Raw genomic sequence first — 115,343 nt, forward strand, 5'->3', positions numbered from 1 at the left:
CGGCGAGCCCGCACAGCCACAGGTACCGTTTCCGGTCCTTCCAGCGCGCCCCCGCGCTCCCGTCCCCCACCATGTACACCAACCCCCTGGTTGTCTCGCCCGTCCCCCGAACATCACGGTTCTTACATCCCATATGTCCGCAACGCGCCGGGATGTTACCGAATAGTAGGACAAACGAGACGAACCACCCACGAAGTTGTGACCGGTCCGAATACAGCGACGGCGCCGCACCGTAGGTGCAGCGCCGTCGAACCGTCGGGACGACCCGCTCAGATGGGACGGACTCCCTGGGCCTGCGGGCCCTTCTGTCCCTGCCCGATCTCGAACTCGACCCGGGCACCTTCGTCCAGCGACTTGAAGCCGGAGCCCTGAATCTCCGAGTAGTGGACGAACACGTCGGGTCCACCGCCGTCCTGCTCGATGAAGCCGAAACCCTTTTCGGCGTTGAACCACTTCACAGTTCCCTGTGCCATACCGTGCGACTCCTCAATCCACCCGCGCGTCACCCCGACGCAACGGTCACAAGTGGTCATGATTGCACTTTTCGGGCCGATCGTCGCGGTGGACGCGGCGATGCAGGCGAAATCCGGCTGAAACCCGGTTGCGGCCGGGTGGCACCATGGACGCCGTGAGTACAGGAGAACAGGGCCACCTTCATCACCGCATCACCCGCAAGCTCGAGCAGTCCGCGAAGCTGCAGAACGTGCTGTACGAGATCCGGGGGCCGGTGCACGCGCATGCCGCGCGGCTCGAGGCGGAGGGGCACCGCATCCTGAAGCTCAACATCGGCAACCCGGCGCCGTTCGGGTTCGAGGCACCCGAGACGATCGTGCAGGACATGATCGCGGCCCTGCCCAACGCCCAGGGCTACTCGGAGTCGAAGGGCATCGCGTCGGCGCGCCGGGCCATCGTCACCCGTTACGAGCTCGTGCCGGGCTTCCCGAAGCTCGACATCAACGACGTCTACCTCGGCAACGGCGTCTCCGAGCTGATCACGATGACGATGCAGGCCCTGCTCGACGACGGCGACGAGGTGCTGATCCCGGCGCCGGACTACCCGCTGTGGACGGCGATGACGTCCCTGGCCGGCGGTACGCCGGTGCACTACCTGTGCGACGAGTCCAACGACTGGAATCCCGACATCGAGGACATCGAGTCGAAGATCACGGAGAAGACCAAGGCCCTGCTGGTCATCAACCCGAACAACCCGACGGGTGCCGTGTACTCGCTCGAGGTGCTCGAGCAGCTGGTGCAGCTGGCCCGCAAGTACCAGCTGCTGCTGCTCGCCGACGAGATCTACGACAAGATCCTCTACGACGACGCCAAGCACATCTCCCTGGCCACCCTCGCGCCCGACCTGCTGTGCCTGACCTACAACGGCCTGTCGAAGGCCTACCGGGTCGCCGGGTACCGGTCGGGCTGGATGACGATCACCGGCCCGAAGGACCACGCCGGCGGGTTCCTCGAGGGCATCGACCTGCTCGCCTCGACCCGTCTGTGCCCCAACGTGCCGGCCCAGCACGCGATCCAGGTGGCGCTCGGCGGGCATCAGAGCATCGAGGACCTGATCCTGCCCGGTGGCCGGCTGCTCGAGCAGCGCGACGTCGCGTGGGAACGCCTGAACTCGATTCCCGGCGTCAGCTGCGTCAAGCCGCGCGGCGCCCTGTACGCCTTCCCGCGCCTCGACCCGGAGGTGTACGAGATCCACGACGACGAGAAGCTGGTCCAGGACCTGCTGCTGCAGGAGAAGATCCTGATGGTGCAGGGCACCGGCTTCAACTGGCCGGATCCGGACCATCTGCGGATCGTGACGCTGCCGTGGGCCCGTGACCTGGCGGTGGCCATCGAACGCTTCGGCAACTTCCTGTCCAGCTACAAGCAGTGACCGCGGTGACCTGCTCGCGACACGCCCGGGATGCACGACACGCCGACCGTTGTCGAAAGTATATGTTGCGACGAACGAACGGCGTCACCGCAGGCAGAGCCGTCGACTCCCCCCGAAAACGAGCGTGCGGCCGGACCCCGGTGAGGACCGACACACTGTAGGTACTACCCCGGGGGCCGACAGAGCCAGTACGTTTGTCTACGGCACCTCAGCGTGCTGGGCTCCCTGATCACGCCATCCCCCCTGTGCGAGATCAGGTCGACGGTGGCGGGGACACCCCCCCTGCTCCCCGCCACCACCAGCCCTTGTCCCCCGGATGCGGCCGGGCTTCCGCGATGCGACCTCGCCGCGATCTCGTCGTTACCCTGATGCGGTGACTCGCTCAGAGCCCCCCGGCCACGGACACGGACACGGCCACGGCCACTTCTCCGGGCCGATCCCGGTCGGACCCACCGCCGCGAAGGTCGTCGTCGGACTCCTCGTCGCGATCGGCGTCGCCGTGTTCGCCGGCGCCGTCGCGCTGTGGCCCAGCGGGCAGGCGGTCGACATTCCGGCCCCGTTCCAGACCACCGGCGGCGGAGCCGTCGTCACCGAGGCCGGCACCGTCGTCGAGCAGGACATCGGCCCGTGCGGGAGCAGTTCGGCCGGCCGCCCGTTCACCGGCGACCCCGTCCCCCCTGCGACCGACGCCTACCAGTGCCAGCGCAGCATCGTCACCATCGATTCGGGCCCCAACGAGGGCACCCGCACCCTGCTCGAGATCGGGCCCGGCCCGGGGCAGCCGGACCTGCGCGTCGGCGAGGAGATCCGGCTGGTGCGGCAGGTCGACCCGTCCGGCGCCACCCAGTACTCGTTCTACGACTACTCCCGCGGGCTCCCCCTCGCGCTGATCATCACCGCGTTCGCCGTGGTCATCGTGGCCGTGGCCCGGTGGCGTGGCCTGCGCGCCCTGATCGGCCTGCTGATCGCGTTCGGGGTGCTCGTGGTGTTCATGCTCCCCGCGCTGCTCGACGGCAAACCCGCCGTACCCGTCGCGCTGGTCGGCGGCGCGATCATCCTCTACGCGGTGCTCTATCTCGCGCACGGGGTGAATCTGCGCACCAGCTCGGCCCTGCTGGGCACCCTTGCGTCGATGCTGCTCGCCGCCCTGCTCTCGTACCTCGCGATCTGGATGACACACCTGACCGGGCTGTCCGAGGAACAGAACACCGACGTGCAGCTGTATCTCGAGCAGGTCAGCATCACCGGCCTGCTCCTCGCCGGCTTCATCATCGGTTCGCTCGGCGTCCTCAACGACGTGACCATCACCCAGGCGGCGTCGGCGTTCGAGCTGGCGGCGCTCGATCCCACGGCCTCGCGCCGGAAGGTGTTCTCCTCCGCGATGCGGGTCGGCCGCGACCACATCGCCAGCACCGTCTACACCCTGGTGCTGGCGTACGCCGGTGGCGCCCTGCCCCTGCTGCTGCTGTTCAGCGTCGCCGGCCGGTCCATCTCGGACGTCCTCACCGGCGACGCCGTCGCCATCGAGGTGGTGCGGGCGTGTGTGGGCGGCATCGCGCTCGCTCTGTCCGTTCCGCTCACCACCGGCATCGCCGCGCTGCTGGCCCGGCCCGGCGCCCCCGAGCCCGTCGCACGCAAGGGCCGCCATGCCCGGTGACCGGTTCGTCGTCCGCGGGCGACGGCGGGCGGGTGAACGATAGGTATTCTTCCTCTGTTGTCGTCCGGAGCGAGGGATCCGGGATCACGGCACGCGAGATCGAAGGGCAGGGGCCATGTTCTCCGAGCAGCACGGGCCTGCCGGCGCACCACCAGGAAGTAGCAGCAAAGGTACATCGGTCGCTCTGGAGACCGACTGGGACCGGGAGGAGCCGTCGGTCCTCCTGATCGAGGACGACGCCGGCGACGCACTCATCGTCGAGGAACTGGTGGCGGACAGCGCGCAGGGCATGCGCCTGGAATGGGTCCAGACGATGGCCGCGGCCCGCGCGGAGCTGGCCGACGGACTGCCCGACTGCATCCTGCTGGACCTGCATCTGCCCGACGCGCAGGGCATGGACGCGCTGGCCCGGGTGCAGCAGTACGCCGCCGGCGTTCCGGTCGTGGTGCTCACCGGCCTCGCCGAGGAGCAGACGGGGCTGGCGGCGGTGACCGCCGGCGCGCAGGACTATCTCGTCAAGGGTCGGGTGGAGCCGGACATGTTCGGCCGGACCGTGCGCTACGCGATCCAGCGCAAGCAGGCCGAGCATGCCGCCGTCGCGCTGCAGGCCAGCCGGCTGCAGGCGCGGGAGAACGCCCGCCTCGAACGCGGCCTGCTGCCGTCGCCGATGCTGCGCGGCACGGGCGACGTGGACGTCGTGGCCCGCTACCGGCCCGGGCGCGAGCAGTCCCTGCTCGGCGGCGACTTCTACGACGTCGTGCAGACCGAGGACGGCACGGTGCACGTGCTCATCGGCGACGTCAGCGGGCACGGCCCCGACGAGGCCGCACTCGGGGTGAGCCTTCGGATCGCCTGGCGCACCCTCGTGGTCACCGGCGTCACCGGGGTCGCGCAGTTGCAGAAGCTCGAGCAGATCATGGTCGCCGAACGGGCGAACGAGCGGCACTTCGCCACCCTCACCAGCCTCGCCATGTCGCCGGACCGGCGCCGGGTGCAGGTGATGCGCGCCGGGCATCCGGGCCTGCTGCTGCACAGTTCCCAGGGGGTGGACTGGGTCGAGGCGCCCGGCGGACCCGCCCTCGGACTGCTGCCCGGCGTCTCGACGTGGCCCGTGCACGAGCTGGAACTGCCGGAAGGCGGCGGCATCGTGATGTTCACCGACGGGCTGTTCGAAGGCCGGATCGGCGACGGCGGCGAACGCCTCGGCGAGGAGGGCCTGCTGCGGCTGGCCCGCGAGGAGGGCCACCTGGCGCCCGAGGCGTTCGTCGACACCCTGATCGACCGGGCCGAGGCGCTGGCGGAGAGTCACGGAGGACTCGCCGACGACGTGGCCGTGGTACACGTGCGCTGGAGCGAGAAGGTGACGAAGCAGTCATGAGAGACCCGTCGATGCCCGAACCCAAGGTCGAGCGGGTGCGCTCGCGGCTGACGGTCCAGAGCTGGTTCCAGGTCGCCTTCGCGGTCCTTGCCGTGTTCGTCGTTCTCGGCACCATCGTGGGCGGCTACTTCATCCAGCGCACGGTCCAGATCACGGACGAACTGGTCGACCAGATCCAGCCGGCCCGCGCCGAGGCGTACCGCCTGCAGGCGGCGCTGCTGGATCAGGAGACCGGCGCCCGCGGCTACGCCGCCACCGCCGACGTCGAATTCCTCGAGCCGTACCTGACGGGCAAGCGGATCGAGCAGGATGCCGCGGACCGGATGCGGGAGTTCACCGCCGGCCATCCGGAACTGCTCGCCGCCGTCGACGAGATCGAGGCGGCGGCGGCGGCGTGGCGCGCCGACTACGCCGACCCGCTCGTCGCGAGCGTCGTCCCCGGCGTCCCCCAGCCCGTGGATCCCGCGAGCACCGAGCGGGGCCGGACCACGTTCGACGCCATGCGCACCCTCTTCGAGGCGCAGAACGCCGAACTCGTCCAGGCCCGCGCAGAGGGCTACGACGACCTCATCCACGCCCGGACGATCCGCAACTCCGTGCTCGTGGCGATGGTGGCGGGATTCCTGCTCACCGGCCTGCTCATGGTGATCCTCGTGCACAACCTCGTCGCCATGCCGCTGGTCAGCCTGCGCGCGGCGACGCGGCGCGTCGTCGCGGACGGCAACTTCGACCAGCACATCCGCCCCCAGGGCCCGAAGGACATCCGGGCCCTGGCCCAGGACGTCGAAGCCATGCGCGGGCGCATCGTGTTCGCGCTCGCGGCCGCCCACACCCAGCACCAGCGCCTCGCCAGCCAGAAGGCGGACCTCGACGCCCAGGCCGAGGAACTGCGCCGCTCCAACGCCGAACTCGAGCAGTTCGCCTACGTCGCTTCCCACGACCTGCAGGAGCCGCTGCGCAAGGTCGCCTCCTTCTGCCAGCTGCTCGAGAAGCGTTACGGCGACAAGCTCGACGAACGGGGCACCCAGTACATCGCGTTCGCCGTCGACGGCGCCAAGCGCATGCAGGTCCTCATCAACGACCTGCTGGCGTTCTCCCGCGTCGGCCGGGTCAACGACGCCCACGTGCGCGTCGATCTGGATCAGCCGCTGGACAAGGCAGTGGCCAACCTCGCCGCCGCCGTCGACGAGTCCGGGGCGCGCATCGAGCGGCCCGAGCAGCTCCCCGAGATCACGGGCGATCCGACCCTGCTGACGATGCTCTGGCAGAATCTGCTGGGCAACGCGATCAAGTTCCGCCACCCCGACCGCGCACCCGTCGTGCGGATCACGTGCGACCGGGTCGACGGTGAGGACGACGGTGACCGGGCGGGCGCCGGCCGCTGGCAGCTGTGCGTCACGGACAACGGCATCGGCATCGACGAGGAGTTCGCCGAGAAGGTATTCGTCATCTTCCAGCGCCTCCACGGCCGCGACGTCTACACCGGCACCGGCATCGGCCTGGCGGTGTGCAAGAAGATCGTCGAGTACCACGGTGGCAGGATCTGGATCGACACCGAGCACACCGGCGGCACCCGGTTCTGCTTCACCCTGCCCGCCCTGCCCGACGAAGAACCCGAAGAGCACGCCCCGGCCGACACCGATCTCGAAGGAGCCCCCGCATGACCCCCGCAGAACCCATCGACGTCCTCCTGGTCGAGGACGACCCGGGCGACGAGCTGATGACCCGTGAGGCCTTCGAGGACAACAAGATCGGCAACGAGCTGCACGTCGTCCGCGACGGCGAGGAGGCGCTGGACTTCCTGTACCAGCGCGGCGAGCACGTCGGAGCGCCGCGTCCCGACCTGATCCTGCTCGACCTCAACCTGCCCAAGTACGACGGGCGCCAGGTCCTCGAGAAGATCAAGTCCGACCCGGACCTGTCCGACATCCCGGTCGTGGTGCTGACCACCTCGGCCGCCGAGGAGGACATCCTGCGCAGCTACCGGCTGCACGCCAACGCGTACGTCACCAAGCCGGTGGACCTCGACCAGTTCATCGGGGCGGTCCGGCAGATCGACGAATTCTTCGTCCAGGTGGTGCGGCTGCCCCGCCGCCGAAACTAGCGATGCCGGCAACTACGGTCGCCGACAACTACGGTCGCCGCTAGATACTCCAGCGCATGGTGACGACGGTCCCGGTGTCGGCCGGGGCCACGGTCGCCGTGTCGGCCAGGGACTTGATCAGCGTGAGACCGTGCCCGCGCGAGCTGGTGCCCGGGTCGGTGTCGTTCGCGCGCCAGCTGCCGCGGTCGATGATGGCGACCTCGACCTGACGGTCGCCCGGGATCAGCGTCGCCTCGAGGTCGAGGGTGCCCGACGCACCGTCGCGGTAGGCGTGCTCGACGGCGTTGGCGAGGGCCTCGTAGCTGGCCAGCAGCACGTCGCGGGTCAGCTCGGGGCGCACGTGCACCGCGTCGAGCCAGCGCTCCAGGGCCCGCCGCAGCACGGTCAGCTGACCGGGCTCGGCGCGCACGCGCCGATAGGCCAGCGTGACCGAGTCGCACAGCGGGGTGTTCTGCGGCGAAAACATCGTCTGTACTCTAACCCGTCGCGCCGGGCGCCATCGGCCACGAGGGTCCCCGGCGGCGGAGGGGTCCGTCAGATCGGTAGCCGCAGCTCCGGCGGCACTTCGATCGTGGGCAGGGGCGGCAGCGGCGGCAGTGTCGGTACCGGGATGTTGAGCCCGGGGATCAGCGGCGGCGGCGGGGCGGTGGCCACCGGCGGGGGCGGCACCACCCGCTCCGTCGTGGACTCCTCGATCGGCGGCACGGTGGTCGTCGTCGGCGCCGGCGCCGGCGCGACGGCAGGCGCCGGCTGCGGGGTCCGCGGCGGCGTCGTCACGATCACCTCGGTCGGCCGGGGCTCCGACTCGTCGTCGCCGGCGAAGGTGTTCTGTGCGCCCAGCGCCAGCCCGATCATGGCCACCACACCCAGGGCGGTGCCGGCCAGCCCGGCCCCGCTGATCTGGCGACCCGACACGTGCGGGCCGGGCGCGGTCGCCGCCCGCTTCCACGCCGGCGTCCGCTCCGGCGGCCCGGCGCTGTCCACCGCGGGTGTCTGGGTCCGCGCGAGCCGCTCGGTGCGCTGCGGCGCCACTCCGCGCGGCGGGACGATGCGTTCGGTCGCCCCCGGCGGGACGATCAGTTCGGTGACCGCCGACGCGGTGGGGCCCGCGGCGACGGCGCGCAGGGCGCCGCCCTTGGCCAGGACGAGTTCGGGTTCGTGCGGCACCACGACGGGCAGCTTCATCCACGTCTCGAGCACCCGGCGCACCAGCCGGACGTGGGCGCCGCCGCCGAGCAGCACGATCGTCTCGGGCCGGGCGCCGGACCGGTGCACGACGTCGCGCAGGAACCGCGCGGAACCCTCCACGAGCGGGGTGATCAGCGGGTCGAAGGTCTCGAGGGACATGAGGATCACGCCGGCGGTGCCCGGCACGGCGACGGCGTCGCTGCCGGACAGCTGTTCCTTGGCCGTGCGGCACTGGGCGACGAACTCCTCGTCCTCCGGGTCGTCGGGTCGCCACACCCCATCCGCGCCGAGCTGGTGCAGGCGCACCGCGTCGTCGAACAGGCGGCCGGAGACGGTCCTGGTGCGTTCGGTGTGCACGGCACCGGTGGTGCGGTCGACGACGGTGACGGTGAGCCCGGAGGCACCCAGGTCGTAGAGCACCGCGACGTCACCGGGGAGCTCGCCGGTGGCCCGCAGGTAGGCCAGGGCCGCCTCGGACTCGCCGACGAGGGTGTAGCGGTCGAGTCCCTGCTCGGCCATCGCGGCGCGGAGCCGCTCGGCGTCGGCGGCGTCGCGGTACACCAGGCCCACCCGCTCGACGGTGTCGCCCGCGATGCCGGCCTGCACGAGCACGCCCACGGTCTGCGCCGCGAGCCGTGCCGGATCGTCCTGCCTGGTCTCCACCACCTGGAACTGGTAGCCCGCGGCGGGCGCGGCCGGATCGATCGGACGAACGATCCGGACGGCACTCGTCCCTGCGGTCACCCCGAGAACCGAACTCATCAGCCGCCTTCTGATTGTGTTTTGCGCCGCACATCCACCCCCGGCGCATCCCGACCGCCCGATGCTACCGAACGGTCCGGACACGCCCACCCGGCGAATCGGACACACGCCGTCACAATCGGACGAGCGACCCGTGTGCTGCCTAGGATCGAGCGATGCGGGTTCTGTACGTCTGTACCGGGAACATCTGCCGATCGCCCACCGCCGAGCTGTTGACCACCGCATACGCGACGGAAACCGGCCGGAGTGAGCTGTCCGCGCACAGCGCCGGCACCCGCGGCATGGTCGGGCGGCCCATGGAGCCGACAGCCGCGCTCGTCCTGCGCCAGCTCGGCGGCGAGCCCGACGGTTTCGTCGCCCGGCGCCTGTCGCCGCACATCGCCCAGGACGCCGACCTGGTGCTCACGATGGCCGAGTCGCATCGGGGGGCCGTGCTGCAGGCGGCGCCGCGGATGCTCAAGCGGACGTTCACGCTGCGCGAGGCCGCGCGGCTGCAGCAGCTCAGCGGCGCCGAGACCGTCGCCGAGCTCGCCGCGGCCCGGGCGCAGTTCCCCGCGCCCGGACCGGAGGACGTCACAGATCCGATCGGTCTGGACGAGGACACGTTCGTCGCCGTCGGGACCGAGATCGCCGATCTGCTGCTACCGCTGCTCGCCCGGATCCACGACTGACCCGTTGCGCGGGCCCTGCATGGGCGACGGCGCGACGGGCCGCGACACCGCCGTCGGCACCGCCTGCTCGCGGTAGGCGGGGTCGGCGGTGTACGCCTGCGGGGCCCGGTAGTGCTGTCCCGGCTGCGCGTCGTCGTGGTCCGTCCCGCCCCGGTGCGGCTGCTCCGGCCGGTACGGTTCCGGCCGGTTCTGCTCCTCGCGGTAGCGGCGTCCGCCGGTGGTCTGTGCAACAGGACCCGGCTCCACGGGAGCCGACCCGGCCGGGGCGGGCGTCGACGCAGCGGCCGTGGCCTTCTTCGCCGACTCGTCGGACTCGTAGTAGTACCGGTACTCGTAGGCGCCGCGGCCCTTGTTCGGCGTCATCGTGATGATGGTGCCGAGCAGGTGCGCGCCGGCGCTGCCCAGGTTGCCGACCGCGCGGCTGAGCTGCTCGCGGGTGGTCTTGCCGTGGCGAGCGATGAGCAGCGCGCCGTCGGTGGCCGCGGCGAGCACGACCGAGTCGGTGACGGGCAGGACCGGCGAGCCGTCGATGATCACGTACTCGAAGCGCGCCCGCAGGTGGTCGATGACGTGCTTGGCGGTTTCGGAGCCGAGCAGCTCGCTGGGGTTGGGCGGCAGCGCCCCGGAGGCCAGCACCCACAGGCCCTCGTACTGGCTGGGCTGCAGCACGTCCTCCAGACCGGCCTGGCCCGACAGCACGGTGCTGAACCCGACGTCGCCGACGACCCCGAGGTACTTCGACACCCGCGGCCGGCGCAGGTCACCCTCGACGAGCACCACGGAATGGCCGGCCTCCGCGAGCACCAGCGCGGTGTTGATGGCCGTGGTGGTCTTGCCCTCGGCCGGCAGGGCGCTGGTGACGACGATGACGCGCGGCGGGTTGTCGACGTCGAGGAACTTGAGGTTGGTGCGCATCTCCCGGTACGCCTCCGCGCTGCCGGAGTTCGACTCCTGGAAGTCGATCGCCGCATGCTCCTGCCGCTCCTTGTCGAGGGGGATGGTGCCCACCAGGCCCGTCCCGGCGAGCTCCTCGACCGTCTTGCGGTCCTTGACGGTGTTGTCGAGCCGGTCGCGCAGCACCGCGAGGGCGATGCCGAGGAGCACGCCGACGGCGAGGCCGAGCGCGAGGTTGCGCTTCGTCTTCGGCGACACCGGGGTCACCGGGGTGTCGGCGTGCTGCTCGACGACGACCCGCGCGGTGGGCTCACCGCCGTTCTCGGGGGTCTCGAGCTCGCGCGCCATGACGACGAACTCGTCGGAGAGGGCGTTGGCGAGGTCCCGGGCCCGCTCCGGCGACTCGTCGTCGACCTTGACGTCGACGAGGACGGTGTCCGGGGCGGACGACGCGGTGACCTTTCCGGCGAGCTGCGACGGCGTGACGTCGGACAGGCCGAGCCGGTCGAGGGTGCGCTGCGCCAGCGTGGTGCCGGTGAGCAACTTGGTGTAGGAGGCGACGCGCTGCTGCGAGAACAGGTTGCCCTGGTAGATCTCGTTGACTGAGGCCCCGGAGGAGGTGGAGACGAACAGCCGGGTGCTCGCCTGGTAGATCGGGGTGGTGAGCAGGGAGGCTCCGAGCGCACCGAGTACCGCCACCACGGTCGTCACGGCGACGATCTTCCATCGCGCCTGCAGGATGCGTAGGTAGTCGTGTACTTCCATTACGGTGTCTCCCTCGTTGCTGTGACACTGTCGGTGCACCCTACGGGCGCGGAAATCTGTCGTTCGGTCAGGTGCCGGGCGAGCGTGGGGCCGATCAGGGCCAGCGCGCCGGGGGTGGTCAGGTCGGAGTGCGGGTAGGGCACGTCGTGCTCGGCGACGCGGCGGACGTGGCGCCGCCAGCTCGCCGCGAGGTCGGGTCCGGTCTGCCCGCCGGGCCGGGCCCGGAACAGCAGCGCGTCGCCGTCGAGGACGCGGGGGGTGTGCGCGGTGACGGCCTCCTCCAGCGCGGCGCCCGCGGCCAGAGCCCGCTCCCGGATCTCGGCGACGAACGTCGGCGGCAGGCCGGGCACCTCGAGCTCGACGACGGGCTCGTCGGGCAGCGCCGCGACGTCCGGGAGGGTGTCGGGGGTGAGCGTGTCGAGCAGGATCAGCGACGCCACCTGCTGCCCCGCCTCGTGCAGTTGCACGGCCATCTCGTGCGCGATGGTGCCGCCGAGGGACCAGCCCAGCAGGTGGTAGGGGCCCTCCGGCTGGACGGTGCGGATCCGGTCGACGTAGCGGGCGGCGAACTCGGCGACGGTGCGCGGCAGCGGCGCGAGCCGGGTGGCCTGCAGCCCGTACAGCGCGACTCCGGGCAGGTGCGGCGCGAGTCCCGTGTAGCACCACGACATTCCGCTGATCGGGTGGACGCAGAACAGCGCGGTGCCGCCGGGGCGCCCCGCGAGCGGCACCAGCGTGGCGAGCGGGTCGGTGTCGTCGCCGCCGTGGTCGATCCGGTCGGCGAGGTCGGCGACGGTGGGTGCGGTGAGCAGCCATTCGAGCGGGACGTCGCGGCCGAGTTCGGCCCGCAGGTCGGCGGCGACGGCGACGGCCCCGAGCGACGTGCCACCGAGGTCGAAGAACCCGAGGTCGGCGGACACCGATCCGGGGGGCCGGCCGAGGTGCCGGGCGAACACGGCGGCGACCGTCTCGGCCGTCGCCCCGTCGGGTGGCACGAATCCGTCTGCGGGCGAGGCGAAGTCGGGCCGGGGCAGCGCGGCGCGGTCGACCTTGCCGGACGGCAGCAGCGGCAGCGCGTCCACGACGGTGATCGCGGCGGGCCGCAGCGCGCGCGGCAGGTGCGCGGCCACGCGGGTGCGCAGCGCGGCGGCGTCGGCGCTGCCCTGCGCGTAGGAGGCGAGGACGGTTCCGCCCGCGGGGCCGGGCACGGCGACGGTGACGGCGGCTTCGACGCCGTCGGCGGCGGTGAGCACCGCGTCGATCTCGGCGGGTTCGACGCGGATGCCGTGCAGCTGGATCTGCTCGTCGACGCGGCCGAGGACGTCGAGCTCGCCGTCGGCGGTGACGCGCGCGAGGTCGCCGGTGCGGTACAGGCGCGTGCCCGGCTCGCCGTGCGGGTCGGCGACGAATCGTGTTGCGGTGAGCCCGCTTCGGCCGTGGTAGCCGCGGGCCAGGCCCGCCCCGGTCACGTACAGCTCACCGATCACCCCGGCCGGGACGGGGTGCAGGCGCGCGTCGAGGACGTGGGCGGTGGCGCCGGCGACGGGGGCGCCGACGGTGGGCCGGGCGCCGGGGTCGAACGGCCCGCCGAACGACACGGCGATCGTGAACTCGGTGGGCCCGTACCCGTTGAGCAGGCGGTGCCGCCGCCAGCGTTCGACGACGGGCGCGGTGAGCGCCTCGCCCTCGGACAGGACGGTGACCGGGCGCCCCAGCGCGTCCGGGTCGAGGGTGGCCAGCACGGTGGGGGTGGCGACCACGTGGGTGACGTGCTCGTCGACGATCAGCCGCTGCAGCGCCGCTCCGGCATAGACGTGGTCGGGGGCGACGACGAGGGTCGCGCCGTGCGCGTGGGCGGCGAGCAGTTCGAACACCGACGCGTCGAAGGTGTGCGACGCCGCGTGCAGCACCCGACTGCCCGGCGCGACGCCGAGGACGTGCCGCTGCGCGTCGACGACGGCGGTCAGGCCGCGGTGCGGCACGGCGACACCCTTGGGGGTGCCGGTGCTCCCGGACGTGTAGATCAGATACGCGGTGTCGTCCGGATGCGGCTCCGCCGCAGTGTCGTCCGGATGCGGCTCCGCCGCAGTGTCGTCCGGATGCGGCTCCGCCGCAGTGTCGTCCGGATGCGGTTGCGGCGCAGGGATTTCCCGCGCCTCCCACTCGCCGGTCAGGTCCACCCAGTCGATGCCCTCCCCCACCGGTTCGGCACCTGCCACGGTCAACCCGACGGTGGCGCCGCTGTCGCGCAGGACGGTCTCGACGCGGGCGGGCGGCTGCGCCGGGTCGACGGACACCCACGCCGCGCCGGTCCGGGCGACGGCCCACACCGCGAGCGGCCAGCATTCCCCGCGCGGCACGGCCACGGCGACCACGTCGCCGCGGGTCACGCCGCGGGCGCGCAGTTCCCCGGCGACGACGTCGGCGCGGGCGGCGAGCCCGGCGTAGGTCCAGGCGACGGCCCCGGCCCGCACGGCGATGGCGCCGGGGTGCGTGCGGGCGGTGGCGGCGAGGAGCTGCGGCAGCGTGCGCGGCGCCGCGGCGGGCGCGGACAACGGCGCCGGCGCGGAGGCGGCGAGGTCGCCGACGGCGGTGCCGGGGTCGGCGAGCGCGGCGCCGAGCAGCGCGACGTAGTCGTCGAGCAGCGCGCCGGCGGTGGCGGGGTCGAACAGGTCGGTGGCGTACACGAGACGCACGTCGATGCCGCCGTCGCCGTCGTGTTCGGTGACGTCCCAGGTGAGGTCGAACTGCGCGGCCGGGGTGCCGGCGTCGAATTCGCGCACGCGCAGGCCGGGCAGCTGCGGCAGGTCCTCCCCCGCGGGCACCGTGCGGTGGGCGAGCAGCACCTGGAACAGCGGATGGTGGGTGCCGCGGGCCGGCGCGACCCGCGCGACGACCCGGTCGAACGGGACGTCCGCGTGCGCGAGGGCGTCGAGGTCGGTGGTGCGGATGCGACGCAGCAGGTCCCCGAACGGCTCGTTCCCGGCGACGGTCGTGCGCAGGGTGAGGGTGCCGACGAACATGCCGACGAGGGCGTGCAGGCGCGGGTCGGCGCGCCCGGCGACAGCGGTGCCGACGGCGATGTCGGCGCGGCCGCTGCGGCGGGCGAGCAGCGCGGCGAGCGCCGCGTGCAGCACCATGAAGCCGGTCGCGTCGTGGGCCCGCGCGACGTCGCGGAGGCGGCGGTGGGTGCCGGCGTCGAGGTGGGCGGTGACGGCGCCGCCGCGGTGGCTGGGCCGCGCGGGCCGGGGCCGGTCGGTGGGCAGCGGCAGCGGTGTGTCGGGCAGGCCCGCGAGAGTCGTTGCCCAGTGGTCGAGTTGGCGGGCGGCGAGGCTGTCCGGGTCCGCGGGGTCGCCGAGCAGGTCGCGTTGCCAGCGGGCGTAGTCGCGGTAGCGCACGGGCAGCGGCCACCAGATCGGTTCCGCCCCGGCGAGGCGGGCGGCGTAGGCGTGCTGCAGGTCCGTCAGCAGCGGCGCGACGGAGCCGCCGTCGAACGCGATGTGGTGGACCGCGGCGGCGAGCACCCATTCGTGGGCGCCGAGTTCGATCAGCCGGATCCGCAGCGGCGCGTCGGCGGTGAGGTCGAACGGCGCGGTGATCACCTCGGCGACGGCGGCGGCCGGGTCGGTGCCCGGAACCGCTTCGAGCACAGGCGGATCGACCTCGACCGCGACGCCGTCGGGGTAGGCGGTGCGCAGGATCTCGTGCCGGGCGGCGACGTCGGCGACGGCCGCGGCCAGCGCGGCGGTGTCGAGGTCGCCGGTCAGGTGCAGCGCGACGGGCACGGTGTAGGCGGCGCTGCCGGGCTCGGCGCGGCCGAGGAGCCACAGTCGCTGCTGCGCGGGTGCAAGCGGGGTGGGGGCGTCGTCGTCGTAGCGGCGCAACGGGATCCGGGTGCGGTCGCCGTCGCGGATGTGGGCGGCGAGTGCCGCGAGGGTCGGTGCCTGCAGCACGGCGCGGGCGGGCACGTCGGTGCCGAAGGCGTCGGCGAGGCGGGCGGCGAGGACGACGGCGGACAGCGAGTCACCGCCGGCGGCGAAGAACCCGGCGTGGATGTCGGGCCGGGCGCCGAGCACGCTCTCGGCGACGGTGACGACGAGGTCCTCGACGTCGGTGAGCGGCCGGTCGTCGGCGGGCGCGTCCCCGGCGGTGTCGAGGTCGCGCAGGGCTGCGGTGTCGAGTTTGCCGTTGACGGTGGTGGGCAGTTCCGGCAGCAGCCGCAGCCGCGTCGGCATGCGGTGCGGCGGCACCACGTCGGCGAGCCCGACGAGCACGCGGCTCGGCTCGACACCCGGATCGGCGGCGGCGAAGGCGACGAGCGCACCGCCCGCGGCCAGCGCGACGGCGTGCCGGATGCCGGGCTGCGCGAGCAGGGCGGCCTCGAGTTCCCCGGGTTCGATGCGCACGCCGCGGACCTTGAGCTGCCGGTCGGTGCGGCCCCGGAAGGCGAGGGTGCCGTCGGGACGGCGGTGCACCAGGTCGCCGGTGCGGTAGCGGCGGGTGCCGCCGGGGGCGGCGACGAACCGCTGCGCGGTGAGCGCGGGGGCGCCGAGGTAGCCGAGCGCGACGGACGCCCCGGCCAGGTACAGCTCGCCGACGGCGTCGTCGGGCACCGGGCGCAGGCGGGCGTCGAGCACGTGCGCGACGGTGCCGGGGACGGGCCGGCCGATGCCGCCGCGGCCGTCGACGTCGGTGAGGGTCGCGACGATGGTGGCCTCGGTGGGTCCGTACGCGTCGAGCATGTGCCGGCCGTCGGTCCAGCGGGCGGCGAGCGCCGGCGGCAGGGTTTCGCCGCCGGACGCGACGACCCGCAGGTCGGGCAGCTCGTGCGGGTCGAGGGTGCCGAGCACCGCCGGGGTGGACAGGTAGTGGGTGATGCGCTGCGCGCGCAGCAGCCGCTGCAGGTCCTCCCCCGCGTACACCTCCGGCGGGGCGACGACGAGGGTCGCGCCGGTGGTGTGGGCGAGCAGGATCTCGAGCAGGGCCGCGTCGAACGCCGGATGGTAGCCCTGCAGCACGCGGTCGCCGGGTCCCACGCGGTAGCGGCGGACGGCCTCGGCGGCAAGCGGGGCGAGGCCGGCGTGGGTGACGGCGACGCGCTTGGGCGCCCCGGTCGAGCCCGAGGTCGACACGACGTACGCGACGTTCGCCGGCGCCGGGCCGGCCGCGTCGGGGGCGCCGGTGAACGCGGCGCCGGTCTTGGTGATCGCCCACAGCCGCAGCACGTACTCGAGGCCGCGGGGCCGGTCGATGGGCACGACGGTGCCGGGGCCGGCGCCGGCGGCGCGCAGTTCGTCGGCGAGCGCGTCGGAGCGGGCGTCGAGTTCGCGGTAGGTCAGCGCGGTGTCGCCCTCGCGCAGGGCTTCCCGGTCGGGGTGCGCGGCGGCGGTGGCGCGCAGCAGGTCCGGCAGGGGTCGGGCCGGGGCGGGGGCGGCGCCGGTCAGCGGCGCGGCGGGACGGTCGACAGGCAGGTCGCCGACGGTGGTGTCGGGCGCGGCGACGAGGTGCCGCAGGACGGCGACGAACCGGTCCGCGAGCCGCCGCGCGGTGGGTCCGGCGAACCGCGACGCGTCGTGCACGAGGGTGCCGGCGTAGCCGTCCGCGGCGGGCGCGAACGCGAACTGCAGATCGAATTTCGTTGCGCCGCGGACGATCTCCTCGGCCTCGACGGTGAGGTCCCCGATCCGGGTGGGGGCGAGGGTGAAGTCCTGCAGGGCGAGCGCGACCTGCGGGGCGCGGCCGGGCAGGCCGGCGAGGATCTGCTCGTAGGGCACCCCGGCGTGGTCGAGGGCGGCGACGTCGAAGTCGCGGACCTGCGCGAGGAGCCCGGCGAACGGCATGTCGGGTTCCACGCGGGCGCGCAGCACGAGGGTCTCGAGGAACGGGCCGACGAGGTCCTCGACCTGCGCCCAGCGGCGGGCGGAGACCACGGCGGCGACGGCGACGTCGTGTCCGGCGCCGACGCGGGCGAGCAGCACCGACAGCGCGGCGTGCAGCACCATGAACTCGGTGGCGCCGTGGGCCCGCGCGAGCTCTGCGATCCCGGCGCGCACGTCGGCGGGCACCTCGAACGCGACGGTCCCGGCCTCCTGCTCCGACGACTCCGTCTCCGAACACCCTGCCTGCGTGGGTAATTCGACCGGATCGAGCCCGTCGAGGGCGCGCCGCCAGTGCGCGGCGTCCGCCTCCGGGATCCCGCGCGCCTGTTCCCACAGGGCGTAGTCGGCGTACTGCAGCGGCAGCGGCTCCCACCGCGGCGCCTGCCCGGCCGCGCGGGCGGCGTAGGCGACGGCGAGGTCGCGCAGCAGCGGCGCGAGCGACGCCCCGTCCGCCGCGGCGTGGTCCACGGTCAGGCGCAGGCGCCGTGGTGTCGTTTCGGTCCCCTCGAGGTCCCAATGGACACCACGGTCCGCCAGGACCTGATGCGGACCCTGCTCGTCGACGACGATGCGGGTGCGCAGGATCTCGTGCCGCGCCACGACGTCGCCGAGCGCGGTCTCGAGGGCGGGCACGTCGAGCGGGCCGGTCAGGCGCACGTCGGCGCGCAGCAGGTAGGCGTCGGGGTCGAGGCGGCTGAGCCCCCACAGGCGACGTTGCGCGCGGCTGAGCGGGATCCGGGCGGGGCGCGGGTGGACGGGCACCGGCCCGGCCTCGACGTCGAGTCCGCCGGCGTCGAGCGCGGCGGCGAGCCCTTCGACGGTGGGGTTCTCGAAGATCAGCCGCAGCGGCACGGCGACGCCGGTCTCCTCGCGCAGCCGGCCGACGAGCACGGTCGCGAGCAGCGAGTTGCCGCCGACGGCGAAGAAGTCGTCGGTCCTGCCGACCGGGGAGTCGAGCAGTTCGCCGTAGACCCGCGCGACGAGCGCCTCGGTCCCGGTGCCGGGCTCGTCGCGCCCGCCGAGGTCGGGGGCGGGCAGCCGCGCGACGTCGAGCTTGCCGTGCGCGGTGCGCGGCACCGCGTCGAGCGGCACGACGACGACGGGCACGAGGTGGGCGGGCAGGCTCTGCCGCAGCCGCCCGCGCGCGTCCTCGGCGTCGACGCCGGCGGGCACGACGTAGGAGACGAGCGCCCCGTCGCGCACGACGGTCGCGGCCTGCTCGACGCCGGGCACGGTCCGCAGCGCGGCGTCGACCTCGCCCGGTTCGATGCGCACGCCCCGCAGCTTGACCTGATCGTCGCTGCGCCCCACGAACCGCAACGCGACCCCGCCGCCCGTGCGCGTTTCTGGTAGCTCCGACGACCGGAAACGCGCACGGGCCCAGCGGGCCAGGTCGCCCGTGCGGTACCGGCGACGACCGCCGTCGGCGGCGACGAACCGCGTCGCGGTGCGGCCCGGGTCGTCGCGGTACCCGTCGGCGAGCCGCTCCCCCGCCAGGTACAGCTCCCCGGCCACGCCGGTGGGCACGGGCCGCAGCCGTTCGTCGAGCACGACGGCCTGGACCCCGCGCACGGGGGTGCCGATCACGACGTCCGCGCCGGGCGCCAGCGGCGACGAACAGGTGGCGAAGACGGTGGCCTCGGCGGGGCCGTATCCGTTGTAGAGGCGACGGCCCGCACCCCACCGGGCGACGAGCTCGTCGCTCACGGCCTCGCCGCCCAGCATGAGCACCCGCAGGTCGGGCAGCGCCCGCGGCGGCACGGTCGCCAGCGCCGACGGGGTGACGCACGCGTGCGTGATGCGCTCGCCGGCGAGCAGGTCGGCGAGGGCGTCGCCGCCGTACGCGTCGGGCCCGGCGACGACGAGGGTCGCGCCGGCGGTGCCCGCGACGAGCAGCTCGAGCATCGCCGCGTCGAAGCTCGGCGACGCGACGTGCAACATCCGGTCGCCGGGCGCGGCGGCGAACCGCTCGGCGAGGTCCTCGGCGAGGGCGCTCACCCCCCGGTGGGTGATGGTGACGCCCTTGGGGTTTCCACTGGTACCGGAGGTGAACACCAGGTAGGCGGGCGCGCCGGCGCCCGGGCCGGCCCCCTCGACACCGTCACCGTGAAAGCCGCCACCGTGGGAGCCGGCGACATCGAGCCAGGTCACGGTGGCGGGCAGCAACCCGCGGTGCGCGGCGCCGGTGACGCCGACGGTCGCGTCGCCGAGCATCGCGGCGAGCCGCGCGGCGGGCTGGGCGGGGTCGACGAGCATCGGGGCGGCGCCGAGCCGGGCGATGCCCCACACGGCGACGACGGAGTCGAGCGAGCGGGGCAGCGCGCACGCGACGGCCGTGCCGGGCCGGGCGCCGGCGGCGTGCAGCCGGGCGGCGAGCGCGTCGGCGCGCGCGAGCAGCTGCGGGTAGGTCAGTTCGGTGTCGCCGTCGCGCACGGCGACACCGTCGCCGCCGCGGGCGGCGCCGGCGGCCAACCACTGCCACAGCGTCCGCGCCGGGGCCGGCTCGGGGCCGGCGGCGGGGACCAGCGCGGCGCGTTCCCGCTCGGTGAGCAGGTCGATGTCGCCGATCCGCACGGCCGGGTCGGCGACGGCGGCCCGCAGGATCGCGACGTACCGGTCGGCGAACGCGGCGACGGTGCCGGCGTCGTACAGGTCGGTGGCGTAGGCGAATTCGAGGTCGACGCCGGTGCCGGTCTCGGTGACGACGAGCTGGACGTCGAAGTTGGCGTGCTCGTCGGCCACCGGCAGCACCCGCGCGGTCAGGCCGGGCAGCTCGAAGGCGTCGACGGTGGGGCGGCGCAGCGACAGGGCGACCTGGAACAGCGGGTGCCGGGCGGGGTTGCGGGCGGGGTTGAGGCGTTCGACGAGGGTCTCGAACGGCGCGTCGGGGTGGGTGTAGGCGGCGAGGTCGCGGGCGTGGACCTCGGCGAGCAGGTCGGCGAAGGTGGCGTCCGGGTCGACGGGGGTGCGCAGGACGAGGGTGCCGGCGAACATGCCGACGAGGGCGTCGAGCTGCGGGTCGCCGCGCCCGGCGACGACGGTGCCGACGGCGATGTCGTCGCCGGCTCCGTGCCGGGCCAGCAGCACGGCCAGCGCCGCGTGCAGCACCATGAACGTCGTCGCGCGACCGTCCCGGGCGAGCCGCGAAACGCCTTCGGCCACAGCATGATCCACCGCAACCCGGTGGGTGGCACCGCGGCCGGTCGGGCGCGCGGGCCGCGGCCGGTCGCCGGGCAGGGTCACCTCGTCGGGCAGGCCGGCGAGCACGGTCGTCCAGTGCGCGAGCTGGCCGTCGGCGCCGGCGCGCTGCCAGCGGCTGAAGTCGGTGTACTGCACCGGAAGCGGCGCCCACCGCGGCGCCTGCCCGGCGAGCCGGGCGGTGTAGGCGTCGACGAGGTCGCGCAGCAGCGGGGTGAGCGACCATTCGTCGGCGGCGATGTGGTGCACCACCACCGCGAGCACGTGCCGCCGCGGCGCGAGCCGGTACAGCCGCATCCGCACCGGCGTCTCGCGGGTGAGATCGAAGCCGGGGGCGGCGAATTCGCGGACGAACTCGTCGAGCCCCTCGGCGGGCACGGCGACGGGCTCGAGTCCGGGCCGCGCGACGGGCCGCACCACCTGCGCGGTGGCGTCGGGGTACACGGTGCGCAGGGTGCGGTGCCGGTCGAGGACGTCGGCGACGGCGGCAGTGAGCGCCGCGACGTCGAGCCGGCCGTCGAGCCGCACCGCGAACGGCAGGTTGTAGCTGCCGGATCCGGGGTCGAGCCGGTTGACGAACCACAGCCGCTGCTGCGCCGGCGACAGCGGCGCCGGGGTGTCGTCGCCGGCCGCGACGAGCGGGGCACGGCGACGGCCCGTGCCGGCGCGGGCGGCGAGCAGCGCGGCGAGGTCGGCGACGGTGGCGGCGTCGAACACGTCGCGGACGGTGACGTCGACGTCGGCGATGTCGGCGAGGCGCCCGGCGAGGCGGGTCGCGAGCAGCGAGTTGCCGCCGAGGTCGAAGAAGTCGTCGCCGGCGCCGACGGGCCCGGCGCCGAGCAGTTCCCGGAACACCTCGGCGACGAGTTCCTCGAGCGGCCCGTGCGGGGCGAGGCCGCCGGTGGGGGCGACGGCGGGTGCGGGCAGGGCCGCGCGGTCGAGCTTGCCGTTGGCGGTGCGCGGCAGCGCATCCAGCGCGACGGCGGCGGCGGGCACGAGGTAGTCGGGCAGGGTGCGGCGCAGCGCGCGCAACGCCCCGGTGGGTGAGCCGCCGACGAGGTAGGCGACGAGTCGGTCGTCGCGCAGCACCACCACGGCCTGGGTGACGCCGTCGCAGCGCAGCAGGGCGGCCTCGATCTCGCCGGGTTCGATGCGGTAGCCGCGCAGCTCGAGCTGGTCGTCGGCGCGGCCCCGGTGGTGCAGCACCCCGTCGCGGCCGCGGCGGCCGAGGTCGCCGGTCCGGTAGCGGCGGGCGCCGCCGGGCGCGGCGACGAACCGGGTGGCGGTCAGGCCGGGGCGGCCGCGGTAGCCGCGGGCGAGTTGGCCTCCGGCGACGTAGAGTTCGCCGACGGTGCCGGGCGGGGTGCGGCGCAGCGACCGGTCCAGGATCTGCACGTCGATCCCGGGCAGCGGCCGCCCGACGCCGGGCTCGGCGGCGGGGCCGCGGGTGACGTGCACGGTGGTCTCGGTGATGCCGAACATGTTCACCGCGCGCACGTGCGGCCGGTCCGCGAGCCACGGCCGGACCCGCCCGGGGTCGAGGGCTTCGCCGCCGAAGATCAGCAGCCGCAGCGTGGGCAGCGCGGTGTCGACGGTGGCGAGCTGGCCGAACGCGGTGGGCGTCTGGTTGAGGACGGTGACGCCCTCGCCGTCGAGCAGCGCGGCGAACGCCCCAGGGTCGCGGGCGGTGTAGTGGTCGACGACGACGAGCCGCCCGCCGGTGGTCAGCGCCCCCCACATCTCCCACACGGAGAAGTCGAACGCCGGGGAGTGGAACAGGGTCCACACGTCGCGCGGGCCGAACCCGACGTCGCCGGTGGCGGCGAACACCGCGGCGGCGGCCTCGTGCCCGACGAGCACGCCCTTGGGGGTGCCGGTGGAGCCGGAGGTGTAGATCAGGTACGCGCCGGCACCGGCAGGCACGGCCGCGTCGAACGCGGCGCCGGCGTCCAGGCGTTGCCGAACCTCGGGCGCATCGACGTGCAGGAGAGCCACATCCGTGTCGACCGCGAACCCGGTGTCGCACAGCACCGCGGCGGGGGCGGCGTCGTCGAGCAGGGCGCGCAGCCGCGCCGGCGGGTGGGTGACGTCCAGCGGCAGGTACACGGCGCCGGCGCGGGCGACGGCGAGGATCGCCACCACCAGGTCGAGCGAGCGGGGCAGCGCGACGGCGACGACGTCCTCGACGCCGAGCCCGCGCTCGGCGAGCATTTCGGCGAGCGCCCCGGAGCGGGCGTGCAGCTGGGCGTAGGTCAGGGTGTCGTCGCCGTGGGTGAGCGCGACCGCGTCGGGGCGGCGGCGTGCCTGCTCGGCGACCAGCGCGGGCAGCGTGGCCGTGTCGGGGGCCGGCCGGGGTGCGGACGTGTCGTCGTCGGGGCCGAGCAGGTCGATGCCGCCGACGGCGACGGCCGGGTCGGCGGTGACCACGTCGAGGATGCGCAGCAGGAACGGCGCCCACGCGGCGACGGTGTCGTGGTCGAACAGGCCGCGGTCGTAGGTGAGCACCCCGTCGAGCCCGGTGGGGGTGCCGGCGTCGGAGCGGGTCTCGCGGACGGTGACCTCGAGGTCGAATCGGGCCGTGCCGGTGGATATCTCGCGCACCCCGGTCACGCCGGGCACGTCGAGGCCGTCCAGCGCGAAGCTCTCGTAGGCGAGCATCACCTGGAAGAGCGGGTGGTGCCGCGACGCGGAGGCGCCGAGGGCGTCGACGACCCGGTCGAACGGCACGTCGGCGTGCGCGAACGCGTCGAGGTCGACGCGGCGGGCGTCGGCGAGCAGTTCCGCGAACGTCGCGCGGGCCGGCACGAGCAGCCGCAGCGCGACGGTGCCGACGAACATGCCGGCCACGTCGTCGAGCATCGGGTCGACCCGCCCGGAGACGGGGGTGCCGACGGTGACGTCCTCGGCGGCGGCCAGGGTCGCGAGCAGCACGGCGAGCGCGGCGTGCACGACCATGAACGTCGTCGCGTCGTGGGCGCGGGCCAGCTTGTCGACGGCGGCGTGCAGTTCGGCGGGCACCGAGAAGCGCACGCGCCCGGCGGCGCCGTCACCGTCGCCGCGGGGACGGTCGGTGGGCAGGGCCAGCAGCGGCGGGGCGCCGGCGAGGGTGCGGGTCCAGTGCGCGAGCTGGCGGGCGGCGAGGCTGTCGGCGTCGGCCGGGTCGCCGAGCAGGGTGTGCTGCCAGCGGGCGTAGTCGCGGTAGGTGACGGGCAGCGGCGGCCACGCCGGGGTGCGCCCGTCGCGCCGGGCGGCGTAGGCGAGCGCGAGGTCGCGGCCGAGCGGCAGCAGCGACAGCCCGTCGACGGCGATGTGGTGCAGCACCACCGCGAGGGTGTAGCCGGCGCCGGTCCGGTAGAGGCGGGTGCGCAGCGGCGGGTCGACGGTGAGATCGAAACCGGTGCGGGCGAATTCGGCGAGGGCGTCGTCGAGGTCGGCGGGTGTTGCGTGTGGCGCGAGGTCGAGGGCGACGCCGGGCAGCACCCGCTGTGTCGGCCCGTCCGGGCCGTCGGGGTGGACGGTGCGCAGCACGGCGTGCCGGGCGATCACGTCCGCGGCGGCGGCCGCGAGGGCGTCGAGGTCGGTGCCGGCGGCGAGGTCGACGGCGAACGCGACGTGGTCGCCGGGGGCGGCGTCGGCGACGTCGAGCCGGTTGGCGAGCCACATCCGCTGCTGCGCCGGCGCGAGCGGCACCGGACCGGTGTCGTCGGTCGGCAGCAGCGGAAGGCGTTCGCCGGCAATCGAATCGGATACGGCGACGGCGAGGCCGGCGACGGTGGGGTGCTCGAAGATCTCCCGCACGCCGACGCGGTGGCCGGCGACCGCGCCGAGGCGCGCGGCGAGCTGGGTGGCGAGCAGCGAGTTGCCGCCGAGCGCGAAGAAGTCGTCGTCGGCGGCGACGGTGGGCAGGTCGAGCAGGTCGGCGACGACACCGGCGACGAGTTCCTCGGCGGCGCTGCGATATCCGGTGCTCGGGCGGTCCGGGTCTGCGGTGGGTTCGGGCAGCGCGGCGCGGTCGATCTTGCCGGTGCTCGTGAGCGGCAGCGCGTCGAGGACGGTGACCGTGGCGGGCACCATGTGCCGCGGCAGCCGCGCGGCGACGAACTCCCGCAGCTCGGCCGGGTCGAGGCGGGCGGGGTCGGGGCCGTGCACGTACGCGACGAGCGCATCGCCCCGCACGACGGTGACGGCGGCGGCGACCGCGGGATGCCCGGCGAGGGTGGCGTCGATCTCGCCGAGTTCGATGCGGAATCCGCGGAGCTTGACCTGATGGTCGACCCGCCCGACGAACTCGAGGGCGGCTCCGCCGCCGGTGTGTCCTTTGGGCTGCTCCGGCCGCCCGAAGGGCACACCGCTCCAGCGCACCAGGTCGCCCGTGCGGTACATGCGACCGCCGCCGAACGGGGACGCGACGAAGCGGCTCGCGGTCAGGCTCGGCATTCCGAGGTAGCCGCGGGCCAGGCCCGGCCCGGCGAGGTACAGCTCGCCGACCACGCCGACGGGCACGGGCCGCAGCCGCGGGCCGAGCACGAGCGCGGTGACGCCGTCGAGGCCGGTGCCGATGGTCAGCCGCTCCCCCGGCACGAGCGGCGCGCTGGCGGTGGCGAGCACGGTGGTCTCGGTGGGCCCGTACACGTTGAGCATGGTCCGGCCGGGCGCCCACCGGGCCGCGGTCTCGGCCGGCCACGCCTCGCCGCCGACGGCGAGCACGCGCAGCGCGTCCAGGCCCACGGGGTCCAGTTGCGCAGGCACGGCCGGGGTGGAGAACCAGTGCGTGATGCGTTCGGCGCGCAGCAGTTCCAGCAGGTCCTCGCCGCCGAATATATCCGGCGGCGCGACGACGAGGGTGCCGCCGGCCGCGGCGGCCAGGAGGTACTCGAGCACCGACGCGTCGAACGCGGGCGACGCGAAGTGCAGCACCCGCGCCTGCGGGTCGAGGTCCATGCGGCGGCGCAGCGACGCGACGAGCGGCGCGAGCCCCCGGTGGGTGACGACGACCCCCTTCGGCGTGCCGGTCGAGCCGGAGGTGTAGACGAGGTACGCGGCGTGGTCGGGCCGCAGCGGCCGCGTCCGGTCGGCGTCGGTGATCTCGCCCGACCGCGCGGATCCCGCGTCCGGGTCGACGAGTGCGACGCCGTCGGGCAGCGACGTACCGGGCCGGGCGACGACGTGCCGCACCCCGGCGTCGGCGAGGATCTGGGCGATCCGCGCCGCGGGCTGCACGGGGTCGACGGGCACGAACGCCGCCCCGGTCAGCGCGACGGCGGCCACTGCACGCACCGAGTCCCCCGACCGCGGCAACAGAATCGCCACCCGATCCTCCGGACCGAGACCGCGCTCGATCAGATGCCACGCCAACGGTATTGCGGCCGGGATCAACTCGACCGGCGCGCCGCCCGGAGCGCTCACCCGCAGCGGGTGCGCGGCGAGCAGCTCCGGCAGGGTCGCGACCGGCCCGGGGTCTGCCAGGACGACCTCGGGGGCGCCGAGCTCGAGATCGCCGACGGGTGCCTGCGGCGCGGCGACGGCCGCGTCGAGCACCGCGTGCAGGCGGGCCACCGCGGCGGCGACCGTCGCGCGCTCGAACAGGGCACCGTCGTAGATCACCCGTCCGCACAGCGAGCCGTCGGGCAGCTCGCGCACCGCGATCTCCACGTCGAACCGGGCGCGGCCGGACGGGATCTCCTCGGCGCGCACGGCCAGGCCGGGCAGCGCGAGGTCGGGCACGGCGACGTTGTCGTAGGCGAGCATCACCTGGAACGGGGCGAACCCGAGTGCATCGACGACGCGGTCGAACGGCACCGTCGCGTGCGCGTAGGCGTCGAGGTCCGCGCGACGGGCGGCGGCGAGCAGCTCGGCGAACGACGCGGCCGAGTCCACGTCGAGCCGCAGCGCGACGGTGCCGACGAACATGCCGACGAGACGCTCGAGGTCGGGGTGCTCGCGGCCGGCCGTGCCGGAGCCGACGGCGACGTCGCGCCCCCCGGTCCACGCCGACAGCCACACGGCGACGGCGGCGTGCACCGCCATGAACGCGGTGGCGTCGTGCGCGGCGGCCAGGCGGCGCAGCGCCTCGAACCGCGCGGCGGGGACGGCGAATTCGAGCGATTCGGCCGGTCCGGGGCGGCCAGGGCGGGGACGGTCGGTGGGCAGGGTCGGCGCCTCGCCCAGCCCGGCGAGCGTGGTGGTCCAGTGCGCGAGTTCGCGGGCGGCGAGGCTGTCCGGGTCGTCCGCGTCGCCGAGCAGGGCGCGGTGCCAGCGGGCGTAGTCGGAGTACCGCAGCGGCAACGGTTCCCACCGCGGGCCGTGCCCGTCGGCGCGGGCGGTGTAGGCGGCGGCGAGGTCGAGGGTCAGCGGCACGAACGACGCGCCGTCCATGGCGATGTGGTGGGCGACGACGGCGAGCACGTGCCGGTCCGGGCCCACGCGCAGCAGCCGCACCCGCAGCGGGATGCCGGTGGCGAGGTCGAACGGTGCGGCGGCCCACTCGGCGATCAGGGCGTCCACGTCGGCCGGGTCGACGGGTTCGACGTCGAGCGCGGGCAGCACCTCGGCCACGGGCCGGACCCGTTGCCGCGGGCCGGGTTCGGTGTAGACGGTGCGCAGGATCTCGTGCCGGTCGAGGACGTCGCCGAGCGCAGCGCACAGCGCGGCCACGTCGAGGGTGCCGTCGAGGTGCAGCGCGAACGGCAGGTGGTAGGCGGCGGTGTCGCCCTGCGCGAGCAGCCACAGCCGTCGCTGGGCGGGGGCGAGCGGCGCGGGCGTGTCGTCGTCCGAGCGCGTGGGCGTGGGCATCGCGGCGGCCGGTCCGGCGTCGACGGCCGCGGCGAGTCCGGCGACGGTGGGATGGTCGAACACGTCGCGCAGGTGCACGTCGCGGCCGAGCGCGGCCCCGAGCCGCGCCGCGAGCTGTGCCGCGCCGAGCGAATGCCCGCCGAGGGCGAAGAAGTTCGCGTCGGCCCCCACCCAGTCGACGCCGACGATCTCGCACATCAGCTGCGCGACGAGCGTCTCGGTCGGGCCGGTCGGCGGCCGCGAGCCGGTGGCCGTGTCCACCGCGGGGGCGGGCAGGGCGCGACGGTCGATCTTGCCGCCCGGGGTGAGCGGCAGCGCGTCGAGCACGGTGACCGTCGCGGGCCGCAGGTAGGCGGGCAGGCGCTCGGCGAGGCCGACGTGCACGTCGTCGGGCTCGACGTCGCCGACGACGTAGGCCGCGAGGGTGTCGCCGTGGACGACGACGGCCGCGCTCGCGACGTCGCCGAGACCCGTGAGCGCCGCCTCGACCTCGCCAGGTTCGATGCGGTAGCCGCGAATCTTCACCTGCCGGTCGGCGCGCCCGACGAACTCCAGGACGTCCCCGCCGCCCGTGCGCGTTTCTGGTAGCTCCGACGACCAGAAACGCGCACGGCTCCAGCGCACCAGGTCTCCTGTGCGGTACACGCGGCCGAACGGCGACGCGACGAACCGGGCCGCGGTCAGCGCCGGGTCGCCGAGGTATCCACGCGCGACGGCCGGCCCACCCAGGTACAGCTCGCCGACCGCGCCGACGGGCACCGGGTGCAGCCGCGCGTCGAGCACGACGGCCGTCACGCCGTGGACGGGTGCACCGATGGGCACTCCCCCACCCGGCCGCAGCGGCTCGCTGAGCATGGCGAGGACGGTGGTCTCGGTGGGCCCGTACGCGTTGAGCATCGTGCGCCCGCGCGACCACCGGTCGGCGACGTCGACCGCCAGGGCCTCGCCGCCCGCGTCGAGCATCCGCAGCGCCGGCAGGTCGGCCTCGGGCGTGACGGCCAGGACGGCGGGCGCGGTGATCGCGTGGGTGACGGCCTGCTCGCGCAGCAGCGCGGCCAGGTCCGGTCCGCCGACCACGTCGGGCGGGCAGACCACCAGGGTGGCGCCGGCGTCGAAGGCCAGCAGCAGTTCCTGCAGCGACGCATCGAAACTCGGGGCAGCCAGGTGCAGCACGCGCGACGTGGCGTCGGCCGGGTACCGCTCCCGCAGCGTCGCGACGAGGCCCGCGAGCCCGCGGTGGCTGACGGCGACGGCCTTGGGGGTGCCGGTGGAGCCGGACGTGTGGATCACCCAGGCGAGGTGGTCGGGGTGCAGCGGGCGCCGCCGTTCGCCCGCGTCGAACGGCGCCGACGACGTCTCGCCGTCGGCCGGGCCCACGCGGGTCACGCCGTCGGGCAGGGCGACGTCGTCGCCGCACACCGCGACGGGCACGTCGCGCAGCAGTTCGGCGAGCCGCAGCGCCGGGGTGCCCGGATCGATCGGGGTGTAGGCGGCGCCGGCCTTGGCGACGGCCCACAGCGCCACCACCGCGCCGACCGAGCGCGGCAGCAGCACCGCGACCCGGTCGTCGGGTCCCGCGCCGCACGCAATCAGCCTGCGCGCGAGCGCAGTTGAACGCTCATCCAGTTCCCGGTAGGTCAGCGCGACGGCGCCGTCGCGCACGGCGACGCGCTCCGAGCCGGCGTGCGCGGTGAGCACGTCGGGCAGCAGGCGTACGTCCTCGAGGTGCGGGCCACGCGCGGGGACGAGGCCGACGAGTTCGCCGGGCGCCGCGAGCGGCAGGTCGCCCACCGCGTGGTCGGCCGACCGCGCGAACGCGCCGAGGAAGTCCAGGAACCGCCGGTGGTGCCGGGCGAGCGTCTCGTCGCCGTACAGGCGCGGGTTGGCCTCGAAGTCCACCCGCGTGCTGCGCCCGGCGATCCCGGCGTACACGTTCACCGACAGGTCGTCGACCGGACCGGTGGAGAGCAGGTTGTACTCGCCGGTGATGTCGCCGTACGCGTACTCCGGGTTGAACATCATCAGGTTCACCACGGGCCCGAACGCGCTGCGGGTCTCCCGGTGATCGCCGACGGCGTGCAGGTCGCGCAGCATGTCCTCGTAGCGGTACCGCTGGTGCCGCAGCGCCCCGGTCAGCTCCACCTGCACGCGCCGCACCAACTCGGCGACGGTCACGTCCGGCTCCACGCCCACCCGCAGCGGCACGATGTTCGAGATCGAGCCCGCCGAGCGGCGCAGCGGCGCGGTAGTGCGGGCCGAGACCGGCAGGCTCAGCGCGACGTCCGCGGCGCCGGTCATGCGGGCCAGGTAGGCGGCGAAGGCGGCGACGACAATCGGGACGTCGGTGGAGTTGGCGTCGCGGGCCAACTCGGCGACGGCGTCGGTCACCTCGGCGCCGAGCGCCGCACCGACGTGTCGGCACGGCATCGAGGGGGCGGCGGAACCGGCGGCGAGCGTGACGGGCGGCGGCAGGTCCACCAGGCGCTGCCTCCAATGCTCGCGGTCGACGGCCTGCCGCGTGCTGCCGAGGTAGGCGAGCTCGTGCTCGGCGATCTGCTCGAGGCTCAGCGCCGCGAGCGGAGCCGGCGCCTCCCCGCGCGCCCACGCCGTGTACAGCTCGGCGCTGCGGCCGAGCATCACCATGCCGCCGTGCCCGTCGAGGGCGAGGTGGTGGATGTAGGTGAAGAGGTAGAAGTGCTCGTCGGCGAGCTGGATCAGCGTGGTGGCGATGAGCCGGTCGTGCAGCGGGTCGAGCGGACGGGTGTAGGTCTCGTCCATCCACCGTCGCGCCTCGGCCTCGGGGTCGTCGTGGCCGCGCAGGTCCAGGTAGCCGGGGTAGTCGTCGACGTCGGGAATCACCCGTTGCCGCGGCTCGCCGTCGACCATCTCGAGGAACAGCGTGCCGGATTCGACCTCGCGGGCGGCCCGGTTGCAGGCCGCGCGGATCAGGTCCGCGTCGAGCGGGCCGTGCAGGTCCAGGTACTGGGCGATGGTGAACGGGACGTCCGGGGTGAGCTGCTGAGCAAACCACAGTCCACGCTGACTCGTGGACATGGCAAAAGACGGCACCGCACCCCCTCGTTTTCCCTCGGGACCGAGGGCGTGCAGTGGGAACCCTCGGTCGACGACGTTGTGGACGCCTCCCTGCATCCATCACCGTCGAATACATCGACCCTAACGATCCTGAGCGTTACTCACCACTCGAACCGACCATCCGACCGGTTTCTCGGATATGGTCGCCGCGGAGGAATCGAAGGGGGTTTGACCGCGTGAACGATGTTACCGACGAGTCACTTTCGCCGGAACCACGGCGGCGCAAGGTGCGCCGACGCAAGACCGACGAGCAGATCGCCGCCGAGCGCCACAAGCGCCGGACCGTCGCGATCGGTTGCACCGCAGGAGCGGTCGTCGTCGTTGGCCTCGGAACCTGGCTGGCTTACGAAGGGCTGCAGGCGAAGTCGAGCCTCGAACAGGCACGGGACTATGCCACCAGTTCCAAAGAGGCTCTGCTGGCTGGCGATACCGAGACGGCCCTGCGCACCGCCGGCGACGCCGACAAGTACGCGAAGCAGGCCCAGGACTCCACCCACTCGCTGCCGTGGAACATCGCCGCGGCGATCCCCTGGCTCGGCAGCCCCTTCGCCTCGAGCCAGCAGATGAGCGACGTTGTGACAGGCCTCACATCGGATGTTCTGGTGCCTGCCGTGGATGCCGGCTCGGCCGTCTCCCCCGATCAGCTGATCCTCGACGGCGCCCGCATCAACCTCGCCGCCCTGCGCGACGCCGCCCCCGTCCTCGAGACCACCGCGGCGGCGGCCGCCGAACTGGACGCGCGCGCGCAGAACATCGACGGCACCTACCTCGGCCCGATCGACGACGCCCGCGTCCAATTGCAGGACCAGACAGCCGAATTGTCCGGTTTGCTCCACAACACTTCCCTCGCGGCCGAGATCGCGCCGGCCATGCTCGGCGCCGACGGGCCGCGCAGCTACTTCATCGGCTTCCAGACCAACGCGGAGGCTCGGGGCACGGGCGGCCTGCTCGGCGGGTTCGGCATCGTCCGCGCGACCGGCGGTGTGGTGCGGGTCGACGACATATCCAGACGGGACTTCATGGGTCCGTTCCAGCCGATTGATCTCGGCCCCGACTTCCAACGCACATATGGACACAGCCAGCCGACGACTCGGGCTGTGAACAGCAACGTCAGCTCCCACTTCCCCTACGCCGCGCAGATCTGGCAGTCCTTGTGGCTGCAGGAATCGGGTGAGCGCGTCGACGGCGCCGTGGCCACCGATCCGGTGGCGCTCAGCTACGTCCTCGAGGTGGTCGGCCCAGTCATACTGCAGGACGGTGAGAAGATCACCGCCGACAACGTCGTGGAACTCACCGAATCCAACGCGTATTCGCGCTTCGGCGACAACCAGGCGGCGCGCAAGCAATACCTTGAGCGGGTGGCATCGGCAGTTGTCCAGAAGATGACCGGCAGCATCAGTCGTCCCCAGGCCCTTCTGGAGGCGCTGGGCCGCGCAGCCGGCGAAGGGCGTCTCGCCGTGTGGAGCGCAAATCCCGACGAACAGGCGGTACTTGCGGACACACCTTTGGGCCACACCGTTCCCGACGATCCGGCACCGTATGCCGGGGTCGTGGTCAACAACCTCGGTGGAAACAAGCTGGACTACCACCTGAGGCGGGAAATCGAGTACACCGCCAGCTCGTGCCGCGGCGACACTCGGACCTCGACGGTCGCAGTGCGACTGACCAACGACCTTCCGGCCGGCAACTTCACCAACTACGTGGCCGGTATGTTCGACAACCCCGTGGGCGCACCGTTCGGCTCCAACCTGACTGATCTGTCTTTGGTTGCGACGCGGGGTGCCAAGCTCGACAAGGTGACGGTGAACGGCACGGCAGCAATGAGCTTCACCGGGCGGGAACTCGGCCATCCGGTGTACAGCGTCCAGTTCGCGATTCCACGTGGCGAAACGGTCGAGGTCGTCTTCGAACTGACTGAACCGACGGCGGGTGGCGAAGCGACCGTTCCGGTACAGCCACTCGTCGATGAGCCGAAGGTCAGCGCGGAAGTGCCTGTGTGTGATTAAGAGCGGGTCGACGACTTACCGCCACCGCCCTGGACCGCCTCGCTTGTAACGTCGGTGTCGGTGGGAGTCCCAGAACCCCCATGTTGCAATTGCGAAACCAACGAACGACAGCAGGTCTGATTCGGTGAGTCCATGACCGGGGTTCAGGACGTACAGCACTCGACCCTCCAGCGGGCCGTTAAGCGGAAGCCAAAGGAAAGACGCCAGCACAGTTGCTGCCGCGGACAATACGTTTGGCCGAGCGAGACACCATGCCGCGGACGCGAAGAGCGAACACATGAAGACGAGGCCATGGAAGACAGCGGTATCAGTCACATTTCCCCAAACACTTGAACCACGACAACTTTGAGGCTGACAGTAATTCTTAGATTTGCAGCCTCACTCCGAGGTAGCCCGCGAGCAGGCACTGATCTCTTCTCATTCTGCCTAAGTACCCCAACACGAATAGGCTTTCCTCCATGTGCGGAATCGTGGGGTACGTCGGGCATCGCCCGGCTCTCGATGTCGTGGTGGAGGCACTGCGGCGGATGGAGTACCGGGGCTACGACTCGGCCGGTGTGGCGGTCCTGGACGGTGCGGGCGGCCTGGCCGTCGAGCGCAAGGCGGGCCGGCTGGCCAATCTCGAGGCCGAGCTCGACGAGGTGGGGGTGGAGCACTTCGCCGGCACCACCGGCATGGGGCACACCCGGTGGGCCACGCACGGTCGTCCCACCGACCGCAATGCGCATCCGCACCGGGACGGGTCGGGGAAGGTGGCGGTGGTGCACAACGGCATCATCGAGAACTTCGCGCCGCTGCGGGTGGAGCTCGAGAAGGCCGGGGTGGAGTTCGCCAGCGACACCGACACCGAGGTGGCGGTGCATCTGGTGGCCCGGGCGTATGCGGACGGGCCGACCGCGGGGGACTTCGAGGCCAGTGCGCTGTCGGTGCTGCGCCGGCTCGAGGGGGCCTTCACGCTGGTGTTCACCCATGCCGACCATCCGGACACGATCGTCGCGGCGCGCCGGTCGACGCCGCTGGTCGTCGGGGTCGGCGACGGCGAGACGTTCGTGGCCTCGGACGTGGCCGCGTTCATCGAGCACACCCGGCACGCGGTGGAGCTGGGCCAGGACCAGGTGGTGGTGATCACCGCCGACGGGTATCAGGTGTCCGATTTCGACGGCGGCACCGACGTGGTGACCCGCCCGTTCGAGATCGACTGGGATCTGGCGGCCGCCGAGAAGGGCGGCCACGACTACTTCATGCTCAAGGAGATCGAGGAGCAGCCCGCCGCGGTGGCCGACACGCTGCTCGGGCACTTCGCCGGGGGCCGCATCGTGCTCGACGAGCAGCGGCTGTCGGATCAGGAGCTGCGCGACGTGGACAAGGTGTTCGTCGTCGCGTGTGGCAGCGCCTACCACTCGGGTCTGGTGGCCAAGTACGCGATCGAGCACTGGACGCGGTTGCCGGTGGAGGTCGAGCTCGCCAGCGAGTTCCGGTACCGGGATCCGGTGCTGGACCGGTCGACGCTGGTGGTGGCGATCTCGCAGTCCGGGGAAACCGCCGACACCCTCGAGGCGGTGCGGCACGCGAAGGATCAGAAGGCACGGGTGCTGGCGGTGTGCAACACCAACGGCGCGCAGATCCCCCGGGAGGCCGACGCGGTGCTCTACACCCGGGCCGGCCCGGAGATCGGGGTGGCCTCGACCAAGGCGTTCCTGGCGCAGGTCGCCGCGAACTACCTGGTGGGGTTGGCGCTGGCGCAGGCCCGCGGCACCAAGTACCCGGACGAGGTGGCCCGCGAGTACGCCGATCTGGCCGCGATGCCGCACCTGATCGCGCGGGTGCTCGAGACGGTCGAGCCGGTGCGGCGCCTGGCGCGGGAGCTGGCGGCGTCGTCGACGGTGCTGTTCCTGGGCCGGCACGTGGGGTATCCGGTGGCGCTCGAGGGTGCGCTCAAGCTCAAGGAGCTGGCGTACATGCACGCCGAGGGCTTCGCCGCCGGCGAGCTCAAGCACGGTCCGATCGCGCTGATCGAGGACGGGCTGCCGGTGATCGTGGTGATGCCGTCGCCGAAGGGCCGGGCGGTGCTGCACTCGAAGCTGCTGAGCAACATCCGGGAGATCCAGGCCCGCGGTGCCCGCACCGTGGTGATCGCGGAGGAGGGCGACGAGGCGGTGCGGCCGTTCGCCGACCACCTCATCGAGATCCCCGCCGCGCCGACGTTGCTGCAGCCGCTGCTGTCGACCGTGCCGCTGCAGGTCTTCGCCGCCGAGGTCGCCCAGGCGCGCGGCTACGACGTCGACAAGCCACGCAACCTCGCCAAGTCCGTGACGGTGGAATAGCGGCTGTTCGCAGTTAGCAGTCGCGTTGATGCCGGCTGGGTGTGCTCCGACGTGAGCGGCGGCTCCATGCCCACCGTACCCGCCCTCGCTGATGATCGGGATTGCGGAACATGAACGCGATCCGTCCGACGTACTTCATCATCCCCCTATCGAGTCCGGCATCGCCGACCGTGACGACCCGACCGCGCACGGTGTGCCAGCCGCACCGGTCCTCGGCGGCGACGGCGGCCACCGAGCGGCCTGCGTCGATGACGGCCGCGGCCGTCATCGCGTCTTCACCCGCAGGGAGACCCGGGCACGGGCCGGCAAGCCCAGTACCGACTCGGTGACCACCATGCGATAGCCTGAATTGTTGTTGCACAAACACTTCCGCTCGGCCACTTGAGTCGGAGCGGTCGGGGCCGACCTCGATGTCAAGGGAATGGGTCGCGACCCAATGCGTCGCCCGCGCCGACCTCTGCCCGCACTGCGGCCACACCCGACCCACCGCGGATCGGTGCCGAGCCTGACGAACAGACCGCCGTCGCCGACGCGCCGCGATGGCTCGACGTCGAGATCGTGCAGCCATCAACTACCGTGAAGCATGCCCGCGTTCCTTGCCGGTCTGGTGGCCTTAAGAACGGCCAGCTCACAAGCGCGCGGGCCCATCTTCAATCACCGAAACGGCACCGGATCGGACAACATCAAGCCCTACCAACTACGAAGAGCCGGAGTAGCACAACACCCCTAAGGCGCCGACACAGCTACGGCCTATCCGCAGACGCGAGACTCGCAGATTTACCGAGTTCGATTTACCGCAACACCAAACAGCGCGGCGGCAATCAGTCCATACGAGATCGATTCTGCATAAAGGGCGCCTGGCGCTCCGTAAAGATACGCGCCGAGCGGCCCCAATCCGAATGATACTAAAGTTACAATAATCCGCATTCTCGTCGCTGGCCATGCTATCCCCATTGCGCGAAGGACAACCGTCGGAACGCTAGAAATGCCAGCCATTAACCGATTCAAGGCTGCCGGAACAATCACAGCACCAATGAGAAACCAAGTCTCACCGAAAAGGCGTGCGCCCAGCCAATCCGGAACAACAGCGAGCCCGAAGGCAGTACCAAACACCGCCGCAGCAACAATCAACGACATTTGCACTGACACCCGACGTATCCCCGCACCCGATCGCAGCTCCTCCCGCTGAAGATGCCGAAGATACGACGACCGAAGGAAATTAATCGCAACGCTTGTCACACCAAAAATGGTCAATGCCGTTCGAAACACTGCGACCTCTTCATCACCAGCAAAGACTGCAATCAGCACCAGTGTTAAATACCCAATGCCTGCGCCAAGGACCGCCTCCACCACAAACGCCGACGACTGACTAATCGCAGATCGGCACCAGCGAAGCGAGTCTCGAAGAGACCACCTATATTGACAATATGCAACGACAGAAACCGCGGACAAGAATCCACCACAACCCCACACAGCCAGCATCGCGGACGGGCCGAGTTCGAATGCCCCAGCCGCGGCCATCCCACCACTAACACCAACAAGAAGTAGAGAGTCGGCAACCAGGAGCGGTGTCAATCGCTCGCCGGCGATCAGTGCATACCTCACAGTATCGTGGAGAATCATACCAATCGCCGAAACCGAAACGGCAACAAACACTTCGCGATACCCGTCCCAAACGACAGCAGCAATCAACGATCCCAATCCTGCAATCCCGCCGACAATAACTGCGAGACCAAGGCAGCTATCGATCTCCGATGCGACTGTCCGATGAAGGCTCCGACGAACGAGTAAAGTCTCACCGCACAGCGCTCGATTCACACTTTGAGCAAGAAGCACGGACGAAACGCCGAGAGAGAACTGACCCAACCCCACCGGCGAAAGGAAATTCGCCGCTACAATCAAAAAGGTCAGCGTACCCAGACTTGCGATAAGTTGATCAGCCATCCCCAACGTTAGCCTACTGTTCCTAAACAGTATCCACCTCCGTAAGGGGCTTCGGCACACCACGCGCATAAGCTCAATCGAAACTAGGAAGGCTTAACGCATTTGCCCAAAGGTTTCGCCCTCCCGGCAAGTCCCTCCATTCTCCCAACAAAAACGGAAAGTCCATCGAGAAATCCCCGCCAGGACCGCGGTTTGAACATCAACAGTCGACCGAGTGAACGGAGAACGAACTCTCCCCTTCGAGGCCGAGAATATCGCATCGCATAGACACGACCTGTCCCTCGTGCGTAATTGCGCAGGCGCAACCGAAGTAAGCCAACATCCCGAACAGCAAGATCATCCTCGTAAACAACCATTCTACTCACATACCGAATCTTCATGCCCGATCCTAAACCACGGAGCAACAGATCGGTCCCCTCACCAGACTGCCACGGCGAATCAGCCCCGACTCCCAAAGACTCGTCAAAGCTCCCGACACGTTCAACAAATCTCCGACTTAACACTAAACCCGCCTCGATCGCCGAGGACCAAACCGAACGATCGTCAAGCCACATATCATCGGCCCCGAAAGCGACTCGCGGAGCATCCAAACCCCCCGTTACCACTTGGCCCGACACCGCATCTGCTCCCGCCTCTATCGCTGATGCCGCGACCGATAATGCACCGTCTGCATACCATGTATCGTCGTCGGCCAGAGCTACCGCGTCCCAATTACATTCCAGAGACTCGATTCCGACCCGCCGAGCGCGAGCGACACCAGGCAAGGATTCAACAACACGGACCGTAAAACTCAGGCCGGACGGAATCTGAGAAAGAACCGACGATGCCTCGCCCTGGTTTACAATTACCACCTCACAAATCGACACCGACTGGCGATCTATCGAACATATCAACCGCTCCAACGAGTTCCGTACGCCAAGGGTTGGCACCACAACTGCGACCTCCATACGCAAGTACCTCCTAGCGATCCGCTTCACTAATATTGGCAACTTGGGAAACGGGTATTGAAGCACGAATACGGTGTCTCGTTCGAACCTCCGGACCACGTACCCTATGTAAGGCAATCAGAAGAACTACGCCCCCCAGTAACACTGGCGCGAACCTACCATGCGTCCAGTAAATAATCCGCAAGAGTTCCAGGATGCCCACAAACGACGAACAATACATCAATAGCGATACCAAGTGCCCCTTGCGCATTCTCGAATAAAGGATGCCAATACCAACACCCAACACGAACCAATACGCCATGCTGAGGAATGTACCGAGGTCCGCGTCCGTCACAAGGAACGTGCCGATATTCGTGTACTCAGGGTTACCCCCTCGCGCGAGGGCCATTCGCCACCACATTGAGGACTCCGCACCGGAAACTTCCGGCTCACCAAACAACTGGCCGACCAACGGCGCATTCCATAGCGCAGCGAAACTCCGATCAAGACTCTGGTATTGATCAGAGACCATCCCATGATATAGCGCAGAATTGTTGACAGCCGTAACGTAATATCCCAACAATCGCTGCGAGTTGAACTCCCAGAAACTCACGCCAAGCGTCTGGCGGTAAAACGACCAACTTCGAGTGTATTCAAATATGCCGAAAATCGACCAGAGTCCCGGAACCGCAAGAAATGGTGCCCAATTGGAAAAGAACCGGCTGAGCCGGGATCTCGATGACGCCCGGTGTACAACAACAGTAACAAGCGCAAACGGAACGACTGCCTCGATGAGGGCGAGCCGCTCAGCGTAGAAGAAGGCTCGAAACGCGCCTAAAGCAACCAACACCACAATGTACTTCCGCATACCGACAACGCTGCAGCGAACCAGGAAGGTCGCTAATGCAATCGCTAACGGGGCCAATTGCGTAAGCGTGGTTATACCTGTAATGGGCGCACTCAGTTGCTTGACCTGGCTGACTGCTCCCGGCTCCAAGTTAAACACGGCGACAAGCTGCCCAAAGTTGACGCCTCGAACTCCGGCAGACACGAGCCAAAACGCATAGCCGAATAACGCACCACCGAAGAACCATTTTGTTATCGAGACTAGGGTGGTTTCCGTGCAAGCGGACACCCGCAGCTCATAATAATTCTTGGTTCGCTTTCCAGATGAAATAAAAATTCCGGCTAGAAAAACAAGTGCGCTGCAGGCGGCCGTAAGCAAATAGTTAGATGTCAAATACTTCGGGGTTTGCCATAGTGCGTACGAGTAATCATCCACTGTCCAAAGGACCGACAGCATAAGGGCAATGAGCACGCTCGCAGCGACAGCCGGGTGCAGCCACCACGGAAAGTAGAGGTGCACCGTCGGCTCAGGGGCGCCTTCCTTACTATCGGGGCCAACCGTGCATGGTGGATCGAACGGCACATCACACTCCAAACGTTCAGCAATGCAGGATCTCAACGACGCCGGCAAACACCACGGTTAGATGCTAACTCCAGCCGAGGAAACCTGACGTCGGAGATCATTGACTAGCGCACAACGAGACTCCGCGATCCGATCCAAGCTCTGCTCGAGTCGATTGCGATACTCCCTACGCGACCCCTCGGAGGATAGGAGAGATCGAACCTTCATCTCGACTTCATCCACATCGACATTATTCGAATTCATAACATAGTCTGAAAGTCCGAGGTCCTCGAATGCGCCAAAGCCCTTCCTTTCGTACGCCAGATGGATAACATAGTGGCCAGCTTGAACTGCCATTAACGCCGCATGAAGCCGCATCGCGATTACAATCCGCCTAGGGAGCGCCGGTGACTCAAGTAGATCGCGGCGAGAAATTATTTCCAGTGGATTCATGGACGCCATTGCCACGCGGTCGTCATTTCCAGAAACAGAACTTTGAACATATCCATCGAAATGACGCAACCGCTCGCCGATTAATCTGACCCTATAAGGTACGGAACCACGCACCTCACGCACTGACAGTACTGGTGTAGCGGATATGGGTTGGTCGTCATTGTATGGCGTGGAGCGAATCGCCAGAACGGCAAGATCTGGGGACCGCACAATATGGTCGAGGTGCGCCTCATGCAGCGACCGATCATCGCGGACGTACAGCAGATCAATCTTCCTCAGAAGATTCCGAGCTAAGGCCCACCCAATCGAACTGAATGGTCCCACGCTCTGCGGCAAGTAAACGGATTGATGTTTGGCGCTCGCGGCGGCGTAGAGCTGCGGTCCCTGGACCAAGAGCCCCTTCATAAACTCGCGCATATTGCTGGCGCGTAAGTATCCCCCTCCGACCCCTACGACCACGTCGAAGTCATTGATTCTGCGGAGGAATTTGAGATAGTGCATGCTGTAGCCAAAAACGCCTGGCTTTGACCTGTGCACGATCGTACCGAGATGCGAGAATGTATGCGGATACGACGCGACGAGTACAAATTCGTGACCTCCGCCTAGGGCCTCATTAAGCAGTTCAAGGGTTTCCTCCACTAGTAATCCGTCGCCGGCATTTTGGGCACTGTAGGCATGCAGGACGGCAATTCTCATTGCGAAACAAGCTCCTTGTATAGCGCGGTATGCTTTTCCACACTTTCCGACCAGTCGAATCGCTGCGCCCACTTCGGACCATCGATCGTCGCGCGCGCCCTCCAGCTAATATCCCCGATAAATTCCGAGAGGCCGCGTGCGATTCCCGACGAATCTAGCTCTTCAAAACGCCTTGCGGGGCCTGCGAGATCTTTGAGGGACCCTCGGGTGGAACATGCAACCGGGGCACCTGCTGCCATTGCTTCCAGTACCGGGAACCCAAACCCCTCGTAGAGGCTCGGGAATACAAAAATGGAGCACTGCTGCAGTAATGCAACCCGATCGGCATCCGATACGAAACCTAGATAGATAACGTTCTTTCCATGCTCGATCCGGCGCATTGTCTCTTCAAAGTTCCATGCGGGACGGCCGGCGATGACCAGCTTCATACCGCATGGCAGAGCTGCCTCATCTTCAACGGCGTCGATAAGTGCATCTAGATTCTTACGTGGCTCAATGTTCCCGATATAGAGCGCAAACTCTACATCACGAAGACGGTGCGCCAGAGTGTCGGACAGATCGGTTTTCGCTCGGAACATTTGAAAGTCAATTCCATGAGGGATAACCGCGATGTCTTCGAGCGCCAGGTTGAAGACGGCGGAGACGTCGTGAGCACTTGATTCGGACACAGTGATGATCCGGTCCGTCGACTTGATCGCCCGTGCCACCCTCGCTCTCCATATATTCTCCTGCGTCCAAGTACGCGCAGTCGAGATCCAGCGACTTGCAACTCCATGCACGGTTACCACTGAAGGTCCACGCGTCGAGAATATGGGACCGGTATCAGCGGTGTAGTGCAGAATCGTATTTGAACTCTGTACTCGCATGCCCTGGAGTGTTTCCAGGAGAGCTGTGTGCGGCGCGTTTCGGCCACTTGCGATTCGAGCTGTTTCAATACCCCGCGCACGTAGACCTGCCTCCAGCGCCCGAGTGTACGTCGTGTTTCCACCCACGTGTGTATCAATAATCCGACGCGGGAATGCGACTCTCACTTGTCATTTCTCCGATACGTATCTGTATACCTCGTCGAGTGCCCCAGCTTGCAATCGCGAGTTCATTTTGTCGAGCAAGAGGCGTCCTCGGCGCACAAGGTCAGCTTTCAGGTCGGAACTTGCGGTTCTGACTATTGCATCAGCGGCCTCAGCCGTTGTGGAAACAATCCGCAAGGGCGTTCCGGCGAACGCAGCGATATTGCGTACGACGATCGGAATGTCCAATGCAGCAGCATCGAGCACTGCAAGCGGAAACCCCTCATATCTCGCAGTGTGAAAATATACTGAGCTGCTACTTAGAGTGCGAGCTAGTTCAGCTCCCGACTTCCAACCGGTTACCTCGACTCCGGACGCATGTAGAATTTGTTCTAGGTGCTCATCGCCAGCGCCGATCCAACGAAATCTGATCCGAGGATGACGCGAGCGCACCGTACGTGCAACGGCTGCAAAAAACTCTGGATCCTTCTGTGTCGTCACACGACCGGACATCGATACGATGAACTCCCGAGGAGGCCGAGTGTCGCTCTTTTCTGTCCCAGGTCCTTCGATTGACGGTACGTTCGGAACTACGAACACACGGTTGTAGCGCGAAAGACCTTCCGCCAGCTCCTTTTCGTGCGGACTCAATGCAATCGTAGCGGCGGTACGTCGTGACATCATCTTCTCGGCAGCGCGGAACGCCGAACGGCGGACTACGCCCTTTGATGAGTCTTCGAACGCGTAGCAGTGGGGTTGGTATATCACAGGAACCGGCGCAGAGCGGATGCGTGCGTAAACGCCGGCCCAGCTCGAATGCGCGTGGATTGCATCCGCAGAGTAGTGGCGCGCGGCCCGCTTTACTGCTCGGATCCGAGCAACGTGGCCGGACGGCAGTGGTTCTACGTTGCGAAATAGCTCCTGTTCTGCCCAAATATTCCCGCCGGTTGCCATTAAGTAGTGCTCGATATCCGGAACTGCTTCCGCTATCGCGCAGAGCGCATGTCGGACGCCGGCGTCGTAGCATTCCGTTACGTGAAGGACCTTCATAGTGGATCTGCTCCGAACGGGAGCCGATTCGGTCTCAGAAGTCGGGTTTCCCGGCGGCGTATCACTAGTAGGCACCGCGGCTCGTCAGGACGGCTCGTACAGTTCGTCCGATAATCATCAAATCTTGAATCATCGACCAATTTTCAACGTAGAATAGGTCTAAACGCACTCGTTCCTCCTCGGGTAGATCCGAGCGCCCAGATACCTGCCATAACCCAGTCATGCCAGGGCGCACAAGCATTCTTCGTTCTACAAAGTGCTTGATTCCCATTCCCTCGCCGGGCACCAAGGGCCGCGGCCCGACGAGACTCATGTCCCCGAGCAGTACATTGAAGAGCTGAGGAAGCTCGTCAACGCTTGTTCTTCTGATTAGTCGCCCGATCGGAGTGATTCGGGGATCGCGTGCAGACTTGAAAAACGACGTCTCGGAGTGATCGCCATGGCGCCTCATGTCGTCGATCAGTCTGTCGGCATTCGGAATCATCGACCGGAACTTCCACATTCGAAATTCGCGTCCGTCCAGACCAATCCGAGTCTGCTTATAGAACACGGGTCCTTGATCCGTAATCTTTATGATGGCTGAAACCAGGAGAAGGACCGGCATTAGTACAAGGAGGAGGAAGACCGCACCTGTGCGGTCAAAGGCCACCTTCGCGAATCTCGTCGCGCCCTGGTAGTTCGGCTTCTCGACGTGGAGTAGCGGTAGTCCGGCGATCGGGCGCATTACGACTCTTGGCCCGGCGACGTCGACGACGTTCGGAGCGACGATGAGGTCCACGTTGCGCGGCTCAAGCGCCCATGCAAGCTCCTTGATTCCCTCGTGCCCGAGATGTTCAGTTGCTGAAACCGCGACTGTATCCGCGTTGGAGAACTCAAGTGCCTCAAGAACGGAACGGTCGTCACCTAGTATGGGAATCGCGCGCTGATCAACAACAACGTGGTCACCCTTGTTCCCAGTGTGTCCGGGTATGCAGACCCCGATTACCTCAAACCCTGCTGATGGTTGACGCTCAAAAGACCGCGCGAGGTGGTGTACCGACTGTGGGCCGCCGACGACTAGCACGGAGGTTCTAAGCTCCCCCTTGCGGCGCAACTTGACGACGAGGCGTCGCCAGGCCCATCTGTTCACTAACAGCCCTGCAAGTCCGACCGGGAGTGCGATCGCCAAGTATCCGCGGGCAATATCAAGACGGAAGAGCAAAGAGATTATTGCGATGAGTCCAAAGAAGCGGAAGGTCGCGCTTCCGATACGTCGATACTCTTCCGGCCCTGTGCCAATGACTCTAGTCGAGCGGGTGTCGTGAATGGCGAGGGTGGAAATCCACAAAATGGCCAGAGCACAGGTCACGCTGTTGTACGTGAGGTGTATTGCCGATGGCGTATATGCTGCTGGGTCCGAGCCTCCGAAACGGACGAGATGAGCGAGGCCCATCGATATCACCACGACTAGGCCGTCCGTGACCCATAATGTCCTGGCGTACTTCTGCTGCCAAGCCTGGCGTGCACGTCGCCCTGTCACACTCTGTCGTTTGCTGTTGCCGGCAAGTGCAAGATAGTTATCGGTCGTCTCTTCAACGTTCGCGCCGATGGCGTTCAATGAGTTCTCCCACATAATTTCGCCAATTTCCGGTTGCCAGTGACAGAGCAGCGGTGGAGACGACACTGGCACATCTGCCGTACATTTCATTTCTTGGGCACGCTGGGTGCCCTCGAAGCCGCCGTCATGTACTCAAATTGCAGATGGGCGTTTCTCGCCAGAGATTGCGGACCACACAAGGTGGTTGCGCGGCATGGCCTCGGAAAAGCAATATCGCTCGAACGAATGGCGCGCTATCCGGATAGCAATCCGCGCGCCGCTCACGAGCGAGACTGTCGCGATAGCGCCGAAGTGCCGGAGCGTTCCGGAGATCATGCGTTGCAACTCCTCGTATCCGCTGCTGACGACGCGACGTGATCGGGTGTGGAAGAGCACGAGAGTCGCGGTCCACGCCGCAGCGAGGCAGACCGACACGACGGCATAGTTCAACTTTGTGAACGGGGTGGCTGCGAGCAGGTCCGCCTCCCCGAAATGAACGACGCGAGCAAGGACGATGGCCAAGACGACGTTGCCGGTCCAGAACGGGCGCCTGCCATACGCCTTCCGCCATGACCGTCGGGTGTTGCCGGAGCGGTCTCCGACCAGATAGGGCCCGTGCCTTGCTGGCACGTCCCTTGTGGAGTCGGCCGTGGTGTGCATCCGGTCCGACTGGTCCACTGCTGATTTCATTCTGTTCCCTCCCCGAGCCCCACACGGGCGAGGTGCCCGTACTGGTGCGATCACCTCGGGCGGAACACGCGGACGGCATCGATGGTGTGTGAATACCTCCCCGTACCGCACACATCTCAAACCTGCGTTGCCCTCGGTAAGGAACATCTTGGGCCATTGGCCAACGACTTGCATCTCGATCGAGATGCGCCTGGGACCGGCGATGGGGCACGCTGACCTGGGGTGATCTCCTACTTCTCAGTAACTTCTCAGCAATTACCAGGTCAGACGGTTTGTTCCCACCAGAGGGCTGTCGACCATTCGGTCGTAGGCGATTCTTCGTTACAGTGTGAAATGTCACACACGGCCGCGACATGCAACTGAGGCGGCAGCAAGTTGGACGAATGACCAGTTCAACTGAACGTACAGATTGTAGGAGGCAAAGGCTAATACAGAACATGTACTTGCCGTGCAAGATTTCGAATCTCGGGGCAGGTGTTACCGGCGTATTCGCCGGCACGGCAGTGCAGTCAGGCCTCCTCAACGCCGACCGGCATGTTTGACATGCCCTGACCTGGAAGAGTCTTCGGCGAGTATCGGCGACGGCCTCGTGCATTGCCCCGTGGCCGCACACTGGCAAACGAGGAAGGTCGCGAGTTTCGCGCGATGGGTTAAACTTCGCACAATCGCGCATTCCTGCGGAAACTCTCCCACACCGCGACAGTGCGGCGCGTACTTGTTCCGACCGACATTCCTGATGGCGCGGGTGCCTTCCCGCATATGGGCATCCGATTTGCCCCAATCGAGAGACGAGGTGTCGCCATGGGCGAATTGATCGCCGAGAACCCGAGCGTGTTCAAGACGGCGGTGGTGCCGGCTGCGGGTATGGGCACGCGGTTTCTCCCCGCAACCAAGACGGTGCCCAAGGAACTCCTGCCCGTCGTGGACACCCCCGGCATCGAACTGGTCGCCTCGGAGGCTGCCGAGTCAGGTGCGGGCCGCCTGGTCATCGTCACCGCGCCGGGCAAGGCCGGCGTTGTCGCGCACTTCGTCGAGGACCTGGTCCTCGAGAATCACCTGGCGGCGAAGGGCAAGCATCACCTGCTCGAAAAGGTGCGCAAGGCACCGAGATTGCTCGACGTCGAATCCGTCGTTCAAGCCGAGCCGCTCGGTCTCGGACATGCGGTTGGTTGCGCTGAGCAGGCCCTCGACGACGACGAGGACGCGATTGCGGTCCTCCTTCCCGACGATCTCGTCCAGCCCTGCGGCGTCCTCGAGGTGATGGCCCGTGTGCGCGCCAAGCGCGGCGGCACCGTCCTGTGCGCCATCGACGTGCCGAAAGCCCAGGTCAGTTCGTACGGCGTCTTCGAGGTCCAGGAGGTGCCCGGCGTCGCGAACCCGGATGTGATGAAGGTGCTCGGCATGGTCGAGAAACCGAAGCTCGAGGACGCGCCGTCCACCCTCGCCGCAGCCGGCCGTTACCTGCTCGACCGCGCGATCTTCGATGCGCTGCGCCGTGTAAAGCCCGGCGTGGGCGGGGAACTGCAGCTCACCGATGCCATCTCGCTGCTGATCGACGAGGGCCACCCCGTACACGTCGTCGTCCACCGCGGCTCGCGGCACGACCTCGGCAATCCCGGCGGTTACCTGCGAGCGTGCGTCGACTCGGCCCTGGCGAGCCCGGAGTACGGCCCGATGCTGCGATCCTGGCTGACGGACCGGCTCAAGCAGATCGATCCGGACGCTGCGACCGGCGCCCTGCAGTAGGACCCGGCCGCCGGCGGACCTGGTTACTCCGTCATCGGCCCATGCCGCGGTAGCGCCAGCCGTGGGAACGCCAGCGCTGCGCGTCGAGGCAGTTGCGCCCGTCCAGAACGGTGCGCGCCCGAACTGCTGCGCTGATCTCCTCCGGATCCAGTTCTTTGAAGTCTTGCCACTCGGTGAGTACCAGTACAGCGTCGGCACCTCGGCATGCCTCGGGGATGTCCGCCGCGTAGGTGAGGGTGGGGAACAGCCGTCGAGAGTTCTCCATTGCTTTCGGATCGAAGACCGTCACCGCTGCTCCCTGCAATTGGAGCTGTCCCGCCACGTTGAGAGCTGGGGAGTCCCGAACGTCATCGGAGTCGGGCTTGAAGGCCGCGCCCAAGACTGCGATCCGGGCGCCCAGGAGCGATCCGCCGCAGGCTTCTTTCGTCATCTCGACCATCGTGGTGCGGCGCCCCATGTTGATGCCGTCCACCTCCCGGAGCAGGTGCAGAACGTTGTTGGCACCAAGCTCGCCGGCCCGCGCCATGAACGCCCGGATATCCTTCGGCAAGCACCCACCTCCGAATCCGAGGCCGGCATTGAGGAATCGCCGCCCGATCCGGGCGTCGTAGCCGAGCGCATCGGCCAGCTCGACCACATCTGCGCCACTCGCTTCGCAGACCTGTGCGACGGCGTTGATGAACGAGATCTTTGTTGCCAAGAATGCGTTCGCAGCAGCCTTCACGAGTTCGGCCGTGGCAATGTTCGTGACCAGGAAGGGCACGCCCTCCGCGATCTGGCACGCGTAGAAGTCACGCAGTGTCGCTTCGGCTCGCCCGCCGCGACTAGGGTCGACCCCGACGACCAGCCGATCCGGGGCGAGAGTGTCCTGTACCGCGTACCCCTCGCGAAGGAACTCGGGGTTCCACGCCACCTCGACGTCGTCGCCGGCCGGTGCGGCGCTCCTGGCACGCTCTGCCAGTTGCTCGGCTGTTCCGACCGGCACCGTCGACTTCCCGACGATCAGCGTCGGACGGGTCAGGAGCGGGGCGAGCGCGTCGACGACCGCATGCAACTGGGACAGATCCGCGGCGAATTCGCCGCTCTTCTGTGGGGTGCCGACACCGATGAAGTGGATGTCCGCAAAGTCTGCCGCCTCGGCGTAGGACGTGGTGAAACGAAGCCGTCCGCATTCGAGGTTTCGTCGCAATACCTCGGAAAGGCCGGGCTCGAAGAAGGGCACCTCCCCTGCCTCCAGCTTCGCGATCTTCCCGGGGTCGATGTCGACGCCCAGGACGTCATGCCCCAGTTCTGCCATACATGCGGCGTGAGTGGCGCCCAGGTATCCCGTGCCGAAGACTGTGCAACGCATTCTCCCAGAGGTACTCAGCGGGCGTGTTCAGCACACCGATGCACGCTGAGTACTGAACCAACAATGTGTGAAGAGTTGGCGCTGTCGGCCCACTCAGGTCGACTCCGACGGAACTGGCAGTGTTGCCGCGAACACCGTCGCGTGAGGACTCCTGGCCTGTACAACGAGTTCGGGGTCCGAGCCCGGAACCCACGCCGCTTCCCCCCGCTCGAGGTTCAGTATCTGATCGCTACACCGCAGCTGAGCTGATCCCTCCACGCAGAGCAGGATCCGTGACGCCGGGCCACCGAATGCAGCAGAGGTCGGTCTCGAAGTACCCGATAGATCCAATTCGGCGCGCACCAACTCGAACTCGCGCACCGGCGGTGCGTACAGGCATTCGTCCCTGTCGATGCGTGCACGTACCCATGGCACGTCCACCGATCCGAAGTCGAGCACGCGCAGCAGTTCCGGCACGTCCACGTGCTTGGACGTGAGCCCGCCGCGGAGCACGTTGTCCGAGTTCGCCATGATCTCCACGGCTGTGCCCCGCAGGTATGCGTGGAGGTTGCCCGCCGGCAGGAACAATGCGTCGCCCGGTTCCATGCTCACCCGGTTGAGCAGGAGCGACGCGATGACGCCCGGGTCCTCGGCGTAGGCCCGGCCTAGGTCGAGGGCGGTGCGTGCGGCAACGGTGAACTCGTCGTCCGAGCCGGCCCGCGCCGCCAGGTAGCGCTCGCACCCGGCCAGAACGGCGTCCGTCAACGCGACGAGAGACTTGGTCGGCAGCGTCATCCACGCGGTGAACAGGGCGCGCAGCCCCGTCGCGTCGAGGTGGTCGCCCAACTCCGACGCGTAGGGAGTCAGTTCGGGGACGCTCAGGTCACGAAGGAACTCGACCGTCTCGGTCGGGGCCCGAAAGCCGGCCAGCGCCTCGAAACGGCTCAGCGCCACGACCATCTCGGGCTTGTGGTTGTCGTCCCGATAGTTGCGGTGCGGTGCGCCCAGTGGAATTCCGGCGTCGTTCTCCCGCGCGAACCCCTCCCGAGCCTGCGCCCGGCTCGGATGCGCCTGCAACGAGAGCGGCTGCTCGGCCGCGAGGACTTTCAACAGGAACGGCAGCCGGCCGTCGAATTCTCGGGCACATTCCGATCCGAGCTGGCCTTCGGGATCGCGAGCAATGAGATCGAGCAGCGACACGGTGGTGCCGTCTTCGTCCACCACGGCCGGGGCCGCCGGATGGGCACCGAGCCACAATTCGGCTTCGGGTTCCTCGGTGGGCGCAGGCCGGCCGGTCAGCTCGGCCAGCGCGGTGTGCGAACCCCACGAATAGTTGCGAACGGCCCCGCGAAGCGGATACATCGAGCTCCTCCCCGGAACCGGATCAGCTTGTCCTACATGTCTCTACACGTCGGTGGAGAACCGGACCCCGCCGTCCGGCAGGACGACTCCCGGCCACACCCGCGCGCCGCGTAGCAGTTCACAGCGGGCTCCGACCTCGGCGCCGTCGCCGATCACGGCGTCACGAACCAGAGCACGCGGCCCGATCCGGGCACCGAATCCCACGATCGAGCGCTCCACCACCGCTCCCGCGTCGATGCGTGCGCCGTCGAACACCGCGACTCCGTCGAGCCGGGCTCCGCCACCGACCACGACGTCGCGGCCGACCACGGTTCCGCCGATCAGCATCGCCCCGGGGGCGACGCGGGCTGTCGGGTGTATGCGGGCCTCGCCGCGCTCACCGTCGAGCGCCGGCGACGGCGCAATTCCCCGGACCAGGTCGGCCGAGCCCTTGACGAAGTCGTCCGGCGTCCCCATGTCACGCCAATACGCGGCGTCGACGTGGCCGAACACGCGGGCGCCGTCGACGAGCAGCGCCGGGAATACCTCCCGCTCCACCGAGACGGGACGTCCGGCCGGGATCTTCTCGATCCACTCGCGACGGAAGACGTAGCAGCCGGCGTTGATCTGATCGGTCGGCGGATCCTGTGTCTTCTCCAGGAACGCCGTGACCCGTCCGTCCGCGTCGGTGGGCACGCATCCGAAGGCGCGTGGATCGGCGACGCGCACCAGGTGCAGCGTCACGTCGGCGTGGTTGACCTCGTGCGTGTGCAGGATCTCGCGCAGGTCGCTGCCGCCGAGAACGTCGCCGTTGAACACCATGACGTTGTCGGAGCGCAGGTGGGGCAGCACGTTGCGGATGCCGCCGCCGGTGCCGAGCGGCTCGGTCTCGGTGACGTACTCGATCTCCAGCCCCATGCTCTCGCCGCTACCGAAGTACTCCTCGAATACCTCGGCCTTGAACGACGTACCGAGCACCACGTGGGTGATGCCCGCGCTCCTGATCCGCGCGAGCAGATGCGTCAGAAAGGGCAGTCCCGCCGTGGGCAGCATCGGCTTGGGCGCCGACAGCGTCAGGGGCCGCAGACGCGTTCCCTTGCCTCCCACCAGGACCACCGCATCGGTCGCGGCTCCTCCGCCCATGTCCCTCCCCTATCGAACGCGCGCGCCCGGCGCGACCGTGCGCGAATGCAACTGCCACTCCCGGGAACCACGCGGTGGCGGCATCCCGTGGAGGATGCCGCCTGCGCGTGCCGAAGGTCAGCTCTGCGAGAGGTCCGGCAGCTGATCGCCGAAGAGATCGATCACGAGACCGATCAGCTCTTCGGGGGTGTCGATGACGTCGTCGGTCTCGGGCGCGGCGTCCGCCTGCGGAACGGTCCCCTCCGACTTGGTCGGGGCGGACTGCGCGGCCGGGGCCGCGGGTGCGGGAGCGGCGCCGTCGCCGGCGACGTTCACGACGATCGGGTTCTGGAACGGCGCGCCGGACTTCAGGCCGACGTTGTCCCACTGGGTGCCGGCGGCGTCCTGGCAACCCCAGTACACGTAGTAGGTGCCGGCCGCGATGGGCTGCGGGCCCTGGGAGACGGGCTGGCCGTCCTGGACGAAGGTGATGGCGGAGGTGCTGGTGTTCTCGACGGAGAACTTCGAGCCGGGCGCCTGTGCATCGGCGCGGCCCGACGGATCGGCGGCGTCGAGCCCGCTCTGCTTGGTCGACACGTAGGTCACGCAGGTGACACCGCCGGCGACATCCACCCCGGCGAAGTCGAAATCGACGGTGATCGAGCCGGGCGTGCCCGACGCCCCCACGGACGGGTTACCTGCCGCGGACGCGGTCCCCGGCGCGCACAGCGCCAGCGCTCCCACCCCGACAACGGCCACAGCGGTCTTCTTCAGAACGGATTGCATCAAAGCTCCCTCGAGTACGGCGATTCCGCGAGAAGTCGCGGCGTCCACTTCGACCCCCCGGTCGGAATGTTCCGAAACACCGTAACCCGAGGCGGCCTCACATGCGAGTTGGTCGGTCTGTTTCGAGCGGCGCCGCCCGCGCCTACACGCCGCGCCTCCAATCTGCACTCTCGGTGTCGTTTCAGCGGACTATTCCAGTCCACGTCCGTCGCCGCGGACGAAACGATGGACTCGGTCGGCATCGTTCAGGGTTCGACGGATGGACATCGTCGTGCGCCTGGTGGTCCTGTGGGCAGCGCTGTCGGTGCTGATCGCAGTTGTGGCCGGTGATGCTGTCCGGCTCCGGGAGGAACGGTCCCGCCCGACGCGCGCCGCCGAAGCGCCGGCCGAGCCGACCAAGCCCGAAACGATCGTCCGGACCTCGGTCGGAGTCTGAGCTCGGCAGCAGCGGCTGCGCGCGCCGGGATTGTGCACGAAGCTGCCGCAGCTCCCGGTCCCTACTCGGCCACGGTGAGGCGCGTCGACTCGGCAGCGCCAATCACCGCGCCCGACGTGGGAAGCGGAACGAGCGCGCACTGGCTGGACCCGGACGTGAGGGCACACAGCGCGGCGGGAAGAACGTAAGGAAGCAGATCGGTACTTCCGGTGTCCGCACTTGCGGTGGCCGGCACGGCGACCGTGATCGCGGCACAGCCCAGGATGCCGGCGAGAAGACGCTTCACGAAGACCTCGATTCGAAGAGGAAGGACCTGACGGTCCATTGAATCGGGCAAATCGCCAAAACATTACGTCTGCGAAATAGCGCTGCTCGAGAGATCGGTATCCGCCGTGCGCTCGCCGGGCTCCTATCCGTGCCCGGCTTGGTCCACCGGCGCCGCTGCGGAACGCAGGAAGCCAGCCGGCACGGTGTACTGATCCACGGGACCGATACCGGATAGTCCACGGTGCGGCCCCACCCGCGGTGCTCGGCCCTCCACGTCACGGCGTAGGTGCTCGCTCCCGCGAGAAGAAGACCGGGACCACGAGAACGACGATCAGGCCCACCCCGGCCAGGACAGCAGACCACGCATTCAAACGACCTTCCCGCTCCTCGAATTCGACACTCTGTTGCGCGGATTCCGCAATCGCCTTGTTTCTCTCGAGAACCGCCCGCCGAAATTCGTCCACTTGGATGAGGAACAGTTCGACCGCTCGGGGCTGCAGATCCGGGTCTGTCGCGGCCGGCACGGCCGGTGGGGTGGGCATGGCAGGAACTTCGGGAGGGCGCGGACTGCTGACGAAGGGTGCGACGATGAAGACGAGTCCCACCGCCAGGCTGAGCACACTCGCTTGAATGAAGTACCGCCGCTGCCCCGTCGCTCGATTGACCCACTCCATGAAGAAGATCAACCGCTGCATCTGGTGATTGTGCAGGGTGCCCGTCGGAGGGCGCAGCGTCGAGCGACTCGCAGGCATGAGGAAGGCCAGATAGAACCCGGAAAAGGCGACGGCCATACCCAGAAAGAGCGGGGCAAAGACCCCGCGCAGGGGTAGCGAATTATCGGTCACCGAAAACGCCACACCCAACACGCCGATATAGATGGTTCCGATGGCAGCGGCGGCTGTCTGCACGAACTTCGCACTGTCTCTACTTCGCTCGAAACCGCCCTTGGATGCGTCGTACAGGTTCTCCTGGAACAGCTTCCGCAGTTCGTACTCGGCAGCCCAGCCGGCCATCTGAAAGTCGGTCGTCGCCTTGTCGAGCGCGGCGCTGCGCTCCGCCTCCTCCGCACGCTCCGCCTCCAGCCGGAGTCTCTCGAGTTCCTGCGAGCGCCTCGCGGCAGGGCTCCACATTCTCACCAGTGCGACCGCGGATCTCAATCCGCGTCCTCGGGCGACTTCGACGGCATCACGTAGCTGTCCGGAATTCCCCACGCCCGCCCCTGGCAGTGCATATGCACGTCGCCTTGGAACTCCTCGGCCGGAAAGAACTCGTTCTCGACCTCGCACCACTTCCGACCGACAGGCATGGCCCGAGTGTGCTCCGAAATCGGTGGACCGATGTTGCACAGCCGCAACGAGTGGGTATCGATACAGAGCACCGCATGCGGACGAAGCCCGATAACACGAGCACGACTGGAAACTGGCCGGGTAGTTCTGCCGGTACCGGCGCCGGATACGGCCGTAGAAATCCTATTCCTGCGCCCGGCGCGCGGCGTCCCCGTGCCCCAGATCCCGCTCGGGATCCACGACGTCCCGCACCCGCTGCTTGAGCGTGACGATGTCGGGAAACCCACCGTCGGTCTTGCGGTCCCACACCACCCGATCACCGGCCGTAACGACGAAGATGCCGCCGGTGCCGGGGATGAGCGCGACCTCGCCCAGATCCGTGCCGAAGGTGTTGAGCAGCTCCTGCGCCATCCAGCCGGCGCGCAGCAGCCAGTTGCACTGCGTGCAGTAGGTGATGGTGATGCGGGGTGCGGTGCGCGGCTCGGTCACCGCCCGAGCGTATCGGTCGGCACGCCGCCCGAAAGGGGTGAGGCCCCGCCGATCGTGGTGGCGAAACGGCGGGGCCTCAGCGCGGGCCGGCGATGGGGGGTTACCGGCCTGCGAGCGTCGCCTTCGCAGGGGGGACAGGAAGGCGACACAGGAACACTAGTCCTCAAGATCGTTACTCGCGAGTACAAACACTAAAGCGCTGGTCAAAAGCATGTAAAGCGATGTCAGGGCTTGTTGGTGTGACGTTCGCTCTCGCGCTCGGCGCGCTGGATCTCGACGAGGGATTCCTCCATGTCGGCCACGCGCAGCACCTTACCCAGGACCAGACCGACCGCCACCGAGACGAGCAGCCAGGCGCCCAGAACCGCCGCAACCCACCACCACATACCCACAGTGTGTACGAACTTGGTCGCCGATGGGTAACGCGCGGAGGACTGTGAGCGATATTGCGTCCACGCTATCGCGGCCGTGTCGCACTTGTCCCACATTTCGTACCGAACAACCGTAAAGTCCCCGATGTGCCGACCCAGACAATTCGCCGTGCCGGACACGCCATCCTCGTTCCCGCCCTGGCCGCGCTGACCGTGCTCGCCGCTGGCCCTGCCGCCGCGCAGGACCCCGTCGCGCCGCCCGGCGACGTCGTCTTCGGCACGCAGACGCTGGGATTCGGCAACACGGTTGCCTTCCGCGGCCACAGCGACACCGCGACCCTCACCGTCCCGGTGCCGGACGGGCTGCGGCCCGCCGCGCTCGACACGACGGTGCAGATGCCCGCCAACGTCGCCCGCGGCTGGATCGACGTCCAGTCGCAGGGGCTACTGCTCGCCCGCATCGACCTGCCCGCCGCCGGAACCCTCGTGCCGGTCTCGCTGCCCCTGGATGCGGCGCCGATCGCGGACCGCGCCGTCACCGTCACCCTGACCCTTCACCTGCTCCCGTTCGACGGGATCTGCCCCGAGGACTGGACGGATCGCTCGGTGGTGCTGCGCGACGGACGCGTCCGCTACACCGGGGCGGCGACCCCGCCGGCCGTGGTCGCCGACTTCCTGCCGCCGATCCTCGAGTCGCTGGAGCTGGCGCTGCCCGCCGACCCCACCCCCGCCGAGTCGGCCACCGCTCTCGATCTCACCGCGGCCGTCACCGCCCAGTACACGGGCCGGCCGCTGCGGGTGACAGTGCAGACCCTGCCCGGCGACGACGCGGTGCCGCCCGCCCCGGCCGGGCCGTTCACCCGGCAGATCGCGATCGTCGAGACCGACGGCGACGGTGCCGCCACCCTGGTCCAGGTGCCCGGCGGCGGTCCGGCGCTCGCGGTCACCGGCGACGCCGACGCCCTGCGCAACCAGGCCCGCCTCATCACGAGCGACATCTCGTCGGTCGCGGTGGCCTCGGCGGCGACGGTCGGCACGCTGGGCCGGCCGCCGCGGCTGTCCCCCGACGCGACGACGCTCGCCGAACTGGGCCTCGGCGCCCTCACCGACACCGGCGTCGGCGTGGTGGAGGTGCCGCTCGGCATCCACCAGACCCGTCTGGGACGGCCGTCCCACAATCTGCGGATCAACCTGCAGGGCTCCTACACCCCGCTGCCCACGACCGAGGGCGGCCTGGTGTCGGTGACGGTCGGCGACACCGTCGTCGACTCGTGGCCCGCCGACGCGTCCGGCCGTCTCGATCGGTGGATCACGGTGCCGAACAACGTGCTCGGACGGACCACCGACGTGGTGGTGTCCCTGCGCGCCACCGGCGGCACCCACCAGTGCGGCCTGCAGCAGCCGATGACGCTGACCGTCGACGCCGGCAGCCGCGTCACCACCGAGCCCGCCGACCCGCCGCTGCCCGGGGGCTTCCGGTCGCTGCCGCAGGCGCTGCTGCCGAAGGTGAACGTCGCCGCCACCGAGGCCGGGATCGCCGACACCGCCCGGGCCGTCGCGCTCGTGGCCGGGCTGCAGAGCTTGACCTCCGTGCCGCTCGATCCCGAATGGGTGAGCGTCGACGAGGCCGCCACCGGCGGCACCCCCGCCATCGTCGTCGCCGCCGACGGCCGCGTCCCCGACACCCTGGAACTGCCGCTCGCCGGGACACAGGGCCGCACCCTCGACCTCCTCGACCCGGCCACCGGGAACGCCACCACCGTCACCTTCCCCACCGACATCGAGTTCGCGTCGCTGCAGGTGGCGCGCGACGGCGACCGCACGGTCCTCGTCGCCGCCGCCACCGAGGTGCCCGCCGAACTCGACCGCACCCTCGGCTGGCTCGCCGCGACCCCGCAACGCTGGGCCGAACTCGACGGCGACGTGCTGTTCACCACCGCCGACCGCGACCCGGTCGAACTCGCGCTCACCGACCCGGCCGCCGAGCCCGGCACCCAGGAGTCGCTGGGCCGCACGACGGGCTGGGTGCTCGCCGGTGGCCTCGCCCTGCTGGCCGTGGGGCTCGTCGCCGCGGGCGTCACGGCCCTGCGATGGCGTCGCGGCCGGCCGCGCCCGCTCTGATCGGATGTCGCCATGAGCACCGTCACGACCGCCGAGCGCGCCGCACTGTTCGCGCACACCAGCGCACGGTGGACGGTGATCGTCGCCGCCACCGTGCTCGGGTACTGGTCGACGTGGGAGCAACTGCTCACGGAGATCTCCCGCGGCACGGGCGGCGGCTACGTCCTGCTCGTGCCGCCGTTCGCGGTGCTCGCCGCCGAGGGCGTCACCCGGCGCCGCCGCGGCGAGTTGCCGATCCACGACCGGCAGACGGACCGGATCGTCGGCGGCGCCGTCCTGCTGATCGCGCTCGCGGTCAAGTGGCTGCTGCTGCCGCGGTACGGGCCGAACTACCAGATGATGCACCTCGACGTGCTGTCGGCGTGGACGTTCGTGATCGGCGCGTGCGTGCTGCTGTTCGGCTTGCGCGTCGCCTCCCGGTACTGGCCGGTGTGGCTGCTGCTGCTGGGCACGTCGCCGTTGTTCTACCGGGCGGTGCTCGTGCAGCTCGGCGGCACCAAGTTCGCCGCCGGGTTCCTGATGGTGCTGCTGGGCGCGATCGCGATCGCCGTCGCGGTCGGCCGCACCCGGCGCCGCGCGCTGATCGGCTTCTCCGCGACGATGCTGCTCGGCCTGGCGCTGCTGTTCGCGGTGACCACCCGCTACCCGGACGCGCGGGTCGCCGTCGCGCAGATCGTGCCGTCGGGCACGGCGGCGCTCGTCGTCGGCGGCGCGTTCTACCTGTACCGGTATCGCGGCCTCGCGCCGCGCACGCTGCCCCCGAACCCGGTGTCGCCGCGGGAGGCGACGCGCTCGGCGCTGTTCCTCGTCGCCCCGGCCGCGCTGGTGCTCGCCGTGCTGCCGCTGCCGGATCAGCAGCTCACGCCGGTGTCGGTGGGCCCACCGCCGAGCGGCACCGTCACGCAGGTGGTCCCCACCGGCTGGTATCAGATCGACTCCATCGACTACGACTGGCCACGAAGGTATTTCGGCTCCACCGCGCAGCTGCGCCGGCAGATGATCCGGGCCGTCGAGCCGCGCGCCGACTGGGATCGGCTGTCGCGGCCGCGCACCGTCGCCGTGCAGACCCTGCAGGTGCGGCGGGTGGGTGTGTTCGAGGTGTATCCGGTACAGACCTCCTACGATCTCGGGCGGGCGCGAGTGAGCCCGAAGATCCGGGTGGACCTCGGCCACGGCGTGCAGGCCGACTTCTTCACCGTCGTCGACGACGAGTTGCTGCTCACCTGGAGCCTGATGAACTTCATCTGGACGCGCGGCGACGCCCTCGCGCAGCGGGTGAGCCTGCTGACCGTCGACAACCACGAACTCGATGCGCCGTTCCCGCAGCCGACGCCGAACATGGCGTCGAACGGCCGGAATCTGCTGTCGGTGTTCCTGCGCGGGCGGGCGTCGGTGGAGGATTCCGATCCCGAGTACAAGGACTTGGACATGCTCACCGAGCTGGGCCGTGATCTGGTGGAGGCGCAGTGGCGCGGAATCTAGTCGACGAGGAGTTCAAGGCCGCCGCGCTGCACGACGCGGTGTACGGGCTGCGGGAGAAGCGGCCGCTGTCGTCGGCGTCGGTGGCGTTCGTGCCGTGGCAGAAGTGGCTGACCCTCGGCCTGGTCGCCGCGGTGATCGTGGCGCTGGTGTTCGCGACGACGCCGACGCTGACCGTGCTGATGGCGGTGTGCACGGCCGGGTACATCGCGACGCTCGCGGACCGGCTGCTGCTGTTCTCCCGCGGCCTGGCGCGCGACGCGATCCTCACCGTCGACGACGACGTGGCGCGGGCCGTGCCCGGGCACGCGCTGCCGACGTACACGGTGCTGGTCCCGGCCTACAACGAGCCGGAGGTGGTGGGTGATCTGATCGCGGCGATGGCCGCGCTGGACTATCCGGCCGAGAAGCTGCAGGTGCTGTTGCTGCTCGAGGAGGACGACGCCGTCACCATCGCCGCGGCCGAGGAGGCCGGGCTCGGCGAGAGCGTGGAGATCCTGCTGGTGCCGGCGGCGGACCCGCGGACCAAGCCGAAGGCCTGCAACTACGGGCTGCACTTCGCCACCGGCGACATCGTCACCATCTTCGACGCCGAGGACCTGCCGGAGCCGCTGCAGTTGCGGCGCGTGGCGGTCGCGTTCGACCGGCTCGGCGACGACGTCGCGTGCGTGCAGGCGAAGCTGGCCTTCCACAACGGCACCCAGAACATGCTCACCGGCTGGTTCACCGCCGACTACGCGCTGTGGTTCAACTTCGTGCTGCCCGGCCTGATGCGCTCGAATTCGCCCATCCCGCTGGGCGGTACGTCGAACCACATCCGGCGCGCCGTGTTCGACGAGATCGGCGCGTGGGATCCGTACAACGTCACCGAGGACGCCGACCTCGGGGTGCGCATCGCCGAGTCGGGCTACCGTACGGCCGTATTGGACTCGACGACGCTGGAGGAGGCGAACAGCGATCCGATCAACTGGATCCGGCAGCGTTCCCGCTGGTACAAGGGATACCTGCAGACATGGCTCGTGCACGTGCGACGACCCGTACAACTGTGGCGGGGCATCGGTACGGTCGGGATGCTCCGGTTCACGACCCTGCTCGCCGGGACGCCGATCATCGCGTGCCTGAACATGGTGTTCTGGTTGATCACCATCGCGTGGCTGCTCGGGCAGCCGTTCCTGATCGAGGAGATCTTCCCCTGGTACGTGTACTTCCCCGCGCTGATCTCGCTGGTGTTCGGTAACTCCGCCGTGCTGTACATGAACCTGGTCGCGTGCCGGGAGACCGGCAACTCGGCGCTGTGGCTCGCGTGCCTGACGGTGCCGGTGTACTGGCTGATGATGTCGGTCGCGGCGCTCAAGGGCACCTATCAGCTGATCCGCAATCCCTCCTACTGGGAGAAGACCTTCCACGGGCTGTCGTCATGAGGGGCGGCGCGGCCCGGGTGTTCTGGCTGTCCTGTCTGCTCTATGCGGCGGTGGGGCTGTACCTGTCGCTGGATGTGGCCTATTTCCAAGGTGATTCGCTCAGCCGGATTGCGGCCGCGCGCAGCGCCCTGCACAGCCGCGACCCGCACCTGGCGGCCATCGGGTTCGTGTTCACGCCCCTGACCGCGCTGATGCAGTTGCCGCTCGTGGCGCTGTCGGACTGGTGGCCGGCGCTGACCCGGTGGGGCCTCACGGCCGTGGTGATGTCGGCGCCGTTCATGGCCGGGGCCGTCACCCAGGTCCACCTGTTCGCCCGCGATCGCGGTGCGTCGCCGTGGCTGGTGTGGACGGTGACGGCGCTGTTCGCGCTCAATCCGATGATCGTGTACTACGGCGCCAACGGCATGAGCGAGGCGCCGTTCCTGATGCTGCTGTGCTGGGCGACGCGCCGGCTGGTGCGGTGGATCAGCACCGACGACGTGCACGACCTCGCCGTCGCCGGGATCGCCGTCGGGCTGGCGTATCTGGCGCGCTACGACGCGCTCGCCGTCGGCGCGGCCGTCACCGTGCTCGCCGTCGCGGTGACGTGGTGGCGCACCCGCGTGTGGCGGGCGGCGCTGCTCGACGCGATCCTCGTCGCCGCCCCGGTGGCGTTGGCGTTCCTCGTGTGGGCGGCGACGAGCTGGCTCATCACCGGCGAAGCGCTGCAGCAGTTCTCGTCGTCGTACGGCAACGCGGCGATCCTCGAGCAGAGCGGCGGCGGCTCCACCGGGGGCCTGGGGGCGCTGGCGTTCTCCCTCGCCGAGATCCTGGTGCTCGGGCCGGCGCTGCCGCTGCTCGCGCCCGTCGTCGCGGTGCTGGCGTGGCGCCGCCGGGACCTCGAGCCCGCCGTGCCGTTCGTCGTGCTGGGGGCGGTGCTCGCGTTCGCCGCCCTGTCGTACTTCCGCGGCATGACGTTCCCGTTCCTACGGTTCTACCTCGTCGCGGTGCCGCTGGCGGCGATGTGGGTGGTGCAGCTCGCGCCCCGTCGCGGGCAGCTGCGTGCGCGCCGGCTCGGCGCGCACGCGACGGTGCGGCCGCAGGACCGCGGCACCCTCGCGCCGGTCGGGGCGCTCGCGCTCGCGGTGTCGGTGCCGGTCACGTTCGTCGCGATGGGCAACGCGACGCTGTCGCAGGAGCAGCACGCGCTGCGCACCGTGCTGTTCCCCGATCCGGACGACACGTCGCAGCTGCGGGACCAGGAGAACCGCATCATCGCGTCGTTCGGCACGGAACGTCGCATCGCGGACCATCTCGACGCGCTCGACCTGCCCCCGGGTTCGGTGGTGATGGACACCGTGTACGGGTTCGCGGTGCTCACCGCGACCGACCGGCCCGAGCAGTTCGTGATCCCGTCCGACGCCGACTTCACCCGCATCCTCAACGATCCGGCCGCGAACGGCGTGCGGTATCTGCTCACCGTGCCGAACGAGGGTCGCGGCGTCTCGGATGCGGTGAACCGCCGCTACCCCACCGTCTTCGAGACCGGCGCCGACATCGCGACCCTCGATCTGGAGATCCCCAACGACGGCGACAACCAGCCGACCTGGCGTCTGTACCGGATCGGCCTATTGCCTCATGTCAAGATGCGCGCGAGGTGCGCTTCGTTGACTCATTCAAGGATGCGCGCGTGGAGGAGGGCTCGACGATGGGGCTACGCCCCGGGCCGGCCTTGGCGGTGGTGAGCGTGAGCAGCTCGGCGGTCAGGGCCTGAATCTGCCGCTGGATCGCTGCCGGGTTGAGCGTGACGTAGGTGCCGGCGAGGATCGCCTTGTCCTCGGCCGCGACGGCATCGTGCCGCTCGACGCGACGATGCGGAGTGGTCGCGGTGTCGTACTTCTTGGTCACCTTCGCCCCGTCACGGACCTTCGAGATCAGCTTCTGCTGCGGGCAGAAGAAGTTCGACAGACTCGACTGCAGAACCCAAATACTGTTGAGCAACAACAACTCTGCCGATGTGTCGTAGCGGTGGTAGCCGACCACGGTCCGTACGATCGCCCAGTTCTTCTGCTCGACGTGCGCGCCGTCGTTGGAGTTGCCGGGCCGGGACCGTGTGAAGGTGATCTGCCGCTGCGCGCACCAGGCGAGCAGGTGATGGTTGATGAACTCACTGCCGTTGTCGGAGTCGACCCCGCGGATCGGGAACGGCAGGATGCCGGCGATCTCCTCGAGGGCGGCGAGCACCCACTTGCGCGCCTTGTTCGGCACGCTCCGGTTCTCCGTCCACCCGGTGGCGATGTCGGTGACCGTCAACGTGTAGGCATGGTCGCCGACCGCGTTGCCGCCCTCGTGCCCGACCAGGTCGATCTCCACGAACCCGGGCACCGCGTCGTCCCACTGCGCCCACGTGCGGATCGGGATCTGCGACTTGAGCAGCGACCCCGGCTTGGTGTGCGCTCTGCCCTTCGGATCGAGCCTGCGCCGGTCCTCGGCCAGCCGACGGTCGATGGTCGCCGCCGACATCGACACCAACAACGCTGCGGTGGCGTCGTCGATGCTCAACTCGCCGAACCGACGCAGGATCGGCACCAGGTCCGGCAGCACCGCCGCGAGGCGTTTACCCGCCGGCGCACCGAGCACCGCCCAGCAGAACCGCAGCGCCGCAACCACCTCCGAGCCGTACTTCGGCGATCTCGGGGTGCGTCCCCTGACCGTCGTGGGGTGCAACGCCTGCGTCAACGCCTTGCGGGCGTGGTTGCGGTGCCAGCCGGTCGTCGCACACAACTCGTCGAGGATCACACCCTTGGTGGCCTTGTCGGCCCGGGCGTACCGCGTCGCAATCGTCTTGGTCACGGCCTTGCGTTGACTCATCGACAGCCCCATCGTCCGGGCCTACAGCCCGGCCCAGGCCGGACACGGCAGGCGCTCCGTACGCGCGCATTCTCATTTGAGGCAACGACTACCTCTACGCGCGCATTTTGGATGAGTCAACGCGATCGGTTGACGCACCCGCAGGCCGCGTGCCACCATCGCTGCACCAGCCCCGAAAACGGGGCGACCCCGGCCGGTGCGCCAACACCGAACCGGGGTCTGGGCACACGACAGAATGGACCTGTCATGCACCGTGAGGTGGATTGTATCCACACGCCGATTCCAGGCGTACATCCCCGGGAGTGGCCGGCGCCGCGCGCCGCGCACCCCGTCTACCGGCCCGGCGCAGCGTCCCGCGCCGCCGACGTGACCCGGACGAGTCCGCCGACGTCCTGACCCGTTCACCAGCCCTCGCACACGACTGTCACCAGCCGTGTCCGGGGGCCACAGGTGTTTTCCCTGCGTGCGTGCGAGGGCCGTTCCGGTGACCGAGGCGCACGCGGTCACGTCGTTTTCCGTGCGGGTCCGACGCTAACCAACCGCATCCGGCATTCCACCGTCCCGGTGAACGGCACCGGGCACCCGATCGAGCACGGGTCGACACGTCCGACCGGGTCCAGCTCAGCCGCTTGCCTTTTCGGCACGCGGCCATACGTGCTGGCCGAGACGCGGTATCGGGGCATGGTCCGTGGGTTTGCTTGGGGAAGGGGCCGACAAGTCAGCGACCCGTAGGGTCTCCGTTCAGAGCAGGCGCCGGGCCTTCATGCCGGGGAAGACCGCGCCGACGCGCACCACGTCCCCGAACGTCGGGGCGTGCACCATCTGACCGCCGCCGATGTAGATGCCCACGTGCCCCGGCCCGTCGGACTGCCAGTTGCCGAACACCAGATCCCCCGGCCGGGCCAGCTGGATCGGGATCTCGGTGCCGACCCGCCACTGCGTCTGCGAGGTGCGCGGCAACCTCACCCCGGTCGCCGCGTACACCGCGTACGACGTCAGGCCCGAGCAGTCGAACCCGCCCCCCGACGGACCGTTGACGTTGCCGCCACCCCACACGTACGGCAGCCCCAGATACCGGAACGCCAGGTCCACCACCCGGTTGCCGGTCTCGGTCATCCCCGGCAACCCGAGCCCGAAGAACGGCGAGAGCAGCCGCGCGAACACCATCTCCGTCGCCCGGATCTTCGCCACGTACGGCTTGGTCTGGTTCTCGTAGTCCGGCGACCCGGACGGCATCCCCCCGGACCGGCGCACCGCCCCCAGCCCGGCGTTGTACGCCGCCAACGTCAGGTCCAGGGTGTCCCCGCGCACCACCCCCTGCGCCTTCCACTGCTCGATCTGCCGGTAGTTGTCGCACAACAGATTCCCCGACGCCATCACCGGATCGGCGATGCCCAGCACATCGGCCCGCCCGTCCCCGTCGGCGTCCTTGCCGTAGGCATCCCAGGTTCCGGGCATGAACTGCCCCGGCCCCTTCGCCCCCACCGGCGAGACCGGGGCGCTGGGCCCGTACCGGAAGCCGTTCTCCGCCGAGTACAGCGCCGCCAGCACCGGCGCGCCGACCCCGTCGCACAACTGGCCGGCCTTGCGCAGCCACGGCGCGAACACCGCGATCGCGCCGATCGGCGCCAGGTTCGTCCCGGGCAGGATCGCCGGGATCGACGGCAACGTCACCGCGCCGCCACCCCACGCCGGACCCGGCGCCCACGCGCCGCTGCCCGTCGCCCCGGTGGCCGGCGCCCCGAACACCGACGGCCGTCCCGCCGGCGCGGCCGGCGCCGGCACCGACGGCACCTGTTCGAGCACGGCCTGCACCGGGTTCTCCACCGGCGCCGGCGGCGGTTCGAGCACCGCGGCCGCCTCCGCCGGCAGGTGCGGCATCAGCGCGTCCTTCGCCGCCGACGTCGCGTCCGCCACGGCCTGCTCCGCCGCCGGACGCATCAGCTCGGGCAACCCCGCCACCAGATCGGCGACCTGCTGCTCCAGAGTGCCGGCAGCCTCCTGCACCGCCTCGATTGCCACCCGGGCCTGGTCCTCGAGCGGCTGCGGCAGATCTATCCCCGAGACCACCACGCCGACCGCGGTTCCTATCGCCATCACCATGCTCGCCGGCTCACTCGACGACATCTCCGACCTCCTTCCACCGACCGCCGCCACCGACAATGCACGGCGCCCCTCACCTGGGTGTATTGCCGTCGCCCAGAGCCGATCCGACACCGCTGATTTCGGCGATCTTCCACTCGTCGCGGCTGTCCATGCTCAGCTTGTACGTCGCCGTCGATTGGATGCCCTCGGGGGCCTGGGCGTTCTTGGTCACCACACTCACGAAGCAATCGACCGTGTAGATGCCGTCCGGACCGGCTTCGGCCTTGGCCGTAATCGGCTGCGCCGTCGACGTCCACTGAAGCGGAACGATGATCTGCTCCATCGAGGTCGCCGCGCGAGTGAGCCGCTCCGAGAGTTCGGGGCTGGTTCCGGTGGTCAGCCGGGTTCGCCAGGTCTGCAGGTCGCGGAAGTCCATTTCGGCAGCACCTGTCGCGTATTCGAGCGCGGCCTGTTCGGCACGCTCGAGTGCGGCCGCCTCGGTGCGAACTCGGTCGAGTTCGCTTGCCTTGTCGCTCACCTGCCAGCCGAGGAGGGCCACGGCGGCGCACAGTGCCACCACGAGTCCACCGATGAGTATCTTCCCGGGTTGTAGCCGCACCGTGAACCCGGACCGCTGCGAATCCGCCTGCTCCCGCGGAGGGACACCGTCCTCGGCCGTACTGCGGTCGTTCTTATCGGTGGACTGATCGGAGGTGATCATCTGCATGGTGCGCCTCATTCCTGTTCGTATCGATCTGATGGGGTGACGTGCCGGGACCGTCGGACGGTCAGTTGCCCGGCGCCTGCACGTGCACGGTCACTGCGTCCCCCGACGATGTGGAGGTCAGGGCATTGTCGAGCAGACGGCCGACGTCGATCGTGCGCACCGCCCTCGCGCCCTGAGAAACCGAAGGCAGAAGATCGACGCCGATGACCTCGAGGTCCGCGGCCGTCGCATCGAGGAACTTCTGCAGTTCACCGATGAACGGACTGGCACCGTGCGCGATACCGGCATTCAGCGGCCCACGATCGGCAGCGAACTTGATGCCGGCGAGCAGATCGCGGAACCCGCTTCCGAACTCGGCGAGGTGCGGCTCGGCGTTGTGCATCCCCAGGGGAATCGTCGTGCTGTCCAGCAGCAACGGTTGAACGGTCCGCAGCAGCGTGGTGAAACTGTCCGCGTTCTGGGCGAACGTGGCTGCCATCAGTTCCCCCGCTCGCGAAAGATTGCCCAGCACACGCGGATCGTCGGGCAGAGCGACATCCAGCGCCTCGAAGATCTGGCGCACGCCCTCCGGATCGACCTGCGTGAGCAGGCGGGTGAGGCGCTCGGACAACTCCTCGAACGTCGTCGGCACCACAACCTGGGTGGACGGCACGAACGCGCCGTCGTCCAGATACGGTCCGGCCGCCGACGCCGGCCACACGGCGAGATACGGTTCGCCGAGCGCCGACAGATTGTCCACGCGGAACGCACTGTCGGCGGGGACGGGATGGTTCCGGTCGTACTTCCACGACACGTCGATCGCGTCCGCTGATGCGGTGATGCCGGTGATCTCGCCGATCTCCACCCCGCGCAACAGCACCCTCGAGCCCTCCACCAGGCCGTTCGTGTCGGGGACCTGCACACGTGCCGTGTAGACGTCCTCCATGAACCCTGTCCGCAGGCCCAACTGAGTCATGTACAGGAACGAGAGCACCGCTATCAGACCCATACCCACGATCGACCGCCCTGTACGCCGGCTCACTTCACAGCTCCCAACATGCGCAGGATGTTCTCGGCATCGGCAAGCAACTGATCACCGTCCGCTGTTTCCACCGAGACGATGTCCACCGAGGGATTCTGGGCAAACGGAATCAGTGTTGTCCGAAGGAAATTCGACACTTCCACGGTGGCCGAGGGCCCGCCCCGGGAGACGTCGGTGGTGTCGGCGAGCGATTCGAACATCGGGATCAGCCACAGTCCACCCTCGTACAGGCTTCCGACGGAAGGAAGGATCTGACCGATGTGCGACACGACATCCACCGCGAGCCGCCGCCAGTAATGCACGGTCGACGAGTCGAAGATCGTGGCGAGCGAGTCCGCATTGGCGTCCACGGTGACCGCAGTGGCATCCATTTCCACGAGCAGCCGGTCGATCTCGGCCGTCCGATCGCCGAGGTCGCGCAGGTCCACCGACACGATCGACGCAAGTCGTTCCACTTCCGGGACGGGCGGCATCACCGCGTTCACCCGGGCCATGACGTCCTCGACCCTTCGGATGCTGCCGCCGTTGACGAATGTCGCGAGCACGGCCATGGTGTCCTCGAGCTGCGGCGGCGACGTGGTCCGGCTCAACGGGACGGTGCTTCCCTCCTCGAGGTAGCCCCCGACGACGGCGTCGGGGTCGCGGACGAGGGCGACATAGGTGTCACCCAACAGGGTGTTCTGCCGGACGATGGCCCTCGCACCCGCAGGCACCCGCGTGTCCTGCCGGATCCCCGCGACGACGGCGACGCTGTCGTCCGCCACGTCGAGCTCGCGGACCTCACCGACTCGTACGCCGTCCATGATCACATCGGCTCCGGCCGGCAGATTCATGACGCTTTCGAACTCGAGCGAGATCTCGTACCCGTCCCCGACGCCACCGCGGACCGACGGCAGGTCCTCCGGCCGCAGCGAGCATGCCGAGGCGACGAGCGTCAGCAGCAGCGCTGTCGTCACCCGCGCCGTCCGTCCGAGGTCGATCCGTGTCTTCACTGTGCAGCCCCGTTCAGGAGGACGAGATCCATCAGACCCGTCGGCGAAACGCGAGCTCCTGATTCGGTCGGTGTGCAGCTACCCGGCCGGACGGTGTCGAGGAGTGCGCACAGCCGGTCGGCGTCCTCGTCGCTCAGTGTGATGGCGGGGGGCGTGTACTGCATCGTCAGCCCGCCGGCGTTCCGCGTCTGCTGATCCGCGACCGCCGCGAGCGACGGCACCGTCGCAACGAGGCTTTGGATCTCGCCCGTCCGCCCCGCGGCGAGTGCGATCGCGTCGGCGACCTGACCGTGCACGAACGGCCAGATGTCCCCGCCGTACTTGCGTTGGATGTCGTCCAAAGTGGCGACAAGCCAGCCGATTCCCACGCACACGTCGATGGTTCCGGGCCACAGGTCTATTCCCGCCACCGCCACGTCCGGCATCTGCTCCACGACGGACTTGATCGCTGCCCAGTCGGCGAGAGCCTGCTCGCTCAACGGCGCCATATTCGCGATGACAGTACCGATGTCGGCGACGAACTTGTCGGGGCTTTCCATGGCATCGGCGGCATGCAGCATCATCGACCGGGCGTTGTCGCCCTGTCCACGCAGAGCCTGGTCCAGGCCCGCGACGGCCATCTCGACGGTGTCCGCGCTCCCTTCGGGAGAAAGGGCCTCGATGAAGTCCGCCGCCGACCCCACGACCTCGGAGATGGCCTTGGGAGTCCGGCTGTTCTGCAGCGGAATACAGGATCCCGGTTCGAGCGTGGGGCCGGATGTGTCGTTGCCCACGAGCTCGAGGCTGCGGTCGGCGAGAATCGACTTGGATCGGGTCACCGCTTTGACATCGGCGGGAAGCGGGCGATCCCCGTCCGTCGAGAACGTCACCTCGACGTGACCGCCCTTCTCCACGATCGACTCGACCCGTCCCACCGGGAACCCCATCCGGGTGACCGGATTACCCACATACAGCCCGACCGCGTCCGGCATTTCGGCGCAGTACGACGGGGCGGGTTCGGCTCCGGCCGTGCGCGCGGCGGTGAAGCCGGCGCCGACGACGGCGGTCACTGCCAGGCCGATCGTTGCTACCTTCTTGACCTTGTTCATCGTCAGCACTGCCGTCCCGGAACCGGAATACAGATGTCCGATGCCATGAGCGTTCCTCCGCTGATCGTGGCCAGCCCCTCGGGCGTGAGCCAGTTCGCCAATTGCTCCCGGGCCGCAGTCAGGGCGTCGATCGAGGGCCCCATGGACGCGTTGAATTCCTCGATCATGGCGCGCACCTGAGTGATGGCCGCCGCGACCTCGTCCCGGTGGTCGAGGTAGTACTCCTCGTACGGTGCCACAGTCATCAGCACGTGTCCGAGCAGCCGGTACGCCTCGTTGAAGCCGGCATGGTTGGTGTTGTACGTCGAGAGCACCATGTCCATCTCACGGATCAGATGGAAGACGAGCTCGCGATTCGCGTTGAAGGTCTGCAGGTACTCCGAGGCGAGTCCCGTGACCGTCCGGACCTGCTCACGCTGCCGGTCCATGACACGTGCGATCGCCGTCATCCCCGAGATGATCGATCCCACCGAGTCCGGGTTCTGCTGTAGCGCCTCGGCGACCTGGACCAGATTCGCATCGATCGTGCCGCCGTCGACGTTGTCGGTGGTGTTGGGGGCCGCCTGGAGTACGTCACCGATCGAGTACGGGACGGTCACCTGTCCCACAGGAAGGGCCCCCTCGTCGAGCGGTCTCACGCCGAGCGGGACAAGCGTGATCGCGTAGCCCCCGACCGGGGTCAGCATCCGGACCTCGACCCGCGACTCGGTGCCCACCAACACGTCGTCCTCGACTTCCATCGAGACCCGGACGGTCGACTGTCCGAGCTCCATGTCCGTCACCTTGCCGACCGACACCCCGGCGATCCGCACGTCCTGGCCGACCGAGATGGCGGACGCGTCGGTGGTCTCGAAGGCCACCACCTTCCTGCCCGGGGGACTTATGTAGAGCACGGTCGTCGCGACGAGCGCGAGGACGGCCACGGCTACCACGCCGGCGCCGATGCGCATGTCGTCGGCGAGCCACGTCGCCAGACGGGCAGTACCGAACCGTGTCCGTGCGGACTTCACCGTGCGCTGCATACCACTACCCCGCTACCGTTGAGGAGAACGTCGACTTCGGTCGGCAGCTGGGCGACACCCTTGCTGCATCCTTCCCATCCGGGGGAATCCCCGACCGGGATCTGCAGTCCCGCCACCGAACTCGGTAGCAGCCGGAGAGCTTCCGCTGTCTCCTCGAGCGACGAGAACGCTTCGGCCACCATCTGCTCGACGTTCGCCCCCGGCTGCAGGCTGTAGGCGTCGAGCAGCCGTTTGATCGGTGTCAGGAACTCAGGGCCGTACGTGGCGGTCTTCGGAAACTCGTCGAGAACTGTCATCGCCTTCGCGATCGGGAAGCTCATCGAGCGGAGGAACTCCACGACCTCATCCGACCGGCCACCCATGGAGTCGGAAATCCGCGCGAGATTGGTCGTCAACGTCGCGATGACCTGTTCCCGGTCGGCCGCGAGATCGGCGAGCTTCTGCGCGTCGTCGAGCATCGGCTTCAGTCCCCCGCCGTCTCCTTGCAGCAGGGCGATGGCGTTCTCGGTGAAGGTGTTGATGTCCTCGGCACTCATGGTGTCCAGCACCGGCTGCAGACCGTTGAACAGCTCGGTGATATCGAACGACGGTCGGGTCCTGTCGAGAGGCAGAGTTTCGACGGGGACCCCGGAATCTTCCCCGAAGTCGGCATCCACATACCGCACGCCGGTGAGGTTCTGGTACTTGACCGCCAGAGTCGTGTCCGCGGTGAGAACGTATGGCTCCTGCAGCGAGAAACGGACCTCGGCGATGGTGCTGCCCTGGCGAGTCACCAGGTCGATGGCCTCGACCTTGCCGATCCGGACCCCACGCGTGCGAATGTCACCGTTGACCCCGAGACCTGACACATCGGAGAACTCCGCGGTGTAGGTGCGGGTGTCACCGGCCACGGGACTGCGCATGGCGCTGATCACCAGCACGAACAGCAGAGCCGAGACAGCTGCTGCTATCGCGAGTTTGAGGACGGTCGCGAGGAAGACGGCACGCGCGTTCATCGCTCTCCCCCGTTCGGTTCGGCCGGCGCGGCGGCGATCCCGAGCGGGGCCGCAAGCGCCGGAAATCCGTCGAGCACGACGCGCAACCGGAGGCGTTGCCCGTCTGGGGTGTCGACGAACGCGGAGTCGAATCGACCAACGATCTCCCGCGCCTGCTCCGGCGTCAGGCCGCCGTTGACGAGGTGCGGGAAGACATCCGACACTTCCACGACGATCTGCGTCAGCGGTGTCAGTTCCTCCCCGTGCGAGGCGAGCAGGGCACCGGCTTGGCCGAACAGCTGATTGGCGGCCAGCGTCAGGCCGGCGTTCGACTCGTCGAAGACGGCATCGTCCACACCAATCGAGCCGTCCGGCAGGCGGTTGTAGACGCTGTCGTAGATGTACATCAGTGCCTCGATCGCCTGATCGCTGAATCCTGGTGTTGCCGCGAGGATGTCGTTGAATCTCGTCATCAGCTCGCTCGGTGGCGCCTGCTGCGCCTGTGCGACACGGTCGGCGACCAGCACACCCGTCTCGATCCACGGTGCCAGTCCGTCGAGGTAGTGCACCGACTTGTCGAGCGACGTGACCATCCGGTCGGTCAGGGTTCCGTCGATGGTGAGCGAGCCCTGCTCGATCATCGTCGACATCGTGAAGTCGCCTCCTGGCGTCCGCTGCACTTCGGTGTCGGGCTCGAGGGGGTCGCCGCCGGGCATGACGACGATGTTCACTGCGGATGTTCCGAAGTAGTTCTCGGGACGGAAGTCCACCTCGAACGAGTCCGTCAGCCCGGCGACCTGGTGCTGATCGAGGACGAGCCGCATCTGCACCGAGCCCGCCTCGGTTCGGTCGAGCCGTTCGACCAGACCGACGCCCTGTCCCCGCAGGACCACCTTGGTTCCTTCCGTCACCCCCGGACCGACATAGGGGACCTCGACCCCGACGGCGAGCCCGTCCGGCGCGGTCATGCGTGGATACAGAGACGCGGTGGCGGTGACCATCACACCCGCCAGGCCGATCACTGCGACGCCGGCGACCGCCAATACTCGGGACTGATTCGCTGCGGATCCCCGCAGGAAGTCCTGGTTCCTGGAAGTGCTCATCCCATCATCCCTTGAAGACCAGTTCGGGGCTCAGACCCCAGATGGCGACCGTCATCAGAAAGTTCAGGACGACGATCGCGACGAGGCTCGCGCGGATCGCACGTCCGGATGCGGCTCCGACCCCAGCCGGACCCCCGGATGCGAAATACCCGTAATAGCAATGGATCATCGTGACGACACCACAGAAGATCAACGCCTTCACCACGGATGCGGCCAGGTCGGGCACATTCAGGAATTGGGCGAAGTAGTGGTCGTAGGTGCCCTCCGGCTGTGCGTGGAACGTCTTGACCACCAGACCACCGGTGACGAAGCTGACGACGAGAGCCATGAGGTAGCCCGGAAGCACGACGAGCATGCTTCCGATGAGCCGCGGTCCGACCACGAAGGGGATGGCTTGGAGTCCGATCGACTCGGTGGCATCGATTTCCTCCGAGATCCGCATCGAACCGATCTCGGCCGTCATGCGGCATCCGGCCTGGGCGGCGAAACCGATTCCCGTGATGATGGGGGCGATCACACGGACGTTGCCGAACGAGCCGATGATGCCGGTCAACGCGCCGAACCCCAGAAGGTCGAAGGCCATGAACGCCTGGATCGCGACGACGGCGCCCACTGCGATGCCGAGGAAGAACATCAGGCTGATCACGCCGCCGTCCACCACCAACGACCCGTTGCCCCAGGCCATGTTGTTCATCGTGGTGAGAGTTTGCTTGCGGTAGTGACGGGCAGTCTTGGGCAGCAGGTAGACGGTCTTGCCGACGAAGAGCGCGATCTGTCCGACTTCCTCGACGCTCGCCCGGATCCGGCGCGTCGCCGTGCCGGTGATGCGTACGGGGAACGTCGGCGCGGTCGCGCCGCGATGTGCTGGAGTATTCGTCGCCATCATGCCAACCGTGCCGGGAAGAACATCATCTGCAGCTGGCTCACGACAAGATTCGCCGCAAAGATGCAGAAGACGCTGAGCACGACCGACGCGTTGACGGCATTGGCAACGCCGGTCGGCCCGCCCTTTGCCTCGAGTCCCCGCAGTCCGGCGATCAACACCACCATCGCGGCGAAGATCACCGACTTCAGCACCGAGAACGCGAGATCCGTGGGCGTGGCGAACGCGCCGAACGACTGCCAGAAGCTGCCTGGGACGACGTCGTTCACGTTCGCGGAGATCAACAGACCCGCCGAGACTCCCGCTGCGATGATGATGATGCACAGCATGGGAGCGATCGCGATCATCGCAAGGAATCGCGGGACTACGAGTCGCTGCACCGGGTCGATACCCATGACCCGGATCGCTTCGATCTCTTCGCGGATCGCTCGCGCGCCGAGGTCCGACGCGATAGCGGATGCGGCCGCACCGCTCATGAGCAACCCGGCGGCCATCGGCGCTCCCTGACCGACGACCCCGAGGCCGCTCGCCGCGCCGGCCAGTGAGTTCGCACCCACCTGGTTCATGATGCCGCCGACCTGAACGGACACCTCGGCTCCGATCGGGACGGCCATCAGCAGGGCGGGCAGCGCCGTCACCTTGAGTAGCTTCCACATCTGCTCGACCACCTCGCGTACCGACAGTCTCAGTGCAATGGTGTCCTCGATGCAGTAGCGCACGACGTTGCCACCGAGCCTCGCAGACCGGCCGATGGTTGCGAGGCTCTGGGTCGGTTTGTTCGTGACGTAGCCGCCGATCTTCCGGAGTACGACGTTCCGCCGCCAGGGGATCGGCTCCTGATCCCGACGCTCCGGCGGCGTCTCTGTCTCTACCGGCAGCGCCGGACCCGTCCTCATCGCTCCCCCATCAGGGGTTCGACGGCAGTCGTCTCACAGTCCCGCCTTCTCACAGGTCGGTACCTTTCTCGTTCGTGGCCACCCGGGGTGGCGCAACAGTTGCCGGCGTGAACTCGCCGCGGCCGGTCTCGACCGTGCGACTGGCGCCGCGTCACAGCGCTACTCGTGGGAGCACCGTCGTCGGGGCCTCTGATCCGATGAAATCGGACATTGTGTTCTCGTGTTCGAAGGATTCGAGGATGGCCTGCTGGGCGGCCTCGGGCAGGGTGTGCAGGATGTGCCGCACCCGCTCCTGCCGGCGGGCGACGGCCTGCCGCTCGGGCATCCCCGGGGTGGCCTTCATCTGCGGCACGATGCCTTCGACGTCCTCCACCCCACCGGCGTGGTGCCCGGCGTCGACGAGGGCCTGCTCCTGTGCCATCGTCGCCTCGTCCTTCTCCTCCGACATCCCGATCGGCCCGATCATCGTGCCGTTGAGGAACTGCTTGACCACCGGCTCGTCGCTGGTGAGCAGCACCTCGCGCGGACCGAACATCACCAGCTCCCGGCGGAACAGCATCCCGATGTTGTCCGGCACCGTCCGCGCCAGGTTGATGTTGTGCGAGACGATCAGGATCGTCGCGTCGATCTCGGCGTTGATGTCGATCAGGGTCTGGCTGATGTAGGTGGTGCGCACCGGATCCAGCCCCGAGTCCGGCTCGTCGACCAGGATGATCTGCGGATCGAGCACCAGCGCCCGCGCCAGCCCGGCCCGCTTGCGCATGCCGCCGGAGATCTCGCCCGGCAGCTTGTCCTCGGCGCCGAGCAGACCGACGAGCTCGAGCTTCTCCATCACGATCTTGCGGATCTCGGACTCGGACTTCTTGGTGTGCTCGCGCAGCGGGAACGCCACGTTGTCGTAGAGGTTCATCGACCCGAACAGCGCACCGTCCTGGAACAGCACCCCGAACAGCTTGCGGATCTCGTAGAGCTCCTTCGAGGAGCACTGCAGGATGTCGGTGCCGTCGATGACGATCGAGCCCCGCTCCGGTCGCAGCAGACCGATCAGCGACTTGAGGAACACCGACTTGCCCGTACCCGACGGGCCCAGCAGCGCCGACACCTCACCCGCCGGCAGCGTCAACGTCACGTCCTGCCAGATCCGCTGAGACCCGAAGGACTTCGTCAACCCCTCGACAGCTACTTCGACTCCCACGATTCTCCTCCCGTTCGCCGGCACGGCCTCCGAACGCATTGGTCACGATTGCAGGCTGCCGATTGTCTCGTCCCAATTGGACTCCCCCGGAGTGCTTATCGATCGAAACGCTCTTCGAACACTCCTGCGGGATGTGTGATCCAGACCTCGATTGCATGTAACTATGAGTCAGACTACGAAAATTGTCAATTGTTGGTCGCCGACGGCCGGCCATCCCGAACTAGTCCAATAAGGCTCTGCCGGAGCTGAATTGACCGGCACACCGCGAGCGGCACCTTCGTGCAGGACGACATCGGCTTGGCCACAACGGCATAGACGGAAAGCAACAGCAATAATGCACTCGCACAGCGCGATCGAATGTCATCTGTCCTTGTCGGAACGTTCAGCAAGCCGTCGCCGACTGCGATGAACCACAGCGCCGGACAGAGCGCGATCAATTATCCTGCAAACAAGGCATTATCGGCCGGCGTGGGACATCCCCGCAGAGGCCAGACGGGCATGTGCGCCTACGTAGCCCGTATGCGGAGATGCCGGCAATCGAAAGAAATCTCGTCGCGGTTGTTCACCCGGCGCGCCTCCTGCCGGCGTCGTGGGCGAACCCGCGCTGGATGAGCCGGTCCAGCGCACCGACGACGACCTCGGGGAACTCGAGCTGGACCAGGTGCCCGGCCCCGCGGACCCGCTTGAGCTCGACGTCCGGCAACGCCGCCGCGAGCTCCTCGGAGCCGGAGAACGGGATGATCATGTCGGCGTCCCCGCACAGCACCAGCACGGGCACCTGTCCGAGCACCGGCAACGCCGCCGACTCGTCGTGCAGTTCGAGGGTGCGCAGGAAGTTCACGATGGTCAGCACCGAGGTTTCCGCCAGCATCCGGTCGGAGAACTCCACCAGCTTCGGGCTGACCACCGTCCCGTAGGACGCGGCGCGCAGGATCGGCGCGATGATCGCCTTGGCGGCCCCACGGGCGTACTGCACGAACCCCGGCGCGGTGCGGGCCAGATGCCGGAACGCGTCGATCACCGGGTTCTCGAGGTTACGGCCGATGCCGGTCTTGGTCAGCCCGGCGGCGGTGGTGGCGAGCAGGCCCACCCCGACGATGCGTTCGTCGAACAACTCCGGGCGCTGGGCGGCCAGGGCGATGGTCGTCATCCCGCCCATCGAGTGCCCGACCACGACCACCGGGCCGGTGGGGACGACGGTGTCGATGACGGTGCCCAGATCGCGGCCGAGCTGAGCGATGGTGCAGGACTTCGACGTCGACACGGCGGATTCCCCGTGGCCGCGCTGGTCGTAGAAGACCATCCGCACGTCCTTGCCCCACCGCTCCTGCAGGTGGCGCATCTGCAGATGCCAGGACTGCATGCGCAGGCAGTACCCGTGCACGAACACGATCGTCAGCGGCGCCAGGGCCGAACCCACCTCCCGGACGGCGAGGTCGACGCCGTCCTCGGTACGCACGGTGCGCTTGGGCAGCGCGAGCATCGCGTCGAAATCTTCCTCGCCGTAGATCTCGTGCGCGGGCAGGCCCGCGGTGCGCACCGCGTACAGCCCCGCGTTCGAGCCGAGCGTGGCCAGGCTCGCACCCAACAGCCCCAAACTGCCCAACAGCGTCATCGCTGCTCGCCTCCTCCGCCACCGACGTAGGTGCGGACTGCACGGGCCGGTGGATTGTGTCCCTGGTGGTCTCGTTTGTCAGGTGACAGCGACCCGCTCGGGTTCGCGGGTGCCGGCACGAACCTTGGACCCTTGCGCTACATCCAGCATGTCGTCTCTGCTCACGATCTTGACCCTGGGCCGTCCCGCACTTCTTCCCAGGTTCCGCTCGTGGTTGTCGATGTTCTTCCACCCCTTCAGGTCGAGCCGCTGAGGTTGCCGGAGGGCGACGAGATCGTCGAACTCGGCCGTTCCCGCTCCGGGAGTCGCCAGGCGGCCACCGACGAAGTCGGCAACGATGCGGCGTGCTGTCTCGATCGAACACGACTTGTTCGTTCCGATCACCCCGGTCGGTCCGCGTTTCAGCCATCCCGCCACGTACGCCCCGCGCACGGCCTGCCCTGTTCTCGGATCGATGACAGCTCCCGCATCGTTGGGCAGCACCCCGCGCACATCGTCGAAGGGCAGATTGCCGACCGTGGCGCCACGGAACCCGATGGAGCGCAGAATGAGTCCCGACTCGATGGTCTCGTAGAAGCCTGTGGGTTCGACCGTCGATCCGGCACCGTCGAGTGCGGCGACGTTCCGCTCGACACGGATGCCGGTCGCTCGCTCGGTACCCAGTATTTCCACTGGTGTACGAAGGAATTGGAGATGAATCCGGCGGTTGCCGGTGCCGGATTCAGTCGTGCCGTAACCATCGAGGACCGCATGCCTCATACGCGTGAGAGAGTCCTCTGTGTCCTTGCGATGCACGATCTCGGAGGTTGTGACGTCCACGCCGGCAAGGTTGCCGAGACCGATCAGCTCGGGGGTGCTGAAGGCGGCGCTGTCCGCGGCACGCCGCCCGAGCACGATCACCTCTCGTATTCGGCTTGCGGCAAGTGCTTCCAGGGCGTAGTCCGCGATGTCGGTCTTCATCAGGCGACTGACGTCACTGACCAGTATGCGCGCGACGTCGAGTGCTACGTTTCCGTTCCCGATCACGACTGCCCGGCTGCTGGAGAAGTCGAATTCGGCACCGGCGAAGTCGGGGTGGCCGTTGTACCAGGCCACGAATTCGCGAGCGGAGTGGACTCCCGGCAGGGCCTCTCCGAGAATTCCGAGGGCGCGATCGCCCGCAGCTCCGCTCGCGTATACGACCGCATGATGATGGGCGAGCAGTTCCTCGTGCGAAATATGCCTTCCGATTTCGACATTGAGGTACACAATGCAGTTCTTCCGCCCTAGCGTCCGCGCGAAGGTCCCGACTACGTTCTTGGTTCGACCGTGGTCCGGTGCCACCCCGTAGCGGACGAGGCCCCCGATTACCGGCAGCTTCTCCACCACGGTGACCAGCACGTCGAGGCCTTTGGTGGCCGTCAGCTCGTCGGCGAGGTAACAGGCGGACGGTCCGCTTCCGACAATTGCGACGCGGAGCGTCTCGGACGCGGACCGGATCGTCGGCCGCTCCGCCCCGGGAAGTCCGATTTGCCTCGGTTGTATCGGATTGTCTTGGTAGTAGGCGGCGTTCAGGTCCGGAAACGCCTGCATCTCGGGCGTCATGTCCCCTTCCGGAACGATGGCGTCGACGGGGCATTCGTCCACGCACGCGCCGCAGTCGATGCACGTTGCCGGGTCGATGAAGAGCATCTCGGTGCGAGCGTAGGTCCGCTCGTCCGGCGTGGGATGGATGCAATCGACTGGGCACACCGAGACGCAACTGGCGTCGTTGCAGCATGGCTGCGTGATTACATGAGCCATTGGCGACCTGGCTTTCTGTCGGGCCGACTCGACCGCGACGGCAATGCCGTGAACAACAGGTGACAGATATCATATTTTGTCATTTGACCGAACGTCAACCCACTTGGGCCGGGACCTTTTCATCCGGAGCCGAGGGCCGGCTCGGTCGTGCCGCAGCACTCCGCGCCCGCGGTGCACGCGAAAGCCGGGTGACGCCTCTTCCCCGCCGGGGCTCTCACGCCACCCTTCCAGCCGAGACGTGGCTCGCTCTTACACATGACAATTTTCGTATTTCGTTATATCGCGTGGGTGCGAGCCACGCAAGAGGGACTTTCGCCTCTTGCGGGGTCGCTTAGAATTCGGGCCTGCTCACCGAGCGGCACTCCGGGGCGGACACGCGAAAGGCCCCGAAGCGCAGCGCGCCTCGGGACCCCTGCCGACAGTATTCGTGGTTCAGTTCAGACGAGCGTCGGCCGCAGACGTATCGGTGACGATTCCCGGCAGCATGAACTTGGTCAGCAGTCGTCGATGGTCGGCATCGTCTCCCTGGTCGAAGTCCATTCGTCCGACCAGTATCAGCTCTACCAGAGTTATCCACTCGGCGATCTCGTCGTCGGAAACCCCTTCGCGGACCTCCCCGCGCTCGCGCGCTTCGTCCATCAGCGGCGCCCACATCTCGTGCGTGAGCCGCTTGGCCAGGCCGGAGCTGCCGAGTAGCGCCGTCGCCATGTCCATGTGTTCGGGGCTGACGATCAACCGAATGATCGGGTCCTTCCGCCCCCGGTCCACCAGAAAGATGAGACCGTCGACCACCTGCTCGGCGAAGGTCTTCCGCTTTCGCAAATACGCACGTGCCTGGTCGAACAAACGGCGCGAGCGGACTTCGATGACTGCTGCGATCAAGGTGTCGCGATCGCGAAAATAGCGGTAGATCGTTGGCCGGGAGACGCCGGCCTCCTTCGCGACATCGTCCATGGTGGTCTTGACCACCCCGTACCGCTGGAAGGCCGTTTCCGTGGCCTCGAGGATCTGAGCACGCGCCTCCTCGGCGTCCTCACTGAGGACACTCCCGTTCCGTCGTCGCGCCATGCCGCCTCCCGCAAACTCGGCGAATCACCGATAAATTCGTGTTCATGATACAAGGGCCGGATTTCGTCCGCTGTCCCCACCTCATGCCTCTGCCGACCGTGGCGCAGGCGTGCGGACGAGCCGGTTCCCCGTGGCGGCGGCGCACGACGGATCAGTGAGCGGTTCACACCCGAGGCCGGTGGACATCTGCCTCGAATTGCAGACCGGAGGTGCTGTGGATATCGGTTCTGTGTTCGCAGCGACTCATTCGTTCCGGGCGTGCGGCGATGTCGATCGGTGACGTTCGAGCGGCGGGGCATGCGTGCGCATACCCCGCCGCTCGAGCGCCGACGTCGAACCGTTCTTACGCCTCCGGTGTGAATCGGATGGGCAACCGCATGCACCCCCGCACCTGGGTGGCGTGCAGGAGAGGCGGCTCCTCGGAAATCAGGTCGTAATCGGGAATCCGTCGGTGCAACTCCTCGAGGGCGAGCGACAGTTCGATCCGCGCCAGGTGGGAGCCCAGGCACCGGTGGGGACCCGAGCCGAAGGAGAGATGCCGATTCGGGTGACGTTCGAGCTGAAGCTCATCCGGGTCGTCGAATTCCTCGGCGTCACGGTTGGCCGAACAGAGCATGAGGATGAGCTGATCACCCTTCTTGATCTGCACACCACCGAGTTCGACGTCGCGAGTCGCACAGCGCCCGGGCACCACTGCGGCCTCGATCCGAAGGATCTCTTCGACGGCACTGGGTATCAGCGATTCGTCGGCGATCAGGGCTTCGCGCTGGTCCGGATTGTTGACCAGGTGAATAACGCTCCACGCCAGCGAACCCTGCACCGTGTGCAGTCCCGCGATGAGCAGCAGGAAGAACATGCGGTTGAGCTCTTCGTCGGTCAGCAGCCGCTTTCCGTCTTCGAGCTCGACCTCGGTATGAATCAGAGCGGACGTGACGTCCTCGCCGGGCATCTTCCGCCGCTGGTCGACCATGTTCTGGAAGTAGCCGAGCATCTGCATTCCGGCGGCCGCGCGCGCCTGCTGGGACTCCTCTTCGCCGGCACCCGGCTTCCCCATCAGGATGGTGTCGGTGGCCTCGGTGAACATCGGCGCGTCCGCGAGTGGCCAGTCCATCAGCGCCAGGAACACCCGGGCCGGCAACTCGTGAGCGAATTCGGAGATGAACTCCGCCTGTCCCCGGGCGGCGAATCCGTCGATGAGTTCGTTGATCACTCCACGGATCTGCTCGGTCAGTGCCTTCATGCGATTGGGTGAGAACAGCGGTTGCAGCGCCGTGCGATAGCCGGTGTGCTCCGGGGGATCGAGCTCGATCGGGATGAACTTGCCCATGCCGCCCGGTCCGGTAACGAGGTTGTTCGGGTAGCTCGAGAACGTCTCGGGATCGCGCAGGACTTCGTGGATCTCCTTGTAGCGCGTGACGATCCAATGTCCGCCATGCGCTGTCGAGTAGACCACCGGGCCCTTCGCCGCCAATTCGGCGGCCTTGTCCTGAACAGTGTCGACCGGGCCGGCCAACGACGGATCGTAGATGTCGAAGTCGACGACGAGCTCTTCAGGAGCGGCGCCGGCAGCTGTCGTGCTGGTCATGGTGAGTTCCTCGATCACAGTAGGGTCAATTGAATTCGATGCTCAGGGCGCGTTCCGGGCATACCAGGGCCGCCGCCTCGGCGGCGGCGATTTCCTGATCGGTACTCAACAACGCCTTCAGCACGACCGGATCTCCCGCGTCGTCGCAGTCGAGTATCTGCGGAGAACGGCCGTAGCACAGTCCGTGTCCGGCGCAGGCCGAACGGTCCACCACCAGTCGCGGCACTCCGGCCCGGCTCGGCGGGGCAAAGCTGTTGTCGTGCAGTGTCATATGAGCTCCTTGCTCGAACAAGGGCCGCCTCCCTGCAGGGACGGTGTCGGCAGAGGACAGCAGGAGGTCTCACGGGAGCGACGGGGCGCGTGATAGCCATCCGGCGCGCCCGGCCCCTCTGTGACTCACATTACGACCAGTTACATATTACGTCAATCGATATTTGTCATCTGTTGACTGTCCGCGCCACGGCTCCTATAGTTTGTGACACGCTCCACACCAAGCACCCGTGCGGCCCCCTCTCACTCCACCCCTGGCGACCACCTCTGCCTTGTCGCCCGCACCACGGGGACCGTACGCGCCCAACAACTTCCGTCCACACATCGGACACGAACCAGAACGGGAAAGGACAATCATGGGACGCCTCCCAGACAAGGTCGCTCTCATCACCGGAGCGGGGTCCGGCCTGGGACGCCAGTGCGCTCAGCTCTTCGCTTCCGAAGGCGCAAAGGTGGCGGTGGTCGACATCGACCCGGAGCGCACCAAGGGAACCGTGGAACTGATCGAGCAGCACGGCGGCGACGCCATCGCAGTGACTGCGGATGTGCGCAGGGAACAGCAGGTGATCGACGCCGTCGCGGCGACGGTCTCCGCCTTCGGCAAGCTCGATATCGCCTTCGCCAACGCCGGTGTGGTCTCCCGCGGTGGCGTGCCCTCGGTCGCCGGGGGTGAGCAGGTCGAATTCGAGGATCTGACCGATGCCGACTGGCAGGACGTGGTCGGCGTCAACCTCTCCGGTGTTTTCTACACCGCCAAGGCTGCGGTTCCCGCCCTTCGGGCCAACGGCGGTGTCATCCTGGCGACCTCGTCCGCCGCCTCGTTCGTGGCGTACCACAGCATTGCGATGTACTCGGCCACGAAGGCGGGAGTGAACGGCCTGGTGCGGGGACTGAGCCTGGACCTGGGCAAGTACGGCATCCGGGTCAACGCGATCGCTCCAACGCACGGCATGTCGCCGAACTTCCTGGCGCCGGCCGGAACCCCGGTGGTGGGACAGTCCTACGAAGAGGTCGCCGGCCCCTGGGATCCCGGCATCTCCCCCATCCCCCTCAAGCTGAATCGGCCACCGTCACTGATGGACAACGCGCGCGCAGCGTTGTTCATGGTCTCCGACGATTCGGCCTACATCTCCGGCGTCACGCTGCCCACGACGGACGGTGGCACGCTCGCTCGGGTCAGCATGTGGTTCCCCGAAGACCAGGGCACCCCGACCCTCGACACGGACGCCTGAGACCGAAGACGGCGAAGGGTGGGACCGTGAGGTCCCACCCTTCGCTCCCTCGGAATCCCACTGCGAGCACGCGCAGCAGTGCGGACAGCCCGGCGACCGAACCGGCGATCCCCCTACCTCGAGTCCAGGTATGTCGTCACAACCAGGATCAAGATGACCAATCCGAAGACGACTACCTCCTGACGGCGGGTATGGGTCTCGCACTGGCGCTCCGGGTCTTCCACGTTCTTACGAAAGCTCATGGGCCGCTCCCCCGGTTCAGTCCCCCACATGCTCGATTTCCACCAGGAGGTCGCCGGTGTGCTGCCCGATGACGTCCACTCCCCCGTCGAGGGTTCCCAGCCTCACGATGCCGTCGTGGTAGCTCTGGTCGCCGTAGTAGAGGACGAGGTCGTTCCACGGCGCGTAGTAGCCGATGTCCCCCGGGGCAGGGTCTGCGCCGGGTGGGGCGCCGGTGATCGACAGGGACGTGGGTAGCTCGGCGACCTTTTCCACGGATCCGAAGTCGGTCATGGTGAGGGTCAAAGGGAGCTGCGCGAGGAGGTCGCGACCGGCAGGGGTGTCCGACAGCGTTCCCGTCAGGCGTTGCCCGTCGACGATGAGTGCGATACGGATGCGGTCCCACTCGTCGTCGACGGTGGGCTCCGGAGGACTGCTGCACGCGGCTGCAAGGGTTACGAGAGCCAGCGACAGCGACACGTGCACTGCACGAAAGCGGGTGTCCATCGGGCTTCCTTCGGCGTGGTGGTTCGGGCGTGCCCGTGCATGCGCTCAGGTACTCCGGGCTGCAGATCAACCGAGGGTGGCGGTGTCGATGACGAACCGATAGCGGACATCGGACGCCAGGACGCGCTCGTAGGCGTCGTTGATCCGGTCCGCGGGGATGACCTCGACGTCGGCGCCGATGTCGTGTGCGGCGCAGAAGTTGAGCATCTCCTGGGTCTGGCGGATGCCACCGATCATCGAGCCGGCGTAGGAGCGGCGGCCGCCGATGAGGGAGAAGACGTTCAGGCTGAGGGGTTCGGCCGGTGCACCGACGTTGACCAGGGTGCCGTCCACCGCGAGCAGACCGAGGTAGGCGTCGACATCGATGGCGGCACTGACCGTGTTGACGATCAGATCGAAACGGCTCGAGAGCTGCTCGAATGTGGCCGGATCGCTGGTGGCGTGGTAGTGGTCGGCACCGAGCCGCAGGCCGTCCTCCCGCTTCTTCAACGACTGGGACAGCACCGTCACCTCGGCTCCGAGGGCGTGGGCGATCTTGACGGCCAAGTGCCCCAGACCGCCGAGACCGACGACGGCGACCTTCGTGCCCGGTCCGGCGTTCCAGCGCCGCAACGGCGAGTAGGTGGTGATGCCGGCGCACAGCAGCGGCGCAGCGGCCGCGAAGTCGAGCGTCTCGGGCACGGAGAGCACGAAGTCGGCGTCGACGACGACGTGGGTGGCATGGCCGCCCTGGGTGGTGGTGCCGTCCCGGTCGACGCCCGCGTAGGTGGGGACCATGCCGTCGAGGCAGTACTGCTCGTCGCCGTTGCGGCAGTTCACGCACTCGCGGCAGGAGTCGACCATGCAGCCCACTCCGACGCGGTCACCGACCCGGTGGCGGGTGACGTCGGCACCGACCTCGGCGACGAGACCGACGATCTCGTGGCCGGGGACGAGCGGGTAGGGCTGGGGTCCCCAGTCGCCGCGGACGGTGTGGATGTCGGAGTGGCAGATGCCGGCGTACTTGATCTCGATGAGCACGTCGTTGGGTCCGACGTCCCGTCGTTCGATGACCGTCGGGGCCAGCGGCGCGGATGCGGACGAGGCTGCGTAGGCATGGACACGCATGGAGGCTTCTCCTCTGAGTGGAATTGCTGTGGTTTCGGGCCGGGCTGAAGGTTCAGGCGAACGCACGGTGTTCCGGCGTGCCGGCTGTCGGTGGGCGGAGCAGGACGTAGCCGACGAGGCCGAGCAGGGCTGCCGTGACGGTGACGACGCCCAGCGGCACCGCGGTCTCCGGGCCGGCCAGCCCGACGAGGGGTGCGGTGACGCCGCCGAATGCGAACCGGGCCAGCCCCAGCAGCGAGGCGGCCGAACCGGCCACCTCGGGATAGTTCTCCAGCGCGAGGGACGTCGACGGCGGGGTCGTGACCGCCACCCCGCTGACCATCGTGAGCAACGAGACGACCATCGCGGCCAGCGGCAGGTGTGCGGTGGCGGTGAGCAGCACGCCACCGGCGCCGGCCACGACCATGATCAGACCGGCGACCAGGGTGCCGTAGACCGACCACCGCTCCGCGATGCGGCCGGCGAGGTATCCGAAGACCATGAATCCCAACGAGTTCAGCCCGAACGCATAGGAGTAGCCCTGCGGCGACAGGCCGTAGATGCCCTGCAGCACGAACGTCGCGCCGCTGAGATAGGCGAACAGGGCGGCGTTGACGAACCCCGTGATGAGGACCGCGCCGAGGAAGACCCTCTCCGAGACCAGCCGGCGGAACACCCGCCCACTGTCGGCCAGGCCACCGGCTCGTCGACTACCCGGTGGCAGCGTCTCACGCAACACCCCGGTACTCGCTGCGAGGATGGCCACGCCCACGACGGCCAGGAACACGAAGGTGCCCCGCCAATCGGTGATCTTCGCCAGCTGCCCGCCGATGACCGGTCCGATGATCGCGGCCAGTCCGCCGAGGACGGTGAGCCGGCCGTAGTAGCGCAGCAGCCGGGCGCCGGAATACAGATCCCGACCGGCGGCCTGGGCAATGACGATGCCGACCGCACCGGTCAGCCCCTGCACCAGGCGCGCCGCGACGAGCATCTCGATGGTCTGGCTCACCGCGCACCAGGCGGACGCGGCGATGAAGGCCCCGACTCCGATCAGCAGCGGACGACGGCGACCGAACCGGTCCGACAGCGGACCGGCGACGACCTGCCCGAGGGCGAGTCCGAGCAGGCAGGCGGTGACGGTCAGCTGTGCCGCGGACGTGCTCGCCCCGAGGTCGGCGGTGAGCGCGGGCAGGACCGGCAGGTACAGGTCCATGGAGATCGGGCCGAAGACGGTGAGCAGGCTCAGCACGACACCCAGTGCCCGGCCCGGCGGGGCGAGGTTCGAGGCGCGGGCGACCTCGCCCACGGTGGTCCGGCTGTCGTCGCGTCGGACGGAGGTCAGGGATGCAGGCATGAACGAACGGTTCCTGATGAGTCGGGAGTCGGCCGCGCGGCAGACTCGGACGGTGGCCACCCACGGGTGACGATGGAGGTCAGGGGCGGAGCAGGACCTTGATGGCGCTTCGCTCGTCCATGGCCTTGTAGCCGTCGGCGGCCTGCTCGAGGGGCAACTCCAGGTCGAACACCTTGCCCGGGTTGATTGTTCGGCTCCAGATCAGGTCGATCAGTTCGGGCAGATACTGCCGGACCGGCGCCGGACCGCCGTGCAGGTGCACGTGCGAGAAGAACAGCTCCTCGCCGGGCAGCTGCACGTCGTGGGCGACCCCGACGTAACCGACGTGCCCGCCGGGCCGGGTGGACCGGATGGCCTGCATCATCGACTCCTGGGTGCCGACGGCCTCGACGACCGAGTGCGCGCCCAGCCCGCCGGTGAGCTCCTTGATCCGGGCCACGCCCGCGTCACCCCGTTCGGTGACGATATCGGTGGCACCGAACTCGCGGGCCAGCCGCTGCCGGGGTTCGTGACGGCTCATCGCGATGATCCGCTCGGCGCCGAGCTGCTTGGCCGCCAGCACCGCGAGCAGACCGACGGCGCCGTCGCCGACGACCGCGACGGTCTTGCCCGGTCCGGCCTCGGCGGCGACGGCACCGAACCAGCCGGTGCCGAGGACGTCCGAGGCGGCCAGCAGAGACGGGATGAGGTCGGGTTCGGGCATGCCCGGAGTGGCCACGAGCGTGCCGTCCGCCAGCGGGACCCGCAGGAACTCTGCCTGGGAACCGAGGCTGCCCATGATCACCCGGTGGACGCACGAGCTCTGATACCCGGCGCGGCAGATCTCGCAGGTGTTGTCGGACGCGAAGAACGAGCCGACGACGAAGTCGCCGACCTTCACATTCGCGACGTCCGCGCCGATCTCCTCGACGATGCCGACGTACTCGTGACCCATGGGGATCGGGCCGTCGTAGGTTTCGACACCGCGGTAGGGCCACAGGTCCGAGCCGCACACACATGCCGCGGAGAGCCGGAGGATCGCGTCGGTGGGTTCGACGAGGGACGGACGGTCGCGTTCCTCGACACGGACGTCGCCGGGGGCGTACAGGATTGCTCCACGCATGACGGTGCTCCTTGTTCGCACGAGATCTGATGTGGGTGTCCCGGCTGTTATCCGGGCCGATTCCATGGAACACCGCGCACCACCCGCGCGGGAGGTCGCGTTCATGGGGGGTACAAGCACAACCTCCCACGACGCCGCACCGGACGTACCGTGGACGGCGTGGACAACCGCGCCGATATCCGCAGCTTCCTCGCCACCCGGCGGGCCCGGCTGACCCCGCAGCAGGTCGGGCTGCCCGCCGGCGGCGGGCGCCGCCGGGTCCCCGGATTGCGGCGCGAGGAGGTGGCCGTGCTGGCCGGGGTGAGCACGGAGTGGTACACCCGCTTGGAGAAGGGCCACATCGGCGGCGTCTCCGAGGACGTCCTCGAGGCGGTCGCCCGGGCACTGCAGCTCGACGAGGCCGAACGCACCTACCTGTTCGACCTCGCCCGCGCCGCCCGGCCCACCCACCGCGCACCCCGCGCCCGCAAGCAGGCCCAGGTGCGGCCGAGGGTGCGGTGGATGCTCGACTCGATGACCTCCTCCGCCGCGTTCGTCCGCAACGGGCGCATGGACATCCTCGCCACCAACGCGCTCGGCCGCGCGCTGTACTCGCCGATGTTCGCCGACGACCGCAGAACCGCCAACATCGCCCGCTTCCAGTTCCTCGATCCCGGCGCTCGCGACTACTTCCCCGACTGGGACGGCGCCGCAAACGTGACCGTGGCACTGCTGCGCGCCGAGGCCGGCCGCGATCCCCACAACAAGGACCTGCGTCAGCTCGTCGGTGAACTCTCCACGCTCAGAGACGAATTCCGCGCCCGGTGGGCAGCACACAACGTCCGCATCCATCACGTCGGGAACAAGCAGTTCAACCACCCGGTGGTCGGCACGCTCGACCTCGTCTACCACTCCCTGGACCTGGCAGCGGACGACGACTGGGTCCTCGATCTGACCATCTACACCGCCGAACCCGGAACCGACTCCGAAGACCGGCTCAAGCTTCTCGCCAGCTGGGCCGCGACTCATCTCCCGGCCCACCCGGCGACCGAACCGTCCAGCTGACACGGACGGACGGCACCCGCGACGTTCGGTCGATCCTGCCGTCCCCGCCGGCAGACAAGGCCTTCCGCAGCGAGATGGAAAGCGCTCCCGGGGCGTCGGCCTCTACCCGTCGAGGAGCACGCCCGAGGCCGAGATCGGCCGCAGCACGATCCGGACGAGCGCAAGCGGGTTGTCGTCCCCGGCGCAGCGGTTGGCGTCGAGCGTGCCGCAGGTGCGGCACCGGTGGATGATCACCCATTCCCCACCCCCGCGCACGGTCACCGAGATGGGCTCCATCCGGCCCCCGCAGCCGGCGGCCCGGTCGCCGGGCACACGATCGACGTGCCTACTGGACAGGCAGTGCGGGCAGTGGTTGCGGTGCGCGGTTCCGGGCGCCTGCATCGGCACGTCCAGACCGCATCCGAGGCAGCGGAACGATGTTCCGTGCCGCGCGGGTGCGTCGCGATGTGCCGGCTTCGGCCGCTGCACTCGAGCTGTTCGATTGTTCCTGCGGGACACCGAGCGCTCCTACAGTTGTGCGAGATGCTCGAGCGGGAACGGCGGTTGCGCCAGCGGTTTCACCGCGATGCGGAGCAACAGCAACTGGTTGTCGTCCTCGACCACCGGGCACGCGTCGAGGCCACCGCAGGCGGTACAGCGGTGGATGAGCATCCACTCTCCGCCCCGGAGCACCGCGATCGAGATCGGGTGCGTGCGTGCTCCACACCCGGCGTCCGGTCCGGGTCGGTGCTTTCCGGCGAGGCAGTTCGGGCAGTGCGTCCGTGCTGCACCGGCAGGCGTCGCGGCAGGTACCGTCAGCCCGCACCGGATACATGTGAACGTGGAAAGGTGCGATATCGATGTGCCACTGTGGGACACTTGGGTTCTCCTCTGTGAGATCAACTGTGCTGCAATGTGTGCCGAGCACTGTCGATCCCGCGAAGACCTCACACCGGACAGGCGATCCGATGGTGGGTGCGGATCACCGGTCCGAGCGCTTCACGGGATCGTGAAGGAGCTCGGCGGCTGTCCGGGGCATAATTCACCACTTTCCATCCGAGTTCGACCGGCCTCTCCGCCGGACGCAGCAGACAATATTCACCACGGGGTGAACCCGCAAACGAATTACTGCGAGCGACCGTGTTCCGGTTCCGTATCCGACTGGCGGACAGTTCCGTTCGAACGGTCCGGGAACGGTGGTTCGATGCTGGACGGCTACCGGGCGCACGTCCCTCCACGCGGCGATCGACGCGGCACGGGTCAGAAGGTCCGGTGCCGGGCGAGTACCTCGAACGCCGGGTCGCCGGGGCCGATGTCGTACGTGCACTCGCCGCCGCGCGGGTCGGGCACGAACGCCCACAGCAGCGCGCCGGCGGCCCCGGCCTCGCGGTAGCCGGTCAGGGCCGTGTCCACGCGTTCGGCACGTTCGGGCAGCGGCAGACAGCTCCCGGCTTCTATGCCGAGCTCGGCCACCAGGATCGGCTTGGTCACCTGCCCGAGCCGCACCGGCAGCCACGCCGCCTCGTCGTAGTCGTGGTACTGCAGCACGTCCACGTACGGCGACCGGGCGAGCTGCGCGTAGCCGTCCCCGGCGCTGCCGCACTGGTCCCCGCCGATCAGGCCGAGGGTGATCGGGTGCCGCGGGTCCGTCTCCCGCACGATCCGGCCGACCGCGTCGGTCCACGCGCGCAGCAGCTGCGCCGAGTCGGGTGGGCAGGAGCGCCGCGGCAGGCTGCACGCGGCGTCGCCGCACACGCCGGGCTCGGGCTCGCCCAGCAGGTCCCACGCGGCGAGCGCCGGCGACACCCGCCACCGGTCCACGGCCAGGCGGACCCAGTCGCGGTAGCTGACCGCGAAGGGGGCCCGGCGCGTGGTCCAGCCGTGTTCGTACCAGGCGCGGTCCTTGTACAGCTCGTTGCCGCACGCGCCGTCCTGCGGGGACAGCACCGGCATGACGAGCTGGCCGTGCCGCTCGGCGGCGGCGAACACGGCGTCGATCGCCGCGAAGTCCAGGGTCCCCGTGACGCGGTTCAACGCCAGCGCCTGGAAGGCGTTGAACCGCGTCAGCGACGACGGCGGCAGCGACGAAAAGTACGCGTCCAGGTCCACCTGCGCGCCGCAGCCACCGTTGACGTCCCAGTCGGAGGCGAGCTGATAGGCGTTGAGCCCGGTCGGCCACCAGGGCTTCCCGTCCAGAATCAGGCCCCGCCCGTCGACCGTGACACGCGCCGGCGGCGCCGGCGGTGGTGGGTCCGGCGGTGGTGGGGACGCGCACGCGGCCGCGCCGACCAGACAGGCGACGACGACGGCGGCTGCGCGCATGGGCGAACGGTAGTCCCTGCCCGGCCGGACGGGAAGATGGTTGGCCACGGCGCACACGTCGGCGGGGTCGGGTGAGCTCGTGGCCCACCGTTCCCCGCCGCGGCGCCCGTCCTAGCCGATCCTGCGGCGGTACGTGACCATGGCGAAGATGTACGCGACGACGAGGATGCCGACACACCAGGCGAGGGCGATCCAGATGTCGGCACCGACCGGCTGCTGTGTGAACAGGTCGCGGATAGCGTCGACGATGGCCGTCACCGGCTGGTGCTCGGCGAAGGCGCGTACCGGGCCGGGCATGGTGTCGGTGGGCACGAATGCCGAGCTGATGAACGGCAGGAAGATGAGCGGGTAGGAGAACGCGATCGCGCCGTCCGCGGACTTCGCGGAGAGACCGGGAATCACGGCGATCCACGTCAACGCCAGGATGAACAGGATCAAGATGCCGGCGACCGCGAGCCACGCCGGCGCTCCCGCCGCCGAGCGGAATCCCATGAGGAGGGCAACGAGCACGATGACCACGACCGAGGCCAGATTGGCGACCAACGACGTCACCACGTGCGCCCACAGAACGGACGAGCGTGCGATCGGCATGGACTGGAATCGCTCGAAGATGCCGCTCTTCATATCAAGGAAGAGCCGGAATGCGGTGTAGGAGATGCCCGAAGCAATGGTGATGAGCAGAATGCCGGGCAGCAGGTAGTTCACATACGAATTCGACCCCGAGTTGATCGCGCCGCCGAACACGTAGACGAACAGCAGCAGGAAGGCGATCGGCATGATCGTGGTCGTGGTGATGGTGTCCGGGCTGCGCGTGATGTGGCGCAGAGAGCGCCCCAGCAGGACGGCGGTGTCGCCGAAGAAGTGCTTGGTCATCGTTGTCCCCTACTCTTCCGTGCCGGCACTGCGTCGTTGCCGGCGTCGCCGTCCTTGCCGTCGGCACCGACGACGGCAAGGAAGACGTCCTCGAGGGTCGGCCGCTTTTCGACGTATTCGACCGTGGCGGGCGGGAGCAACTGCTCGAGCTCGGCGAGGGTGCCGTTCACGATGATCCGGCCCTCGTGGAGGATCGCAATCCGGTCGGCGAGCTGTTCGGCCTCCTCCAGGTACTGCGTCGTGAGCAGCACCGTCGTGCCGTGCTCGGCGAGTTCCTGGACGGCCTGCCACACCTCGAGGCGCGCCTGGGGGTCGAGCCCGGTCGTCGGCTCGTCGAGGAAGATGACCGGCGGATCCGCGATGAGGCTCATCGCGATGTCGAGGCGGCGGCGCATGCCGCCCGAATACGTCGACACCTTCCGTGTGGCCGCGTCGGTCAGCGAGAAGCGCTCGAGCAGATCATCCGCGATCCTGCCCGGATCCTCGACGTGCCGCAACCGGGCGACCAGAACGAGATTCTCACGTCCGCTGAGGATTTCGTCGACGGCGGCGAACTGTCCCGTGAGGCTGATGGACTCTCGCACATCCGCAGCCTGCGTAGCGACGTCGAAGCCGTTGACGCCGGCACTCCCTGCATCGGCCTCGAGCAGCGTGGACAGGATTTTCACGACCGTGGTCTTGCCCGCCCCGTTGGAGCCGAGCAGGGCGAAGATGCTGCCCCGCGCCACGTCGAAGTCGACGCCGCGCAGCACCGGCAGGTCCTTGAACGACTTCTCCAGGCCCTGCACGCGGATCGCGGGCAACTGCACCTGATCGGTTGCCATCCGGATATCCGTTCTCTCGTGCGTCACGATTCGGGGCCCGCAACGCGATCGATGGTGTCGGTCAGCCGTTCCCGTTCCTTGCTGATCCACTGACCCTCCGGGTAGTTCCGGAGAAATGCCTCGGCGAACTCGACCGGGTCCTCCCCGACGACGGCGCGGATCGGCGTTCCGTCCGCCGCGCTCTGCTCGAAGAGATCGGCGAGGTCCTCGAACATCGAAGCCGCGCTGGCGGGGTCCCCCGGCCCGAAGTGCATCAGGTACCGCTCGAGCGCATCGATCGCCGTGCGGTAGTCCGCGGGAAGCTGTTTCGTGCGCGCCTTGTATTGCCGCCATCGCCGCTTGTCCCCGAGCATCTTCGAGATGAACATGGTCATCTGCCTCCTTCGCGGAGCTGTTCGAGCCGTTCTGTGAGGAAGCTCCATGTCCCCCAGAACTCTTCGAGGTATTCCTGTCCCTGCGCGTTGAGCGAATACACCTTGCGCGGTGGCCCCTTCTCGGACGGCACCTTCTCCACGTCGACCAGGCCTCTTTTCTCGATCCTGACGAGCAGGGCGTAGATGGTGCCTTCGGCGATGTCGGAGAAGCCCTGCTCCCGCAGCCATGCCGTGATCTCGTAGCCGTATGCGGGCCGGTTGGAAACGATCGCGAGGACGATGCCCTCCAGCGTTCCCTTGAGCATCTCCGTCATCTGCTTGCTCACGGAACACCTCCTCAACTACTAAGCGTTACTGACTACTGGTACATAGTAACGCTGAATAGCGGCGGCGCAAGCCCCTCGCGTCGAGACTCTCCGACCGACGCCGCAACCACTCGATCACCAGGACCTGGGGGAACTGCCCCGGAAACCCAATGTTCAAGTGGCGGCCATGCCGCGGAGATCCGAAGCCACGACACTGGATGAATCGAGTGCCGGTCGATGCAGAGGAGGCACTGACAGGACGGACGTGGCGGCCCACCGCCCCACCGCGCACCCCTCCGGTATGGCGCTACTGCGCCGAGTGCCCCCGCGCGCCGCACATCGCGGCGGTGTCTGTGCGGGTGCGCCGACGACAGGAGTTCCGTTCGACCACGCTCACAGCACCGCACCAGCACGAGGAGGCCCGAGATGCTCGGACTGAAGTTGCCCATGCCATCGTTGCCGACCCTCCCGCTGCCGGTCCGCTCCCCGGCGAGCAGGCCACCCGCGGACGTGGTCGTGCTCGACCACGACCAGGTCGAGGAACTCGGGCGCGAACTCGATGCGCTGCGCGCCCGCATCACCGCGGACCTCGGCGCCCAGGATCGCGACTACCTCTTTCGCGTCATCAAGGTGCAGCGGGGCGCCGAGGTGGCCGGCCGAGTTCTGATGCATCTGGGGGTGTTTCCGCCTGCGTGGCTGGCCGGCGTGGGCGCACTCGGGATTTCGAAGATTCTCGACAACATGGAGATCGGGCACAACGTGCTGCACGGTCAGTACGACTGGATGCGCGAGCCCGGCGTGAACTCCCAGGACTTCGAATGGGACATCGTCTGTCCCGCCGACCAGTGGAAATACTCGCACAACTACATGCATCACACCTACACGAACATCCTCGGGCGGGACCGCGACATCGGGTACGGCATCCTGCGGATGGACCCCGGTCAACGCTGGAACCCGTACTACCTGGGCAACCCGCTGTATGCGCTCGTGCTGATGCTCACCTTCGAGTGGGGCGTGATGCTCCACAACCTCGAGACCGACCGCGTACTCCGGGGCCGACGCCCGTGGCGCGACATCGCACCCTTGGTCCGCGGCTGGTGGCGCAAGGCCCGCCCCCAGGTCCTCAAGGACTACGTGGTCTTTCCCCTGCTGTCCGGGCCGCTGATGCTCCCGACGCTGGCCGGGAACGCCGCCGCCAACCTGGTCCGCAACGTGTGGGCGTTCTCCATCATCTTCTGCGGCCACTTCCCGTCCGGCGTGCAGACCTTCACGGAGGACGAAACCGCCGACGAGACCCGCGGGCAGTGGTACGTGCGGCAGATGCTCGGATCGGCGAACATCACCGGCGGCCCGCTGTTCCACATCATGTCCGGAAACCTCTCGCACCAGATCGAGCACCACTTGTTCCCCGATATCCCGGCGCACCGGTACCCGGCGATGGCGCCCGAGGTGCAGGCTCTGTGCGAGAAGTACCGCCTGCCCTACAACACCGGCGGGCTGGGCCGCCAGATCGGCTCCGTCTGGGTCAAGATCGTCGTGCTCGCGCTGCCGCCGGCCCTGACGCCACCGGTCCCGGCACCCGCAGTCACGATCGAGCGGCGCACCACGAGAGCCGGCGCCTGAGCAACGGTTCGCTGCAGGGCGTGTGATCAGCCGGCAGGTCGTGTGGTCAGCCGGCAGTGCGTGTGGTCAGCCGGCAGGGAGCCGACGTACGGCAACATGTCCGGCATGTGCTCGGATGCCGCGGCGAACCTCCTCGACACCGTCCCGGGACGCATGCTCGTCCACTGGTACCTGCGCGCCTACCGTGACGCGGATCCGCGGCCGTCCGTCGCCGCATTCGTCGAAGCCGACACCCTCGAGGGCTTCGTCGACGACCTCGTGCTGATCATCGGCGAGTACCTCTACGGCAACGGCGCCAACGACGTCCTGGACATGGCCCTCACCGCACCGGCGACGATCGAGATGGCCGAGGCGATCTGCGCCGCGCTGCGTCACCCGAGCCGGAACACCCTCGACTCCCCGCAGACCCACGAGGGCACGATCACCGAGCTGAGTCTGCCGCGGGTGCGCAACCGCAAGCGGCCCGGCGCGCTGCCCGACGGCGCGTTCTGGACCGCGACGCCCCTGCACGACGGGACGAGCGACACGTGGAGCGCCAGCGGCGAGAACCTGCGCGGCCTGAAGGACCCCGCCCGCTACACCGTGCACTTCGATCCGGACGTCGCGCGGATCGCCCGGATCGACACCGCCGGCGACTGGGCGGCCCTGATCGCCGACCATCCGCTCGAGTACCGCGGGGCGCGCGTCCCGGACTGGCCGTCGATCGCCGAGGAGTGGGACGCCGTGCACCTGTCGGCCCTCGGCCTGCTGTGCGCCCACCCCAGGCTGTCCGAGGTGCCGTACGACCGGTACGAGGCCGGCGGCTACCGGCACAGCCAGTCGGGGCCGTGGCCCGGGGTGGGCGACTGGTCGACGGTGAGCACCGCGTGGCTGCGGATCCCCGAACGGTTCGAGATCCGGCCCACCACCCGGGCCGCGCGGTAAACGGTTCGCGGCCGGACCCGGCGCGGCTCTACGGTGGGTCGCGATGACCGAGATACGTCCCGCCGAGCCCGCCGACGTCGACCGCGCGACCCGCACCCTGGCGCGCGCCTTCGCCGACTACCCGTTCACCCGCCACACCGTCGATGCCCGTGACCACCTGCGTCGCGTCGAGGAGTTGCAGCGGCTGTACCTGACCGAGATCGGCCTGCGCTGTGGGCGGGTGTGGGTGGCCGACGACGCGTCGGCCGTCGCGGTGTGGACCACCCCCGAGTCCACCGGAATCCCAGAGGCTTTCGAACGCATCGCCGGACGCGTCGCCGAGCTGTCCGGTGATCGGGCCGACGCGGCGGCGGCCGCGGAGGAGGCGCTGGCGCCACTGCGGCCCGTCGGACCGGTGTGGTTCCTCGCGACCGTCGCCGTGGATCCGGACCGGCAGGGCTGGGGCCTGGGCGGCGCGGTCCTCGAACCCGGACTCAGGGAAGCCCGCCAAGCGGGGGTGCCCGCGTACCTGGAGACGTCGTCGGAGCGGAACGTCGCGTTCTACCGCAGGCTCGGTTTCGACGTCGTCGGTTCCGTGACCCTGCCCGGCGACGGGCCGCGCACGTGGGCGATGGTCCGCAACCATACGCAGTAGGTGGCGGAGTTTCATCACGACGTCGAGGACCTCGCCGGGTAACGCTAGAACATGATGTGCATCATCTCTCGAGAATGGAAAGCGGCATCAATCCCGAGACGGTTCACCTCAGTTGTCGCGGACCTGCTTCCTCCGAGTTCCGGGCCGGCCACAGTCGGATTGCTCTGAACGGTTGACCAACACGTCGGCGCCCATGAATGCCACAGGCTGATGTTCGCTGTCGAATCCCACACATCCCCAGGAAGCAAGCAGGTATTTGCCGACGAACCGTCCCGAGCCGGCCATCTGCTTGACGAGGGCGCTGACGTCGAACTCGGAGTCCATCCAGCGACCCACACCGGGCGCTGAGTACCACCGCTGCACTTCGTCAATGATCGACTCGGGAACGCAACCAGCTACCGCGAGACGCGATGTCATAGTCATCAACCGTAGGACCCACGTCCGACATTCGCGAGGAGGGTCAGAAGCTCCTGGGGATGTCGAGGACCACGATCCCTGCCTCTTCCTCCAGCGCCTCCCACAGGTCCGGGCGGTCGAGCAGGTTCTCGGTACCGAGCACCGCGAAATCGCTGGGCTCTTCGTCTGTGCCGGTCTGATCGCCGCTGGCCGCGAATACCGCGATGCACGCATCGACGTGCTTGAGATCGTGCCGTGCCAAATACCGAATGCCGTCGAACCCCGCTTCGTGCAACGCCTTTGCCCACTGCTGGGTCAGCGGATCGTCGGTGGTGGTGAACATCTCGGAGGTCAATCCGAACTGGATCGCCCGGTTGGAGGTCGCGTCGGCGAGACGCAGATCCCTACGGACAATCACCGTTGAAATGTCCCGCTTGACGAGTTCCGGACGTGGGATGACGTAGATGCCGCTCCACGCCTCGAGCAAGGTGATGAGCTCGGTTTCCGCGGTGTAGCAGGTTCCCTCGGACCCGGTGAGATCGAAACGGCCGCCCCCATTGCTGCTGAACCACCACGCCCCCAGGCCGGCGGCATGACTGCGGTAGATCGTCGTACGGGCAGCCGGCCCAGTCTCAGGGAACCGTCCCCGGAGTGTGTCCGGGGACGGTGGCGGTTTCAGGTGTTGTTGTGCGCGGGAAACATTCACGAAGCGAGCCGTTCCGACGCCTGGCGGGCGAGCTTCTCGACATCAGCACTGTCACCGTCGAGCAGGGCCTGCCGCGGTGTCCGGCCGTCGAGTTCGGGTTGCGCACTCGACATCCACGACGCAATCGTCCACGGTTCGACGTCGGCATGGGCCCAGGCGCCCAGGACGTTCTTGATCCCCGCGATCGGTCGGTAGCCGGCGGCAGTCTCGGTGAAGCCATCCGACCAGTAGCCGGCAGTGCCCTCCGCGGCGGTCAGGCGCAACACGCGATTGTCCCTGACCCCCTGGCTGAGCGCCTGCTTCGACCAGCCGGTCACTTCGAGGGTCTGCTTGTGGGTCAGGATCGGGCCGATGTGCTTTTCCCACGCTCGGCGCGCTTTGAGGCTCGACAGCATACGTCTCACGCCGTCGGCCACGTACCGCGCGTCGTCGTCGCTGAGCTCTTCCGCGGCCATCCCGCTGGCGTCCAGCTGGTCGTCGACAACCTTCTTCAATGGAGTGCTCATACCTCGATCGTCCTCGGTCAAGTAGGTCAAGTAGGTCAAGTAGGTCAAGTCAAGTAGGTCAAGGGGACGTGGGCTGCACGTTCGGCGAGGCCGCGCCGTGGTCAACCCCTCACCGAGCCCCCGACCTCCGTGTCCACTGGTTCAGGGGAATCTCAGGCAGGCCGCTGCGCCGGCGACGCGCGGCATCGGTCCCCCGCGGTCGCTACCCTGACACCGCACTCGCGACAAGTATGGAGGACCAGTGAGGCGCCTGACCGGTCGGTGGCGGATCGTGGAGATGGACCTGTGGGACCGCGACGCGATCGACCTCGTCGAACCCGGTTTCATCGAGCTCGCCGCCGACGGGACCGGCCAGTTCGGCGTCATCGCCGTCCGCGGCTGGATGGACTGCCGGACCATCGAACGCGACGGCCGCACCGCCGTGGAGTTCAGCTGGGACGGCGACGACGAAGGCGACCAGGTCAGCGGCCGCGGCTGGGCCGCCCTGGCGCAGGACGCCACACTCGAGGGACACCTGTTCATCCATCGGGGAGACGACTCGGGTTTCCGGGCGGAGCCTTACGACCGCGCCGATCGGCGGGAGGGGCGATGAGTGAGTACCAGCACTACGAGTTCCTCACCGTCGACCGGCCGTTGGACGAGCGTCAGCAGGCCGAAGTGCGTTCCCTGTCCACCCGCGCGAGGATCACGGCCACCAGCTTCGTCAACGAGTTCCGCTGGGCAGCTTCCGGGACGATCCGAACCGGATGATGGAGCGCTACTACGCCGCGCACCTGTACCTGGCCAACTGGGGAACACGGCGGATCCTGCTCCGCCTTCCGCGCGGCCTGCTCGACCTCGACGTCGTCGGGGACTATTGCGTCGACGAGCGGGTAACTGCCTGGACCACGAGCGAATTCCTCGTGCTGGACCTGACCAGCGAGGACGAGTCCGGCGACGTCGATCCGGACGCCGGCGCACCGATGTCACCCGTGCCGCCCCGGACTGGCCACCCTCAGCGCGGCGCAGCGCGCCCTGGCCGAACTTCTCCGCCTCGACGACGACCTGCTCGCCATCGCGGCCCGCACGAGCGCACCGTTCGACTCCTGCTGCGGGTCGCCGAAAATCACACGGTGACCGTCCGGATGGAGATGCTTCGTCGATTCCACAACGGAGCACACCACAAACCTGCCCGCCCCACCTCGCCGGACCGTGGCCGATCTTCTCGAGGCCGCGGCGCGTCGCCGAGGCGACCATGAGCGCCGGGCAGCTGCCCGGCGCGCCGGGGAGGAAGCCCGCCGGCACAAGGCCCGTGGTCTCGCATCGACGCGATGATCGCCACCCGAAAGTCCGGCGAGTACGACGCCGCCGCCGCACTGCTCACCGATCTCCGGACGCTCGCCGAACGCGACGCCGACGTGACACCTTCACCCAGCGCATCCTGGCACTACGTCACACGCTTGCGCGCAAACCACGCCTCATCGAACGTCTCAACCGGGCAGGCCTATGACCCGGCACCAATCCGGGAAGTCGGCGAAGGCCGCCGACCACCTCGACGCCGCAGTGTCGGATCTGTTGGGGTTCAAGGTATTTCCCAAACAGATCTGGAAGCAGATCTGGAGCAATCATCCGCAGGGGGCGCCTCAACAAAAGAAGTCCGTAGGAGAACCAATGTGGTCGGGATCTTTCCGGATCGTACCGCGTTGATCCGTCTCGTCGAGGCGGTGCTCGCGGAGCGAGCACGATGAGTGGATCGAAGGGCGCCGCTACCTCGGACTGGATGTGCTCGCCCGCTCCCGTACCAACACGGCCGAAGAACCGTGACTGAACCCGCCGAGGAGGTTGCACCGGCCTTGACTACCTGACCTCCCGCCGAGGAATCACGCGGCGACGTCGTACACCACCTCACGGGACTTGGCCCCTCGCCGGTGACTCGCACCTCGTGTCACTTTCACGTCCTCCTGGGTACCAGCGGTTGCGGCCGGGATGCGAACTGCCGACGATAGGCGGTGGGTGAAGTTGCGAAGGCGGAGGTGAAGTTCTGCCGGAAGGTGGCGCTGCTGCCGAAGCCGCACGCGGACGCGACGGCATCGATGCTCCAATCCGTGGTTTCGAGCAGAGCGCGTGCCTCCTGCAGTCGGCGCGTGAGAATCCAGCGTGCCGGCGTGGTGCCGGTGGCCTGCCGGAAGTGCCTGACAAAGCTGCGCCGGCTCATCCGGGCCCGATCCGCGAGTCGATCGACCGCGAGCGGTTCGTCGAGCCGGGTCAGCGCCCATTCGAGCACCTCGGCGATCGCGGTGTCGGTGGCGGGCCGCGCGAGGGGACGTTCGATGTACTGTGCCTGTCCCCCTTCTCGGTGCGGAGCCACGACCAGGTATCGGGCCACCCGGGTGGCGATCGCCGACCCGAGGTGTTTGCGGACCAGGTGCAGACAGGCATCGATCGCCGAGGCCGTACCTGCGGACGTGAGGACGTCGTCGTGGTCGATATAGAGAACCGAGGAGTCCACCTCGGTGCCGGGGCAGCGTTCGGCGAGCAGCGGCATCGCCTCCCAGTGGGTGACCGCCGCACGACCGTCGAGCAGCCCGGCGTCGGCGACGGCGAACGCCCCCAGACACAACCCGGCGATCACCGCACCCCGCGCATGTGCCTGGCGCAGCTGTCTTTTCAACTCTGCACCGATCGGCCTCGGGGGCATCGGCCACGACGGGACGATGACGATGTCGGCCCAGTCGACCGTCTCGGGTCCGGTCACCTCACCGATCGGGTATCCCTCGGCGGTACAGACCGAGCCGGCCCGGTCCGACCACAGCCGGGTCTGCCAGTCGGGGGCCGGACCGAGACGGCGCACTTCGGCGAACACCAGCAACGGTGCCGCGAGGTGGAACATGGTGATCCCGTCGAAGGCGTAGACAGCGATTCGCATCCTGTTCTCCCGGGTTGGCCCGATCTCATCGAAAGTGTGCATTCGTGCCACTTCCGGCCAGGGTAGACCTGCCGAACAATCGGGCAGTGAGGCGCTCACCCCGTGGGCGCGACACCCCGAATGATTTCCCAGGGAGGAAACCCGTGACCGCACCCCGCCGTGCCCTCGTCGTTGTCGACGTCCAGCAGGAGTACTTCGACGGACCACTCGAGATCCAGTACCCGCCGCGCGAGCAGTCGCTCGCCAACATCGAGGCCGCCCTCGACGCTGCCGCCGCCCACGACGTCCCGGTCGTCGTCGTTCAGCACCGTATGCCCGACGGAGCCCCCGTCTTCGTCGAAGGTTCGCGAGGATGGTCGCTGCACCCGGATCTCGAGCGGCGCATCGACCCGACGTGCAAACGCGTGCACAAGCAGTACGCGAGCGTGTTCGCCGGCACCGACCTGGCCGGCTGGTTGCGCGCCCGCGAGGTGGACACCGTCACGATCGTCGGATACATGACCAACAACTGCGATCTCGCCACCGCCGCGGAGGCCGAGGCGCTCGGATTCGCCACGGAGATCCTCTCCGACGCCACCGGTGCGATCCATCTCGCGAACGCCGCCGGGCAGGTCTCCGCGCAGTCCCTGCACACCACCCTGATGGTGCTGCTGCAGTCCAACTTCGCCGCGGTCACCACGACCACCCAGTGGATCGAGGCCGTGCAGTCCGGCTCGACGCTACCCAAGAGCAACCTGGTCGAATCCGCCCTCGAGGGACGCTCGGCAACCGCTCTCGCCTGACGACCGCCCCGCGTCCCGGGGCAGCCCGGTCGCGGAGGAGACGGCCGGCGCGTCGCGCTGGCAACTCACTGACCGGCTCGGCGGTGCCGGTGTGCTTCACATGCACCGGCACCCCGGGCCTGCTCCACCGACGTCGTCGCGGCGGATCCCGGACGTTCAGCGGTTCTTGCTGTCCTTCTTGGCTTGCCGGCGCGCCCCGGCGGCGATGGTCGACGCCTCGTACTTCTTGCGGCCGGCCGAGTTACGGGTGGCATCGACGCGGGTCTTGCCCTTCGACCGCACCTTGCCCTCGGCACCGACATCCTCGGCGGGCGCGGCGGCATCCGAGCGGGCGCGAGCGAGCCGTTCCTGCTTCAGCTCCTCGGCCGAGCGGCGGGCCACCGCCCCCAGCTGGCGGCTGACCCGGGCCAGCGCATCCTCGAACACCTCCGCCTTGCCGGCGTTCCGCTCGTTCGCCGACTTACCGGCCGCACGAGACTTTTTCGCGCCGACCTTCTCGGCACCCTGCCGCCGGTAGAGCTTGACGTACTTGTTGCGGGATCGGCGGATACGGGTGTGCAGATCGATCAGGCCGTCCTCGTCGAGGTCTGCCATCTCCGTCTTCTTCGTCTGCCGCACCAACACGAATTCGTCCTCGGACAGCGAGTTCACCAGCTTTGTCATGACCGATTCCGTTCGTCGCACCAGTCCTGCACAGGTGTCGGCATCGTATCCACCTCGGCCCGGCCACCGAGGCCGTTCCAACCGATCCGCCGCACTCCGGCAGGCGCAGTGACGGGTGCGCGATTACCCGGCCGCGGGCGGGGGTATGCGCGAGGAATGTGGTTCCGGGCGGTGTCCGTGAAGTTCGAGACCGACGGCGGCCCCGGGGCCCGGAGGCGACGGGGACCGATCTCCTCCGTACTGAAGCGTCGACAGGTGTTCGTCGAAGCGGTGCGCTCCCGGCTGTGGCCCGTCCCGACGGCCGCGGTGCTGCTGGCCGTGCTGGCCGGCATCGGCTTGCCCGAGCTCGACGCCGCCCTCGATGACCGGCTGCCACCGACGGTGGCGGGATATCTGTTCGGGGGCGGTGCCGACGCCGCCCGCGAGGTACTGAGCGCGATCGCCGCCTCGTTGATCACCGTCACGGCGCTGACGTTCTCGCTGACACTGGTGACCCTGCAACTGGCCAGCAGCCAGTACTCCCCGCGTTTACTGCGCACCTTCGCCGCCGACCGTGTCGTCCAACGCACCCTGGCGCTGTTCCTGGCGACGTTCATCTACGCGCTGACCGTGTTGCGCACCGTCCGCAGCGACACCGACGGCACCACGTTCGTCCCGCAGATGGCGGTGACGACGGCATACCTGCTCGCGGTGGCCAGCGTCGTCGCGCTGGTGCTGTTCCTCGGACATCTGGTCCGGCAGATCCGCGTCGAAGCCGTGCTCGAGCACGTGCGGGCCGACACCTGCGCCACCGCCACCCGTCTCCTGCCTCCCGCACGCCGGGACACACCTGCCGTGCCGGTGCCCGTGCCACCGCCGCACCCGCACCTCGTCGAAGCGGCCTCGTCCGGATTCCTCGTCGAGATCGACGAACACGCCCTGCTCACCGCGGCGGAGCGGGCCGAGGCGGTGGTGTGGGTAAACCGCCCGGTGGGCAGCCCGGTCCTGGCGGGCACACCGGTCGCGTTCTCCTGGTCCGTCCGCCCGCAGGAGCCGTTGACCGAGGACGCGGCGCACCGGCTGAGCGAACGGGTACGCGCGGCGCTGCGCACCGGCAGCGAACGCACCGCCGTCCAGGACATCGGCTACGGACTGCGGCAGTTGACCGATGTGGTGGTGCGGGCCCTCTCGCCCGGGATCAACGATCCCACCACCGCCGTGCACGGACTGATCTCGTGCACCGCGGTCCTCGCCGACCTTCTCGACCTTCGGCTCGGCCCGCACACCCAGTGCGACGAGCACGATCGGGTACGGGTGGTGCTGGCGCGGCCGACCTTCGCCGAGCTGCTGGATCTGGTGTGCACCCAGCCGCGGCTCTACGGCGCCGACGATCCGATGGTGCTGGACGCGCTGCTGTCGATGCTGCGGGAGCTGGCATGGAAAGCCGCCACCGGCGAGCAGCGCACGGCGATCACCGACCAGCTCGATCGCCTGCGCGAGCATGTCACCGACCACGACACCGTGACCCGCCGGCACCTCGACCACCTCGCCCGGCAGGTGGGCGAGGCCCTCGAAGGGCGTTGGGCAGGGCGCCGTCCTACCTGACGTGTGCCGTCGCTTCCGCGGCGTCGCTGGCGGTCGCCGCGGGGCCGGCTCGTCGGTGTCACCGTGGCGCTGCGAAGCCGCCGGCCACCTCGCAGGAGGCCGCCGCCCTCGGGTGATCCGCCCCCATCGACCGCGTTTCGGTCTTCGATTCCACTTCCCGCCCCTCGGGCGAACTGTTACAGTCACCACAGTCATTGATTGATCGCTTGATCAGTAGAGGTAACCGCACTTCGGCGGTGGGAGGCAGAGCATGACGCACAGCGATGTGCCGGTGGCGGTGATCGATCGCGCCGCCCGGCTGCTGGAGGCATTCCGCGACAGCGAGCGGCTCACGTTGGCCGAGCTCACCCGCCTGACGGGCATGCCCCGCTCGTCCACGCATCGCCTGCTGACCCAGCTCGTCGAGATCGGCTGGGTGCGACGGGACGCTCCCGCGTATGCGCTGGGCACGAAGATGCTCGAGCTCGGGTCCCTCGTCCAGCACAACGACACCCTGCACCGGGCCGCCCTGCCCGTCATGCACGAACTGCACGGCCACACCGGTCTCGTCGTCCACCTGGCGGTCCTCACCGGCGCCGAGGTGCTGTATCTGGAGAAGGTGGGCGGCCCCTATTCGATGCGCATCCCGTCACGCGTGGGCGGACGCCAGCCGGCACACTGCACCGCGTTGGGCAAGGCGCTTCTGGCACAAGGAAGAACCGACCTCGACGCGCTGTTCGCCGAGCGCCCGCCGACGGCCCGGACCCGCCACAGCGTCACCGACCCGAACCGGCTGCGCAGCGAGCTCGCCCGGACCCGGGAACAGCACGTGGCGCACGACCGCGACGAGGCTGCCCCGGGCGTCTCCTGTGTCGCGGCGCCGATCGGTCACGCCGGCAAGTGTGTCGGCGCGATCTCCGTCAGCGGCCCCACCTCGTCGATCCGCCCCGCCGCCCTGGCGGGCCCCGTGCGCATGGCCGCCCTCACGACGTGGCGTCGCCTCACCCGACTCCGGTCGGCGGACTCACAGCACGCCGTCTGAGGCTCCACTGATCGTTTGATCAATGGATGTGCCACAATGAACCGGCCGTCGACGACCGAGCCCCGAGGAGTGCCATGGATCCGCACGAGCGCCGCCGCCAGATCCTCGACAGATCCGCACAACTGTTCGCCACCAAGGGAATCGCGGCAACCACCATCCGGGAGATCGCCGACGAGGTCGGGGTCTACTCCGGGGCGCTCTACCACTACTTTCCGTCCAAGGAAGCGATCGTCACCGAACTGATCCGCGAATACATCGAGGACCTGTCCGCCCGGTGCCGCGAGATCACGTCCCGAACCCTGCCGCCGGTCGAGCGGATCGAAGCGCTCGTCCTGCTCGCCCTGACCACCTCGGAGAACTACCGGGGCGCCACGACGATCTGGCAGCGCGAGGGCGAGTACATGCGGGACCGCCTCGTCGAGGCGGACCTGGCCGAGATTGCCGACGAGGTGGAGAAGGCGTGGCGGGAGGCCATCACCGAGGGTGTCGCCGGGGGAATCTTCCGGGACGACATCGATCCGGAGGTGTTCTACCAGCTGATCCGCGATGCCGTCTGGCAGGCACCGCGCTGGCACCGACCGAGCGCGCAGCGCTCCAATGCCGACCTCGCGCGCGACATCACCCGGATCTTCGTCGACGGCTTCCGGCCGCGCACCGGCTGACGACCGCCGCCGGCCCGCGCCGAGACGGTACGGCTCGGCGCGGGCCGGCGCTCGCGGGTCAGCCGCGCAGTGCCATGGTCTCGTCCACTTCCCTCTGCCAGTTCTCCAGTGCCCGACTGGTATCCACCTCGAATTCGAAGCGCTGCACCATCTCCGGAGTGACGTCCTCGACGTCGACGAAGAACTGGCTGTACCAGCGACGCAACTGGTAGACCGGGCCGTCCTCCTCGGTCAACAGCGGGTTCTCGATCCGGGTCTTGTGCTTCCAGATCTCGACGTCCTGCTTGAACTGCGTCTCCACACCCTCGGTGAACATCGTCGCCATCGCCGCGGCTTCCTCGTCCCCGACCCCGTCCACCTTCTTGACGATGGTCCCGAACTGCAGCACGAACGAGTCCTGCGTGACCGGGTAGTGGCAGTTGACGAGCTTGGTCTCGACCGTCACGTCTCCAGCGACCGTGTAGACGGTGTCGAGCATGAAGGACGGTCCGTAGTACATCGCGTCCGAGATCGTCTGCGAATCCGGCAGATCCAGCTGCACACCCGTCTTGATGTCGTCACGGCCGGTCGAACGCATGTGCTGTGCGGCGATGTGACCCTCGAAGACGTTCTTGAAGTACTGCGGCATCTGGAAGTGCACGTAGAAGAAGTGTGCCATGTCGACGACGTTGTCGACGATCTCCCGGCAGTTCGATCCCGTCACGTGGAAGGTGTTCCACGTCCACTCGCTCCAGGTGTCGGTCCCGTAGTCCGGGATCCCGGGGATGGTCACGTCCGCCGGCGGCGGGTTGCCCTGCGGGTCGTTCCACACGAAGAGCAAGCCGTTGCGTTCCATGTTGATCCAGGACTTCGTCCTGGCGATCTTCGGGGTGCGGCGGGCGTACCGCACCTCCGCGCACCGGCCGTCGCCGCCCCATCGCCAGTCGTGGAACGGGCACGCGATCGTGTCGCCCTTGATCTCGCCCCGGGCCAGATTGCCGCCCATGTGCCGGCAGAAGGCGTCGAGGACGTGCAGGGCGCCCTTCGAATCCTCGAAGACCACCAGGTCGGTCCCGAATACCTTGATCTGATGCGGCTTTCCGTCGTGGAACGTCTTCGCCAGTCCGAGGCAGTGCCAGCCGCGGGCGTACCGCGTCGGGTTGCTGCCCGTCTCGATGCTCCGAACCTCGATGGTCTCGGGTTCAACAGTCATGAAGTCCTCCAGGTGATGTGCTTCCGGGTGCGGCGACAGACGCCGGACCGACTACGGTTCGACCCGCTGCGAGGGCACGAGCCGGCCGTCACGCACGGCTCGATCGACCGACTCGTGCAGCGCTCCGCAGCGGGGCAGGTAGGTCGTGGTCTCCCCCGGACGGGCCGCCGCGGCGAACTCGCGGCAGGTGTCGCGGGCCGGCCCTGTCCACTGAATGCTCGTGTGCACGGGGCTGTACTTCGCCACGAACACGGTGTTGCCACACGCATGACAGTCGAGCGACTGCATCGATCACTTCCTTCCTCGGGTACCTCGAGCGTAGGAATTTCCCCGCGCTGTGGCTGCGGGGTGTCAGCTCAACGGGACACCTTTTCCGAGGCGGGATTCGGGACCGGGGTCAGGACGCATCGCGTGCCGGTGTGCGTGCCGGCCGGGTCGGTGACTCCGCCGAGCAGAACGAGCGGGGCGCGCACCACCGCTCACCGGTCGGCGATTTCGCGAAGGTGATGCCCCAACCGGTCACGCTCGGCGTCCGACTGTTCGGCAAGCTCGCACCGAAGGTCTACCCGTATCGGGACCTGCATCTCCTGGAACAGGCTCCGCAGTTCCTGCCCCTCAGACGTCCCGCTGGGGCAGGATCTCGACGTACCCGTCGGTTCCGTTCACGCGGATCTGTTGCCCGTCGCGAATCAACCGGGTGGCACCCTCCACACCCACGACGGCCGGCAATCCGTACTCCCGCGCGATCACCGCCCCATGGGTCATCAGTCCGCCCACCTCCGTCACCAGGCCTTTGATCGCGACGAACACGGTAGTCCAGCTCGGATCGGTGTAGGCGGTGACCAGGATGTCGCCCGCCTCGAGATCGGCCTGCGCCATATCCGACACGACACGGGCTCGCCCCTCGATACTCCCGGCGGACACCGGCGTACCGGCCAGCGCTCCAGGCGGGACGCCTTCGCGCCGATACCTTCCGGCGACGACCTCGCCGTCCGATGTGAACACCCAGGGCGGCGTGAGCGCCTGGTACGAGCGGAATGCGGCCTTTCTCTCACGGATGAGCTGGTCACACGATCGGTGCGTGAGCACGACCTCGCGCAGCTCGTCGAACCTCAAGTAGAAGATGTCTTCCTTGCGGCGAAGCACACGCGCCTGCACGAGCCGCTCGGCCTCGCCCAACAAGGCTTGCTTGTATACAAAGTAGCGGCTGACCATGCCGTATTTCGGATACTCCCGATACCCGGAGAAGGCGCGGACACGGTCGATCATCCGCTTGGCCTCACAGGCTTTTCGCTCTCCGTCCGGCAAGGCGCGCAGACGCTCCAGCAACTGGTGTTCCTTCTTGCGAGCCTCTCGCCGCCCGTGCTCGAAGCGTCGCTTTCCAGCGCCCGGCCCGAAGTTTCTGATGTTGCTCATGAGCATCGGCACCAAGGTGGTGGGGCGTTCGCTCCAGCGCGGTCTCGTGATGTCGATCTCGCCGACGCAGCGCATGCCGTGCTTGTCGAGGTAGGCCTCGATCGCCGCGCGCGCCTGCGGGCCGCCGGCGCGTTTCGCCAGCTCGTCCAGGAAGCTCCCCTCCTCGAAGCCCGCGTCCTCGACGTGCTGCAGAAAGGCCACCACGTCCGGGTGCGGCCGGATCGCGTCGGCCACGCCCACGAGCGCCAGGCCCATCTCCGACGTGACGTTGCGCGGGACCGATTGCGTGAGCGTGTCGGCTGCGTTCTTCTCGCCCAGCCAGGCCTGAAGCCGATCGTTGAGCCACCAGGCTGCTTCCATCGCCGCCGTGATCACCTGGTGGCTCCGCGGGTCGAACAGGATCCGCCTCAGCTCCTTGAGGTCGGCCGAGATGAAGTCGAGCAGCGCCGCTCCGCACTTGGCCCGGATCTCGCGCTTCAACATCGCGACAGAGGCCTGGCTCTGCGCCATCAACTCGGCGACGATGCCTTCGTCGGCCTCGATCAGGGCAGGTGCATCGCCGGCCGGTACACCGCCGGCCCCGTCGTCCGGACACCACCTGATGAAGTCGACGCGTTCGACGATGGTCGCCAACGCATCCCCGAGAAGCGGATCGGACTTGCCGAGAGCGTCCAGCAGTCCCGTTCTCTTCACCGGCGAAGCCAGAGCCTGGGTGACATCGACGAACAGCCGACCTCCCGCCTCCCTCGTGGGTGCCGGACTCGTCAGTTGCCACAGGGAGATCCCCAGGGGCTTCATCGGGTCGGTCATCATCTGCTGATGGCCGACAGAGACGTACACACGGTTCTCCCCGTCGTCGACCACGGGGGCCGGGAACAGCGTGGTGATCGGGCGACTTTGCACGATTCGGAAACCGTCGTCGACCAGGCACCATTCGATGTCCTGAGGACTGCCGAAGTGCGCTTCGATTCTTCTGCCCAGCCGCTCGAGTTGCACAACTTGCTCATCTGTCAGCACCGATCGGTTCTGCTGCTCCTGCTCGATTCCCTGCATGTGCGTGCCACCGGCTGGCGCTGCTTGGACGGCGCGTTGTTTGGTGGCGACGGTCCTGTCCGTGACTTTGCCGTCACGCACCTTGTAGACGTCCGGGTTCACCAAGCCGGAAACGAGGGACTCGCCGAGTCCGAAGCCTGCCTCCACCGACGCGACCTTCCGATTGGAGGTGATGGGATCAGCCGTGACCAGAATCCCGGCCGCCCACGGGAACACCATCCGCTGGACAACCACCGCCATGTGAACCTTCCGCTGGTCGAAACCGTTGCGCAGACGGTAGGTGACGGCTCGCTCGGTGAACAACGAAGCCCAGCACCGGCTCACGTGCCGGAGAATCGCCGCTGGGCCCGAGACGTTCAGGTACGTGTCCTGCTGACCGGCGAAGGATGCGGTCGGCAGATCCTCGGTCGTCGCGCTGGATCGGACCGCATATGCGGCTTGTTCACCGAGCCGGGCGAGAGAGCGGACGATCTCCGACACCACATCGTCAGGGATGACGCACTCTTCGACCGCACGGCGGATCTGCGCACTGAGCACGCGGATCGAATCCCGATCCGCCGCCTCGAGACGCGACAATCGATCGAGCCGATCGTCGAGGGACGGCACTTCTGCCACGACCCGCCGGAAGGCGTCAGTCGTCACGCAGAACCCCGCCGGCACACGTATGCCTTCGATTCGCGACAGCTCTCCGAGGTTCGCGCCCTTGCCGCCGGCGACCGCAACCTGCGTCCGATCGATCTCCCGGAAGTCCAGTACATATCCCATTCCCCTGCCCCTCACCTGTAGGTTCCGGCGTTCCGCAGGCGATTATCGGCCACAATTCCGGGCCTCATGAGAGCCTCGAATCGTGTATAACGTAGAAGGGGGGCAGGGACAGCACACCGTCGTGGCGGACCGATATGCCCCGGCATGGTTGATCAGGGCGGAACATCCCTTCGGCCTTCTCCTCCTTGATGATTCGATTGCACATGGCCACGGGACCGAGCCGGGCCGGACCGGGCCGGTGCGAGCACATCGGGCATCTGGACGTTTCTCTCTTCCGCGACAAGGTACGAGTAGCGATGTCCGTCGCACGTCTCAGCGCATCAGCGCTTGACCGCCGTCGACGGGGAGCGAGTGACCGGTGATGTACCGTGCCGCCGGACTGCACAGGAAGACCACCGCCGGACCGATGTCGGTTTCGGGGTCGCCCAGCCGCCCGAGCGGCACGGTGTCGAGATACGCCCGCGCTTCGTCCGGACTCTCCTGCGCCCACATCTCGAGGGCGGATGAATTGGCCAACGGGAGAATCGCATTGACTCGAATCCCGTCGGCGGCCCACTCACACGCCGCCGTGCGGGTGAGGACGCGGATCGCCTCCTTGGCGGCCGCGTAGCCACCGTATCCGGACGGGTCCCAGCGCACCCCCGCCGCGGACCCGAGATTGACGATCGAGCCGCCGCCCTTCAGATGCGGGTGACACGCCCTCATCAGCCGCAGTGTCGCGGTCGGCCCGGAATCCATCCCCCGCTGATAGACCTGTTCGTCGAGGTCGAGCAATCGCCCGTGGACCGTCGACTGGGCGTTGTTCACCAGGATCGACAGGCCGCCGAATCGCGCGATCACCCGCTCCACCAGGAGATCGATCCCGGCCGCATCGGTGACATCGCACACGAAGGCGGCAGCGCGGCCGCCGCGCTCCTCGATCTCCGCCGCCACCTTCTCGATCTTGTCGGCCGTCCTCCCCACCACGGCCACCCGGGCTCCGGCCGCAGCCAACGCCAGGGCGATGCCGCGTCCCACTCCCTGACCCGCTCCCGTCACCAGCGCCGTCTCACCGTTCACAGAGTTCACGTCCGTCTTCCTTGCTCGGGACCGCACACCGCTGCGCGCGCTCATTGAGTAATCGATCAATCAATTACGATCGATGATGCCGGTTGCGACCGGACCCCGGTAGGTGTACCGGCGGGTAACTTCTGGCACCCGCGGACGTCCTTGCGTTGCGATGAGACCCTGACAGCTGTGGAAATGGTGATCGCGGTGAATCCGGAGCCGGCGTCCAAGCTGGGCTACCTGCTGCGGGTACCCCTCGACGGCGGGCTGGTGTTTCGCACCTCGGGAACCTGGCCGCGCACGAAGGCGCTGTACTGCCATCCGGTGCCGATCGACGAATGGCCCGACGACCCCGAGGTGGTCGAGCGGGTGGCCGTGCGGTCGTGTGCGCGGCGCGGCGCGGCAATCGATCTGGTACTCGATCGGGGCCGGGAGAACCGATCGCAGATCGTGTACACCACCGCGCGCGGGCGCGACGTGGTGTTCTGGCAGTCCCCGCGGACCCGCAAACAGGCCCGGCCGAACGTGCGCACACCCACCGCCCGGGCCGCCGGCATCGCCGAGCTGCCCATCGTCGTCGACTCGCACGAGCGTTACGCCTACCGGTTCGCCGACCAGCAGGTCGGTCTCACCAGGCGCGCACTGCCGTGCGGGGACTACGGGGTCTTCGTCGAGGACCGCCTCGTGGCCTCGGTCGAACGCAAGTCGGTGCCGGACCTGGTCTCGAGCCTGACGAACGGCACGCTGCGCTACGCGCTGGCCGAACTGGCGGCCCTACCGCGGGCCGCGATCGTGGTCGAGGACCGGTACTCGGCGATCTTCGCGCTCGAGCGGGTGCGGCCGGCGACCGTCGCCGACGGCTTGGCCGAGTTGCAGGTGCGCTGGCCGAACGTGCCGATCGTGTTCTGCGACAACCGCGCCCTGGCGGAGCAGTGGACCTACCGCTATCTGGCGGCGGCCTACGTCTGGGCCGAGGCAGAGAACACGGCGATCGCCCGCATTGCGGCACCGCGCCCGGTCGACGCGCCCGCTGCCGAATCCGGGAACATCGCCGAATCCGCGAGCGGCGCCGGGGAGGGGGCACCGCCGGCGCCGTCCACCGCCGAGGTTCGGGCCTGGGCACGTGCCCAAGGCCTCCCGGTGCCGGATCGGGGCCGGCTCCGTCCCGACATCTGGCAGGCGTGGAGCTCGGCTCACCCCGAATAGCGACCCCGCCCCGCGCCGGACCGCATCGACGACGCCGGCACCGGGGCGGGCGGTCACAGCCGGCGCCTGCCCGGACGGCTCAGGACCCATGTACCAATCCGACTGCGGCCCGGATAATCTCGCTCCTCGCTTCCGCCGAACGACCGACGCCGACCGTCGAGTGGACAATGGCCGCACCTTCCACCAGGCTGACCACGGTCGCCGCGACCGCGAAGCTCCGCGACCGGTCGAGATCGGGGCGAACGCAGGCCACGAGGTCGGCCACGTGACCGACGTATCCGGTGTAGAAGTCGCGGACGACCGCGGCCGTGCTCTCGTCGCTCATGGCAATGGCCCAGACCTCCACGAACAACCGCACGCACGACGGATCGTCCTGCTCTGCGAGCAGGATCTCGAACAGACTCGTCGTTTCCGACCTGGTCAGGGCCGGCTGCTCACCCCGTTCCTCGACCGGCCCCAGTGCGGACGACAGCCGCTCGAGCGAACGCTGCAGCGCCCGCTCGAGCACAGCCCGGATCAGATCGGCGCGAGTCGGAAAATAGTGCTGGAGGTGCCCGATACGCACGCCCGCCGCAGCGGCAAAGTCACGCAGAGACGCATCGGCGTTGCCGCGGGTCGTGAGTACCCGTTCGGCGGCATCGAGCAGTTCGGCCTGCCGTTGGCCGCCCTTCGTCGAGATCATTCCCGCAATACTTCCACTCCGTGCTCGGGTAGCGATCGCAGGATCGAGGCCGGATCCGGATGCAGCTCGGGGTAGGTGACACCGGGCTCCGACCCCGTCGGATCGAGCACTCTTCGCAAACCGAGGAAGCCGCCGAGCGCAGTCAAGTGAGCTTGGCCTCGCGGATCGACGACCGTTGCCGATGTCCTTCCGCCCTCGCCGTCGACGTCGACCCGGATCTCGGCGTTCCCTCCCTCGCCGGCCGAGTACAACAACGACCGGCGTACGGATGTCCACCGGTCCCCCTTGCCCCACCTGAACAACCCGACCTTCTTCGCTGCGAGCAACGCCGTGGTGGCCGCGCCCGAGCTGAAGCCGATGCGTGTGGACACGGTGCCGACATCGAGGGTGATCGGCAGCGTCAGCTGTTCGGGGGTGTCGATTCGGACCACCTTGGTGCGCGACCCGGCGATATTCACGATCCGCGGATCTGTCAACGGCGCCACCGTCACCGGTAGTCCGCCCCGACGAACCTCGTAGTCGTATCCGAGCCGATCCATGAAGTCGACCGAATCGATGCCGGCCATGTCGTTCATGTCCCAGCGAACTGCGATATCGACCGAGGTGGCACCTCCGCCGCGCTCGGATATCAGGGCAGCGGCTACCACACTCGTGATTCCGCCCATCCACGCCGACGAGAAGAGCACCGGCGCACGTGGCCTCATCACGGCTGCCGCGGCGACGGCGCGGGTCATGCGGCTGGTCCATCGCGTGATGTCGACGTACGGAACGCCCCCGCCGACCGCAGCCGTCAAGACCCGGTCGATCGGATCGTTGACCGTTCCGATCACCGCTCGGACCGCCGCCCGAAATGGCGCCGGATCCGTTAGATCCCAGCGCCGCACCGTAGCCCCGTGCTTGTCGGCGAGCGCCGCGCCCTTCTCGGGATTGCGCCCGGTCAGCAGCAACGGCCAGTGCGGAGCGGCGAGTTCGGTCAGTGCGGAACCCACGGTTCCGTATCCACCGACGATCAGGACCGGACCTTCGTGGTCTCGTGTGAGCGTGTCAGCCATGGCCAAAATATAGGTCATTTGACCTATATTGTTCACTGTGCCGGCCCTCACACCCCGGCAACTCGGGATGGCCACAGCGTGCGCGCACCTCCCGCCGAGTCGATATCCGCGCCAGGACACCGCAAGCCGCGGGCAACGAAGACGAGGGGCCACCGGTGTCGTGCTGACCTGGTGTTCGGTCGAACGCGCGATCGCCCGGCGTCTGCTGCCCGCCGCCGCGATCCTCATCGGCGCGATCACCGTCACCGCCGGCCCGTCGGGCATCATCTGCTTCGCCGCATTGATCGCCGGCGCCCGCCCGATCGCCCCGCATCCTCCATCACCGGCTCGCAACATGGGGTGGTTGCCACTGCTCGCTCCGATGGTCGCGGCCGGGCTGGTGGTGCTGGTGCCGGTCTTCTCGGACCAGACCCCTGCGGCTGTGCTGGAGATGCAGCCCGCACACGAGGTCGGCCCGAATGTGCCGTGGTTCCAGGAGTATCTGCGCTATCAGTACCTGCTGCAGATCACCGTGGACGGGTCCCTGGCGCGCCGGTTCGCGGTCTTCACCCTGGTGCTGTGCCTGCTGGTGGCGATCGTGGCGATGCTCGCTGCCGTGGCGACCGGCCCCGCGGTGTTGCGTTCGCGGCGCAATCGGGCGCTGTTCGCGGCAGCGGTGTCGTTCGTGGTGACCATGTCGTTCATCGGGCCGAACGGCTGGTGGTACGTGTCGAGCTACGGGGTGCCGTGGTGGGACAAGCCGCCGTCGATCGCCGAATTCGGGTTCTCCACAGTGGTCTTTGCCGCGACCGTCGTCGCATTGCTTTGGCTGATGCGACCTCGGACCATGCGTCGTAGTAGGCCTTGCGCAATCCGCTCCGGTCTTTCCGAGTCCGACAGTGCGCGCTCCTAGGATCGAGATATTGTCAAGACCTGTGGATGGGCGAGTTTCAGGCGACCTCCAGGGTGGTTGGTGGGTCGATCGGTCGTTCTGTGAGTTTCCCGGGCAGCAGTTCGTCGAACTGCTGGTGGATGTCGAACAGGCTGCCGTGCAGCAGCAGTACTTGCGTGCCGTTCGAGTCGTGTATCTCGTAGTGCATCCGCAGCTCGCCTGGCTGTGTATGTCCGATCAGTCGTGTTTCGCCTCGTAGCGCAGGAGGACCGTGCCACCCGGGAAGGTGCGGTTCTCCAACAGTCGCAGCGAGATCCATGACGGCAGGGTCGGGAAGAACGGGGTGCCGCCGCCCACGGCGATGGGCGCGACCACGATCCGGTATTCGTCCACCAGTCCGGCCTGCACGATCGGTGCTGCCAGCGTCGCGCCGGCCACCTCCAGCCTGCCGTCGGTTTCGGCTTTCAGCTTCGTCACCACCTCGACCGGGTCGCCGCGTTCCAGGCGGGAGTTCCAGTCGACGGACTCCAGGGTGTGCGAGAACACGACCTTGGGCATGTCGCGCCAGATGCGGGCGAAGTCGACGATCAGAGGGGTGGCATCCGGGGCCTTGTCGGCAGTCGGCCAGTACGCGGACATCAGTTCGTAGAGCCGCCGCCCGTAGAACGACAGAGCGGTCTCCCGCTCGAAGTCGTTCCAGTACTGGTGCAGTTCTTCGCTCGGATCGGTCCAGTCGATGTTGCCTTGCGCATCGGCGATGTACCCGTCCACCGACACGTTGAAGCCATAGATGAGTTTGCCCATGCAGATCAGACTGCACCGGAGGGCAAAACTCATCGCGACGCCACACGAGTTATTGTCAAATCGTTGTGGATGGGCGAGCGTCGGGCGACCTCCTTCGTAGTTGACGCATCAACCGGTCGTTCTATGAGTCTTCCCTTCTCGAACACGGCTCCGGCCCGAACGAGGGCGACCAGGTGCGGCGCGTTCACGGCGCGCCAGCGTGCCTCAGCGGCCTCGATCACCGTGAACGCCAGCGCGAGCCCGGCCGTCCGCGAGCCCGGCCCCTTGGTGACCTTGCTCCTCAAACGCACTGGCGCGAAAATAGATTCGATGGGGCAACACAATCAGCCAGATACCGCCGAACTGGCTCGACCACCTCGCCCACATCGTCGTAAACGAGCCAGGGCACAATGCGGCTCTTCCTAATCCAGGGTGTAGCAGCGGCCTGAAGCCACCGGTCTCGAGTAGCGATCCGGCGATGTAGGTGGTGAGGTTGCCGAACCCGAGGGCGGAGCCGCAGAGGTGTTCGAGTCGTCCGCTGATCGCCTCGGTTGGGCCGTTGCTGGTGCCGGGTCGGTCGAAGTAGGCCAGCACGTCGACGGCGCGCTTCTTCAGCGTTCGGCCCAGCGTGATCACCTCGCTCAGCGCAGCGGGAACGCCGGCGCTGACCGACCCGATCAGGTTCCGCATCGGCTCGCGCCCCTTCGTTCGATCCGGGTGACGGTAGGCGGCGATCATCCGCTGGTAGATCCCCCAAGTCGCCTCGACTTCGACATGCTCTTCGGCGGCGAACAGGGCGGTGAGTCGGTCCTGCTGCTTGTCGGTGAGTAGGTCGGCGCCGGTGTGCAGGGTCCTCCTGGCGGCGTAGAGCGGGTCGTCCTTGTGACCGCAGTGGCCGTGGATCGCGAGTTGGACCCGACGCCGGCACTTGTCGAGCGCGTCACCGGCTACGCGGACCCCGTTGAAGGGATCCATCACCGCGACCGCTGCGGGGATCCATCGACGCCGAGAACCTGGACGCCGTCGAGCCGGTGCGGATCGTCTATCAGGACCCGCTTGCCCTCGGCCAGGACGGCGTCGTTGGCGGTGTTCCAGGCGCCCACGAGTCCTTCAGCGACACGCGCGACGGTCAGGTGCTGGCGCACGACGCCTTCGAGTGCCCACCGCAGACCACCTCGCGAGAGCTTCGCCCGCGGCTCAGCAGCCAGGCTGGTGTCCTGGCGCCACATGCTCGCAGCCGGAGCACCGATAGCGACGGATCGGGACCACCAGCGTGGTCGGCCGCCAACCCAGCGGCTCGTGCGCCAGACGCCGGGTTACGGTGTCGCGCGACGATCCCTCGCATCCGCAGCGGCGACACCACCTCTCATCCGACCCGTCGGGTTCGACGACGCGACAGGCCAAGACAGCACGGTCCGGCTCGAACCGCGGCCTGGTCACTTCGAGACCGAGCTCGTCGAGTCGGCAGAACACGGTCAGATCAGGGCAGGCAAAGCCCGCCCCAGGGGTAGCGTCTGGCACGTCGAGGTCTAAGGAGAGCCCCGTGGGCAAGGTGGTCACGTACAGCTCGGTGTCGGTGGACGGCTTCGTCGCGGACGAGAACGACCAGCCCGGACCGCTGTTCGACTGGTTGTCCAGCGGTGACGTCCCGTTGGACGAGAGCGGCGAGGTGAAGGTGTCGCAGACGTCCTACGACTACACCCGGCCGTACTGGGACCAGATCGGGGCGACAATCGTCGGCCGCCACGTCTTCGACATGACGGACGGCTGGGAGGGGACGCCTCCGGGCGGGGTCGACCACGTGGTCGTCGTGACGCACCGGCCGAAGCCCGAGGGCTGGGCCCCCGAGGCGCCATTTCACTTCGTCGACGGCGTCGAGGCAGCCGTGGCCAAGGCGCAGGAGCTCGCGGGTGACCGCATCGTCGAGGTCGCCGGTGGCGACGTCGGTGGCC

At 68.4% G+C, this 115,343-nt stretch carries 92 protein-coding genes and 5 pseudogenes (2 of these 97 only partly in view); 30 read left to right on the forward strand and 67 right to left on the reverse strand.

Going from position 1 to position 115,343, the window contains the following annotated elements; genetic code table 11:
- On the reverse strand, window positions 1-73 hold the 5' portion of the coding sequence (locus KZJ41_RS22075) for an alkane 1-monooxygenase (RefSeq protein WP_044475789.1). Its footprint begins 1,079 nt before the window's first position; the window shows 73 of its 1,152 coding nt (coding positions 1-73); it begins with the start codon at window positions 71-73; the stop codon falls past the left edge of the window.
- A gap of 196 nt (window positions 74-269) precedes the next feature.
- Window positions 270-473, reverse strand: coding sequence for a cold-shock protein (locus KZJ41_RS22080; RefSeq protein WP_003938894.1), 204 nt, complete (start codon window positions 471-473; stop codon window positions 270-272).
- 146 nt (window positions 474-619) lie between these two features.
- Here KZJ41_RS22080 and KZJ41_RS22085 point away from each other — a divergent pair, with 146 nt between their 5' ends.
- The 5 genes from KZJ41_RS22085 to KZJ41_RS22105 all read left to right on the forward strand — a co-directional run bounded on the left by KZJ41_RS22085 (window position 620) and on the right by KZJ41_RS22105 (window position 7,024).
- The gene (locus tag KZJ41_RS22085) at window positions 620-1,885 is read left to right on the forward strand and encodes a pyridoxal phosphate-dependent aminotransferase (protein WP_029545602.1); all 1,266 of its coding nucleotides are present in this window, start codon (window positions 620-622) and stop codon (window positions 1,883-1,885) included.
- 316 nt (window positions 1,886-2,201) lie between these two features.
- Window positions 2,202-3,542 carry a YibE/F family protein gene (locus KZJ41_RS22090; RefSeq protein WP_230304516.1) on the forward strand — a complete coding sequence of 447 codons (1,341 nt, stop codon included), beginning with the start codon at window positions 2,202-2,204 and terminating at the stop codon, window positions 3,540-3,542.
- 115 nt (window positions 3,543-3,657) lie between these two features.
- Complete coding sequence (locus KZJ41_RS22095) at window positions 3,658-4,920, forward strand: PP2C family protein-serine/threonine phosphatase (RefSeq protein WP_006934322.1); 1,263 nt, start codon at window positions 3,658-3,660, stop codon at window positions 4,918-4,920.
- Window positions 4,917-6,584, forward strand: coding sequence for a CHASE3 domain-containing protein (locus KZJ41_RS22100; protein WP_232334166.1), 1,668 nt, complete (start codon window positions 4,917-4,919; stop codon window positions 6,582-6,584). Before KZJ41_RS22095 ends, KZJ41_RS22100 begins: the two co-directional genes overlap by 4 nt.
- Complete coding sequence (locus KZJ41_RS22105; RefSeq protein ID WP_006934327.1) at window positions 6,581-7,024, forward strand: response regulator; 444 nt, start codon at window positions 6,581-6,583, stop codon at window positions 7,022-7,024. The genes KZJ41_RS22100 and KZJ41_RS22105 overlap by 4 nt, the downstream gene beginning before the upstream one ends.
- Before the next feature lie 40 nt (window positions 7,025-7,064).
- Here KZJ41_RS22105 and KZJ41_RS22110 read toward each other — a convergent pair whose 3' ends face one another.
- Both KZJ41_RS22110 and KZJ41_RS22115 read right to left on the reverse strand, forming a co-directional pair.
- The gene (locus KZJ41_RS22110) at window positions 7,065-7,490 is read right to left on the reverse strand and encodes an ATP-binding protein (protein ID WP_006934328.1); all 426 of its coding nucleotides are present in this window, start codon (window positions 7,488-7,490) and stop codon (window positions 7,065-7,067) included.
- Between the two features lie 68 nt (window positions 7,491-7,558).
- Window positions 7,559-8,974: a chaperone protein gene (locus tag KZJ41_RS22115; protein ID WP_065922201.1), complete on the reverse strand. Its 1,416-nt coding sequence runs from the start codon at window positions 8,972-8,974 to the stop codon at window positions 7,559-7,561.
- A 155-nt stretch (window positions 8,975-9,129) separates the two neighbouring features.
- Here KZJ41_RS22115 and KZJ41_RS22120 point away from each other — a divergent pair, with 155 nt between their 5' ends.
- Window positions 9,130-9,645: a protein tyrosine phosphatase gene (locus tag KZJ41_RS22120; protein WP_065922200.1), complete on the forward strand. Its 516-nt coding sequence runs from the start codon at window positions 9,130-9,132 to the stop codon at window positions 9,643-9,645.
- Here the strand turns inward: KZJ41_RS22120 and KZJ41_RS22125 are convergent.
- Window positions 9,616-11,304 carry a polysaccharide biosynthesis tyrosine autokinase gene (locus KZJ41_RS22125; protein ID WP_065922199.1) on the reverse strand — a complete coding sequence of 563 codons (1,689 nt, stop codon included), beginning with the start codon at window positions 11,302-11,304 and terminating at the stop codon, window positions 9,616-9,618. The genes KZJ41_RS22120 and KZJ41_RS22125 overlap by 30 nt on opposite strands.
- Window positions 11,304-30,227 carry a non-ribosomal peptide synthetase gene (locus KZJ41_RS22130; protein WP_251549626.1) on the reverse strand — a complete coding sequence of 6,308 codons (18,924 nt, stop codon included), beginning with the start codon at window positions 30,225-30,227 and terminating at the stop codon, window positions 11,304-11,306. Before KZJ41_RS22130 ends, KZJ41_RS22125 begins: the two co-directional genes overlap by 1 nt.
- Window positions 30,228-30,442: 215 nt before the next feature.
- Between KZJ41_RS22130 and KZJ41_RS22135 the strand changes: the two genes are divergently transcribed.
- On the forward strand, window positions 30,443-32,272 hold the full coding sequence (locus KZJ41_RS22135) for a DUF4012 domain-containing protein (RefSeq protein ID WP_373566446.1): 1,830 nt from the start codon (window positions 30,443-30,445) through the stop codon (window positions 32,270-32,272).
- Window positions 32,273-32,730: 458 nt separating this feature from the next.
- Window positions 32,731-34,596 (forward strand): glutamine--fructose-6-phosphate transaminase (isomerizing), encoded by a 1,866-nt coding sequence (gene glmS, locus KZJ41_RS22145; RefSeq protein ID WP_029544805.1) that lies wholly within the window; start codon window positions 32,731-32,733, stop codon window positions 34,594-34,596.
- A gap of 13 nt (window positions 34,597-34,609) precedes the next feature.
- On the opposite strand, the pseudogene KZJ41_RS28620 reads toward glmS, so the two are convergent.
- The 9 genes and pseudogenes from KZJ41_RS28620 to KZJ41_RS22175 all read right to left on the reverse strand — a co-directional run bounded on the left by KZJ41_RS28620 (window position 34,610) and on the right by KZJ41_RS22175 (window position 44,346).
- Window positions 34,610-35,228, reverse strand: a pseudogene (locus KZJ41_RS28620) (hypothetical protein).
- Between the two features lie 145 nt (window positions 35,229-35,373).
- Window positions 35,374-36,540: a hypothetical protein gene (locus KZJ41_RS22150; protein WP_251549628.1), complete on the reverse strand. Its 1,167-nt coding sequence runs from the start codon at window positions 36,538-36,540 to the stop codon at window positions 35,374-35,376.
- A gap of 83 nt (window positions 36,541-36,623) precedes the next feature.
- Window positions 36,624-37,487, reverse strand: a complete 864-nt coding sequence (locus KZJ41_RS28625; protein WP_373566447.1) for a glycosyltransferase family 2 protein — start codon at window positions 37,485-37,487, stop codon at window positions 36,624-36,626.
- A gap of 13 nt (window positions 37,488-37,500) precedes the next feature.
- The gene (locus KZJ41_RS22155; RefSeq protein WP_251549630.1) at window positions 37,501-38,895 is read right to left on the reverse strand and encodes an oligosaccharide repeat unit polymerase; all 1,395 of its coding nucleotides are present in this window, start codon (window positions 38,893-38,895) and stop codon (window positions 37,501-37,503) included.
- A gap of 57 nt (window positions 38,896-38,952) precedes the next feature.
- Window positions 38,953-40,023, reverse strand: a complete 1,071-nt coding sequence (locus KZJ41_RS22160) for a polysaccharide pyruvyl transferase family protein (RefSeq protein ID WP_251549632.1) — start codon at window positions 40,021-40,023, stop codon at window positions 38,953-38,955.
- A complete protein-coding gene (locus KZJ41_RS22165; RefSeq protein ID WP_251549634.1) occupies window positions 40,020-40,889 on the reverse strand; it encodes a glycosyltransferase family 1 protein in 870 nt (289 codons plus the stop codon). Before KZJ41_RS22165 ends, KZJ41_RS22160 begins: the two co-directional genes overlap by 4 nt.
- Window positions 40,890-41,057: 168 nt before the next feature.
- A complete protein-coding gene (locus KZJ41_RS28630) occupies window positions 41,058-42,080 on the reverse strand; it encodes a glycosyltransferase (protein WP_373566448.1) in 1,023 nt (340 codons plus the stop codon).
- A 64-nt stretch (window positions 42,081-42,144) separates the two neighbouring features.
- Window positions 42,145-43,677: a sugar transferase gene (locus KZJ41_RS22170; protein WP_251549636.1), complete on the reverse strand. Its 1,533-nt coding sequence runs from the start codon at window positions 43,675-43,677 to the stop codon at window positions 42,145-42,147.
- A gap of 132 nt (window positions 43,678-43,809) precedes the next feature.
- Entirely contained in the window at window positions 43,810-44,346 is a 537-nt protein-coding gene (locus tag KZJ41_RS22175; RefSeq protein ID WP_251549638.1) for a hypothetical protein, read from the reverse strand.
- 801 nt (window positions 44,347-45,147) lie between these two features.
- On the opposite strand from KZJ41_RS22175, the gene KZJ41_RS22180 reads away from it, so the two are divergent.
- Window positions 45,148-46,092 carry a UTP--glucose-1-phosphate uridylyltransferase gene (locus KZJ41_RS22180; protein WP_251549640.1) on the forward strand — a complete coding sequence of 315 codons (945 nt, stop codon included), beginning with the start codon at window positions 45,148-45,150 and terminating at the stop codon, window positions 46,090-46,092.
- A gap of 31 nt (window positions 46,093-46,123) precedes the next feature.
- On the opposite strand, the gene KZJ41_RS22185 is transcribed toward KZJ41_RS22180, so the two are convergent.
- From KZJ41_RS22185 to KZJ41_RS22200, 4 genes are all read right to left on the reverse strand, one after another.
- Entirely contained in the window at window positions 46,124-47,443 is a 1,320-nt protein-coding gene (locus KZJ41_RS22185) for a UDP-glucose/GDP-mannose dehydrogenase family protein (protein ID WP_043797029.1), read from the reverse strand.
- 93 nt (window positions 47,444-47,536) lie between these two features.
- Window positions 47,537-48,784 (reverse strand): mannose-6-phosphate isomerase, class I, encoded by a 1,248-nt coding sequence (gene manA, locus KZJ41_RS22190; protein WP_050035770.1) that lies wholly within the window; start codon window positions 48,782-48,784, stop codon window positions 47,537-47,539.
- A gap of 42 nt (window positions 48,785-48,826) precedes the next feature.
- Window positions 48,827-49,906 (reverse strand): sugar phosphate nucleotidyltransferase, encoded by a 1,080-nt coding sequence (locus tag KZJ41_RS22195; RefSeq protein ID WP_050035771.1) that lies wholly within the window; start codon window positions 49,904-49,906, stop codon window positions 48,827-48,829.
- Between the two features lie 117 nt (window positions 49,907-50,023).
- Complete coding sequence (locus KZJ41_RS22200) at window positions 50,024-50,671, reverse strand: hypothetical protein (protein ID WP_043797025.1); 648 nt, start codon at window positions 50,669-50,671, stop codon at window positions 50,024-50,026.
- 259 nt (window positions 50,672-50,930) lie between these two features.
- Between KZJ41_RS22200 and KZJ41_RS22205 the strand changes: the two genes are divergently transcribed.
- The gene (locus KZJ41_RS22205; protein ID WP_157127565.1) at window positions 50,931-51,107 is read left to right on the forward strand and encodes a hypothetical protein; all 177 of its coding nucleotides are present in this window, start codon (window positions 50,931-50,933) and stop codon (window positions 51,105-51,107) included.
- Between the two features lie 61 nt (window positions 51,108-51,168).
- On the opposite strand, the gene KZJ41_RS22210 is transcribed toward KZJ41_RS22205, so the two are convergent.
- The 5 genes from KZJ41_RS22210 to KZJ41_RS22230 all read right to left on the reverse strand — a co-directional run bounded on the left by KZJ41_RS22210 (window position 51,169) and on the right by KZJ41_RS22230 (window position 53,535).
- Window positions 51,169-51,393, reverse strand: coding sequence for a hypothetical protein (locus KZJ41_RS22210; RefSeq protein WP_144415044.1), 225 nt, complete (start codon window positions 51,391-51,393; stop codon window positions 51,169-51,171).
- 256 nt (window positions 51,394-51,649) lie between these two features.
- Window positions 51,650-52,504, reverse strand: coding sequence for a hypothetical protein (locus tag KZJ41_RS22215; RefSeq protein ID WP_050035774.1), 855 nt, complete (start codon window positions 52,502-52,504; stop codon window positions 51,650-51,652).
- Window positions 52,505-52,527: 23 nt separating this feature from the next.
- On the reverse strand, window positions 52,528-52,680 hold the full coding sequence (locus KZJ41_RS22220) for a hypothetical protein (protein WP_157127564.1): 153 nt from the start codon (window positions 52,678-52,680) through the stop codon (window positions 52,528-52,530).
- Window positions 52,681-52,843: 163 nt separating this feature from the next.
- The gene (locus tag KZJ41_RS22225; RefSeq protein ID WP_043797019.1) at window positions 52,844-53,149 is read right to left on the reverse strand and encodes a SelT/SelW/SelH family protein; all 306 of its coding nucleotides are present in this window, start codon (window positions 53,147-53,149) and stop codon (window positions 52,844-52,846) included.
- Window positions 53,150-53,373: 224 nt separating this feature from the next.
- On the reverse strand, window positions 53,374-53,535 hold the full coding sequence (locus tag KZJ41_RS22230; RefSeq protein WP_006934360.1) for a hypothetical protein: 162 nt from the start codon (window positions 53,533-53,535) through the stop codon (window positions 53,374-53,376).
- Window positions 53,536-53,667: 132 nt separating this feature from the next.
- On the opposite strand from KZJ41_RS22230, the gene KZJ41_RS22235 reads away from it, so the two are divergent.
- Genes KZJ41_RS22235 through KZJ41_RS22250 form a run of 4 tightly spaced genes read left to right on the forward strand, consistent with a single transcriptional unit; the run spans window position 53,668 to window position 60,265 of the window.
- Window positions 53,668-55,641, forward strand: coding sequence for a cellulose biosynthesis cyclic di-GMP-binding regulatory protein BcsB (locus tag KZJ41_RS22235; RefSeq protein WP_251549642.1), 1,974 nt, complete (start codon window positions 53,668-53,670; stop codon window positions 55,639-55,641).
- A gap of 12 nt (window positions 55,642-55,653) precedes the next feature.
- The gene (locus KZJ41_RS22240; protein ID WP_006934367.1) at window positions 55,654-57,123 is read left to right on the forward strand and encodes an archaeosortase/exosortase family protein; all 1,470 of its coding nucleotides are present in this window, start codon (window positions 55,654-55,656) and stop codon (window positions 57,121-57,123) included.
- A complete protein-coding gene (locus tag KZJ41_RS22245) occupies window positions 57,108-58,541 on the forward strand; it encodes a glycosyltransferase (protein ID WP_251549644.1) in 1,434 nt (477 codons plus the stop codon). The genes KZJ41_RS22240 and KZJ41_RS22245 overlap by 16 nt, the downstream gene beginning before the upstream one ends.
- The gene (locus tag KZJ41_RS22250) at window positions 58,538-60,265 is read left to right on the forward strand and encodes a glycosyltransferase family 39 protein (RefSeq protein WP_251549646.1); all 1,728 of its coding nucleotides are present in this window, start codon (window positions 58,538-58,540) and stop codon (window positions 60,263-60,265) included. The genes KZJ41_RS22245 and KZJ41_RS22250 overlap by 4 nt, the downstream gene beginning before the upstream one ends.
- Here KZJ41_RS22250 and KZJ41_RS22255 read toward each other — a convergent pair.
- From KZJ41_RS22255 to KZJ41_RS22335, 17 genes are all read right to left on the reverse strand, one after another.
- Window positions 60,162-61,391 carry a transposase family protein gene (locus tag KZJ41_RS22255; protein ID WP_251549569.1) on the reverse strand — a complete coding sequence of 410 codons (1,230 nt, stop codon included), beginning with the start codon at window positions 61,389-61,391 and terminating at the stop codon, window positions 60,162-60,164. The genes KZJ41_RS22250 and KZJ41_RS22255 overlap by 104 nt on opposite strands.
- A gap of 741 nt (window positions 61,392-62,132) precedes the next feature.
- Window positions 62,133-63,518 carry an NlpC/P60 family protein gene (locus KZJ41_RS22260; RefSeq protein WP_251549648.1) on the reverse strand — a complete coding sequence of 462 codons (1,386 nt, stop codon included), beginning with the start codon at window positions 63,516-63,518 and terminating at the stop codon, window positions 62,133-62,135.
- A 49-nt stretch (window positions 63,519-63,567) separates the two neighbouring features.
- Window positions 63,568-64,203 (reverse strand): hypothetical protein, encoded by a 636-nt coding sequence (locus KZJ41_RS22265; RefSeq protein ID WP_006930733.1) that lies wholly within the window; start codon window positions 64,201-64,203, stop codon window positions 63,568-63,570.
- Between the two features lie 61 nt (window positions 64,204-64,264).
- Window positions 64,265-65,158, reverse strand: a complete 894-nt coding sequence (locus tag KZJ41_RS22270; RefSeq protein WP_251549650.1) for an MlaD family protein — start codon at window positions 65,156-65,158, stop codon at window positions 64,265-64,267.
- A 62-nt stretch (window positions 65,159-65,220) separates the two neighbouring features.
- Window positions 65,221-66,216, reverse strand: coding sequence for an MlaD family protein (locus tag KZJ41_RS22275; RefSeq protein ID WP_006930735.1), 996 nt, complete (start codon window positions 66,214-66,216; stop codon window positions 65,221-65,223).
- The gene (locus KZJ41_RS22280) at window positions 66,213-67,304 is read right to left on the reverse strand and encodes an MlaD family protein (protein WP_251549652.1); all 1,092 of its coding nucleotides are present in this window, start codon (window positions 67,302-67,304) and stop codon (window positions 66,213-66,215) included. Before KZJ41_RS22280 ends, KZJ41_RS22275 begins: the two co-directional genes overlap by 4 nt.
- A 2-nt stretch (window positions 67,305-67,306) precedes the next feature.
- Window positions 67,307-68,314, reverse strand: a complete 1,008-nt coding sequence (locus tag KZJ41_RS22285; RefSeq protein WP_006930738.1) for an MlaD family protein — start codon at window positions 68,312-68,314, stop codon at window positions 67,307-67,309.
- The gene (locus tag KZJ41_RS22290; RefSeq protein WP_006930739.1) at window positions 68,311-69,321 is read right to left on the reverse strand and encodes an MlaD family protein; all 1,011 of its coding nucleotides are present in this window, start codon (window positions 69,319-69,321) and stop codon (window positions 68,311-68,313) included. The genes KZJ41_RS22285 and KZJ41_RS22290 overlap by 4 nt, the downstream gene beginning before the upstream one ends.
- Complete coding sequence (locus KZJ41_RS22295; RefSeq protein WP_044475572.1) at window positions 69,318-70,403, reverse strand: hypothetical protein; 1,086 nt, start codon at window positions 70,401-70,403, stop codon at window positions 69,318-69,320. Before KZJ41_RS22295 ends, KZJ41_RS22290 begins: the two co-directional genes overlap by 4 nt.
- Before the next feature lie 4 nt (window positions 70,404-70,407).
- A complete protein-coding gene (locus KZJ41_RS22300; protein ID WP_006930741.1) occupies window positions 70,408-71,286 on the reverse strand; it encodes an ABC transporter permease in 879 nt (292 codons plus the stop codon).
- On the reverse strand, window positions 71,286-72,182 hold the full coding sequence (locus KZJ41_RS22305; RefSeq protein ID WP_006930742.1) for an ABC transporter permease: 897 nt from the start codon (window positions 72,180-72,182) through the stop codon (window positions 71,286-71,288). The genes KZJ41_RS22300 and KZJ41_RS22305 overlap by 1 nt, the downstream gene beginning before the upstream one ends.
- Before the next feature lie 151 nt (window positions 72,183-72,333).
- Window positions 72,334-73,377, reverse strand: coding sequence for an ABC transporter ATP-binding protein (locus tag KZJ41_RS22310; RefSeq protein WP_155951804.1), 1,044 nt, complete (start codon window positions 73,375-73,377; stop codon window positions 72,334-72,336).
- 562 nt (window positions 73,378-73,939) lie between these two features.
- The gene (locus tag KZJ41_RS22315; RefSeq protein ID WP_029545654.1) at window positions 73,940-74,992 is read right to left on the reverse strand and encodes an alpha/beta fold hydrolase; all 1,053 of its coding nucleotides are present in this window, start codon (window positions 74,990-74,992) and stop codon (window positions 73,940-73,942) included.
- Between the two features lie 78 nt (window positions 74,993-75,070).
- Window positions 75,071-76,774, reverse strand: a complete 1,704-nt coding sequence (locus tag KZJ41_RS22320) for a 4Fe-4S binding protein (RefSeq protein WP_180986936.1) — start codon at window positions 76,772-76,774, stop codon at window positions 75,071-75,073.
- A 432-nt stretch (window positions 76,775-77,206) separates the two neighbouring features.
- Window positions 77,207-77,842: a TetR/AcrR family transcriptional regulator gene (locus KZJ41_RS22325; RefSeq protein ID WP_006936621.1), complete on the reverse strand. Its 636-nt coding sequence runs from the start codon at window positions 77,840-77,842 to the stop codon at window positions 77,207-77,209.
- 343 nt (window positions 77,843-78,185) lie between these two features.
- Window positions 78,186-79,427, reverse strand: coding sequence for a cytochrome P450 (locus KZJ41_RS22330; RefSeq protein WP_044475976.1), 1,242 nt, complete (start codon window positions 79,425-79,427; stop codon window positions 78,186-78,188).
- Between the two features lie 25 nt (window positions 79,428-79,452).
- On the reverse strand, window positions 79,453-79,698 hold the full coding sequence (locus tag KZJ41_RS22335) for a ferredoxin (RefSeq protein WP_006936623.1): 246 nt from the start codon (window positions 79,696-79,698) through the stop codon (window positions 79,453-79,455).
- A gap of 355 nt (window positions 79,699-80,053) precedes the next feature.
- Between KZJ41_RS22335 and KZJ41_RS22340 the strand changes: the two genes are divergently transcribed.
- A complete protein-coding gene (locus KZJ41_RS22340; protein WP_251549654.1) occupies window positions 80,054-80,929 on the forward strand; it encodes an SDR family NAD(P)-dependent oxidoreductase in 876 nt (291 codons plus the stop codon).
- A 258-nt stretch (window positions 80,930-81,187) separates the two neighbouring features.
- Here KZJ41_RS22340 and KZJ41_RS22345 read toward each other — a convergent pair whose 3' ends face one another.
- From KZJ41_RS22345 to KZJ41_RS22360, 4 genes are all read right to left on the reverse strand, one after another.
- Window positions 81,188-81,655: a cyclophilin-like fold protein gene (locus tag KZJ41_RS22345; protein ID WP_051446014.1), complete on the reverse strand. Its 468-nt coding sequence runs from the start codon at window positions 81,653-81,655 to the stop codon at window positions 81,188-81,190.
- Between the two features lie 66 nt (window positions 81,656-81,721).
- Window positions 81,722-82,762, reverse strand: coding sequence for an NAD(P)-dependent alcohol dehydrogenase (locus tag KZJ41_RS22350; protein ID WP_251549656.1), 1,041 nt, complete (start codon window positions 82,760-82,762; stop codon window positions 81,722-81,724).
- Window positions 82,763-82,814: 52 nt separating this feature from the next.
- Window positions 82,815-84,095: a multidrug effflux MFS transporter gene (locus KZJ41_RS22355; protein ID WP_043798377.1), complete on the reverse strand. Its 1,281-nt coding sequence runs from the start codon at window positions 84,093-84,095 to the stop codon at window positions 82,815-82,817.
- A gap of 79 nt (window positions 84,096-84,174) precedes the next feature.
- Window positions 84,175-85,197, reverse strand: a complete 1,023-nt coding sequence (locus KZJ41_RS22360; RefSeq protein ID WP_006936628.1) for a zinc-dependent alcohol dehydrogenase family protein — start codon at window positions 85,195-85,197, stop codon at window positions 84,175-84,177.
- 150 nt (window positions 85,198-85,347) lie between these two features.
- Here KZJ41_RS22360 and KZJ41_RS22365 point away from each other — a divergent pair, with 150 nt between their 5' ends.
- Window positions 85,348-86,241, forward strand: coding sequence for a helix-turn-helix transcriptional regulator (locus KZJ41_RS22365; protein ID WP_050035783.1), 894 nt, complete (start codon window positions 85,348-85,350; stop codon window positions 86,239-86,241).
- 102 nt (window positions 86,242-86,343) lie between these two features.
- On the opposite strand, the gene KZJ41_RS22370 is transcribed toward KZJ41_RS22365, so the two are convergent.
- The 7 genes from KZJ41_RS22370 to KZJ41_RS22400 all read right to left on the reverse strand — a co-directional run bounded on the left by KZJ41_RS22370 (window position 86,344) and on the right by KZJ41_RS22400 (window position 90,939).
- The gene (locus KZJ41_RS22370; RefSeq protein ID WP_006936630.1) at window positions 86,344-86,739 is read right to left on the reverse strand and encodes an RNHCP domain-containing protein; all 396 of its coding nucleotides are present in this window, start codon (window positions 86,737-86,739) and stop codon (window positions 86,344-86,346) included.
- A gap of 9 nt (window positions 86,740-86,748) precedes the next feature.
- Complete coding sequence (locus KZJ41_RS22375) at window positions 86,749-87,171, reverse strand: RNHCP domain-containing protein (RefSeq protein ID WP_306413677.1); 423 nt, start codon at window positions 87,169-87,171, stop codon at window positions 86,749-86,751.
- A gap of 309 nt (window positions 87,172-87,480) precedes the next feature.
- Complete coding sequence (locus KZJ41_RS22380) at window positions 87,481-88,542, reverse strand: beta-mannosidase (RefSeq protein WP_050035784.1); 1,062 nt, start codon at window positions 88,540-88,542, stop codon at window positions 87,481-87,483.
- A gap of 111 nt (window positions 88,543-88,653) precedes the next feature.
- Window positions 88,654-89,415: an ABC transporter permease gene (locus KZJ41_RS22385; protein ID WP_050035785.1), complete on the reverse strand. Its 762-nt coding sequence runs from the start codon at window positions 89,413-89,415 to the stop codon at window positions 88,654-88,656.
- On the reverse strand, window positions 89,412-90,239 hold the full coding sequence (locus tag KZJ41_RS22390; protein WP_050035786.1) for an ABC transporter ATP-binding protein: 828 nt from the start codon (window positions 90,237-90,239) through the stop codon (window positions 89,412-89,414). The genes KZJ41_RS22385 and KZJ41_RS22390 overlap by 4 nt, the downstream gene beginning before the upstream one ends.
- Before the next feature lie 23 nt (window positions 90,240-90,262).
- Entirely contained in the window at window positions 90,263-90,613 is a 351-nt protein-coding gene (locus tag KZJ41_RS22395) for a DUF1048 domain-containing protein (protein ID WP_050035787.1), read from the reverse strand.
- Complete coding sequence (locus KZJ41_RS22400; RefSeq protein WP_050035788.1) at window positions 90,610-90,939, reverse strand: PadR family transcriptional regulator; 330 nt, start codon at window positions 90,937-90,939, stop codon at window positions 90,610-90,612. The genes KZJ41_RS22395 and KZJ41_RS22400 overlap by 4 nt, the downstream gene beginning before the upstream one ends.
- 405 nt (window positions 90,940-91,344) lie before the next feature.
- Between KZJ41_RS22400 and KZJ41_RS22405 the strand changes: the two genes are divergently transcribed.
- From KZJ41_RS22405 to KZJ41_RS22415, 3 genes are all read left to right on the forward strand, one after another.
- Window positions 91,345-92,541 carry an acyl-CoA desaturase gene (locus KZJ41_RS22405; protein ID WP_050035790.1) on the forward strand — a complete coding sequence of 399 codons (1,197 nt, stop codon included), beginning with the start codon at window positions 91,345-91,347 and terminating at the stop codon, window positions 92,539-92,541.
- A 105-nt stretch (window positions 92,542-92,646) separates the two neighbouring features.
- The gene (locus tag KZJ41_RS22410) at window positions 92,647-93,465 is read left to right on the forward strand and encodes a hypothetical protein (RefSeq protein WP_235431093.1); all 819 of its coding nucleotides are present in this window, start codon (window positions 92,647-92,649) and stop codon (window positions 93,463-93,465) included.
- Window positions 93,466-93,508: 43 nt separating this feature from the next.
- Entirely contained in the window at window positions 93,509-94,099 is a 591-nt protein-coding gene (locus tag KZJ41_RS22415; RefSeq protein WP_029545662.1) for a GNAT family N-acetyltransferase, read from the forward strand.
- Between the two features lie 108 nt (window positions 94,100-94,207).
- Here the strand turns inward: KZJ41_RS22415 and KZJ41_RS22420 are convergent, their stop codons facing one another.
- From KZJ41_RS22420 to KZJ41_RS22430, 3 genes are read right to left on the reverse strand one after another with little or no spacing between them, the layout of a single operon-like run.
- Complete coding sequence (locus tag KZJ41_RS22420; RefSeq protein WP_144415045.1) at window positions 94,208-94,516, reverse strand: hypothetical protein; 309 nt, start codon at window positions 94,514-94,516, stop codon at window positions 94,208-94,210.
- 43 nt (window positions 94,517-94,559) lie between these two features.
- Entirely contained in the window at window positions 94,560-95,201 is a 642-nt protein-coding gene (locus KZJ41_RS22425) for an RES family NAD+ phosphorylase (RefSeq protein WP_084648595.1), read from the reverse strand.
- Window positions 95,198-95,707 carry a hypothetical protein gene (locus KZJ41_RS22430; protein ID WP_065922180.1) on the reverse strand — a complete coding sequence of 170 codons (510 nt, stop codon included), beginning with the start codon at window positions 95,705-95,707 and terminating at the stop codon, window positions 95,198-95,200. Before KZJ41_RS22430 ends, KZJ41_RS22425 begins: the two co-directional genes overlap by 4 nt.
- 241 nt (window positions 95,708-95,948) lie before the next feature.
- On the opposite strand from KZJ41_RS22430, the gene KZJ41_RS22435 reads away from it, so the two are divergent.
- The 4 genes and pseudogenes from KZJ41_RS22435 to KZJ41_RS22450 all read left to right on the forward strand — a co-directional run.
- The gene (locus KZJ41_RS22435) at window positions 95,949-96,299 is read left to right on the forward strand and encodes a hypothetical protein (RefSeq protein ID WP_251549658.1); all 351 of its coding nucleotides are present in this window, start codon (window positions 95,949-95,951) and stop codon (window positions 96,297-96,299) included.
- Complete coding sequence (locus tag KZJ41_RS22440) at window positions 96,296-96,457, forward strand: hypothetical protein (protein ID WP_232334161.1); 162 nt, start codon at window positions 96,296-96,298, stop codon at window positions 96,455-96,457. The genes KZJ41_RS22435 and KZJ41_RS22440 overlap by 4 nt, the downstream gene beginning before the upstream one ends.
- Complete coding sequence (locus KZJ41_RS22445; RefSeq protein ID WP_232334160.1) at window positions 96,454-96,945, forward strand: hypothetical protein; 492 nt, start codon at window positions 96,454-96,456, stop codon at window positions 96,943-96,945. The genes KZJ41_RS22440 and KZJ41_RS22445 overlap by 4 nt, the downstream gene beginning before the upstream one ends.
- 268 nt (window positions 96,946-97,213) lie before the next feature.
- Window positions 97,214-97,551, forward strand: a pseudogene (locus KZJ41_RS22450) (transposase); the annotation flags it as partial.
- An 86-nt stretch (window positions 97,552-97,637) separates the two neighbouring features.
- Here the strand turns inward: KZJ41_RS22450 and KZJ41_RS22455 are convergent.
- Complete coding sequence (locus KZJ41_RS22455; protein WP_043798401.1) at window positions 97,638-98,612, reverse strand: GlxA family transcriptional regulator; 975 nt, start codon at window positions 98,610-98,612, stop codon at window positions 97,638-97,640.
- 143 nt (window positions 98,613-98,755) lie between these two features.
- Here KZJ41_RS22455 and KZJ41_RS22460 point away from each other — a divergent pair, with 143 nt between their 5' ends.
- Complete coding sequence (locus KZJ41_RS22460) at window positions 98,756-99,394, forward strand: isochorismatase family protein (protein ID WP_043798402.1); 639 nt, start codon at window positions 98,756-98,758, stop codon at window positions 99,392-99,394.
- Window positions 99,395-99,550: 156 nt separating this feature from the next.
- On the opposite strand, the gene KZJ41_RS22465 is transcribed toward KZJ41_RS22460, so the two are convergent.
- Window positions 99,551-100,057: a hypothetical protein gene (locus tag KZJ41_RS22465; protein ID WP_043798404.1), complete on the reverse strand. Its 507-nt coding sequence runs from the start codon at window positions 100,055-100,057 to the stop codon at window positions 99,551-99,553.
- A gap of 156 nt (window positions 100,058-100,213) precedes the next feature.
- Here KZJ41_RS22465 and KZJ41_RS22470 point away from each other — a divergent pair, with 156 nt between their 5' ends.
- The 3 genes from KZJ41_RS22470 (at window position 100,214) to KZJ41_RS22480 (ending at window position 103,324) form a co-directional block, all read left to right on the forward strand.
- Complete coding sequence (locus tag KZJ41_RS22470) at window positions 100,214-101,641, forward strand: DUF2254 domain-containing protein (RefSeq protein ID WP_065922179.1); 1,428 nt, start codon at window positions 100,214-100,216, stop codon at window positions 101,639-101,641.
- A 250-nt stretch (window positions 101,642-101,891) separates the two neighbouring features.
- Window positions 101,892-102,662 (forward strand): IclR family transcriptional regulator, encoded by a 771-nt coding sequence (locus KZJ41_RS22475; protein ID WP_006936671.1) that lies wholly within the window; start codon window positions 101,892-101,894, stop codon window positions 102,660-102,662.
- A gap of 74 nt (window positions 102,663-102,736) precedes the next feature.
- Window positions 102,737-103,324, forward strand: a complete 588-nt coding sequence (locus tag KZJ41_RS22480) for a TetR/AcrR family transcriptional regulator (RefSeq protein ID WP_043798406.1) — start codon at window positions 102,737-102,739, stop codon at window positions 103,322-103,324.
- Window positions 103,325-103,382: 58 nt separating this feature from the next.
- Here KZJ41_RS22480 and KZJ41_RS22485 read toward each other — a convergent pair whose 3' ends face one another.
- The 4 genes from KZJ41_RS22485 to KZJ41_RS22500 all read right to left on the reverse strand — a co-directional run bounded on the left by KZJ41_RS22485 (window position 103,383) and on the right by KZJ41_RS22500 (window position 108,818).
- Window positions 103,383-104,516 (reverse strand): Rieske 2Fe-2S domain-containing protein, encoded by a 1,134-nt coding sequence (locus KZJ41_RS22485; protein WP_251549660.1) that lies wholly within the window; start codon window positions 104,514-104,516, stop codon window positions 103,383-103,385.
- Between the two features lie 51 nt (window positions 104,517-104,567).
- A complete protein-coding gene (locus KZJ41_RS22490; protein ID WP_006930830.1) occupies window positions 104,568-104,804 on the reverse strand; it encodes a hypothetical protein in 237 nt (78 codons plus the stop codon).
- 327 nt (window positions 104,805-105,131) lie between these two features.
- Window positions 105,132-107,750 carry a rifamycin-inactivating phosphotransferase gene (gene rph, locus KZJ41_RS22495; protein WP_065922178.1) on the reverse strand — a complete coding sequence of 873 codons (2,619 nt, stop codon included), beginning with the start codon at window positions 107,748-107,750 and terminating at the stop codon, window positions 105,132-105,134.
- Between the two features lie 312 nt (window positions 107,751-108,062).
- Window positions 108,063-108,818 (reverse strand): SDR family NAD(P)-dependent oxidoreductase, encoded by a 756-nt coding sequence (locus KZJ41_RS22500; RefSeq protein WP_084648594.1) that lies wholly within the window; start codon window positions 108,816-108,818, stop codon window positions 108,063-108,065.
- Window positions 108,819-108,992: 174 nt separating this feature from the next.
- On the opposite strand from KZJ41_RS22500, the gene KZJ41_RS22505 reads away from it, so the two are divergent.
- Complete coding sequence (locus tag KZJ41_RS22505) at window positions 108,993-110,003, forward strand: ERCC4 domain-containing protein (RefSeq protein WP_065922176.1); 1,011 nt, start codon at window positions 108,993-108,995, stop codon at window positions 110,001-110,003.
- Between the two features lie 79 nt (window positions 110,004-110,082).
- On the opposite strand, the gene KZJ41_RS22510 is transcribed toward KZJ41_RS22505, so the two are convergent.
- Window positions 110,083-110,685, reverse strand: coding sequence for a TetR/AcrR family transcriptional regulator (locus KZJ41_RS22510; protein WP_043798410.1), 603 nt, complete (start codon window positions 110,683-110,685; stop codon window positions 110,083-110,085).
- A complete protein-coding gene (locus KZJ41_RS22515; RefSeq protein ID WP_251549662.1) occupies window positions 110,682-111,737 on the reverse strand; it encodes a saccharopine dehydrogenase in 1,056 nt (351 codons plus the stop codon). The genes KZJ41_RS22510 and KZJ41_RS22515 overlap by 4 nt, the downstream gene beginning before the upstream one ends.
- A gap of 148 nt (window positions 111,738-111,885) precedes the next feature.
- Here KZJ41_RS22515 and KZJ41_RS22520 point away from each other — a divergent pair.
- Window positions 111,886-112,542, forward strand: a pseudogene (locus KZJ41_RS22520) (arabinosyltransferase domain-containing protein); the annotation flags it as partial.
- A gap of 124 nt (window positions 112,543-112,666) precedes the next feature.
- On the opposite strand, the gene KZJ41_RS22525 reads toward KZJ41_RS22520, so the two are convergent.
- From KZJ41_RS22525 to KZJ41_RS22540, 4 genes and pseudogenes are all read right to left on the reverse strand, one after another.
- Window positions 112,667-112,816: a hypothetical protein gene (locus KZJ41_RS22525; protein WP_157127562.1), complete on the reverse strand. Its 150-nt coding sequence runs from the start codon at window positions 112,814-112,816 to the stop codon at window positions 112,667-112,669.
- A gap of 29 nt (window positions 112,817-112,845) precedes the next feature.
- Entirely contained in the window at window positions 112,846-113,412 is a 567-nt protein-coding gene (locus tag KZJ41_RS22530) for a dihydrofolate reductase family protein (protein WP_006930815.1), read from the reverse strand.
- Window positions 113,413-113,441: 29 nt separating this feature from the next.
- Window positions 113,442-113,726, reverse strand: a pseudogene (locus KZJ41_RS22535) (hypothetical protein); the annotation flags it as partial.
- 88 nt (window positions 113,727-113,814) lie between these two features.
- Window positions 113,815-114,912 (reverse strand): annotated as a pseudogene (locus KZJ41_RS22540) (transposase); the annotation flags it as partial.
- A gap of 22 nt (window positions 114,913-114,934) precedes the next feature.
- Here KZJ41_RS22540 and KZJ41_RS22545 point away from each other — a divergent pair.
- Window positions 114,935-115,343, forward strand: the 5' portion of a protein-coding gene (locus KZJ41_RS22545) for a dihydrofolate reductase family protein (protein ID WP_102799255.1). The gene runs 173 nt beyond the window's last position; 409 of the gene's 582 nt are visible here — the first part of the coding sequence; its start codon is at window positions 114,935-114,937; the stop codon falls past the right edge of the window.

Source organism: Rhodococcus sp. 11-3, assembly GCF_023704055.1.
Taxonomy (GTDB): domain Bacteria; phylum Actinomycetota; class Actinomycetes; order Mycobacteriales; family Mycobacteriaceae; genus Rhodococcus; species Rhodococcus aetherivorans.

Excerpts from the sequence above, each read along its gene's own strand:
- KZJ41_RS22080 (WP_003938894.1), bottom strand. The coding sequence starts at position 473 with ATGGCACAGGGAACTGTGAAGTGGTTCAACGCCGAAAAGGGTTTCGGC.
- KZJ41_RS22085 (WP_029545602.1), top strand. The coding sequence starts at position 620 with ATGGACGCCGTGAGTACAGGAGAACAGGGCCACCTTCATCACCGCATC.
- KZJ41_RS22090 (WP_230304516.1), top strand. The coding sequence starts at position 2,202 with ATGCGGCCGGGCTTCCGCGATGCGACCTCGCCGCGATCTCGTCGTTAC.
- KZJ41_RS22095 (WP_006934322.1), top strand. The coding sequence starts at position 3,658 with ATGTTCTCCGAGCAGCACGGGCCTGCCGGCGCACCACCAGGAAGTAGC.
- KZJ41_RS22100 (WP_232334166.1), top strand. The coding sequence starts at position 4,917 with ATGAGAGACCCGTCGATGCCCGAACCCAAGGTCGAGCGGGTGCGCTCG.
- KZJ41_RS22105 (WP_006934327.1), top strand. The coding sequence starts at position 6,581 with ATGACCCCCGCAGAACCCATCGACGTCCTCCTGGTCGAGGACGACCCG.
- KZJ41_RS22110 (WP_006934328.1), bottom strand. The coding sequence starts at position 7,490 with ATGTTTTCGCCGCAGAACACCCCGCTGTGCGACTCGGTCACGCTGGCC.
- KZJ41_RS22115 (WP_065922201.1), bottom strand. The coding sequence starts at position 8,974 with ATGAGTTCGGTTCTCGGGGTGACCGCAGGGACGAGTGCCGTCCGGATC.
- KZJ41_RS22120 (WP_065922200.1), top strand. The coding sequence starts at position 9,130 with ATGCGGGTTCTGTACGTCTGTACCGGGAACATCTGCCGATCGCCCACC.
- KZJ41_RS22125 (WP_065922199.1), bottom strand. The coding sequence starts at position 11,304 with ATGGAAGTACACGACTACCTACGCATCCTGCAGGCGCGATGGAAGATC.
- KZJ41_RS22130 (WP_251549626.1), bottom strand. The coding sequence starts at position 30,227 with ATGTCCACGAGTCAGCGTGGACTGTGGTTTGCTCAGCAGCTCACCCCG.
- glmS (WP_029544805.1), top strand. The coding sequence starts at position 32,731 with ATGTGCGGAATCGTGGGGTACGTCGGGCATCGCCCGGCTCTCGATGTC.
- KZJ41_RS22150 (WP_251549628.1), bottom strand. The coding sequence starts at position 36,540 with ATGGCTGATCAACTTATCGCAAGTCTGGGTACGCTGACCTTTTTGATT.
- KZJ41_RS28625 (WP_373566447.1), bottom strand. The coding sequence starts at position 37,487 with ATGGAGGTCGCAGTTGTGGTGCCAACCCTTGGCGTACGGAACTCGTTG.
- KZJ41_RS22160 (WP_251549632.1), bottom strand. The coding sequence starts at position 40,023 with ATGAGAATTGCCGTCCTGCATGCCTACAGTGCCCAAAATGCCGGCGAC.
- KZJ41_RS22165 (WP_251549634.1), bottom strand. The coding sequence starts at position 40,889 with ATGCGAGTACAGAGTTCAAATACGATTCTGCACTACACCGCTGATACC.
- KZJ41_RS28630 (WP_373566448.1), bottom strand. The coding sequence starts at position 42,080 with ATGAAGGTCCTTCACGTAACGGAATGCTACGACGCCGGCGTCCGACAT.
- KZJ41_RS22175 (WP_251549638.1), bottom strand. The coding sequence starts at position 44,346 with ATGAAATCAGCAGTGGACCAGTCGGACCGGATGCACACCACGGCCGAC.
- KZJ41_RS22180 (WP_251549640.1), top strand. The coding sequence starts at position 45,148 with ATGGGCGAATTGATCGCCGAGAACCCGAGCGTGTTCAAGACGGCGGTG.
- KZJ41_RS22185 (WP_043797029.1), bottom strand. The coding sequence starts at position 47,443 with ATGCGTTGCACAGTCTTCGGCACGGGATACCTGGGCGCCACTCACGCC.
- manA (WP_050035770.1), bottom strand. The coding sequence starts at position 48,784 with ATGTATCCGCTTCGCGGGGCCGTTCGCAACTATTCGTGGGGTTCGCAC.
- KZJ41_RS22195 (WP_050035771.1), bottom strand. The coding sequence starts at position 49,906 with ATGGGCGGAGGAGCCGCGACCGATGCGGTGGTCCTGGTGGGAGGCAAG.
- KZJ41_RS22200 (WP_043797025.1), bottom strand. The coding sequence starts at position 50,671 with ATGCAATCCGTTCTGAAGAAGACCGCTGTGGCCGTTGTCGGGGTGGGA.
- KZJ41_RS22205 (WP_157127565.1), top strand. The coding sequence starts at position 50,931 with ATGGACATCGTCGTGCGCCTGGTGGTCCTGTGGGCAGCGCTGTCGGTG.
- KZJ41_RS22215 (WP_050035774.1), bottom strand. The coding sequence starts at position 52,504 with ATGTGGAGCCCTGCCGCGAGGCGCTCGCAGGAACTCGAGAGACTCCGG.
- KZJ41_RS22220 (WP_157127564.1), bottom strand. The coding sequence starts at position 52,680 with ATGCCTGTCGGTCGGAAGTGGTGCGAGGTCGAGAACGAGTTCTTTCCG.
- KZJ41_RS22230 (WP_006934360.1), bottom strand. The coding sequence starts at position 53,535 with ATGTGGTGGTGGGTTGCGGCGGTTCTGGGCGCCTGGCTGCTCGTCTCG.
- KZJ41_RS22240 (WP_006934367.1), top strand. The coding sequence starts at position 55,654 with ATGAGCACCGTCACGACCGCCGAGCGCGCCGCACTGTTCGCGCACACC.
- KZJ41_RS22250 (WP_251549646.1), top strand. The coding sequence starts at position 58,538 with ATGAGGGGCGGCGCGGCCCGGGTGTTCTGGCTGTCCTGTCTGCTCTAT.
- KZJ41_RS22255 (WP_251549569.1), bottom strand. The coding sequence starts at position 61,391 with ATGAGTCAACGCAAGGCCGTGACCAAGACGATTGCGACGCGGTACGCC.
- KZJ41_RS22260 (WP_251549648.1), bottom strand. The coding sequence starts at position 63,518 with ATGTCGTCGAGTGAGCCGGCGAGCATGGTGATGGCGATAGGAACCGCG.
- KZJ41_RS22265 (WP_006930733.1), bottom strand. The coding sequence starts at position 64,203 with ATGCAGATGATCACCTCCGATCAGTCCACCGATAAGAACGACCGCAGT.
- KZJ41_RS22270 (WP_251549650.1), bottom strand. The coding sequence starts at position 65,158 with ATGACTCAGTTGGGCCTGCGGACAGGGTTCATGGAGGACGTCTACACG.
- KZJ41_RS22280 (WP_251549652.1), bottom strand. The coding sequence starts at position 67,304 with ATGAACAAGGTCAAGAAGGTAGCAACGATCGGCCTGGCAGTGACCGCC.
- KZJ41_RS22290 (WP_006930739.1), bottom strand. The coding sequence starts at position 69,321 with ATGAACGCGCGTGCCGTCTTCCTCGCGACCGTCCTCAAACTCGCGATA.
- KZJ41_RS22295 (WP_044475572.1), bottom strand. The coding sequence starts at position 70,403 with ATGAGCACTTCCAGGAACCAGGACTTCCTGCGGGGATCCGCAGCGAAT.
- KZJ41_RS22300 (WP_006930741.1), bottom strand. The coding sequence starts at position 71,286 with ATGGCGACGAATACTCCAGCACATCGCGGCGCGACCGCGCCGACGTTC.
- KZJ41_RS22305 (WP_006930742.1), bottom strand. The coding sequence starts at position 72,182 with ATGAGGACGGGTCCGGCGCTGCCGGTAGAGACAGAGACGCCGCCGGAG.
- KZJ41_RS22315 (WP_029545654.1), bottom strand. The coding sequence starts at position 74,992 with ATGACGCTGTTGGGCAGTTTGGGGCTGTTGGGTGCGAGCCTGGCCACG.
- KZJ41_RS22320 (WP_180986936.1), bottom strand. The coding sequence starts at position 76,774 with ATGGCTCATGTAATCACGCAGCCATGCTGCAACGACGCCAGTTGCGTC.
- KZJ41_RS22325 (WP_006936621.1), bottom strand. The coding sequence starts at position 77,842 with ATGGCGCGACGACGGAACGGGAGTGTCCTCAGTGAGGACGCCGAGGAG.
- KZJ41_RS22330 (WP_044475976.1), bottom strand. The coding sequence starts at position 79,427 with ATGACCAGCACGACAGCTGCCGGCGCCGCTCCTGAAGAGCTCGTCGTC.
- KZJ41_RS22335 (WP_006936623.1), bottom strand. The coding sequence starts at position 79,698 with ATGACACTGCACGACAACAGCTTTGCCCCGCCGAGCCGGGCCGGAGTG.
- KZJ41_RS22340 (WP_251549654.1), top strand. The coding sequence starts at position 80,054 with ATGGGACGCCTCCCAGACAAGGTCGCTCTCATCACCGGAGCGGGGTCC.
- KZJ41_RS22345 (WP_051446014.1), bottom strand. The coding sequence starts at position 81,655 with ATGGACACCCGCTTTCGTGCAGTGCACGTGTCGCTGTCGCTGGCTCTC.
- KZJ41_RS22350 (WP_251549656.1), bottom strand. The coding sequence starts at position 82,762 with ATGCGTGTCCATGCCTACGCAGCCTCGTCCGCATCCGCGCCGCTGGCC.
- KZJ41_RS22355 (WP_043798377.1), bottom strand. The coding sequence starts at position 84,095 with ATGCCTGCATCCCTGACCTCCGTCCGACGCGACGACAGCCGGACCACC.
- KZJ41_RS22360 (WP_006936628.1), bottom strand. The coding sequence starts at position 85,197 with ATGCGTGGAGCAATCCTGTACGCCCCCGGCGACGTCCGTGTCGAGGAA.
- KZJ41_RS22380 (WP_050035784.1), bottom strand. The coding sequence starts at position 88,542 with ATGCGCGCAGCCGCCGTCGTCGTCGCCTGTCTGGTCGGCGCGGCCGCG.
- KZJ41_RS22385 (WP_050035785.1), bottom strand. The coding sequence starts at position 89,415 with ATGACCAAGCACTTCTTCGGCGACACCGCCGTCCTGCTGGGGCGCTCT.
- KZJ41_RS22390 (WP_050035786.1), bottom strand. The coding sequence starts at position 90,239 with ATGGCAACCGATCAGGTGCAGTTGCCCGCGATCCGCGTGCAGGGCCTG.
- KZJ41_RS22395 (WP_050035787.1), bottom strand. The coding sequence starts at position 90,613 with ATGACCATGTTCATCTCGAAGATGCTCGGGGACAAGCGGCGATGGCGG.
- KZJ41_RS22405 (WP_050035790.1), top strand. The coding sequence starts at position 91,345 with ATGCTCGGACTGAAGTTGCCCATGCCATCGTTGCCGACCCTCCCGCTG.
- KZJ41_RS22410 (WP_235431093.1), top strand. The coding sequence starts at position 92,647 with ATGTGCTCGGATGCCGCGGCGAACCTCCTCGACACCGTCCCGGGACGC.
- KZJ41_RS22415 (WP_029545662.1), top strand. The coding sequence starts at position 93,509 with ATGACCGAGATACGTCCCGCCGAGCCCGCCGACGTCGACCGCGCGACC.
- KZJ41_RS22420 (WP_144415045.1), bottom strand. The coding sequence starts at position 94,516 with ATGACATCGCGTCTCGCGGTAGCTGGTTGCGTTCCCGAGTCGATCATT.
- KZJ41_RS22430 (WP_065922180.1), bottom strand. The coding sequence starts at position 95,707 with ATGAGCACTCCATTGAAGAAGGTTGTCGACGACCAGCTGGACGCCAGC.
- KZJ41_RS22440 (WP_232334161.1), top strand. The coding sequence starts at position 96,296 with ATGAGTGAGTACCAGCACTACGAGTTCCTCACCGTCGACCGGCCGTTG.
- KZJ41_RS22445 (WP_232334160.1), top strand. The coding sequence starts at position 96,454 with ATGATGGAGCGCTACTACGCCGCGCACCTGTACCTGGCCAACTGGGGA.
- KZJ41_RS22455 (WP_043798401.1), bottom strand. The coding sequence starts at position 98,612 with ATGCGAATCGCTGTCTACGCCTTCGACGGGATCACCATGTTCCACCTC.
- KZJ41_RS22465 (WP_043798404.1), bottom strand. The coding sequence starts at position 100,057 with ATGACAAAGCTGGTGAACTCGCTGTCCGAGGACGAATTCGTGTTGGTG.
- KZJ41_RS22470 (WP_065922179.1), top strand. The coding sequence starts at position 100,214 with ATGTGGTTCCGGGCGGTGTCCGTGAAGTTCGAGACCGACGGCGGCCCC.
- KZJ41_RS22475 (WP_006936671.1), top strand. The coding sequence starts at position 101,892 with ATGACGCACAGCGATGTGCCGGTGGCGGTGATCGATCGCGCCGCCCGG.
- KZJ41_RS22480 (WP_043798406.1), top strand. The coding sequence starts at position 102,737 with ATGGATCCGCACGAGCGCCGCCGCCAGATCCTCGACAGATCCGCACAA.
- KZJ41_RS22485 (WP_251549660.1), bottom strand. The coding sequence starts at position 104,516 with ATGACTGTTGAACCCGAGACCATCGAGGTTCGGAGCATCGAGACGGGC.
- KZJ41_RS22490 (WP_006930830.1), bottom strand. The coding sequence starts at position 104,804 with ATGCAGTCGCTCGACTGTCATGCGTGTGGCAACACCGTGTTCGTGGCG.
- rph (WP_065922178.1), bottom strand. The coding sequence starts at position 107,750 with ATGGGATATGTACTGGACTTCCGGGAGATCGATCGGACGCAGGTTGCG.
- KZJ41_RS22505 (WP_065922176.1), top strand. The coding sequence starts at position 108,993 with ATGGTGATCGCGGTGAATCCGGAGCCGGCGTCCAAGCTGGGCTACCTG.
- KZJ41_RS22510 (WP_043798410.1), bottom strand. The coding sequence starts at position 110,685 with ATGATCTCGACGAAGGGCGGCCAACGGCAGGCCGAACTGCTCGATGCC.
- KZJ41_RS22515 (WP_251549662.1), bottom strand. The coding sequence starts at position 111,737 with ATGGCTGACACGCTCACACGAGACCACGAAGGTCCGGTCCTGATCGTC.
- KZJ41_RS22525 (WP_157127562.1), bottom strand. The coding sequence starts at position 112,816 with ATGCACTACGAGATACACGACTCGAACGGCACGCAAGTACTGCTGCTG.
- KZJ41_RS22530 (WP_006930815.1), bottom strand. The coding sequence starts at position 113,412 with ATGGGCAAACTCATCTATGGCTTCAACGTGTCGGTGGACGGGTACATC.